Annotated in this window: 102 protein-coding genes and 1 tRNA gene (2 of these 103 only partly in view); 55 read left to right on the top strand and 48 right to left on the bottom strand. The window is 59.0% G+C overall.

Annotated features, from left to right (window positions below):
• The 4 genes from LAQ73_RS12460 to LAQ73_RS12445 all read left to right on the top strand — a co-directional run.
• Positions 1-667 carry the 3' portion of an HD domain-containing protein gene (locus tag LAQ73_RS12460; RefSeq protein WP_224268605.1) on the top strand. The gene continues 491 nt to the left of window position 1, outside the view, so 667 of the gene's 1158 nt are visible here — the last part of the coding sequence; its start codon lies beyond the left edge, outside the window; the stop codon is at positions 665-667.
• Positions 668-888: 221 nt separating this feature from the next.
• Positions 889-2112, top strand: a complete 1224-nt coding sequence (locus LAQ73_RS12455; RefSeq protein WP_224268604.1) for an HD domain-containing protein — start codon at positions 889-891, stop codon at positions 2110-2112.
• A gap of 80 nt (positions 2113-2192) precedes the next feature.
• Positions 2193-3206 (top strand): amidohydrolase family protein, encoded by a 1014-nt coding sequence (locus LAQ73_RS12450; RefSeq protein WP_224268603.1) that lies wholly within the window; start codon positions 2193-2195, stop codon positions 3204-3206.
• A gap of 63 nt (positions 3207-3269) precedes the next feature.
• Positions 3270-3731: a universal stress protein gene (locus tag LAQ73_RS12445; protein WP_224268602.1), complete on the top strand. Its 462-nt coding sequence runs from the start codon at positions 3270-3272 to the stop codon at positions 3729-3731.
• Positions 3732-3773: 42 nt separating this feature from the next.
• Here LAQ73_RS12445 and LAQ73_RS12440 read toward each other — a convergent pair whose 3' ends face one another.
• Complete coding sequence (locus tag LAQ73_RS12440) at positions 3774-4736, bottom strand: biotin--[acetyl-CoA-carboxylase] ligase (RefSeq protein WP_224268601.1); 963 nt, start codon at positions 4734-4736, stop codon at positions 3774-3776.
• A 229-nt stretch (positions 4737-4965) separates the two neighbouring features.
• Here LAQ73_RS12440 and LAQ73_RS12435 point away from each other — a divergent pair, with 229 nt between their 5' ends.
• Entirely contained in the window at positions 4966-6270 is a 1305-nt protein-coding gene (locus LAQ73_RS12435; RefSeq protein ID WP_224268600.1) for a carboxylate--amine ligase, read from the top strand.
• Positions 6271-6381: 111 nt separating this feature from the next.
• Here the strand turns inward: LAQ73_RS12435 and pccA are convergent, their stop codons facing one another.
• Positions 6382-8178, bottom strand: a complete 1797-nt coding sequence (pccA, locus tag LAQ73_RS12430; RefSeq protein WP_224270758.1) for a propionyl-CoA carboxylase biotin carboxylase/biotin-carboxyl carrier subunit — start codon at positions 8176-8178, stop codon at positions 6382-6384.
• A 131-nt stretch (positions 8179-8309) separates the two neighbouring features.
• On the opposite strand from pccA, the gene LAQ73_RS12425 reads away from it, so the two are divergent.
• Entirely contained in the window at positions 8310-9026 is a 717-nt protein-coding gene (locus tag LAQ73_RS12425; protein WP_224268599.1) for a glycerophosphodiester phosphodiesterase, read from the top strand.
• Positions 9027-9396: 370 nt separating this feature from the next.
• Here the strand turns inward: LAQ73_RS12425 and LAQ73_RS12420 are convergent, their stop codons facing one another.
• The 4 genes from LAQ73_RS12420 to LAQ73_RS12405 all read right to left on the bottom strand — a co-directional run bounded on the left by LAQ73_RS12420 (position 9397) and on the right by LAQ73_RS12405 (position 13474).
• A complete protein-coding gene (locus tag LAQ73_RS12420; RefSeq protein WP_224268598.1) occupies positions 9397-9756 on the bottom strand; it encodes a hypothetical protein in 360 nt (119 codons plus the stop codon).
• Positions 9757-9925: 169 nt separating this feature from the next.
• A complete protein-coding gene (locus LAQ73_RS12415) occupies positions 9926-10258 on the bottom strand; it encodes a DUF8022 family protein (protein WP_224268597.1) in 333 nt (110 codons plus the stop codon).
• Positions 10255-11799 (bottom strand): acyl-CoA carboxylase subunit beta, encoded by a 1545-nt coding sequence (locus LAQ73_RS12410; protein WP_224270757.1) that lies wholly within the window; start codon positions 11797-11799, stop codon positions 10255-10257. Before LAQ73_RS12410 ends, LAQ73_RS12415 begins: the two co-directional genes overlap by 4 nt.
• A gap of 247 nt (positions 11800-12046) precedes the next feature.
• Positions 12047-13474, bottom strand: coding sequence for a sodium-dependent transporter (locus LAQ73_RS12405; protein ID WP_224268596.1), 1428 nt, complete (start codon positions 13472-13474; stop codon positions 12047-12049).
• Positions 13475-13788: 314 nt separating this feature from the next.
• Here LAQ73_RS12405 and LAQ73_RS12400 point away from each other — a divergent pair, with 314 nt between their 5' ends.
• Positions 13789-15117 (top strand): sodium-dependent transporter, encoded by a 1329-nt coding sequence (locus tag LAQ73_RS12400; protein WP_224268595.1) that lies wholly within the window; start codon positions 13789-13791, stop codon positions 15115-15117.
• Positions 15118-15216: 99 nt separating this feature from the next.
• On the opposite strand, the gene LAQ73_RS12395 is transcribed toward LAQ73_RS12400, so the two are convergent.
• On the bottom strand, positions 15217-15927 hold the full coding sequence (locus LAQ73_RS12395; protein WP_224268594.1) for an SDR family oxidoreductase: 711 nt from the start codon (positions 15925-15927) through the stop codon (positions 15217-15219).
• A gap of 70 nt (positions 15928-15997) precedes the next feature.
• Positions 15998-16954, bottom strand: coding sequence for an NADPH:quinone reductase (locus LAQ73_RS12390; protein ID WP_224268593.1), 957 nt, complete (start codon positions 16952-16954; stop codon positions 15998-16000).
• A gap of 51 nt (positions 16955-17005) precedes the next feature.
• Here LAQ73_RS12390 and LAQ73_RS12385 point away from each other — a divergent pair, with 51 nt between their 5' ends.
• Both LAQ73_RS12385 and LAQ73_RS12380 read left to right on the top strand, forming a co-directional pair.
• Positions 17006-17194 carry a hypothetical protein gene (locus LAQ73_RS12385; protein WP_224268592.1) on the top strand — a complete coding sequence of 63 codons (189 nt, stop codon included), beginning with the start codon at positions 17006-17008 and terminating at the stop codon, positions 17192-17194.
• Between the two features lie 48 nt (positions 17195-17242).
• Positions 17243-17464: a hypothetical protein gene (locus tag LAQ73_RS12380; protein WP_224268591.1), complete on the top strand. Its 222-nt coding sequence runs from the start codon at positions 17243-17245 to the stop codon at positions 17462-17464.
• 15 nt (positions 17465-17479) lie between these two features.
• Here the strand turns inward: LAQ73_RS12380 and LAQ73_RS12375 are convergent, their stop codons facing one another.
• Positions 17480-18256 carry an SDR family NAD(P)-dependent oxidoreductase gene (locus LAQ73_RS12375; protein WP_224268590.1) on the bottom strand — a complete coding sequence of 259 codons (777 nt, stop codon included), beginning with the start codon at positions 18254-18256 and terminating at the stop codon, positions 17480-17482.
• Positions 18257-18548: 292 nt separating this feature from the next.
• On the opposite strand from LAQ73_RS12375, the gene sucC reads away from it, so the two are divergent.
• Both sucC and sucD read left to right on the top strand, forming a co-directional pair.
• Positions 18549-19694 carry an ADP-forming succinate--CoA ligase subunit beta gene (gene sucC, locus LAQ73_RS12370; protein WP_224268589.1) on the top strand — a complete coding sequence of 382 codons (1146 nt, stop codon included), beginning with the start codon at positions 18549-18551 and terminating at the stop codon, positions 19692-19694.
• Positions 19691-20560 (top strand): succinate--CoA ligase subunit alpha, encoded by an 870-nt coding sequence (gene sucD, locus LAQ73_RS12365; RefSeq protein WP_224268588.1) that lies wholly within the window; start codon positions 19691-19693, stop codon positions 20558-20560. The genes sucC and sucD overlap by 4 nt, the downstream gene beginning before the upstream one ends.
• A 45-nt stretch (positions 20561-20605) precedes the next feature.
• Here the strand turns inward: sucD and LAQ73_RS12360 are convergent, their stop codons facing one another.
• Entirely contained in the window at positions 20606-21256 is a 651-nt protein-coding gene (locus LAQ73_RS12360) for a helix-turn-helix domain-containing protein (protein ID WP_224268587.1), read from the bottom strand.
• Between the two features lie 513 nt (positions 21257-21769).
• Between LAQ73_RS12360 and LAQ73_RS12355 the strand changes: the two genes are divergently transcribed.
• A complete protein-coding gene (locus tag LAQ73_RS12355; protein ID WP_224268586.1) occupies positions 21770-22450 on the top strand; it encodes a DUF7282 domain-containing protein in 681 nt (226 codons plus the stop codon).
• Positions 22451-22483: 33 nt separating this feature from the next.
• Here the strand turns inward: LAQ73_RS12355 and LAQ73_RS12350 are convergent, their stop codons facing one another.
• From LAQ73_RS12350 to LAQ73_RS12335, 4 genes are all read right to left on the bottom strand, one after another.
• Positions 22484-22771 (bottom strand): DUF7577 domain-containing protein, encoded by a 288-nt coding sequence (locus tag LAQ73_RS12350; protein ID WP_224268585.1) that lies wholly within the window; start codon positions 22769-22771, stop codon positions 22484-22486.
• A gap of 119 nt (positions 22772-22890) precedes the next feature.
• Complete coding sequence (locus LAQ73_RS12345) at positions 22891-24393, bottom strand: MATE family efflux transporter (protein WP_224268584.1); 1503 nt, start codon at positions 24391-24393, stop codon at positions 22891-22893.
• A complete protein-coding gene (locus LAQ73_RS12340; protein ID WP_224268583.1) occupies positions 24390-24998 on the bottom strand; it encodes a TetR/AcrR family transcriptional regulator in 609 nt (202 codons plus the stop codon). Before LAQ73_RS12340 ends, LAQ73_RS12345 begins: the two co-directional genes overlap by 4 nt.
• Before the next feature lie 399 nt (positions 24999-25397).
• A complete protein-coding gene (locus tag LAQ73_RS12335; RefSeq protein ID WP_224268582.1) occupies positions 25398-26429 on the bottom strand; it encodes a tyrosine-type recombinase/integrase in 1032 nt (343 codons plus the stop codon).
• 51 nt (positions 26430-26480) lie between these two features.
• Between LAQ73_RS12335 and LAQ73_RS12330 the strand changes: the two genes are divergently transcribed.
• Entirely contained in the window at positions 26481-26684 is a 204-nt protein-coding gene (locus LAQ73_RS12330) for an AbrB/MazE/SpoVT family DNA-binding domain-containing protein (protein WP_224268581.1), read from the top strand.
• Positions 26685-27170: 486 nt separating this feature from the next.
• Positions 27171-27491, top strand: a complete 321-nt coding sequence (locus tag LAQ73_RS12325) for a helix-turn-helix domain-containing protein (protein ID WP_345778386.1) — start codon at positions 27171-27173, stop codon at positions 27489-27491.
• A gap of 355 nt (positions 27492-27846) precedes the next feature.
• On the opposite strand, the gene LAQ73_RS12320 is transcribed toward LAQ73_RS12325, so the two are convergent.
• From LAQ73_RS12320 to LAQ73_RS12310, 3 genes are read right to left on the bottom strand one after another with little or no spacing between them, the layout of a single operon-like run.
• Complete coding sequence (locus LAQ73_RS12320) at positions 27847-28659, bottom strand: hypothetical protein (protein ID WP_224268579.1); 813 nt, start codon at positions 28657-28659, stop codon at positions 27847-27849.
• Between the two features lie 6 nt (positions 28660-28665).
• Positions 28666-29676, bottom strand: a complete 1011-nt coding sequence (locus tag LAQ73_RS12315; protein ID WP_224268578.1) for a response regulator — start codon at positions 29674-29676, stop codon at positions 28666-28668.
• Positions 29669-32062 carry a sensor histidine kinase gene (locus LAQ73_RS12310; protein WP_224268577.1) on the bottom strand — a complete coding sequence of 798 codons (2394 nt, stop codon included), beginning with the start codon at positions 32060-32062 and terminating at the stop codon, positions 29669-29671. The genes LAQ73_RS12315 and LAQ73_RS12310 overlap by 8 nt, the downstream gene beginning before the upstream one ends.
• A gap of 56 nt (positions 32063-32118) precedes the next feature.
• Here LAQ73_RS12310 and LAQ73_RS12305 point away from each other — a divergent pair, with 56 nt between their 5' ends.
• On the top strand, positions 32119-32850 hold the full coding sequence (locus tag LAQ73_RS12305; RefSeq protein ID WP_224268576.1) for a M48 family metallopeptidase: 732 nt from the start codon (positions 32119-32121) through the stop codon (positions 32848-32850).
• A 60-nt stretch (positions 32851-32910) separates the two neighbouring features.
• On the top strand, positions 32911-35262 hold the full coding sequence (locus LAQ73_RS12300) for an Eco57I restriction-modification methylase domain-containing protein (RefSeq protein WP_224268575.1): 2352 nt from the start codon (positions 32911-32913) through the stop codon (positions 35260-35262).
• Here LAQ73_RS12300 and LAQ73_RS12295 read toward each other — a convergent pair.
• Positions 35237-35572 carry a hypothetical protein gene (locus LAQ73_RS12295; protein ID WP_224268574.1) on the bottom strand — a complete coding sequence of 112 codons (336 nt, stop codon included), beginning with the start codon at positions 35570-35572 and terminating at the stop codon, positions 35237-35239. The genes LAQ73_RS12300 and LAQ73_RS12295 overlap by 26 nt on opposite strands.
• A gap of 102 nt (positions 35573-35674) precedes the next feature.
• Between LAQ73_RS12295 and LAQ73_RS12290 the strand changes: the two genes are divergently transcribed.
• The gene (locus LAQ73_RS12290) at positions 35675-36517 is read left to right on the top strand and encodes an HNH endonuclease (protein WP_224268573.1); all 843 of its coding nucleotides are present in this window, start codon (positions 35675-35677) and stop codon (positions 36515-36517) included.
• Positions 36518-36805: 288 nt separating this feature from the next.
• Here LAQ73_RS12290 and LAQ73_RS12285 read toward each other — a convergent pair whose 3' ends face one another.
• Together LAQ73_RS12285 and LAQ73_RS17870 are read right to left on the bottom strand one after the other, a co-directional pair.
• Positions 36806-37969, bottom strand: coding sequence for a restriction endonuclease (locus LAQ73_RS12285; protein ID WP_224268572.1), 1164 nt, complete (start codon positions 37967-37969; stop codon positions 36806-36808).
• A 77-nt stretch (positions 37970-38046) separates the two neighbouring features.
• On the bottom strand, positions 38047-38250 hold the full coding sequence (locus LAQ73_RS17870) for a DUF8053 family protein (protein WP_486606350.1): 204 nt from the start codon (positions 38248-38250) through the stop codon (positions 38047-38049).
• Positions 38251-38369: 119 nt separating this feature from the next.
• Here LAQ73_RS17870 and LAQ73_RS12280 point away from each other — a divergent pair, with 119 nt between their 5' ends.
• The 8 genes from LAQ73_RS12280 (at position 38370) to LAQ73_RS12250 (ending at position 44323) form a co-directional block, all read left to right on the top strand.
• Entirely contained in the window at positions 38370-38768 is a 399-nt protein-coding gene (locus LAQ73_RS12280) for a DUF8023 family protein (RefSeq protein ID WP_224268571.1), read from the top strand.
• Between the two features lie 4 nt (positions 38769-38772).
• Positions 38773-39021 (top strand): hypothetical protein, encoded by a 249-nt coding sequence (locus LAQ73_RS12275; RefSeq protein ID WP_224268570.1) that lies wholly within the window; start codon positions 38773-38775, stop codon positions 39019-39021.
• A 191-nt stretch (positions 39022-39212) separates the two neighbouring features.
• Positions 39213-40775 (top strand): Env/VP5 family phage fusion protein, encoded by a 1563-nt coding sequence (locus LAQ73_RS12270; protein ID WP_224268569.1) that lies wholly within the window; start codon positions 39213-39215, stop codon positions 40773-40775.
• Between the two features lie 56 nt (positions 40776-40831).
• Positions 40832-41509 carry a DUF8063 family protein gene (locus LAQ73_RS12265; RefSeq protein ID WP_224268568.1) on the top strand — a complete coding sequence of 226 codons (678 nt, stop codon included), beginning with the start codon at positions 40832-40834 and terminating at the stop codon, positions 41507-41509.
• Positions 41506-42282, top strand: coding sequence for a hypothetical protein (locus LAQ73_RS12260; RefSeq protein ID WP_224268567.1), 777 nt, complete (start codon positions 41506-41508; stop codon positions 42280-42282). The genes LAQ73_RS12265 and LAQ73_RS12260 overlap by 4 nt, the downstream gene beginning before the upstream one ends.
• A complete protein-coding gene (locus LAQ73_RS12255; RefSeq protein WP_224268566.1) occupies positions 42275-43435 on the top strand; it encodes a hypothetical protein in 1161 nt (386 codons plus the stop codon). The genes LAQ73_RS12260 and LAQ73_RS12255 overlap by 8 nt, the downstream gene beginning before the upstream one ends.
• 151 nt (positions 43436-43586) lie before the next feature.
• Complete coding sequence (locus LAQ73_RS17865) at positions 43587-43970, top strand: PD-(D/E)XK family putative nuclease (RefSeq protein ID WP_486606349.1); 384 nt, start codon at positions 43587-43589, stop codon at positions 43968-43970.
• Positions 43971-44005: 35 nt separating this feature from the next.
• On the top strand, positions 44006-44323 hold the full coding sequence (locus tag LAQ73_RS12250) for a hypothetical protein (RefSeq protein ID WP_224268565.1): 318 nt from the start codon (positions 44006-44008) through the stop codon (positions 44321-44323).
• 1026 nt (positions 44324-45349) lie between these two features.
• Here LAQ73_RS12250 and LAQ73_RS12245 read toward each other — a convergent pair.
• The 5 genes from LAQ73_RS12245 to LAQ73_RS12225 form a co-directional block, all read right to left on the bottom strand.
• Complete coding sequence (locus LAQ73_RS12245; protein WP_224268564.1) at positions 45350-46960, bottom strand: DUF7845 domain-containing protein; 1611 nt, start codon at positions 46958-46960, stop codon at positions 45350-45352.
• Between the two features lie 396 nt (positions 46961-47356).
• Positions 47357-47584, bottom strand: coding sequence for a DUF7563 family protein (locus LAQ73_RS17760; protein WP_224268563.1), 228 nt, complete (start codon positions 47582-47584; stop codon positions 47357-47359).
• Positions 47585-47671: 87 nt separating this feature from the next.
• Positions 47672-47746, bottom strand: a tRNA-Val gene (locus LAQ73_RS12235).
• 286 nt (positions 47747-48032) lie between these two features.
• Complete coding sequence (locus LAQ73_RS12230) at positions 48033-48566, bottom strand: cob(I)yrinic acid a,c-diamide adenosyltransferase (protein WP_224268562.1); 534 nt, start codon at positions 48564-48566, stop codon at positions 48033-48035.
• Positions 48566-48805 (bottom strand): glutathione S-transferase N-terminal domain-containing protein, encoded by a 240-nt coding sequence (locus LAQ73_RS12225; RefSeq protein ID WP_224268561.1) that lies wholly within the window; start codon positions 48803-48805, stop codon positions 48566-48568. Before LAQ73_RS12225 ends, LAQ73_RS12230 begins: the two co-directional genes overlap by 1 nt.
• A 457-nt stretch (positions 48806-49262) precedes the next feature.
• Here LAQ73_RS12225 and LAQ73_RS12220 point away from each other — a divergent pair, with 457 nt between their 5' ends.
• Both LAQ73_RS12220 and LAQ73_RS12215 read left to right on the top strand, forming a co-directional pair.
• The gene (locus tag LAQ73_RS12220) at positions 49263-49424 is read left to right on the top strand and encodes a DUF7838 family putative zinc beta-ribbon protein (protein ID WP_224268560.1); all 162 of its coding nucleotides are present in this window, start codon (positions 49263-49265) and stop codon (positions 49422-49424) included.
• A 266-nt stretch (positions 49425-49690) separates the two neighbouring features.
• On the top strand, positions 49691-50053 hold the full coding sequence (locus tag LAQ73_RS12215) for a cupin domain-containing protein (RefSeq protein ID WP_224268559.1): 363 nt from the start codon (positions 49691-49693) through the stop codon (positions 50051-50053).
• An 18-nt stretch (positions 50054-50071) separates the two neighbouring features.
• Here LAQ73_RS12215 and gcvPB read toward each other — a convergent pair whose 3' ends face one another.
• From gcvPB to ilvA, 5 genes are all read right to left on the bottom strand, one after another.
• Positions 50072-51505: an aminomethyl-transferring glycine dehydrogenase subunit GcvPB gene (gene gcvPB / locus LAQ73_RS12210; protein ID WP_224268558.1), complete on the bottom strand. Its 1434-nt coding sequence runs from the start codon at positions 51503-51505 to the stop codon at positions 50072-50074.
• Entirely contained in the window at positions 51505-52833 is a 1329-nt protein-coding gene (gene gcvPA / locus LAQ73_RS12205) for an aminomethyl-transferring glycine dehydrogenase subunit GcvPA (protein ID WP_224268557.1), read from the bottom strand. Before gcvPA ends, gcvPB begins: the two co-directional genes overlap by 1 nt.
• A complete protein-coding gene (gene gcvH / locus LAQ73_RS12200) occupies positions 52830-53207 on the bottom strand; it encodes a glycine cleavage system protein GcvH (protein WP_224268556.1) in 378 nt (125 codons plus the stop codon). The genes gcvPA and gcvH overlap by 4 nt, the downstream gene beginning before the upstream one ends.
• Positions 53208-54320: a glycine cleavage system aminomethyltransferase GcvT gene (gcvT, locus tag LAQ73_RS12195; protein WP_224268555.1), complete on the bottom strand. Its 1113-nt coding sequence runs from the start codon at positions 54318-54320 to the stop codon at positions 53208-53210.
• 497 nt (positions 54321-54817) lie between these two features.
• On the bottom strand, positions 54818-56038 hold the full coding sequence (gene ilvA / locus LAQ73_RS12190; RefSeq protein ID WP_224268554.1) for a threonine ammonia-lyase: 1221 nt from the start codon (positions 56036-56038) through the stop codon (positions 54818-54820).
• 124 nt (positions 56039-56162) lie between these two features.
• Between ilvA and LAQ73_RS12185 the strand changes: the two genes are divergently transcribed.
• The 3 genes from LAQ73_RS12185 (at position 56163) to tuf (ending at position 59454) form a co-directional block, all read left to right on the top strand.
• The gene (locus LAQ73_RS12185) at positions 56163-57341 is read left to right on the top strand and encodes a M20 family metallopeptidase (protein WP_224268553.1); all 1179 of its coding nucleotides are present in this window, start codon (positions 56163-56165) and stop codon (positions 57339-57341) included.
• 236 nt (positions 57342-57577) lie between these two features.
• Positions 57578-58003 (top strand): CBS domain-containing protein, encoded by a 426-nt coding sequence (locus LAQ73_RS12180; protein ID WP_224268552.1) that lies wholly within the window; start codon positions 57578-57580, stop codon positions 58001-58003.
• Positions 58004-58185: 182 nt separating this feature from the next.
• Positions 58186-59454 (top strand): translation elongation factor EF-1 subunit alpha, encoded by a 1269-nt coding sequence (gene tuf, locus LAQ73_RS12175; protein WP_224268551.1) that lies wholly within the window; start codon positions 58186-58188, stop codon positions 59452-59454.
• Positions 59455-59550: 96 nt separating this feature from the next.
• On the opposite strand, the gene LAQ73_RS12170 is transcribed toward tuf, so the two are convergent.
• From LAQ73_RS12170 to LAQ73_RS12160, 3 genes are all read right to left on the bottom strand, one after another.
• Positions 59551-61131: a DUF790 family protein gene (locus tag LAQ73_RS12170; protein WP_224268550.1), complete on the bottom strand. Its 1581-nt coding sequence runs from the start codon at positions 61129-61131 to the stop codon at positions 59551-59553.
• Between the two features lie 18 nt (positions 61132-61149).
• Positions 61150-62499 (bottom strand): DEAD/DEAH box helicase family protein, encoded by a 1350-nt coding sequence (locus LAQ73_RS12165; protein ID WP_224268549.1) that lies wholly within the window; start codon positions 62497-62499, stop codon positions 61150-61152.
• A 216-nt stretch (positions 62500-62715) separates the two neighbouring features.
• Complete coding sequence (locus LAQ73_RS12160; protein WP_224268548.1) at positions 62716-64308, bottom strand: S8 family serine peptidase; 1593 nt, start codon at positions 64306-64308, stop codon at positions 62716-62718.
• A 158-nt stretch (positions 64309-64466) separates the two neighbouring features.
• Here LAQ73_RS12160 and LAQ73_RS12155 point away from each other — a divergent pair, with 158 nt between their 5' ends.
• The 8 genes from LAQ73_RS12155 (at position 64467) to LAQ73_RS12120 (ending at position 71060) form a co-directional block, all read left to right on the top strand.
• Entirely contained in the window at positions 64467-64919 is a 453-nt protein-coding gene (locus tag LAQ73_RS12155) for an NYN domain-containing protein (protein WP_224268547.1), read from the top strand.
• An 81-nt stretch (positions 64920-65000) separates the two neighbouring features.
• Positions 65001-65846, top strand: a complete 846-nt coding sequence (locus LAQ73_RS12150) for a TatD family hydrolase (protein ID WP_224268546.1) — start codon at positions 65001-65003, stop codon at positions 65844-65846.
• Positions 65847-66081: 235 nt separating this feature from the next.
• Positions 66082-66660 carry a DUF2150 family protein gene (locus LAQ73_RS12145; RefSeq protein ID WP_224268545.1) on the top strand — a complete coding sequence of 193 codons (579 nt, stop codon included), beginning with the start codon at positions 66082-66084 and terminating at the stop codon, positions 66658-66660.
• Positions 66661-66725: 65 nt separating this feature from the next.
• A complete protein-coding gene (locus LAQ73_RS12140; protein WP_224268544.1) occupies positions 66726-68462 on the top strand; it encodes an Ig-like domain-containing protein in 1737 nt (578 codons plus the stop codon).
• A 93-nt stretch (positions 68463-68555) separates the two neighbouring features.
• Positions 68556-69893: a hydroxymethylglutaryl-CoA synthase gene (gene hmgB, locus LAQ73_RS12135; RefSeq protein WP_224268543.1), complete on the top strand. Its 1338-nt coding sequence runs from the start codon at positions 68556-68558 to the stop codon at positions 69891-69893.
• 83 nt (positions 69894-69976) lie between these two features.
• Positions 69977-70279, top strand: a complete 303-nt coding sequence (locus LAQ73_RS12130; RefSeq protein WP_224268542.1) for a hypothetical protein — start codon at positions 69977-69979, stop codon at positions 70277-70279.
• Positions 70280-70387: 108 nt separating this feature from the next.
• Positions 70388-70762: a thioredoxin family protein gene (locus LAQ73_RS12125; RefSeq protein WP_224268541.1), complete on the top strand. Its 375-nt coding sequence runs from the start codon at positions 70388-70390 to the stop codon at positions 70760-70762.
• Between the two features lie 67 nt (positions 70763-70829).
• Positions 70830-71060 carry a hypothetical protein gene (locus tag LAQ73_RS12120; RefSeq protein ID WP_224268540.1) on the top strand — a complete coding sequence of 77 codons (231 nt, stop codon included), beginning with the start codon at positions 70830-70832 and terminating at the stop codon, positions 71058-71060.
• 18 nt (positions 71061-71078) lie between these two features.
• Here LAQ73_RS12120 and LAQ73_RS12115 read toward each other — a convergent pair whose 3' ends face one another.
• Positions 71079-71786 carry a helix-turn-helix domain-containing protein gene (locus tag LAQ73_RS12115; RefSeq protein WP_224268539.1) on the bottom strand — a complete coding sequence of 236 codons (708 nt, stop codon included), beginning with the start codon at positions 71784-71786 and terminating at the stop codon, positions 71079-71081.
• 201 nt (positions 71787-71987) lie between these two features.
• On the opposite strand from LAQ73_RS12115, the gene LAQ73_RS12110 reads away from it, so the two are divergent.
• Complete coding sequence (locus tag LAQ73_RS12110; RefSeq protein ID WP_224268538.1) at positions 71988-72626, top strand: metal-dependent hydrolase; 639 nt, start codon at positions 71988-71990, stop codon at positions 72624-72626.
• Between the two features lie 38 nt (positions 72627-72664).
• Positions 72665-73153, top strand: a complete 489-nt coding sequence (locus tag LAQ73_RS12105; RefSeq protein WP_224268537.1) for a GNAT family N-acetyltransferase — start codon at positions 72665-72667, stop codon at positions 73151-73153.
• Here LAQ73_RS12105 and LAQ73_RS12100 read toward each other — a convergent pair.
• Positions 73120-73716, bottom strand: coding sequence for a DUF7978 family protein (locus LAQ73_RS12100; protein WP_224268536.1), 597 nt, complete (start codon positions 73714-73716; stop codon positions 73120-73122). The genes LAQ73_RS12105 and LAQ73_RS12100 overlap by 34 nt on opposite strands.
• A 126-nt stretch (positions 73717-73842) precedes the next feature.
• Between LAQ73_RS12100 and LAQ73_RS12095 the strand changes: the two genes are divergently transcribed.
• On the top strand, positions 73843-75021 hold the full coding sequence (locus tag LAQ73_RS12095) for a metal-dependent hydrolase family protein (RefSeq protein WP_224268535.1): 1179 nt from the start codon (positions 73843-73845) through the stop codon (positions 75019-75021).
• Between the two features lie 27 nt (positions 75022-75048).
• Here the strand turns inward: LAQ73_RS12095 and LAQ73_RS12090 are convergent, their stop codons facing one another.
• A complete protein-coding gene (locus LAQ73_RS12090) occupies positions 75049-75690 on the bottom strand; it encodes a GNAT family N-acetyltransferase (RefSeq protein WP_224268534.1) in 642 nt (213 codons plus the stop codon).
• 252 nt (positions 75691-75942) lie between these two features.
• Positions 75943-76764 carry a FixH family protein gene (locus LAQ73_RS12085; RefSeq protein ID WP_224268533.1) on the bottom strand — a complete coding sequence of 274 codons (822 nt, stop codon included), beginning with the start codon at positions 76762-76764 and terminating at the stop codon, positions 75943-75945.
• Positions 76765-77197: 433 nt separating this feature from the next.
• On the opposite strand from LAQ73_RS12085, the gene LAQ73_RS12080 reads away from it, so the two are divergent.
• Positions 77198-77965 carry a uracil-DNA glycosylase family protein gene (locus LAQ73_RS12080; RefSeq protein ID WP_224268532.1) on the top strand — a complete coding sequence of 256 codons (768 nt, stop codon included), beginning with the start codon at positions 77198-77200 and terminating at the stop codon, positions 77963-77965.
• A 309-nt stretch (positions 77966-78274) separates the two neighbouring features.
• Here the strand turns inward: LAQ73_RS12080 and LAQ73_RS12075 are convergent, their stop codons facing one another.
• A complete protein-coding gene (locus LAQ73_RS12075; RefSeq protein WP_224268531.1) occupies positions 78275-78802 on the bottom strand; it encodes a type II toxin-antitoxin system MqsA family antitoxin in 528 nt (175 codons plus the stop codon).
• Positions 78803-79206: 404 nt separating this feature from the next.
• Between LAQ73_RS12075 and LAQ73_RS12070 the strand changes: the two genes are divergently transcribed.
• Positions 79207-81843, top strand: a complete 2637-nt coding sequence (locus LAQ73_RS12070; RefSeq protein ID WP_224268530.1) for a hypothetical protein — start codon at positions 79207-79209, stop codon at positions 81841-81843.
• On the opposite strand, the gene LAQ73_RS12065 is transcribed toward LAQ73_RS12070, so the two are convergent.
• Positions 81833-82786, bottom strand: a complete 954-nt coding sequence (locus LAQ73_RS12065) for a hypothetical protein (RefSeq protein WP_224268529.1) — start codon at positions 82784-82786, stop codon at positions 81833-81835. The genes LAQ73_RS12070 and LAQ73_RS12065 overlap by 11 nt on opposite strands.
• Before the next feature lie 1212 nt (positions 82787-83998).
• Between LAQ73_RS12065 and LAQ73_RS12060 the strand changes: the two genes are divergently transcribed.
• The 8 genes from LAQ73_RS12060 (at position 83999) to LAQ73_RS12025 (ending at position 96204) form a co-directional block, all read left to right on the top strand.
• A complete protein-coding gene (locus LAQ73_RS12060) occupies positions 83999-84364 on the top strand; it encodes a DUF7344 domain-containing protein (RefSeq protein WP_224268528.1) in 366 nt (121 codons plus the stop codon).
• Positions 84365-86554: 2190 nt separating this feature from the next.
• A complete protein-coding gene (locus LAQ73_RS12055) occupies positions 86555-87835 on the top strand; it encodes a hypothetical protein (RefSeq protein WP_224268527.1) in 1281 nt (426 codons plus the stop codon).
• Complete coding sequence (locus tag LAQ73_RS12050) at positions 87828-89303, top strand: UvrD-helicase domain-containing protein (protein ID WP_224268526.1); 1476 nt, start codon at positions 87828-87830, stop codon at positions 89301-89303. Before LAQ73_RS12055 ends, LAQ73_RS12050 begins: the two co-directional genes overlap by 8 nt.
• Entirely contained in the window at positions 89300-91465 is a 2166-nt protein-coding gene (locus tag LAQ73_RS12045) for a PD-(D/E)XK nuclease family protein (RefSeq protein WP_224268525.1), read from the top strand. The genes LAQ73_RS12050 and LAQ73_RS12045 overlap by 4 nt, the downstream gene beginning before the upstream one ends.
• A gap of 185 nt (positions 91466-91650) precedes the next feature.
• The gene (locus LAQ73_RS12040) at positions 91651-93507 is read left to right on the top strand and encodes a DEAD/DEAH box helicase family protein (RefSeq protein ID WP_224268524.1); all 1857 of its coding nucleotides are present in this window, start codon (positions 91651-91653) and stop codon (positions 93505-93507) included.
• Between the two features lie 81 nt (positions 93508-93588).
• Positions 93589-93786: a hypothetical protein gene (locus tag LAQ73_RS12035; RefSeq protein WP_224268523.1), complete on the top strand. Its 198-nt coding sequence runs from the start codon at positions 93589-93591 to the stop codon at positions 93784-93786.
• A complete protein-coding gene (locus tag LAQ73_RS12030) occupies positions 93783-95783 on the top strand; it encodes an AAA family ATPase (RefSeq protein WP_224268522.1) in 2001 nt (666 codons plus the stop codon). The genes LAQ73_RS12035 and LAQ73_RS12030 overlap by 4 nt, the downstream gene beginning before the upstream one ends.
• Complete coding sequence (locus LAQ73_RS12025; RefSeq protein WP_224268521.1) at positions 95776-96204, top strand: hypothetical protein; 429 nt, start codon at positions 95776-95778, stop codon at positions 96202-96204. The genes LAQ73_RS12030 and LAQ73_RS12025 overlap by 8 nt, the downstream gene beginning before the upstream one ends.
• 56 nt (positions 96205-96260) lie before the next feature.
• On the opposite strand, the gene LAQ73_RS12020 is transcribed toward LAQ73_RS12025, so the two are convergent.
• Positions 96261-96812, bottom strand: coding sequence for a hypothetical protein (locus tag LAQ73_RS12020; RefSeq protein ID WP_224268520.1), 552 nt, complete (start codon positions 96810-96812; stop codon positions 96261-96263).
• Positions 96813-96916: 104 nt separating this feature from the next.
• Here LAQ73_RS12020 and LAQ73_RS12015 point away from each other — a divergent pair, with 104 nt between their 5' ends.
• Positions 96917-98569, top strand: a complete 1653-nt coding sequence (locus LAQ73_RS12015; protein ID WP_224268519.1) for a DNA-methyltransferase — start codon at positions 96917-96919, stop codon at positions 98567-98569.
• A 53-nt stretch (positions 98570-98622) separates the two neighbouring features.
• On the opposite strand, the gene LAQ73_RS12010 is transcribed toward LAQ73_RS12015, so the two are convergent.
• Positions 98623-100245 carry a DNA-methyltransferase gene (locus tag LAQ73_RS12010; protein ID WP_224268518.1) on the bottom strand — a complete coding sequence of 541 codons (1623 nt, stop codon included), beginning with the start codon at positions 100243-100245 and terminating at the stop codon, positions 98623-98625.
• A gap of 289 nt (positions 100246-100534) precedes the next feature.
• Between LAQ73_RS12010 and LAQ73_RS12005 the strand changes: the two genes are divergently transcribed.
• Positions 100535-100978 carry a hypothetical protein gene (locus LAQ73_RS12005; RefSeq protein ID WP_224268517.1) on the top strand — a complete coding sequence of 148 codons (444 nt, stop codon included), beginning with the start codon at positions 100535-100537 and terminating at the stop codon, positions 100976-100978.
• A gap of 1072 nt (positions 100979-102050) precedes the next feature.
• Here the strand turns inward: LAQ73_RS12005 and LAQ73_RS12000 are convergent.
• On the bottom strand, positions 102051-102815 hold the full coding sequence (locus tag LAQ73_RS12000) for a hypothetical protein (protein ID WP_224268516.1): 765 nt from the start codon (positions 102813-102815) through the stop codon (positions 102051-102053).
• Positions 102816-103250: 435 nt separating this feature from the next.
• On the opposite strand from LAQ73_RS12000, the gene LAQ73_RS11995 reads away from it, so the two are divergent.
• Positions 103251-103430 (top strand): hypothetical protein, encoded by a 180-nt coding sequence (locus LAQ73_RS11995; protein ID WP_224268515.1) that lies wholly within the window; start codon positions 103251-103253, stop codon positions 103428-103430.
• Between the two features lie 111 nt (positions 103431-103541).
• Positions 103542-104744, top strand: a complete 1203-nt coding sequence (locus LAQ73_RS11990; RefSeq protein ID WP_224268514.1) for a hypothetical protein — start codon at positions 103542-103544, stop codon at positions 104742-104744.
• Between the two features lie 452 nt (positions 104745-105196).
• Here the strand turns inward: LAQ73_RS11990 and LAQ73_RS11985 are convergent, their stop codons facing one another.
• From LAQ73_RS11985 to LAQ73_RS11960, 6 genes are all read right to left on the bottom strand, one after another.
• Positions 105197-107083 (bottom strand): ATP-binding protein, encoded by a 1887-nt coding sequence (locus LAQ73_RS11985; RefSeq protein ID WP_224268513.1) that lies wholly within the window; start codon positions 107081-107083, stop codon positions 105197-105199.
• Positions 107080-108357 (bottom strand): DNA double-strand break repair nuclease NurA, encoded by a 1278-nt coding sequence (locus tag LAQ73_RS11980; RefSeq protein ID WP_224268512.1) that lies wholly within the window; start codon positions 108355-108357, stop codon positions 107080-107082. The genes LAQ73_RS11985 and LAQ73_RS11980 overlap by 4 nt, the downstream gene beginning before the upstream one ends.
• A 2-nt stretch (positions 108358-108359) precedes the next feature.
• The gene (locus LAQ73_RS11975; RefSeq protein ID WP_224268511.1) at positions 108360-111632 is read right to left on the bottom strand and encodes an AAA family ATPase; all 3273 of its coding nucleotides are present in this window, start codon (positions 111630-111632) and stop codon (positions 108360-108362) included.
• Positions 111629-112789: a metallophosphoesterase family protein gene (locus LAQ73_RS11970; protein ID WP_224268510.1), complete on the bottom strand. Its 1161-nt coding sequence runs from the start codon at positions 112787-112789 to the stop codon at positions 111629-111631. Before LAQ73_RS11970 ends, LAQ73_RS11975 begins: the two co-directional genes overlap by 4 nt.
• A 435-nt stretch (positions 112790-113224) precedes the next feature.
• Positions 113225-114040 (bottom strand): hypothetical protein, encoded by an 816-nt coding sequence (locus tag LAQ73_RS11965; RefSeq protein ID WP_224268509.1) that lies wholly within the window; start codon positions 114038-114040, stop codon positions 113225-113227.
• Between the two features lie 165 nt (positions 114041-114205).
• Positions 114206-115343, bottom strand: partial view of a hypothetical protein gene (locus LAQ73_RS11960; RefSeq protein ID WP_224268508.1) — the 3' portion only. 251 nt of this gene lie beyond the right edge of the window; 1138 of the gene's 1389 nt are visible here — the last part of the coding sequence; the start codon falls outside the window, past its right edge; its stop codon occupies positions 114206-114208.

Genomic DNA, 115343 nt, shown 5'->3' with positions numbered 1-115343 from the left:
CCACCACTCGGGCGTCCCCTACGGCACCATCGACCACGGCCGCCTCGTCCGCGCGCTTCGACTGCGCGACGGTCGCCTCGTTCTCGCGTCCGGAAACGTCCAGACCGCCGAGAGCATGCTTCTCGCGCGCAGTCTGATGAACGGCGTCGTCTACCGCCACCACGTCTCGCGCATCGCCGGCGCAATGTTGGACCGTGCGTCCGAGCGCCTGCTCGACGAAACGGAACTCGGCGTCCAGACGTTCCGCCGGATGGCCGACCACGACCTGCTCGTCGAACTCGGCGAATCGGTGCCGGAACTCGGGCGGCGAATCGAGCGCCGCGACCTGTACAAACGCGGCGTCTGGGCCGGACTCTGGGAGGTTCCCGCCTGGGTGTCGGAACTCGACCACGACGACGTTCGCGCCGCCGAGCGCGACATCGCCGACGTCGCGGGCGTCGATTCGGCGGCGGTCATCGTCGACGTACCGCGCCGACCGACGCTCAAGGAGTCGGCGTCGCGCGTCGTCGTCGACGACACCGTCCGACGACTGGAGGAGGCGTCCGAACTCGTCGGCGCGCTGAGAAACACCGAGAGGGCGCAGTGGCGACTCGGCGTCTACGCGCCGGACGAGTGCGTAGACGCCGTCGGCGACGCGGCGACGAAGATACTCGGCGTCGACGACTGAGCGGCGAAGAGCGAGCAGGCGAAAAGTGAGTGAGCGAAGAGCGAGCAGGCGAAAAGTGAGCGAGCGAAGAGCGAGCGTCCGACCACCTCAGTCCCCGGTCGGTGTCCCCGTGTGAGATGGGCCCGGACAGAGGTGAGACGGGCTCAGACGGACGGAGAGACGAGAACGGGAAGACGCGACCCTCCGACGGTTTTTATCCGGTGACGCCGAATCGCCCACCAATGATCACCATCAAAGACAGCGTCCACGACCACATCGAGGTCGACGGCGTCGCCGCGGCGCTGTTGGATACGCCGGAGGTCCAGCGACTCCGGCACATCAAGCAACTCGGCACGGTCCAGTTCGTCTACCCGTCGGCGAACCACACGCGCTTCGAACACAGCCTCGGCGTCTACCACCTCGCCTCCCGCGCGCTCGACCACCTCGGCGTCGAGGGCGTCAACGCCGAACGCGTCCGCGCCGCCGCACTCCTCCACGACGTGGGCCACGGTCCGTTCAGCCACAACGTCGAGGCGCTGACGCACCGCCACACCGGCAAGTACCACGACGACGTCGACGAACTGCTCGCCGAGGGCACCGTCGGCGAGGTGCTCCGGGACCACGACCTCGATCCCGCGCGCGTCGCCGGACTCGTCCGCGGCGAGGGGAAGTACGGGCAGGTCGTCTCCGGGGAGTTAGACGTCGACCGGATGGACTACCTCGTGCGCGACGCCCATCACACCGGCGTCCCCTACGGCACCATCGACCACGAGCGCCTCGTGCGCGAACTCACGTTCGTCGACGGCGAGCTGGTGCTCGCGGAGGGGAACGTCCAGACCGCCGAGAGCCTGCTGGTCGCCCGCGCGCTGATGAACCCGACCGTCTACCAGCATCCGGTCGCGCGAATCTCGAAGGCGATGCTGCGCCGCGCCGCCGAACACCTCCTCGCCGACACGGACTGCACCGCCGACAGACTGCGGCGGATGGACGATCACGACTTGCTCGTCGCGCTTCGGAACATCGACGGAACCGCCGGCTTCGCCCGCCGCCTCGACGCGCGCGACCTGTACAAACGCGGCGTCTGGGCCGAGATCTCCGACGTTCCGGAGTCCGTTCTGGAAGCGCCCCACGAGGAGATCCGCGAGGTCGAGGCGAGCGTCGCCGACACCGCCGGCGTCGAGCCCGAACACGTCGTCGTCGACGTGCCAGCGAAGCCGTCGATGAGAGAGTCGACGAGTCGGGTCGTCGTCAACGGCGACATCCGACAGTTGGGTCGGCAGTCGCCGCTGGTCAACGCGCTGCGAACCGCCCAGAAGAATCAGTGGCGGCTCGGCGTCTACGCGCCGGCCGACGTCGCGGAGACGGTCGGCCGCGCCGCCGCCGACGAACTCGGCCTCGACATCGACGGTGCGCTCGTCAACGACGTGCGCGCCGGCGAGGCGACGACGCTCGACCAGTTCGACTGACGCCCGACGCCACCGACCGGTCGCGCGGACCGCACACCGGAACGAGGGTTTCAAGCCGCGGCACCGTCTCGAGTCAGACGATGGAACTGGAGGGTACCGTCCTCGTCGGCCGGGAGTTCGAACCGGTCGAGGGACGGGTCGTCGTCGAGGACGGCATGATACGGGCGATAGAAGAGACATCGACGGACTCCACGTCGATAATCCTCCCCGCGTTCGTCAACGCGCACACGCACATCGGCGACTCGATAGCGAAGGAGGCCGGCGGCGGGCTGAGCCTCGACGAACTCGTCGCCCCGCCGGACGGCCTCAAACACCGCCTGCTCCGGGCGGCGAGTCAGTCCGAGAAGATCACCGCGATGCGGCGGTCGCTTCGGTACATGCAGTCGGGCGGCACCGCCGCCTGCATCGAGTTCCGCGAGGGCGGCCGCGAGGGCGTCGACGCGATTCGCGCCGCCGCGGCGGACGTCGACCTCCGGCCGGTCATCCTCGGCCGCGAGACGGCCGACGCGATGGAGATCGCGGACGGGTTCGGCGCCAGCGGTGCGCGCGACGGCGAGTTCGGGAGCGTCCGCAACGCGACCCACGAAGCCGGGAAGCTGTTCGGCATCCACGCGGGCGAGCGCGACCCCGACGACATCAACCCGGCGCTCGACCTCGACCCGGATTTCCTCGTCCACATGGTCCACCCCGAATCGCTGCACCTCGAACGCGTGGCCGACCGGGAAGTGCCTATCGTGGTCTGTCCGCGCTCGAACCTCGTCACGAACGTCGGCGTGCCGCCCATCCGGGAACTCGCCGACCGGACGACGGTGGCGCTCGGCACCGACAACGTGATGCTCAACAGCCCGTCGATGTTCCGCGAGATGGAGTTCGCCGCCAAACTCGCCGACGTCTCCGCCGTCGAAGTGCTGCGGATGGCGACGGTCAACGGCGCGGAGATCGCCGGTCTGAACTGCGGACTCGTCGAAGAGGGCCGCGACGCGAAACTGCTCGTCCTCGACGGCGACTCCGACAACCTCTCGGGCGTCCGCGACCCCGTCCGCGCCGCCGCCCGTCGCGCGGGCGTCTCGGACGTCGAACGCGTTGTTCTGTGAGGTGGCGACTCTCGTCGCGCGAACAGTTATTAACCCTCCGACAGTAGCTTGGTACGATATCGCATGGGTATGTACGACCGGATTCTCGTTCCGACCGACGGCTCCGACGGCGTCGAGCGGGCGGTCGGCCACGCCGTCGAGCTCGCCGAGGCGCACGGCGCGACGATACACGCCATCTACGTGGTCAATACCGCGAGCTACGCGGGCCTGCCCATGGAGTCGTCGTGGGACGGCATCGACGAGATGCTCCGCGCCGACGCCGAAGTCGCCGTCGAGGAGGTCCGCCGAATCGCCGCCGAGCGCGGCGTCCCGGTCGAAGCCGCCGTCGTCGACGGCTCGCCGAGCCGCGAGATCGTCAGCTACGCCGAGCGCGAGGGCTGCGACCTCATCGTGATGGGGACGCACGGCCGCGGCGGTATCGACCGCCTCCTTCTCGGAAGTGTCGCCGAGAAGGTCGTCCGCGGGTCGAACGTGCCTGTGCTGACCGTCCACGTCGCCGACGAACCGCCGGGGCAACCCGCCTGAGCGGCAGTATCGACCGAGTCGAAGACGCCCGGTCGTGCCGGTCTACGCCGAGCGGAGGTGCTCGCAGTCGCCGGCGTGGACCGTCACCTCGCCCTCGTCGGTGTCGACGACGAGCGCGCCCGGATGAACCACGTCGACGGCCTCTCCCTCGACGACGCCCTCCGGCGTCTCGATGCGAACGCGCCGGCCCAGCGTCGCGCTGTACTCGCGCCACGCCGGAAGTACCGACTCGGGGTCGTCGCGGAGCGCGTAGAACTCTTCGAGGAGTCGCTGGACGAACAGCCGTCGGTTCACGTCGCCAGCCTCCTCACGGATGCTCGTCGCACCCGCCGGCAGCGTCTCTATGTCGATGTTGGCGTTGACGCCGATGCCGACCACTATCCACGAGACGCGGTCGGCTTCGCCCTCCATCTCGGTGAGGATGCCGACGAGTTTTCGACCGCCGCGACCCAGCGTGTCACCTTCGACAGCGTCGTCGGCCACGGGGACGAGCACGTCGTTCGGCCACTTTATCTCGGCGGGTACGCCCGCCTCTCGCGCCGCCCTGGTCGTCGCAACGGCGGCGGCGAGCGTGAACAGCGGGACGTGTGCGGGGGGGCGCGACGGCCGGAACACCAGAGAGAGCCAGACACCGCCGCTCGGCGCGGTCCACTCGCGGTCGAGTCGCCCGCGACTGCCGACCTGTTCGTCGGCCAGCACGGCGACGTCCGCCGCGCCCTCGGCGGCGAGTTCGCGGCCGCGGTCGTTCGTGCTTCCAATCCGGCCGTGGTACTCGACGGTTACCGGCGCGTCGAGGCCGAGTTCGACCGCCAACGCGCCGTACTCTGGTACGTCCGCCAGTTCGTATCCGGCGTCCGTGCTCTCGACGGCGAACCCGTCGGCCCGCAGCGCCTCTATCTGCTTCCACACCGCCGCCCGCGAGATACCGAGCGCTTCGGCGAGTGCCGGACCGGAGACGACGTCGTCGGCCAGCGCGTCCAGAACCGCCCGCCGCGTGTCACTCATGCCGGCGACTCCGCGGGCAGTCGCAATGAACGCGGCGGTCGTGCGTCGTCGACTGTCGTCTCGGCGTCGACGCCCGTATCGAGCGTGTTCGAGAAGGAAATAATATATAAATTCTATGTTCAAATACAAATACAGTCATCTTTAATGTAAAAATCCAACCAGAAGACTTATATCTATGTCAAGATGCACTCATACTGGCTTTTTCACCCTGGACGACGTTCCATCCCACATGCCAGACCGGCATCACCCTGAGTCGCAACCGACCGCCCCAGAGACAGATGCCGACCCCCCGAAGGTTCTGGTGTTGGACGGTGGCGGCCCGGCGGCGTTGCGCGTCGTGCGCTCTCTCGGTCGCCGGGGCGTCGACGTGACCGTCGGCGGAACGAGTCGGGTGGGCCTCGGCATGGTCTCGCGGTACGCCGACAGCAGGTACGTCTATCCGAACCCGGCGTCGGACTACCGACGGTTCGTCGACGATCTCCGGGCGTATCTGGCGGCCAACGACGTCTTCGCCGTCATCCCGGTGTCGGATATGAGTTCGCTCGTCTGTTCGCACCACAAAGCCGAACTGGAGGAGACGGGCGCGAAAGTCGCCGTCGAGGACCCCGAGACGTTCGACAAAGCGTACGACAAAGGAGCGCTCTTCGATATCGCCGCCGACCTCGACGTGCCGACGCCGGAAACCCGACAGCGCGAAGAGTACACCGACGTGGTCGACCTCGCCGACGGCATGTCGCTTCCGGCGGTCGTCAAGTACCGCAGCAAGACGGTGCTCGACGGCAGGCAGGCGCACACCGATCTGATCGACGACGTGAACTACGTCGAGACGGAGGCGGCGCTCATCTCGACGTATCAGGTACTCGTCGGGCGTAACAGCCACCTGAAGGGCCACGAACCCATCGTTCAGGAGTACGTCCCCGGCGAGACGACGGCGACGGTCGTTCTCGCCGACGAAGGAGAGGTGCTCGCACAGTTCCAGGAGCGGCGCGTCCGAACGTACCCCTCTTCGGGCGGCAACTCCGCGGTGCTGGAGTCGATGCACGACGAGAAGATGCAGCGCTACGCCGAGGAGGTCATCGGCGCGCTGGAGTGGACGGGACCGGCGATGGTCGAGTTCATGCGGACCGACGACGGCGAGTACTACCTCATCGAGGTCAACGGCCGGTACTGGGGATCGGTACCGTTCGCCGTCGCCTGCGGCGTCGACTTCCCGTGGCTCCACTTCCAACAACTGCTCGGCGAGACCCCCCGCCACGACGGCGAATACCCCACCGGCGAGCGGATGCAGCGGCTGTTCTACGAGGACCTCAAGTGGCTCGGCGAGAACGTCTCGGACCGCCCCGTCAGCTCGCTCGGCGCGTTCGGACGCGCCCTCGGGAGCTATCGGCACAGCATCCCGGCGTGGGACGACCCCGTCCCCGCCGCCGGCGCGCTGCTACAGTCGGCGGTGCTGACCTCGCGGCGACTCGCCGACGACCGAAAGCAGCGCTCCGTCGATGCCGAAGACCCCGCGTCGACGCCGAACACGACCTGAGAAGCGACTCGATTTTCCGATTGCAGTCACTCGACGGGAGATAAAAGAGAGAAGCGATCGAGAGCGTACGGTGAACGAACGCGGCGCTGTTCGAAAACGACGGGCGCGTCGCTATTCGAGGACGATGAGCACGTCGCCCATGTCGACGCTCTCGCCCTCGGAGACGAGCACCTGCGTGACCGTCCCGCCGCGCTGGGTGGTCACGTCGTTCTCCATCTTCATCGCTTCGAGCACGCAGACCACGTCGCCGGAGACGACTTCGTCGCCTTCCTCGACCTCGACGGAGAGAATCGTCCCCTGCATCTCGGCGGTGACCGTCTCGCCGTCTCCCTCGATGACGACTTCGTCGTCGCCGCCGCCGTCGTCTTTCGCCTCCAGCGGCCGGCGGGCGCTGTTGCCGCTGGAGTTCCCCGAGACGGGGATGGCGGGCGCGCCGCGCTCTTCGAGGTTCACCTGGAAGCGCTTGCCGTTGACCTCGACGGTGAACTCGCGTTCGGTGACTTCCTCGTCCTCGTCGTCGCTGCCGGCGTCGGCGGGGCCCCACTTCTCGACGGCCTGCTCGATGCGCTCGCGGTCGAGTTCCTCGTCGAGATACTTCGTCGTGTGCTCGCCCGCGATGAACGCCTCGTCGGTGACCATCAGGCGGTGGAACGGGATGATGGTCTCGATACCCTCGATGTCGTACTCCGCGAGCGCGCGCTCGGAGCGGACGAGACACTCCTCGCGGTCCGACGCGGCGACGATGAGTTTCGCTATCATCGAGTCGTAGTCGCCGCCGATCTCGTCGCCCTGGCGCACGGCGTCGTCGATGCGGACGCCGATGCCGCCGGCGGGGTCGTACGTCTTCAGTTTCCCCGTCGCGGGCGCGAACTGCTGGGCGGCCTTCTCTGCGTTGATGCGGAACTCGATGGCGTGACCCTCGATTTCGACGTCCTCCTGCTCGAAGTCGAGTTCCTCGCCGGCGGCGACGCGCAGTTGCCACTTGACGATGTCGAGGCCCGTTATCTCCTCGCTGACGGTGTGTTCGACCTGAATCCGGGTGTTGACTTCCATGAAGAAGAACTCCCCGTCCTCGACGAGGAACTCCACCGTCCCGGCGTTCGTGTAGTCGGCCTCGGCGACGCCGCGGCGAGCCGCCTCGCCGATGCGCTCGCGCAGGTCGTCGGTCAGCGCGGGCGAGGGGGCCTCCTCGATTACCTTCTGGTGGCGGCGCTGCAGCGAGCAGTCGCGCTCGCCGAGGTGGCGGACGTTACCGTGGTGGTCGGCGAGAATCTGGACCTCGATGTGACGCGGCGCTTCGAGGTACTTCTCGACGTAAACGGAGGCGTTGTCGAAGTACGCCTCGCCCTCGCGCTGGGCGGTCTCCAGTTGTTCTTCGACCTCGTCCTCGCTTCTGACGACTTTCAGGCCGCGGCCGCCGCCGCCGCCCTCGGCCTTGATGGCCACCGGGTAGCCGTACTCGTCGGCGATCTCTTTCACTTGCTCGGGCGAGTCGACGGGCTCGGTCGTCCCGGGGACGACGGGCACGTCGGCCTCCTGCATCAGTGCGCGCGCCTTCGTCTTCTCACCGAGGCGCTCCATCGCGTCGGCGGAGGGGCCGACCCATGTGAACTCGCTCTCCTCGACGTTGCGAGCGAACTCCGCGTTCTCGGCGAGGAAGCCGTAGCCGGGGTGGATTGCGTCGGCGTCGGCCTTCCGGGCGGCGTCGAGGATGGCCTCCTGGTCGAGATAGGAGTCGGCCGCCCGGGCGGGCCCGACGTTGTACGCTTCGTCGGCGTAGCGGACGTGTCCGCCGTGTTTGTCCGCGTCGCTGTAGATGGCGACGGTTCGGACGCCGAGTTCCTTGCAGGCGCGCATCACGCGCACCGCGATCTCTCCACGGTTTGCGACGAGAACTTTACTGAACATTTCTTGCCTTTCCATATTCGCAAGCGGAACCTCATTCTATCGGTCCGAGTTCGATATCGTCAACGTCCGCACAGATCCACGTTGACGACTTCACCCAGTAGGTTGAGATTCCTCCGGCCGAACGGGGAGGTATGCGACTCATCGGTCACCGCGGCTGTCCCGTCTACGCGCCGGAGAACACCGTCGCCGCGGTTCGACGCGCCGTACCTCACGTCGATGCTGTCGAAATCGACGTACAGCAGTGTTCGACGGGTGAACTCGTCGTCTTCCACGACAAGACGCTCGACCGCCTCACCGAGGGGTCGGGTCGCGTCCGCGAGACGCCGTGGCGCGACCTCCGCGAGCTCGTCGTGTGCGAGACCGACACTGTGAGCGAACGGCGTGAGCGCGACGAGCGCAACGAATCCGCCGTCTGCGACGATACGACGATTCCCCTGCTCTCCGAGCTTTTGGCCGCGGTTCCGACCGACGTGGCCGTAAACGTCGAACTCAAACACGGGGGAGCGGCCGCGGAGGTCGCCGATTCCTGCGAGCACGTCCCGAACGACGTGTTCGTCTCCTCGTTTCTCCCGGAGGCGCTCTCCGAACTCGGGGAGGTGAGCGACCTCTATACGGCGCTGTTGTTCGCGGGGTCGTGGAAGCGGAACCTCGACACGGCGACCGAACTCGGCTGTCGCTATCTTCACCCGGAGTACCGACTCTGCCTCGACGACCCGGGTCGTATACAGACGGCGCACGATGCCGGATTCGAGGTGAACGGATGGACCGTCCCGACCGCGTCCGACGCCGAGCAGTTGGTTCTCGACGGCGTCGACGGCCTCATCGTCGACGACTGGGCCATCGTCTGAGTGGGCGTTCGCCGGTCGATTCGCCGGTCGAACGACTGCCACTTTCGCCCGTCTCGCGACCTCGGCCTCTGGTCTTGCGCGAGAGTTCGGCCTCCCGCGAGAACGCGGCTGTTCTCGCTCGCGTCGTTCCGATGTCGTCCTTCCGGAGTCCGCTCGTTAGGTCCGACTCCGTCAGGAATCCGAACACTCGGTAGTCGACGAGGCGGCGCATCATCGTCGCCTCCGCCTTTCGAAGATGTGACGACGCCGTCGACGACGTCGCCGCGGAACTCGGCTACTCGTCGTCGACGATGCGTCGTTGGCGTTTCGACACGGGGCGACACCCCAACCGACGGAACCGATTCGAATGCGCGTTCGACGGCGGCGACGCCTACCGGTCGAGCGCGTCCGAGACGGCAACGTTCACCGCGTACATGCCGGCGAGGATAGCCGAGCCGTAGCGAAGCGACTCGGCGAACGCCCACGCGAGGCCGACGGGCCATCCCGCGCCGACCGAAAGCAGCAGTTCGGGGAGGACGACGAAACCGACGAGCAGAATCCCGCCGACGTACAGCGCGTGACGGAACAGCCACCCCGTGGAGGGTTCGGTTCGGTTCCGTTCTGTCGTTCCGACCAGATCACCGACGGTCAGCGCAGTCGGCTCCGAAGACTCCGAGGTGGTCGACGTCGCCGGCTGACCGCCGTCGCTCCGAGAGGGCTGCTTTTCGGTCGGAGCGTCTGTGTCTGCCATACTGTGTGAAACTCGGAGGCGACGACCAAAAGCGCTCGGTGAACTGTCGCGAAGAGTGGTCAACGACCCTTCACGATTGGTCGGCGACACCGATTCGGACGTTCGAGAGATCCGCTGTCGGAAATCAGTCACGAACTGCGGCCGACGAACGCGTGACGACTGTCGACGGTCAGAGCCGGTCGGTCCGACCCGCGGCGGTCCACGCGTCCGTCGGTGCGCCCTCGGGGACGCGGACGGCGCGGCCCTGCAACGCGTCGACGCGCCCGGAGAACCGCCAGCGCTCGCCGTCCCACGTCTCGGCGGACTCGGACTCGGCGGCGGCCGCCGCGGCCGCCTGTTGGTCCCGGAGGTGCGCGCCGACGGCGGCGGCGATGGCGGCTGCCTCGGCGTCGTCCGCGTCGGCGGGAATCACGAGGTCCGCCGATCCGTCGAGGCGCTGGCGGGTCGTCTCGCCCTCGGCGTCTCCGGCTTGCTCGCCTTTCGCGTCGGCGTCGAGGCTCATATCGGGAGGTTCCCGTGCTTCTTATCGGGCGTCTGTTCGCGCTTCGACTTCAGCATGTGCAGGTCGTCGACGAGTCGTGCCCGCGTCTCCGTCGGTTCGATGACGTCGTCGAGGAAGCCGCGGTCCGCCGCCGTGTAGGGGTTGGCGAACTCCTCGCGGTACTCCTCGATGAGTTCGTCGCGGCGGGTGTCGGGGTCGTCGGCCTCGGCGAGTTCCTCGCGGTAGAGGATGTTGACCGCGCCCTGCGGCCCCATGACGGCGATTTCGGCCGTCGGCCACGCGTAGTTGACGTCCGCGCCCAGATGCTTCGAGGCCATCACGTCGTACGCACCGCCGTAGGCCTTGCGCGTGATGACCGTCAGCAGCGGGACGGTCGCCTCGGAGTACGCGTACAGCAGTTTCGCGCCGTGGCGGATGATGCCGTTGTGCTCCTGATCGGTGCCGGGGAGGAACCCGGGGACGTCGACGAACGTCAGGATGGGGATGTTGAACGCGTCGCAGAAGCGGACGAAGCGCGCGCCCTTCTCGGAGGCCTGGATGTCGAGCGTCCCCGCGTTGACGCGCGGTTGGTTGGCGACGATGCCGACGGCGTGGCCGTCGAGGCGGGCGAAGCCGACGAGGATGTTCTTCGCGAAGCCCTCGTGGACCTCGAAGAACGAGTGTTCGTCGCAGACGCGGTCGACGACGTCGTGCATGTCGTACGGCTTCCGGGGTTGGTCGGGGACGATGTTCGTCAGTTCCTCGTCGGCGCGTTCGGGGTCGTCCCACGGGTCGACGCGCGGCGGGTCCTCGACGTTGTTCTGCGGGAGGTACGAGAGCAGGCGCGCTATCTCGTCGAGCGCCTCCTCCTCGGAGTTGACGGCGAAGTGCGAGACGCCGGAGGTCGACGCGTGCGTGACCGCGCCGCCGAGTTCCTCGAACGTCACCTCCTCGCCGGTGACCGTCTTGATGACGTCTGGGCCGGTGATGAACATGTGGCTCGTGTCCTTCACCATGAAGATGAAGTCGGTGATGGCCGGTGAGTACACCGCGCCGCCGGCGCACGGGCCCATGATGGCCGAAATCTGCGGGACGACGCCGCTGGCCTTCTGGTTGCGCGTGAAGATGTCGGCGAAGCCGCCGAGGGAGGTGACGCCCTCCTGAATCCGCGCACCCGCGGAGTCGTTGAGGCCGACGATGGGCGCGCCCACTTCCATCGCCTGGTCCATCAGCTTGCAGACCTTCTCGGCGAACACCTCACCGAGAGAGCCGCCGAAGACGGTGAAGTCGTGTGCGAAGACGAAGACGGTGCGCCCGTCGACCTCGCCGTAGCCCGTGACGACGCCGTCGCCGTACAGTTGCTTCTCCTCCATGCCGAACTTGTGGGTTCGGTGGGTACGGAACTGGTCGAACTCGTGGAACGTCCCGTCGTCGAGGAAGTAGTCGATGCGCTCGCGCGCCGTCATCTTCCCTTTCTCGTGTTGAGACTCGATTCGGTCCTCACCGCCGCCTTTGAGCGCTTCTTCGCGTTTCTGGCGGAGTTCTTCGATACGGTCGTCCATCGTCATACCGGACCACCAACGTGCATTGTCACGAACGTTCGTTCGATGTGCAAAAGGGTTTCCGCAATACGGCAAAACACGGTTCGACATCTGTCGATGTTCTTCGCCTCGTCCCGACTGGACGGTCGGTGGCTCCCGCGACCCCGTTTCCGGCGAGCGATCTCGCGCCGTACGTCACCGCGAAGTCGATACTCGTCGACGGCCGGATCGTCAACAGCGAGATCGTCAACAGCGGCTCAGGAGAGCGTCAGTTCGCTCTCGGGAGTCGCCGCGAGGCGCGCGCACCGAGAATCGTCACGGCCGCGACGCCGGCGGCGATGGCGACAGTCGGCCAGAAGCCGAACTCCGCGTCGACGCCGAACGTCGTCAACAGGGTGAACACCAAGAACAGGGGAATGACGACGCCGACGGCGAAGCGCCACGAGTCCGCGAGCGCGCGGGCGAGCATTCCGCTTCCGGCGCGGAACTCGTCGAGGGCGTCCCGGCCCATCACCCAGCCGACGAAGACGAGGAACACCGCGAGTCCGGCGGTCAGGAGGACGTCGACGAGCGTCCCGGCGACGAAGCCGAAGACGCTCGGCCGAAGCGCACAGACGCTGCCGGTCACCGCGACGAGCACCAACAGGAGACCGACCGCGTTGCGGCGCTGCATCCCGTGTTCGTCGACGAGATACGAGACGGGGATTTCGAGCATGCTGATGGAACTCGACAGTGCCGCCAGCGTGACGACGGCGAAGAACGCCGTCGCGATGGCGATGCCGCCGGGCAGTTGCGAGAACGCGCCCGCGAGGCCGACGAACAGCGCACCCTCACCCGTCCCCGTCGACGCGGGGTCGATACCGAGCGAGAACAGAAGCGGGAAGACGACCAGACCCGCGAGAACGCCGACAGCCGTGTTGAGCACGGCGATAGTCGTCGCGTCCGCGGGTAGCGAGCGGTCTTCGTCGAGGTAGGACGCGTACGTGACCATCGTCCCCGCGCCGAGCGAGAGAGTGAAAAGCGCCTGTCCGGCCGCCGGACCGAGCACCTGGAAGAAGTTCTCTCGGACCGTCGCCACGTCGAAGCGCAGGAAGAACTCGTAGCCGGCGGCGGCACCGGTGCGCGTCGACGCCCACACCGCGAGCGCGACGAGGAGCACGAAGACGGCGGGCATCATCACCGTCGTCCCAATCTCGATACCGCGGCGGACGCCCGCGAGGACGATGCCGGCGGTGAGCACGAGAAACAGCACGTGGAAGACGACGGCGTCGAGGCCGAACGCGGCCGCGCCGAAGTACTCACCCGGATTCGAGAAGTACGGTGCGCCGCCGCCGAGGAGTGCGGCCCCGCTCTCGACGAAGTAGCGAAGAATCCATCCACCGACGACGCTGTAAAACGAGAGCAGCGCGACGGAGGCGACGACGCTGAAGAAACCGATTCGACCCCAGTTTTTCGACCCCGACAGCGTGCGGAGCGCGCCGACGGGGTTGCGTTTCGACCGCCGCCCGATGACGAACTCGCCGAGCAGGCCGGGGACGCCGATGGCGAGCACGATGAGGAGATAGACGACCAGGAAGGCGCTGCCGCCCTGCTCGGCGGCTACCCAGGGGAACCGCCAGATGTTGCCTAACCCGACTGCACTTCCCACCGCCGCGAGGATGAAGCCGATCCGTGTCCCCCACGTCTCTCGTGTCATGGGTACATCGACCGCCCGTCTCGTGTCATTGCTTGGCATTGGCCCGACACCGCTAAAGTGCGTTTCGAGTCTAGAAACCCTCAAATAGCAAAAATAACGAATTATAGGCGCTCTGAGGCCCATTTCGGAATCAGACTCTCGGTCGAAAGCTGAAAGCGACGAGAGATCCTCACCTGTAATCGAGCCAACTCGTCCGCGCCGAGCCGGTGTCGAACGCCCTTTCCATCCTCCGTCGAACCACACACCTGTTACCAGATGACACTATGAGAGAAGATGTCGCGGGTTTATACGATACCTCTTAGATAGGGCGTAACATGCCTGCACGAGAAACCTGGGCCACACGGCTCGGCTTCATCCTAGCGGCAGTCGGTAGCGCAGTCGGATTAGGAAACATCTGGCGATTCCCCTTCCTGACGGGGCAAGCGGGTGGGTCGGCGTTTCTCGTCGTCTACCTGCTGTTCATCGCCGTCGTCGGACTGCCGGTCCTTCTCGTGGAGTTCGTCATCGGTCGGCGCTCCGAACGCAATCCGGTCAACGCCTTCGAGCGCCTCGGGAAACCGGCGTGGACGTTCATCGGCGCAATCGGCGCGTTAGCCGGATTCATCATCCTCTCGTACTACAGCGTCGTCGGCGGGTGGGTGCTGCAGTATATCATCGGGAGCGCCTCCGGCGCGTACTTCGCCGCGCCCGAGGAGTACTTCCTCTCGACGGCGTCCGGAACGAACGCCGTCATCTTCCACGGCGTCTTCATGGGCCTCGTCGCCAGCGTCGTCGCACTCGGCATCCGCGACGGCCTCGAACGCGCGGCCAAGTTGATGGTGCCGAGCGTCATCGTGCTGCTCGCTATCCTCGCCGCCTACGGCTCGACGCTCGACTCGGCGGGCGAAGCGTACTCGTACTACCTCTCGCCGGACTTCGCCGAGATCTCCGCGAACATCTTCTCTATCGTCCCCGACGCCGCCGGACAGGCGTTCTTCACCCTCTCGCTCGGGATGGGCGTGATGATCACCTACGCGTCTTACCTCGGCGAGGACCGCAACCTGCTCGGCGACGGACTGACCGTCGTCGCCATCGACACGTTCATCGCGTTCCTCTCGGGTCTCGTCGTCTTCCCGTTCCTGTTCGCGCAGGGGACCGAACCCGGCTCCGGCGGTGCCGGCGCGGTGTTCATCAGCCTCGCCGCGGCGTTCGGCGAGCTGCCGGCCGGGAACGTCATCGGCTTCGTGTTCTTCTTCATGCTGGGCATCGCAGCGCTCACGAGCGCGTTCAGCATCCTGGAAGTCGTCGTCTCCTACGCCATCGACAACTTCGGCGTCGACCGGAAGGTGGCGACGGTGATTGTGGCGGGCATCCTGTTCGTCGTCGGCATCCCGACGGCGCTAGACCTGACGTACCTCGACACGTACGACCTGTTCGCCAACAACATCCTGCTCGTCCTCGGCGGCACGCTGATGGCCATCTTCGTCGGCTGGGCGTACGCAGAGGACGCGCTGGCGGAGCTCGCGCAGGGTCGCAACGGCGACGGCGCGTTCGAGACGTACTGGATCTGGATGCTCCGCATCCCGGTCATCCTCATCCTGCTCGTCACGCTGGCGCTGGGTACGATGGACTACATCGGCTTCCTGCAGGAAACGTACTTCTGAACGCGCCCTGACGGGCGTTTCGCGGCGATTTTTCGACGACGCTATCGAGAACGTGACGACACCCGATAGCGAGGCCGAGACGACGGCCTGGCCGCGGGTCTACGCCTCTCCATAGACGGGCACCGCCGCGCCGCTGGTCGGGGCCGCGCCCTCGGAGCAGAGAAACATGACGACCCGCGCGATCTCCCCGGGTTTGACCCACTTGTCGAAGTCGGCATCCTCCATCATCTTCCGATTTTGGGGTGTGTCGATGACGCTCGGCATGACGGCGTTCGCCCGCACCGTCCCTTTGTTCTCCTCGGCGATGGTCTCGGTGAGCAGCCGCACGCCCGCCTTCGACGCCCGGTAGATACCGTCGCCCTCGCCGCCTTCGAGCGACGACCGCGCGGAGACTGAGACGATGGCTCCCTCCTCGTCTTTGAGGTGCGGAATCGCGTGCTTGGAGGCGAGAAACATCGTCTTCAGGTTCACGCCGAAGAGGAAGTCGAACGTGTCGACGTCGGTCTCCTCGACGGGCGACCCGCCGCGCCACGTCCCGGCGATGTTGGCGAGGTAGTCGATTCGCCCGTGGTCGTCGGCGATTCGGTTCATCGCCTCCGAGACGGCGTCCTCGTCGGTGAAGTCGGCCTCGTAGAACCGGATTCCGTCGTCGGCGTCCAACAGAGAATCCTCGTCGCTCGGTTCCACCACGTCGCAGGCGGCGACCGTCGCGCCCGCCTCGTGGAACGCCTCGGCGACGGCGCTGCCGAGCGCGCCCGACGCGCCGGTGACGACGGCGACTCTGTCGCTGAAGTCGAAGCTCACTGTCATACGGGGGAGAAGTCGGCGGCGAGCGGCATAAAATCGCGGCGGCGGGGCGGCTGTTTCGGTCGCGCGCCGCTCAGGTCGTGATGACCAACTTCCCGAGGAAACTATCCTCCAACACCGCGCGCTGCGCCTCGTCCGCTTCGTCCAAACTGTACGTCCCCGCAATCGCCGGAACGACCTCACCGCGCGCGAGCAGGTCGCCGAGCCGCGCCAGTACCGCCGCCTTGTCCGGCGTGTTGTACATCGTCATGAACTGGAAGCGAACGTCTTTGCTCTTGGCCGCGCCGACGGCCGACAGTCCCGCCCGCTCCGTCGAGTTGCCGACGCAGATGACCCGCGCGCCCTGCGCGGCCACGTCGGCGTCGAACTGGAGGTACTCGTCCATCCGCGTGTCGACGATGACCTCGGGCGCGCCGACACGCTGAACGGACTCGGTCAGGTCGCTTCGGCCGTAGTCGAACACCGACTCCGCGCCGAGTTCCTGTAGTCTGTCGCGGTAGTCGGGGTTCGCCGTCGTGAGGACGCGCGCGCCCATCGTCTCGGCGAGTTGGATGGCGACGTGGCCGACACCGCCGTTGCCGCCGTGGACGAGCGCGAGTTCGGCGGGTCCGAGGTCCGCGTGCGCGACGAGCGCCTGCCACGCGGTCATCCCGACGAGTGCGAGCGCCGCGCCGTCCTCGAAGGAGGCTCCCTCGGGGAGGGTTGCGAGAAACTCCGCGGGCGCGGCGACTTCCTCGGCGTAGGTGCCGTGCATCCCGTTGCCGAGGCCGGTGCCGAACACCCGGTCGCCGGGCGCGAAACGCTCGACGCCCTCGCCGACGCTCGACACGACGCCCGCGAGGTCCGACCCGGGCGTGAACGGAAGCGAGGGGACGGGGTACGCGCCCTCGCGGAAGTACGTGTCTACGGGGTTGACGCCGATAGCGCGAACGTCGACGACGACCTCTCCGTAGCCGGGGTCGGGCGAGTCGACGTCGTCGACGGTCAGTACGTCCGGGCCACCGTGCTCGTGGAATCTAGCTGCGCGCATACGAGCACCGATGACCGCAGGAGCGATAAAAGGAGGCGACGTGCGTCGACCATGGCTCCCCGCTGTCCCGACTGTGACGTATCGATGGAGGAAATCGACCACAAGACGACGTACAACGGCGACGGTATCCGCGTCGGGTCCGGCGGTGGCATCCTCGGTGCGCTCGATTTGAAAGGCGGGTACGTCGACGCGTATCTCTGTCGGGAGTGCGGGTTGGTTCGGTTCTACGCCGACGTGTAACGGCCCGAAGCGGCCAACGATTTTCGCCCGGCGGCGCGTATCTCTCCTATGCCCGAAGCGAGTCACCGCTGTCCCGACTGCGACGTCACGATGGAGCGCGCGGATCCGGTGACGGCGATGCAGCAGGAACGGTTGAAATTGCGGACCGACCACGCACGCGAGGGACTGCTCGGGTCGCTCGGGTTCAAGCGGACGCCCACAGCCCGTGGCTACGTCTGTCCCGAGTGCGGACTCGTGCGCCTCTACGCCGACGAGGACGAGCGGACGTAGCGCCGACTCCCGTCCTCACCGTACGGTGTAGCCGCCGTCGACGACGAGAGACGCGCCGGTGACGTACGAGGAGGCGTCGCTGGCGAGGTACAGCGCCGCGGGAGCGACGGCTTCGGGGCCGGGAATCGTGTCCATCAGCATCTCCGAGCGCCACACCTCGTCGATGTTCGGGTCCACGTCGTCGGCCTGGTCGGTGTTGTCGGTGCGGATGTAGCCCGGCGCGAGGCAGTTGACTCGGATGTCGTGTTCGGCCCACTCGGAGGCCAGCTGTCGCGTGAAGGATTCGACCGCGCCCTTCGAGGCGTTGTAGGCGACCTGTCGCTGCGGGTAGTTTGCGATTCGGGCGGACATCGAGGAGACGTTGAGGATGGTGCCGCCCGAGTCCATCATCTCGATGCCGGCGTACTTCGAGCAGAGAAAGACGCCCCGGACGTTGACCTGCATCACCGTATCCCACTCGTCGACGGTCATCTCCTCGGCGGCCTCGTGGACGACGATACCCGCGTTGTTGACGAGCACGTCGACGCCGCCGAAACGGTCGACGGTCGCCTCGACCATCGCTCGGACCTCGGCTTCGTCGGCGACGTCGACGGGGACGGCGAGCGTCTCGACGCCCCACTCGTCGGCGAGTTCCTCGGCGGCCGTTTCGCCCGACGCCTCGTCGCGGTTGGCGACGACGACGTTCGCGCCCGCCTCCGCGAGCGCGTCGGCGATTTCCCGGCCGATACCGCGGTTCCCGCCGGTGACGATGGCCGTGCGTCCGTCGAGTCCGAAACTGTCGAGTACTGTCATAGTTCGGCATCACGGCGGGAACGAATAAAGTCTCAGTCCGGCGCGACGGTCCTCCCGATACGACGACACGTCTCTCGCCGGGCTGAGTCGCCCCGCAGTGTGGATGTGTCGTGGGCGCGAGAGACCGGGCACTGCGAGGCAGCTTAACGGAGGCCTTCTACGGTATTGAGCCTTCTTTCAGGTTCAGCGTAGAAATTTTCGGCTTCCGTCCCGTGATATCTGTTCGCAATCGCGCGCCGCTGTGTCACGAATGAACGGGATTTAAGCGCCAGTCGCACCGTCAAACGAGTGCATGAAGCTCCACGAGTATCAGGCGAAGGATATCTTCGCCGACGCCGGGATTCCGATCCCGGAGTCCCAGCTCGCGACGAGCGTCGACGACGCCGTGTCGGCGGCCGAATCAATCGGCTACCCCGTCGCTATCAAAGCGCAGGTTCACGTCGGCGGCCGCGGGAAGGCCGGCGGCATCAAACTCGCCTCCGACGCGGACGAGGCCCGGGAGTACGCCGACGACATCCTCGGGATGGACCTGAAAGGCTACACCGTCGAGCAGGTGCTCGTCGAGGCCGGCGTCGACTTCACGAACGAACTGTACGTCGGCGTGACGATGGACCGCGGCGAGGGCAAGCCCGTCGCCATGGTCTCCACGCAGGGCGGCGTCAACATCGAGGAAGTCGCCGAGGAGAACCCCGACGCCATCGCCCGTGAACACATCGACCCGGCGTTCGGCCTGCACCCGTACCAGGCGCGGAGGGCCGTCTACGACGCGGGCGTCGACCAGTCGGTCGCCCGCGGCGTCTCCTCGATTCTCACGACGCTGTACGACCTCTACGAGGAGCGCGACGCCTCCGACATCGAGATCAACCCGGTGATGATCACGAGTGACGGCGACGTCGTCGCCGCCGACGCCGTGATGAACATCGACGACGACGCGCTGTTCCGCCAACCGGACCTCGCGGAGATGGAAGAGGAGACCTACGAGGACGACCTCGAGAAGAAGGCCGGCGAGTACGGCTTCGACTACGTCCGCCTCGACGGCAACGTCGGCATCATCGGCAACGGCGCGGGGCTCGTCATGACGACGCTGGACCTCGTCGATTACTACGGCGGCAAGCCCGCGAACTTCCTCGACATCGGCGGCGGCGCGAAAGCCGAACGCGTGACGAACGCGCTCGACATGGTGTTCTCCGACGAGAACGTCGACGCGGTCGTCTTCAACATCTTCGGCGGCATCACCCGCGGCGACGAGGTCGCCAAAGGGATCAACGAGGCGCTCGAATCCTTCGACGAGATTCCGAAGAAGGTCGTCGTCCGCCTCGCGGGCACGAACGCCGAGGAGGGGATGGAGATTCTGAACACCGACCTCGTGGAGGTCGAAGAGACGCTGGAGGACGCGGTTCAGCGTGCGGTCGAAAACGCCCAGGAGGCGAGCCAATGAGCATTCTCGTAGACGACGACACGCGCGTAGTGGTACAGGGTATCACCGGCGGGGAAGGGAAGTTCCACACCGGCCAGATGGAGGAGTACGGGACGAACGTCGTCGCGGGCGCGGTCCCCGGCAAGGGCGGCCAGGAAGTCGACGGCATCCCGGTGTACGACACCGTCGACGAGGCCGTCCGCGAGGAGGACGCCGACGCCTCGGTCATCTTCGTCCCGCCGGCGTTCGCCGCCGACGCCGTCTTCGAGGCGCTCGACACCGACCTCGACCTCGCCGTCGCCATCACCGAGGGCATCCCGACCCAGGATATGGCGAAGGTGAACAAGCGCCTCTCGGAGGTCGACACCCGCCTCATCGGCCCGAACTGCCCCGGCATCATCACGCCCGGCGAGGCGAAACTCGGCATCCTCCCGGGGAACATCTTCACCGACGGTAACGTCGGTCTCGTTTCCCGCTCGGGGACGCTGACGTACCAGGTCGTCGACAACCTCACCGCCCGCGGCATCGGCCAGACCACCGCCATCGGTATCGGCGGCGACCCCATCATTGGCACGGACTTCGTCGACGCCCTCGCGCTGTTCGAGGAGGACGACGAGACCGAGGCCGTCGTCATGTGCGGCGAGATCGGCGGCGAGGACGAGGAGGAGGCCGCCGCGTTCATCGACGAGCAGATGGACACGCCGGTCGCCGGCTTCATCGCCGGTCGGACCGCGCCCCCGGGCAAGCGCATGGGTCACGCCGGCGCTATCGTCTCCGGCAGCGGCACCGGCACCGCCGAGAGCAAGATCAGCGCCCTCAACGACGCGGGCGTCCCCGTCGGCGACACCCCCGAGGAAGTCGCCGACAACATCGAGTCGTTCCTCTGATCGGGGTCGACTCGTCGCCGGACCGCTCGCACACTCTTTTCTCGCCTACGACTCGACGCCGATAGTGTTGCGGACGAGCGCGACCGTCCCACGACGGAGACGCTCGGACGTCGCCTGTCCGGAGATCCCGAGTTCGTCGGCGAGCTCGTCGAGACTCCCGCGGCGCGGGACGTCGAAGTAGCCGATTCGTACCGCCGACCGAAGCGCCGTTCGCTGTTTCTCGGAGAGGCCGTACTGTTCGGTCGTTTCCGGACTGTCGGGCGTGTAGAGCCGTTTGAGCGTGAACGACACCCCCTGTTCGCGGACGCGGCGGCGGAACTCGGCGAGCGCCTCCCGGTCGGGAAAGCGCATCCGCATCTCGAAACTGTCGTGCGTGGCGGTCATCTCCAGTCGGGAAGCACCGACGACCGCCGCGATGGGGTAGAGCAACACGTCGGGGTCGACACGTGTTCGATACAGTTTCTGGGTCTCGAACGTGTCGAGAACCTCGACCGAGAGGACGGTGTCGTCGTCTTCGAGCGCGGCTTCGAACGCCTCGAAGTCGTCGCCGGTCGCCCAGAACAGGAAATACAACGGTGCCGAGTCGTCCGCCGAGAGCACTTCCTCGACGCGGATACGCATCGACGGCACCGCGGCCAGGACGGACATTAACGCGAGGTTCGGGCTCGAAAGGTCGAACTCGGCGATGTGACTCATACACTGTCTACGTGAGTGTCGGATAAATGTCAATCGGCGAAGAATCGAGGCGGTCGGACAGGTTCGTCCGAGATGTCGTCGACGACGCCGGAGAGCGCGCCGTCGACACGAAGGAGAGTCATCTGCTGAACGTCAGCGAGTGCAGTCGAGAGACGGTTCTTACGCGGCAATCGTCGCGGCCGCGATGAACGACCAGCGGGTGCCGGCGTCGGTTTCTTTCTTCTTTCGTTCTGCGGTCGGAGCGTTTCGGCGGTGTTTCCAGTGCATACTTGCTATGAGTATTTACTCGCTTATGAGTTTTTCGAATATCTGATATGTACGTCACTAACAACCACGACAGATAGACGGCGTGTTTCCGCACACCATGGATGGGTGTATCGTGGAGCGTGCCAGTACGGGACGTTCGGTTTCCCAAAACAATTTACCACGGGTTGTGAACGTGTAGGTCGAGTTCCACGAGTGCCGGCACCACCAACCCGTGACAACCGGACGGCACCGGAACCAGAGACAACGATGAAGCAATCTACAATCCGACGCACCGCGTTGACCGCCGTCGTGGTGTTCACCGTGCTCGCCGCGACGATGGCTCTCCTCGCACCCGCGACGACGGGGACGGTCGCTGCACAGACCGACGGAACCGCCAACGACTCCGCGAACGGAACCGCGACGCTCGAATACAACGACCAGACCATCGAGAACCAGAGCGTCGTCGTCGAGGAGGCGACCATCTCGAACGGCGGCTACGTCGCCATCTTCGACGAGGGCGGCACCCTCGTCGGTCACTCCGACTACCTCGAATCAGGCGAGCAGACGAACGTCACGGTGGCGCTCAACGACTCGTTCACCGGCGACCAGGTGACCATCGCTACCGCGTACACCGACGACGGTGACGAGACGTTCAACGAGTCCGCAGACGCCCCGTACCAGGAGAACGGCGCGCCCATCAGCAGCACGGCGTACGTGACCGGCGACGGTGCGAGCGAGCAGACCACCACCTCGACGGCCGAAGAGACGACCGAAGACGGTGACACCTCCGCGGAGACGACCACCGAAGCCGCCGAAACCACCGAAGACGCTGGAGCCGCCGAGACGACCGGAGACGGTGAGACCGGCACCGACGGACCCGGCTTCGGCGTCGTCGCGGCGCTCGTCGGCCTCTTGGGCGCAGTTGCGGTCGCGCTCCGCCGCGCCTGAAGCCGTCTGACGACGAACTCTCTTTCTCTCTTTCTAGGCGCTGTCGAGCTTCGACAGACAGTCGTGACAGAAGCGGACGCCGCGCGGATTCGGCGTCCCGCACGCTCTACACGCGACCGCTCCGGAGCGTCGACTCCGCCGCGCGGTCGGCGTCAGGACGAACTGGCCGCTGCGCCCGAACTCCTCGTCGGTCTCGTCGAGCAGTCGCTCGACGAGGCGGTCGTCTCGGAGTTTGTGGAGGCCGTGCCAGAGACCGAGAAACAGCGCCGAGGGTGCGACGATGACGAACCCGGCGACGAGCATTCGAAACAGCAGTTCCATCCGCACCGACGATAGCGAACGCCGGATATTCATCGTTTCGCAGGCTGAGATGACCGTCTCGGTGGTGTGACGGTCCGACGACCGAGAACTGGAGTCGTGGACGACTCAGTAGCGAGTTCTCAGTCGTCGGTCGGTTCGGCTTCGACGGTCGGGGCACCTCGGGCCGACGAGAGGTCGACGTTGCGCCACGTCCCCCGGCGGTACCAGAGGATGGCGATGACGCCACCGACGACGTTCGAGACGGCGAAGCCGAGCCAGATACCCGACGACCCGAGACCGAATCCGAAGTCGGTCGCTCCGAAGAAGGCCACCGGGAGGCGGACGAGGCCGAGCATCGACACCGAGATGATGGCGGCGACGACGGTCTTGCCCGCGCCGCGGAAGCTCCCGACGAACGACTGGACGATGCCGATGAAACCGAACGTCGGCGCGACGTAGCGGAGGAACTCCGCGCCGATGGTGATGACCTCCTGGTTGTCGGTGAACACCCCGACGATGGGCCGGGCGGCGAACCAGGTGACGACCCCCAACGCCGAGAGAACGACGAACATCGTCAACGCGGCGCTGGTTGCGGCCTTCTCGGCGCGGTCGGGTTTGTTCGCACCGATGTTCTGGCCGGTCATCGTCTCGACGCCGCGGGCGACGGCGAGCGCGGGGAGGAAGATGACCGACAGCACCCGCGTCCCGACGCCGTAGGCGGCGACGACGTTCGTCGAGAACAGCCCGACGACGATGAGCAGCAGGTTGATGGAGATGGCGCGACCGGAGCCCTCGACGGACGCGGGGAGGCCGATGGCGAGCAGCTTCCGCGCGTAGCCGAAGTCAGGAACCATCTCGCTGAGGTGGATCTCCACGCCGCGGGTGCCGTTGAACATGATCGCCAGTCCCACGGCCAGCGCCAGCGCCCGCGAGAAGATGGTGGCGACGGCCGCCCCGGTGATGCCCGAGCCGGTGTAGCCCGTCGCGGCGAACAGCGTCGTCTGAAGGCTCTCCATCCCGAGCATCGCAAAGAGGGGGTTGTCGTCGAAGCCGAAGATGAGGAACGGGTCGAGGAAGATGTTGAGGACGACGGAGCCGAACATGACGAGCATCGGCGTGACGGTGTCGCCGTAGCCGCGCATCAGCGCGACGAAGACGAAGAAGCCGAACATGAACATGAGACCGAGCGAGATGACCTGCATGTAACTCGTCGCCATCGGGAGCACCTCGGGGGAGGCCCCGAAGATGCCCAGCAGTTGTTCGACGAAGACGAAGCCGAACAGTCCGAGGACGAGCGCGGCCAGAAGCGAAAACGTCACCGTCTGCGACGCCGCGTACTCGGCCTTCTTCGCGTCGTTCGCGCCCGTGTGCTGGGCGACGAGGACGCTCCCGGCGACGGAGAAGCCCATCCCGATGGCGATGAGCAGAAACACCATCGGGAACGCGAAGCTGATGGCCGCGAGCGCGGCGGTGTCGTACTGCCCCAGCCAGAACGTGTCGGCGAGGTTGTACGCCGTCTGCAGCAGGTTCGTGAGAACGATGGGCAAAGAGAGGTAGAACAGCGGTTTCACGATGCCGCCCGACGTGAGGTCGACGTCCTCGGGGCCTTTGAACACGCTGTCGATGCGGTCGAGCAGACTCACTCGGCGCGCACCTCGGTTCGCCTCGGCGATTCGTCCGATACCACTGCCGTCTCTACGTAGTTGCGTATCATCTCTCTCATCTTGTCTGCGTCGTGACCGACCGCGACCCGTCGCGTCTGCGCGCCGTCGATGGCGGTGAGGAGGAACTCGGCCGTCCGTTCGGGCTCGACGTCGTCGTCGAACGCGCCCGACTCGACGCCGGAGTCGAGGACTCGCTCGAACTCCGCGCGGAGACGGGTCTCGAAGCCGAGCAGTCGCTCCCGGTACGCCTTCTCGTACGGGGCCTGCGCCGTCAGTTCGAGCATCGCCGTCTGGAATTCGCCGGAGTCGCCCTCGGCGGACGGACAGGCGACGTCCAAGAGCGCGAACAGTCTCGCCGTCGGGTCGTCCGCGTCGATGGCTGCGATCTTCCGGGCGAACCGCTCGTCGAGGAACTCCAGAAACGAGACCAACAGGTCGTGCTTGCCGTCGAAGTGGTAATGGAGGGTCGCTTTGCTCTTCGAGGACTCGTCGGCGATGTCACGCATCGTCAACGCGGCGTACCCCCGCTTGCAGAGCGCGCGGTACGTCGCGCGCATCAGTTCGTCTGTGGTTTCCTCGGCCATAGATAGATGTCGACTGACTGGTCGGTCAGGTTCTTGGTGGTACTAACCGTCCGGTCAGTTAAACTGTTTCGCAACAGGTCGGTGGTGCTGGTATGGTATCTGGAGTCGTGATTGCAGCGGTGAAATTGGGTTTAGAGACATGTCTACGACTGTTTCATCGAAAGGTTGGAACAGATTTGAACTTCGGTCGTTCCGCTCACTCCGTTCGCTTCGCTTCCGAGTTCAAACTGCCGTCACCATTTTCGATCCCACGGACTCCTCGCTTTGCTCACGACTGCGCCGTTCGCATCGCTCGTCGTTGCGAGGAATCAGAAAATGGGTTGGGGCAGAATTTCTTGACCATTGATAGACACTCGGCTACGCTAACGAACTGCTCGGACACGAATTGACATGTCTGACTCATGATTCTAACTCCAAACGATCGAGGTGCGGTCGACGACGATTCTCCATCTCCTCCAGCGCAGTCGCCTTGTCGTAATGCCGTTTGATGACGCGCTGAGACGCGTTCACCCGCTTCGAGACGACCTCTGGCGGCAGGCCACAATCGAGTTGCCACGTAATCGAACCCGTCCGAATCTGGTGCGGCGACCTCGACGACGGGCACTTGCTCGCCTCGTACGGCTCTAAGAAACCGCACGCCGCGCGTTCGCTCCCGTGCGGACACGGACCGAACAGGCACGGAAGCGTCGCCGTGTACGTGTAGCACCGAAGAGCGCTGAGAGACCCACGTCCCTCCCTGGTAGTGAACAGCGGCTGTCGAGCGTAGTCGTCGCGTTTCCGCCAGCGGTCGCCTTCGATGTACGCCTGAATCGCCTCGCATACCTCACGAGGAACGCCAACCGGGCGTTCACCCTTACTCTTGTTCTTCAGCGGCGTTCCCGTCTTCGGACGGTGCTTGAAGTCGATGTACTGCTCATCGAGGTACACATCCCGAAGGTCGAGCGCACGGATAGAGCCGATACGCGCGGCCGTGAACCACAATACCTCGAAGAGTGCGTGCCGTCGAGAACCGAAGTCTTCGTCGCTATTTCGGTAGTAGTTCAGTAACTTCTGTGCCTGATCCGTGTCGAGTTTCTTGTCGCTACTCTGCTCCGCCGCGTCGACGTTCGGGATGTGGACCCGTTCGGCCAGTCCGTCCTCGACTAGTTCGATGCGTTCCAGGTACTCGATGAAGTTCTTGAGCGTCTGCATCTCACCGGCGAGCGTCGTCGCCGCGAGACCATCACCGCGACGGGCCGTCTGGTACGTCTCGAAATCCCAGCCGTTCAGTTCGCTCACCGATTCGATGGGCTGATCCTCGCACCACTCGACGAACTGCTTCAGTCGGTAGTGGTAGGTCTTCACCGTTCCAGTCGTCGCCTCCGTCCGTCGGTGGTCGACATAGCGCCGCCACGCCACTCGCGGCTTCATATCGTCCGGGCCGCGACTCATCGAGTGCTCACCACCGGAAGAGTTGACATAGTTCGCATTGAAGCCCGGCCTATGTCCGAAGAAGGCACCGAGATGCATGGAAAGGCCACAATCCAAGAAGACGGCAGTTCCGTTGTCGTCACCCTGCCGAAGGAAGCGGTCGAACACTCCGGCGTCGAGATCGGCGAGCAGGTCAACATCGGCAGTACCGAAGATGGACCGGTCGTGCTACTTCCGTGGAGTGAGGACGACATCCGCGAGATAATGGACGAGTAGACCGTCATTGTCCTGCCTCCTGACGAGCCTCTTCTCTGGCTACGCTTTGGGCTGTCTGAGCTGTTTCTGCGACTTGCTTCAGTAGGGTCGCTCTCAGTTGCTCAACGCGTACGCGATTCGCGCAGGGTCTACAAACGCTTCTGTGAATCTGCGCGTCGAAGCCTTCGGCCGGACGACAACCACAGACCTCACAGTCAGTGTCGTCGCTCTTATCAAAGGGCAATGCCTCCGTCTGTTTGCGGGGTCTTAGCCCCGTATTCCTAGTTTCCGTCATGGGTTTTGACGGAGCATTCCGGCGGGCAGTGATTCCAGCACTGCCCGCAGGACCTACAAAATCATCACCAGCCGACAGCCTGTCTCACAACTCCGCGTTTAGCACAAAATTGCTATCATCACATATAAGTTACGCAGTCACTATTTCAGTATCTTAGAACATGAAACGCATATGCGCTGTGAATAGGTAACCACAGCCTGTATCCGTGACTAATGAGACAGTCCGGGACGTGGATGACTATCTGGGATGATAGAATCCTAGAATACATTCGCGAAGAGGGGTCTGGTTCCCCGAAACAACTCGTAGATAGCGGTTACATCAAGGTCTCTCGCCAACATATCTCTCGACGACTCCAGAAACTCGCTGAACATGGGATGCTCACAGCTCTGGGGAATGGTGTATACATCATCACCGACAAAGGAGAAGAGTATCTAGACGGAGAATGGGATGCTGAGGAAGATCGCCCTGTCGAGGCGGTCGACAACGAAAGCGAGAACGGAAACGGAGACGGATTCGCAGAGTCGGAATCGTAGAGAAATTACTCAATGTCGCCTGTGAGGAAGACTGGTCGCTGGCAGTGTGGACTCGACGATAGAATCTTGGAGTTTCTCCAAATCGAAGGATGGTGTTCTCCCGAGTTGATTTCTTGTGAGGTGAGTGCCGACGCTTCGGAGCGTCGAGTACGAGAGCGCTGTTATGTGCTCGCTCACGCTGGGTTAGTGTCGCCGATTACGGACGATGCTGGAGCCGAGGTGTTCGAGATCACGGGTTGGGGTGAGTTGTATCTGCGAGGAGAGGTCGATGCCGAGTTGATGCGTCCAATTCCAAAACCAAGGCCACCGGATAAGGTGAGACCGGGGGATTGGGCGGGTTTCGTTTGACTTACTGTTAAGTTCCGTTCTCAATATAGGAATCAAGGGTTTCGCTTCTCTTCTGCATGCCCATTATGTCACTCAGGTGTAAATAATACTTAGTCCAAAGTGTACTCTCTGCTTTCTGAACTTGTGCATTCCAAGTGTTTACCATAATTCGGTTGAGACTATCGTATTGTGTTACCAATATTTGGAGAATGAGGATAGGATCCATGGGTGGATATGTGAGACGTGGTTTGTCAAGAGGTGTTGAACAGTAATGTGGTTCGTGATGTTTTATGCCAGTTGGAAGGTGTTTCTTTTTGAAAGCCCCACCACTTTGTAGATGTGTAATTGGCTTCGACTCGTCGTCGCCACCGAGATCTATATCGAAGTGATATCGTTTTGCAACTCGCCAACTGCTTTGCATACTTTCAGCGCCCCAACAGCAGGGCGCATCAATGTGCTTGTTTTCGTCACTACCGCGCAATTCCGTATCTCCCTGGGCAAGCAACGTGAGATTGAGAGAATAGTCATCATACGTCCCATCTTCTACATGAATTAATCCACCGATGAGAGCGAAACCCTCTGCTTTGGAGAAATCACGTGCGTTTTGTCTCTGAGCTTGCTCTTCTGGCCCAGTTATCGGAAGTACCCAGTTGGGAGTAATGTCTAACTTCCAGTTCTCGGAATCCATTTTCTGCAACTCGGCGCGTTTAGTTCTAAATGAATCTTTATTACGTGCTAACACACCGCCGAGATTGTAGAGATATTCCAGCTCAGAAATCAATAACTCATACAATTTGTCAGGTTCCGGAAGCAAATCTTCCGATGAGGTTTTTGTCGACATTTGTACTTAGATATCTTCAGCAGTTCGGTAATCCTCGAATCCTCCTTCACGCGAGTGATGAAGATTGCTACAGTGGAAATGGACCGGATAAGTTGCGTCTTTACCTTCGATACTCGCCGCTACAGTGTCAGGGTGTGGATCACCACATGCTGTACAGATGGAATGATGGTCATCATCCACTCCAAGTAAATTAGGAGCTGCAGCATGGATTTCACCGATAGTTTGGTCGCGCGATTGAGCTAAGTCGACGACAGCCTCGATGAGTTCAGATGTCCACCAGAGCGGGTTGATTCTATGGTGAAAAATGCCGTCGTAAGTGAACTCCCCATATTCTGTCTCGTACAACTCTGTTATGTATTGGTCTAAGTAATCTGGCTTCACTCCAAGTTTTGTCGCTGTCCAGTTGCAGTCTAAGAGTGGCCCTGGTGTCTTGAGAAACCGGTGCCGTACCCAGTCCGCAAATTCGAGGCTGCTACCTCCCTCTTCTGTTGGGTCAGTTTTCAGACCGTTTGAGAATGTACGCGGAATAAGGCTTTTCAGTTCCTCATCAAGACCCTCTGGTGGGTTAAGCGTTGCAAGCAACGCTTTGAGTCCGTCACCACGCGCTGCCTCAACGCGTTGGTAATCGTTGATATCCCCTTCAAGATTCTTAGCTCCCGCACGTGATGAAATATCCTTTAATGGCAATGTTGACTGAAATTGATGTTCACTAGCTGGTGTCCGTAGTTCATTAAGCGACCCTCCCGTGAACCCGTATATTGGTGTATTCTGCAGATGTTCCCGAACGGAACCAGCCATAGTCAACCCCTTGCCAAGGAACTCCCCCTGCTCATTCAGCATCCAGTCGATTAGAACGAGATCTGCATCGGGGTGGTCGTTTTGATTGAGCTTTTCTGCCGCTTTTTGAGGATGAGTGAAAATGACTGACAAATTGGACATTTGCTCCTCAAGGACTTCTGCATGTTTTTCTTTCCGACTTTCTGTGTCATCTATCCACCAGATAACATAATCACTCATTGATAGTCACCTCCATACACGTAGTCCATTCATCGACCTCAACAAATTTCGCATGCCCACCATGCTTTTCGGCGATATTGCGAACGATACTGAGGCCAAGTCCAGTCCCTTTGCCAAGTTGCTCACTGAGTTCTTCGGGCATTTGTTGCGATAAGTCATCATAAATATTATCCGCAGGATCGGAGATGAGTGGTTCAAACGCCTCCTCTCGTGCTTCTTTTGGAATTCCGACACCGTTGTCGTACACTCGGAGACTGATTCCCTCATCAGTCGAGGTACCTTCCACGAGAATTTCCCCCCCATCCTCGGCGGTTGTTCCTATTGCTTTGATACTATTTGTGACCAAATTGACCACTATAGAATAAAGCTCTGATTTGTACATTGGTGGCGTCTTCAGTAGAGTTGGAATCTCAGTCGAAGTGTCTACCCCATAGTAATTTGCGATATATTCTGTGGCATCAACAACGTCGTCCACGACCTCGCTTATTGAAACAGGTTCTGCCTGTTTTCGATTGCCGGTTTCCATGAAGATGCCAAATAGCTCCATCTGACTCTCGAACCGGTCTTGCATTGCTCGAAGATCGGTTATCACATCAAGGAATTTCGACCTCTGATTTTCTGGGAGGTCGTCTAAAGTAGTCTCAATTTTTGAAGCGTTGCTGGCAAGGTCGTTAACCATTGAGCGAAGCTCATGAGAAAACGAAAATACGACTTGATTAACAGAAAATGCTGAGCGGAAGAAATCAATCTCTTGCTCCTTCTGGTCTAGTGAACCACGGATGACCTTGGTAGCGGTCTCAACCGCTTCATCAGAGACTTGTCGGTCTTGCTCAGGGACCGTTTCTGTTGCTGTGCTTGCTACACCCTCTAGAAGGTTTAGAGCGCTGTCAACAGGCTCCTTTGATTTTTCTGATTCTGTAGATTTCCCACTGGGTCCAGATGTCGTAGATTCTTCATCCGACTTGTTTGTTGACCATTGGTCAAGTGTTTTTTTGGAATCTTCATCGGTTGAATCTCTAGTCTCACTATCTTTAATCTCCTGGTTGAATTTTTCTGTTTCTTCTTTGAGGCGCTCTTTTTTCTGCAGTGCTTTATAATTACTCCACTGCAGGGTCAACCATTGCAAACTGAGACGGACAATTTTCCTGAGATCGTCGAATAGATCATCATCGATGAAATCTTCTCGATTTGATGCCATGGTCAAATCGGCATCGGAATCAATCATCACTCGGCCAATCAAATTTCGATTATTCGGACCAGAAAGAAGTACTCTGTTGAAATCGATATGCAGTTCTAAAGAATCAGAGATACCTTTGAACGTTTCATCGGGACTTCTTCCTTTATGTGTTCCTCTATCTTGGTCGATACCTAACCAGTCATCGTCTGGGCCTCCGTATGAGAAAACTCGAAAGCCCCCTTTGTAGACGCGGACTCCACCCTGTTCCTGTGTGATTTCGCGAGCCCGTGTGATGCTAAGTGTTTGGGGGTCCCGGTAATGTGCTTTGGTGTCAAGTGGGACATATGAAATTTTGAAGCTAGTCCCTCCTAATCCAGATGCGTCGGTAGTAAATGAGTATGACCGCTCGCCGATAAGCTTAGCATCAAGGTTTAGGGAAATTTCCCCCGTCTCACTAATCTGGCCTTCAAGACATCCCCAACTTGCTTCGTGAATCTGTTCTGAGAGTGTCCCTTCTCCTTTTTCGAATTCAGGGACATCAAACTCTATGTCAAAGCCTGGGTCGTATTCATATTGTGGACCTCGGTCCCGGGGTTGGACAACAGCTAGAGAAACTACATTGCGGCGGAGTGTGTCGAAGTCGCGCTGAGTCCATGAGTCCTGAAGATCTCGGAGACAAATGGTAGTTCCAGTACTGAGGTCCTCATCACCAGGGTACCTCTCGATATCTGGTTTAAACGTGACTTCTTCGATCTCCTGATCAGCTTCATACCGCCGCCAGTCAATCTCCAGGGACGTGCGCTCATAGACCTCATCATCCTCAAGATACGAGGTGGTGGTTAAGTCCAGTACGTGTGCCAAACGTCTGCACGCGAACCGGCCAATACCTTTATTACCGGATTTTTCACGTCCATACTTCTCCGATTTTGGATTCCTGAGCTTGTCTGTTGTGGCGATGCGCATGAAGTCATCTCTGACTTCTACTAAGCTCATACCACTGCCGTCATCCCTTACACGGATTTCGCTTCCTGTGGGATTATCAGCGGAAGCGTCCTCGAATTCGAGTATGACCTCAGTCGCATCAGCATCGTATGAATTCTTTATTAGTTCACTGACTGCAACGTGATTCCGTGTGACTAGATTCTCACCCAGCTCTTCGAGCAGCCGACTGTCAATAGTGAACATTACTTCATCGGGTGAGTCGACCATTAACTACCGAAAGTGGTGGCAAGTTTATAACTGCATGGGAGAATGTTTTTCCTATAATGAGTGCCGCGCAGGGTGCTGTGAAACTTCAAACAGGTGAACAAGTTTCGTATACAGTTCACCGACGAGATATCCAGAATCCCCGACTCACACTGAATCCAGATGGTACATTAGCGGTAATTCTACCAGATGGCACACCGAGTCAGTCACTCCTTGCTCAAAATACAGGCTGGATTGAGTCGCAATACGAGGAACAGCTCAAACACATAACTGAAATCAAAAACCAGTACGGTAACCTCATGGAGGGAATCACCCTCTGGGGGAACACTTACAATCTAATTGAGACCGATGGCGAGTACAAAATCCAAATTGACGGTGAAGCACTTATTCTACAGTCTCCCTCAGGAAGAGCACCGAAGCCGTACCTTTACAATCAAACTCGGAAGGCACTAAGACACGCTCTCCGACCCTTGGCTCAGCACTTCTGTGAAATGTACGAAACAAAATTCAGCACCCTTAGTATCCGAAATCAGCAGACAAAGTGGGCAAGTTGTTCCGGTGGTCGGAATCTCAATTTCAACGTTCGTTGTGCTTTTCTCCCGGTGCCACATATTCGTTATCTCGTCGTACACGAGGTGGCGCATCTCCTCCATCCGAAGCATACAGATTCATTCTGGGAGCTAGTTGCATCAACTGTGCCGAAGTATAGGAAACTACGCTCTGAGTTGCAAGGATTCTGGTATACCGTTCATCGAAACAATGTCTGGAAGACGCTCTTGGGCCAATCGTAAAAATTGGTGTTCTGTATCAAAATCACAACCTCCAAGAAGAGTGCTCTAGTTGAGTAGTGTATGCCGAATTTCCAGAGCACAGTAACAGGACCTAGTACGGAAGGTTCCGACAAAACACGTGTTCTGGTTCATCTCTCGTTCACCCAAACATCGCCTACAAAGGAAATTCAAGAGATTCTCGATTGTAGTAATCCAACTGCACTCAAGAGATTAAAGGAACTCCAAGATGGGGGATTTGTCACGTCGACGAAGCCGGGTCGAGGCTATCGCTGGGCACTAAATACATCTCCGCTGAATCCGTCATCAATCGTCGACGAGAGTTCAAACCGGAATTATATCCCGCTACTCAGAGAGACAATTAGTCAGGCTGCAGATTGGCTTGTCACTTCCGACGAGAGAATCGAAGATTATCCCAAAATTCAGTCTTGGCTTGCCAAGCGCGGTGTAGACACCGAGTATTCGCAGTTAATCTACGCATATCGAGTTGCAGTTTATCGCCGATTCTTGCAGGCGACGCTCTACGGACTACATCAACCTGAGTATTCCAGTCTAGATCACCTAACCGAGAACAGTCAGTGGTTGTCTCTGTTCAAGGAAGCCTACAGAATAATTGAGGATACTGGCTTCCAGCAGTCGCCTGTCGACTCACTCGTAGAAGCAGACGAGAGCATCAACCGGTTACTCTTGAGTCTACGTCACGCGCTACTCAATGACCCCCAACCAGCGAACACTCTTGCAACAGTCTACGAAGGGCTGATTTCTCAGGATGCTAGACGAGATCTCGGCCAGTTTGCAACACCAGTCCATATTGGACGATTCATGGCATCGTGGGCAGTTCAAAATCCCGACGATAGAGTACTTGATCCAGGAATCGGTGCTGGGCAGCTATCGCTACAAGTTCTCTACGAAAAGCTGAATCTCGGTTCTAATAGCCCACTCGGAGACATCACTGGAATCGATATCGACGAAGTTTCAATCACTATGGCGTCGACGGCGTTGAAACTCGTCGACGGTCCAGGCTCACCGAATCTCGAACTCGACAACTTCATCGACAAGAAGTCAGTGGAGTATACGAGTTCTGGTAAGATTGAGAGCAGATATGATGCAGTCATCGCGAATCCTCCTTATTCACGCCACCAATCGATGAGTTCGGCGGTAAAGGAAAGCCTGAATGAGACTGTTATAGAGAGAACCGGCTACGAATTTTCTGGACGAACGCCCCTCTATGCATATTTCATTGCGCACGCAGCTCAGTTTGTTGAAGATGGCGGTCGTTTGGCTTTCATTATCCCATCCAAATTTATGGATACCCAGTTTGGTCGGGACCTGAAGAGGTTCCTACTAAACGAATTCAAAATACATTCAGTCATCCAATTTGGAGACAGTATTCCAGTGTTTGAGGGCGTTAAAACCAGACCAAGTATCCTACTCTTGGAATCTAGGCATCCTCCGTTGTCACACAAAACGCAGTTTGTTAAACTTAGCGCATGGCCAGGTGTTGACTCTGCATCAGAGTTGGTAAACTCAGATGAACCACTCACAGAACACAGTGAGGTAGAGTTCGAGACGGTAATTGCACAAGACATGATCACTCCGTCAGAGCGTTGGACCCGCTTCTTCGACTCGACAGAGGTTGAGGAAATTCCTCAGCTAACTCAATTCAAAGACATTGCAACGATTAAGCGTGGAATTGCAACTGGTAAAAACGACTACTTCTGCCTATCAACAGAAGACTTGGAGGAGTATCCGATTCCAGAAAGTTTCCGTCGACGAATAATTCGGACAGCAAACGGAATGGAGAACCTCAATCTTAATCTTGACGACTGGTGTTCCTGGGAACGAGATGGTGATGAGGTGTGGCTACTCTACTGCTACGACGAGAATGGAGTTATTAGAAGAGAAAATCTCGAAGATGACTCACTCATTAAATATCTCCGAAAGGGCACTGAGCAAGGAGTTACCGACGGATATCTTGTAAGCAACCGTAACCCGTGGTATAGAGTTGAAAAGCAAGATGCTGCGCCAATTTTGGCTAAGTACATGAACAGGCATGGATTCCAGTTCATACGGAATGATGCAAATCTCCTGACGCTCAATAACATCCACACTGTTGATTTGGACTTCAAATACAATGAAGAGCAACTGAATGCTCTCCTAGCCTATCTGAACAGCCGCCTCTTTGAGCGTTTTCTCATGCAACTCAGTCGTGACTACAACGGACTCCAAAAAATCGAGATTGGTCCGTTAGAATCTGCACCTGTACTTGATCCGCGTGAGCTACCAGATTCTCTTTGCTCTCGATTGAGTTCTCTCTTCAAGGAACTCTGTAAGCAGCGCCGCAAAGGAGATGATGGCGACGATGTCCTCTCCGACATTGAAACGGAGCTCAGAGGTTTCCTTGGCATTCACTGAGAAGGCGAGGAGATAACTCACCCACAGTCCAGCGTGACTTGTATTCCACAGTTACTTCCGGAGTATCGAGAACATCAGCAATTTCAGCAACAGTGACGCTACCCTGTTCTTCGGCGAGCTGCATCAGTTCCGCAATCGCCCCTTTCGGGACGGCCGTGGTTCCGCCGCGCATGCGTACGGTGTACTTGGCGGCTTTGTCGAGTGCTTTCGACTTCGTCTTCTCGTCGAGGGCTTCTTGGAGATCCTGGAACCGCTGCTTCCGACTATCGGTCATTCTGAGCCGCATGGAATTGTTCTCAATCTCCGCCACCCTAGCTTTAGCGGCTCATTCGATACAGATGCTTTGAGGACGCTGATGGTTCTTCTCGGGCAACCAGAGGGTTCAAGTCATTCTTCTTGATTGAACAAACCGATGAAAACAGACCCAATTTCTGGCTCGGATATTCCCGATACACCCGAATTCGATGTTGGTCAACGGTACAATCGCTGGGATCTCCATGACACCTACGGTGGACAGCGCTATCGAGGGATTGCAACACCTGCCGACTCTGATGCGGTTTTCCTCTTCACTGGTGACTCTGGGAAGGACTACGGTTACGAGGACCAGTTCCTCGAAGACGGGAGGTTCATCTACACAGGAGAGGGACAGGTGGGCGACATGGAGTTCGTAGCCGGGAACAAGGCAATACGAGACCACAAGGAGAACGCTGAGCGTTTGTTCGTATTCGAGGATGTCGATAAAGCCTGGATCGTCTCCTACGTCGGTGAGTACGAGTACTCTGACCATCGGGTCGATACACTCCCCGACGAGAATGGAGACTATCGGGACGCCATCCGCTTCGAGTTGGTTCCCGTGGGCGGTACTGAAGTCGCGATCGAAGAGACCGGCGGCGGTTCTTCAGTAGACGAACTTTACAAACGCGCAAAGGCGAGTTCACCAAAGAGTGTGACGTCGAGCGAGGACACGACTTCTGGATCACGAAAGCAATACCCCAGATCTCAAGCAGTCAAAGACTACGCTCTCGCAGCAGCAGATGGAGTGTGTCAGGGCTGTGGTGAGGATGCACCGTTTGTAGACTCGAAGGGAAAACCGTTCCTCGAAGTCCATCACCTGTACCGACGAAGCGACGGCGGCGCTGACGATCCAGATAATGTTCTTGCCCTCTGTCCGAACTGCCACCGTCGAGTGCATCACGGGAAGGACGGGGATGAGTTCAATCAGACACTCATCGAGCAAACAGAGGCGACGAGATAGCGAACTTCGGAATGTTGCGGAGGACAAGCCTGAAGGCACAGAGAAATTGCACACGCTCCGTGAAACGCCGGTTCCAGCGACTAACTCAACCCAGGTTCATTTATAAATGGAGTGGAAATTTGGGGAGAACAGATTTGATCGGCGGGCGTGGGCCGTCGAGCACGACTCGTATTGCACACACGATGTGCTCTTTACATGTGCAATATTGCGGAGCGGCTTTTGTCGACGTGTGACTGCCGGGGGGTGTCCGGCGAGGGAGTGTACAGCCACCGGAAGAATAGGGTACGTTCACTCAGTTTGGATGTCCATCTGCAATTTGTACAGCTTTTCGTCAATTAGGTCGTACAAGGACTTTCCATCCAGTATTCTGTAAAGGTCATCTGATTCAAGAATCACAATATAAGTCCCCGACGAAGAAGCATTGTCGACGTACCTCTGAGCATTGTCACCAGAATCCGCCCCAGAAATACCATTCCAAGCGACTAATATTCCAAGATCGGTATTTGTTTCGCCCAGTTTCTTATCAAAGTGACCGACTTCCTTCGAAGATACGCTCGTTTCAGTGTTCTTGCACTCAACTAATGCAAATCGTGAGTGATAATCAAACAGGTTGACCTCATCACTTCCGTCATATTCCAGTACCAAGTCAATCTCACCACTCCTCGTTCTGAGATTCCTATCTCGAACTGATAGCATCGTTAGACCCTCAAACAAGTATGCTACCACTTCTTCTAGTGAATCCCCTTTTTCAGTAGAGGAATCCGCAGAATACGCCCGATATAACATCTCGCTGTATTCATCGATATCGAGACGGAAGCGCTCTGTCTTGATCTCTTGTTGATATTCAGGTACTGCTTCGGAATCTGTGAATAGCCAACGGGTGAGTTTTGTTTGATTGGGATGATATCCCGGAGGGAATTTGCCACTTCTACCCTCTGGATACTCGTCTGGGGGACTCAGGTGATCAAGTACAATTTTTGCTTTGTCTTCTCTGATATTGTGTATCTGGTACGCTTTTGGAGGATAATCTTCACCAAGGATTGCGAGATATTCACCAGTGAGTAATACAGTATACTTTGCTCTCGATGTTACATCACAAGCCAATACATACTTCGAGGTTCGCTTATCTAAGTCCTCTACTGGCCTTTTCAAAGTAGACGTCTTTTGGTTTGCACTCGCTTTGATAGCAACATATGGTGGAGAAGCTGCATCCTTTGCTGCAATTGCGGTGAAATTTATGATCTTCTCTGGGAATTCCTTTCTTATTCTGGAGGGCGTTTGATAGTCAACGTCAATAAATATATTATCTCTACTATGGCCAGCTATGTTGAGCAACTCAATAGCTGCCTGATTAAGCCGCCTCAGAAGTGATAGCTCACTCTTTCCGGGGGAGTCGTTGAACTCAGATAACTCGGAAAGTTGCTTTGCCAGCGTTACTTCGGACTGTGGCATACTTATTAGAAATAAAGATTGTAGGAAGGGATGCTAAAACTATGGGTTTCTCTGAATATCCTGTCCAGGACCGGCCATCATGGCAATATGCATTCTAACTCCGGTACAGTCCCATCCTGAACGGCCCGCACTAAATACGCCCCCTGACCAAGCCGCTGAACGTGCATCTCCTGACAATCTGGAATCGTCCCATCTTCCTCGACGATCCCATCTAATCGCAGATCCCCTTTATCCAGCGAAATAGTCGGCGTACCGCTTCGATTCGAGAGTTTTCTGAACATGGTTCACCCGACCGGCCACCCTATCGTACTTAACTTTTACCAAATTTTGACTGTCTTGTATCCACGAAATTCAAGAAATCTGAGGTTCTTGGGAGATGGGGTTTCGGTCGGGGTGTAGTATGGCAGAAAGCACAATCGACATCGAAGACTTGCTCGCGCTCGTTCTCGTCCCGTTCATCGGAGGCGTCGCGCTCGGGCTGTTCACACTCGGAATTACCATCGGCGACGGCTACGAGCTGGCGATGGTTCTCTGGTCGGGCTCTGGCGTCGAGGTCACACTCGCAGCCGTCCTGACCGTCGCCGGATTCGGCTGGGTACTGATCACGAACGAGGTTCTCGACGGTCGCGCTCAGTACGAGACGTGGGAATGGGGTATCATCGCAGTCGGCGCACTCGCAGTTCCGGCCTACGTTCTCGTCCCACCGTTTAGCGATCTCGTGAACGACTACGACGTGATTCGGCTCGTCCTGGCACTCGTCCAGTCGGGGTCGCTCGTCTACACGGGATGGACTCAGTAAGCCCATGCCCATGGAAAAATCGGACGTGTACGAGGTAGCCAATCGGGTTTCGCTGACAGTCGGTGCGTCGGCTGCGTCAATGATCGGCGTGGTCTCGACCTCGACGGACCCCGTCTGGTTCGTACTCACACCTATCGCAGTCCCGGCGGCGTTCCTGTTCGGGGACTTCCGGGCACGGAAGAAGCGACAAAAGACAGAACAGGAAGATGACTCGGAGGCAGCAAAGCTGGGCACGGAGGTAGCGAATGCCTGAGGTTCGTCACACCTGTCCAACGTGTGGGAGAGACTTCGACTCGGCGAGTAAGGCGCTCGTCTGCATGATGAACCACTCGGAGGGTGGGCGATGAGCGTCGATAGCGTGGCCGAACTCGACGGACGGGCTATGTTCGCTCTCGGAGCGATTTCGACACTCATCGGCGTGTTCGTCTCGACTGGAGTTCCGTTATGAGTCGTAGATTCGTTCGCGTCGCCCTCGCGCTCGTCGTGCTGCTGTCGGCTATCGCCGGCCCCGGCGCGGGGACGGCGGTGGCGGCAGAGGCGGGCGACTGCTCGAATCTGGACACATTCATCATGTTCCTATCGCTCGGAGCAGTGAACGGCGATTCATGTTCTCGGACGGCCTACGTTGACGCTGCTGTAGACGAGATGCAGCAGGTAGACGCAGACCAGACCGAGGTAGACATCTACAACTATGCCGAGATTCAGAAAGCGCACTCAGAGACGTACCTCGCGCAGGAAATGAACTACATCCAGGATTCCGAATCGGTCGCATGGATGAAGGTTCAGACGGCTGTTGCGAACGCCTACGAAAACGGTTCATCTCAAGCGGGCGCGAAAGCTGCTGCACGTGATGCGATTGATGACTATTACTCGGTGAAGCAGATGCAACTCCTCGACTCGTGGAACGCCTCTGCAACCGCGACCCATGCCTTCGTCGCGCAGGCGTCGCAGGAGACCGGTATCACGCAGTCGCCTATCGGCTCACAGGACGGTAGTACGGGCTACGATAACACCGATTACTGGGTTGACGAGAACGACTACGTTCACTTCAACTACGTGGCCGGCTCGTCTGAGTATTCGGACCCGTACACCTACCACGGTGCTCACGCCCGGAACATCACACTCCTCAACGGTACCCAAACACAGACTACCTCGCTGTTGCTGCGATGTGGCCCGTGTGCGAGTGGTGGACCCAACTACATTAACCCGAAAAACGGCATAGCACAGACCTCGTACGGGACTGCTGACAAAACCATCATCTCGACGCCATCGACGCACGACTATCCGCCTATTGAACTCGTGGACTGGAATGTCTACGATGAGAAGTGGAGCAAGATTCAGACCGTTCGAGACGGCCTCGTGGCTGAGTCTGACCAATTCGTGGAGGCGACGTACGGAGACTTCGAATCTGGCAAAATCAACGCCTCTGACGTTATCTCGGCGAACACGGCGATGTTCGAATTCGGGGTTCGTTCGGGCAACGAGAGTGAAGGTCTCTGGCGCTCTGCGGCGTGGCTGTCTGCGATGGGGTACGACACGCCGAATCTGAACAACTCCGGTACGATGAACGTCACCTACGGAGGCGAGACGTTCAACGGGTTGGTCATGGCTGAGAGCGCTCCTAACGGCTCTTGGCAGGCAGGAATGACCTACAACACGTCGAACATTGACGGAACGGTGTTCTTCCTGACGACAGACGGTAGGAAGGTAGACACCGACGAAGGCGACATGTTCACCCTCAACGAGATGCGGGCGAAAGACGGCAGCGAGGTTCAGACTGTCGAGACGACAAAGTACGTCTACAAGACAGCGAACACCTCTGAACTGCTGCAAATGCAGATGGAGTTAACCGAACTTCGGCAGGAAATCGAAGACAGAGAGTCGCAAGTCGGCGGCGGCGGAGGGTCCGGCGACGGCGACAGTACTGGCGGATTCGGAGATACCGAGATAGTCGGGATAGCCGTCATAGGGACGCTATTCGCCGTAATCGTCCTCACGAGAAGCTAACGACCATGAAACACATTTTTGTGCTAATCACACTGCTGACAGCGATGGGCATGGGCATGGGCGTGGTCGCCGCTGACGAGACCGCGACGACGCCGACAAACGAGACCGCGACGAACACGACGGCGAACAACTCGGTGAGTCAGGCAGTCGACCAGATACTTGCCGAGCTGGGGAACCGTTCGAACACGACCGCGACTGAAAACGAATCCTCGTTGAGTGCGAACGCTTCGAAGATCGACGCGAACGGGCCGGCGAATAGTACGACGTCCAACCCCGGATACTTGGACCGCATCGACAGTAACACCGTCCTCGTTTCGATGGAATACAACGAGTTTGACGGCGAAGACGGAGGAGAGGCGGTTATCACCATCAAGTCTGAGAAGTACCAGCAGATTCGAGTAACGGACTCTCAGGGGGCAATGCGAGCGAACGGGACGACCGGCGCGGACATTCCGACCGAAGCGAAGTGGGTGGACCGAGGCGACATGGTGACGTTCAGGCTTGAAGTCACCAAACACCGTGGTTTCGCCGGTTTCACCGTCGGCACGTCAGAGAATCTTCGAGGGTACGAACTCGTGGATAACGGGATACCAGAGAAGGAGAGCGAGACGCTGGCGAACACGTCCGGTATTGCGGGCTACGTCGGCGGTATCGTGCTGGCGGTCTCAATGTTCGTCGTCGGCGCGTTTCTGGTGCTGAGGAAAGAGGGCGGCGAACCGAGGGTGGCGCGATGAGCGAACCGATACCGACGTTCGCCGACTGGCGCGACAGGCTGACGTATCTGGTTGCGGAGGCGCAACTACTCGTCGTCGCTGTTCTCGTGGGCATGGGCTTCGTGCTGGCGCTCTGGCGGCCGTCTGTCCCGGCGGTCCCGGCGTGGTTCGTGGACTTTCTCGCAGCTGCGCTTATCTTCTGCCCGCCGCTGTTGCTAGGCGGCTACATCTTCGCCAACTGGCTTCGACGCCGCGATTGGATTACCGTTCACCATGTGAACGCGGTTGAGGACATCAACGAGAAGTACACCGTTCCGCCGAAGCTATGGCGAGAAAAGGAGGTAGAGGGTCCGAGTCCCCGGCCAATCAACGGCAATACCGCGTGGGAAGTGCGCGAATACGAGTACCTGCCGGACGTAGGTGAGGACGGAAAACTCATCGTGCGCGGTACGTGGCTGGCTGGATGCCGAGATACACAGCTACTCACGTCGAAATCCCACATGGAGGACATCCACGGCAAGCTAATAGAGGCGTATCTGGACTACGGACGGGTGCGAGCGCGCGTCTCTCGGATGGCTGGTGACATTCAGTCCAGCATAATCAACGAGGGTTCAGAGGCACGCGAGCGCGGCTTGATGATGGACCAGACGGCCGTGAAACGTGCCTACGAAGACGCAAAGGGAGATACCGACGGGTTCAGCGAGGAAGACCTGCCGACCGTCGGCGAAGACGACATTTTAAACGACGATTTCGGTCCGGAACTCGGACCGAAGGAGGTTCCTGCAGATGACTGACGACAACGACGTATACACTCCAGCACAGTACCGCGAGCATCAGGACGGCTACGGTGTTCGAGACCCGGACTCCTATCCGTTCGCGGGTATCGTCCGAGATGAGCGAGTGAGTCGTTATATGGCGGTCACAGCGTCTCACTACGACCCTGAGGCGATGAACAGACCGGGGAAGATGCCCGCGGAAGCGAAAGACCTCCGAGAGATGCAGCAGTTGCAGCGTATCGCAGCGACTGAAACCGCACGAACTGCGCTCGACGCTGGTGACATGCCGACCCTCAAGCATCTCACCGGAGATCAGCAGCAACGAGCAGACGTTTCCGGACTGAAGGCTATCGGGAAAGTCGACGATCTCATCACCGGACCAGCTCCGGTCATCGTCGTACTCGGCGAGATGGGGAAAGGGAAGACCGATTTCGCGTGTCTCCTCGGTCAGCGTTGGTTAGAACACCAATCGCAGGACGCACTCATTGGAACGAATATCCAGAGCCTCCAGGAGAAGAAGCGATGGGTCGACGACGAAGGCGATGTCCAGGACGGCTGGATACCCAACTACGGGACGTTGATGGAGTGGGTGAAACAGGACGGAGACCCGCTGTGTCACTCACAGAGGCCGAAACTGTTCTTCGGAGACGAGTTTAGCAGTGCGGCGAGCGGCGTCGGTGCCCAAGGCTACGAGACTCGGATGAAAATGGCTCCGTTGGTTTACAAGATCCGCAAGTACGGCGGCTGTCTCATCTACATCGCACACGGAGAGCGTTCGATACACCCGCTGCTCTGGCGAGTCGGAACCATCGTCAAGAAGGTCTCGAAGAAAAAGGCAATCGTCGCAGACAGCATCAAAGGCGGCCAAATCGCAGATATCCAGTTCGAGATCGAGGGAATTCCACCAACAGACTGGCGGTTCAACACGAAGGAAGCGTCCTCGTGGTCGTGGTCTGAATTCGAGGACTCGGATACTATGGGAGCCAATGACGCTATTCGGAACACAGCGATTTGGACGGTCATCCGGTGCAAAGAGGAAGGACTGACGAACCGTGAAACCGCCAAATACGTGCCGTACAGTCACGGATGGGTCGGTTCTCGATGGCGAGAGTTCCGCGAGGATGGATTGCACCGAGAAACACTTTCCAAAGTCGAGGAGGTAATCGCATGACTGCGTTGAGGTGGATAGGTGGATACGGATACAATCCCCTTGTTAGCCCATGCAGTCATTCCCTCCCTTCGGTCGGGACGGCCATGATGGGCCGGACCGTTCCCGACGAGAGTGGCGAGGAGTGTATATATAAGACGCACGCGGGGCGCGTATGAGTCGATCGCATCGGGCGAACCACTACGGGACGCTCTTCGAACGGAAAGCCTTCGAGAAGTATCGTCTCGAACCGGCGCGAGCATCGTGGCGTGATGCGGTAGATCGGGACGGAACATCGGTCGAGGTGAAGGCGACGATGCATCGCCATGCCGATGGGCAGCCAGGGACGTTCAAACTCTACCGTAAGTACCACGAGAAGCTTCGGCGACAGAATGGTGTGTATGTGTTCGGAGTCTACAAACCACGAGGCCAAGGAATCTCTGTACTGAGAACACAGATGATTCATTCGTCGAAGTTGCCACTGTTGACGTGGCATGGTGGAGGTGCTCACCGTGAGACCCAACAGGCGAAAATAGGTATTTCGGAGATATTCGGTTAGAATAGAATTATATCGGCAGTAAATCTCGTCTCAGTATGGAGCTCTCACAACGGGTGCTTTCTAGCATTTTGGCTGGAGCGGTCTGGAGCCTCATCGGAGTCGGGCTAGTCAACGAATTCACCTACTGGATTGGGTTCTGGGGCTACGGAATGACTGTCCCAGCAATAGCACTCGTTTCTCTTGTGATTGCAGTCTGTGGATATGGGTTTTCGAGAGACTGGACTCTCAGAGAAACGACTACTGCATGTGCGATCTCAGCTCTCTCGTTCGTGAGTGTCGCTATGCTCTACTTCGCTTGGTATTTCTCTACGTCGAACGGATTCGCTGCTGTGATCTCTTGGAGACCTGCATGAGGTCGAGAGCGAATAGTAAGCTAACTCCTGTCGGTGTCTCCGTACCTAAGAGTAGTCTCGGTCTTGAGTACGTCATTGCCACCGAACCAGCCCTTCCGAACCTTTGACTCTGCACGAGCCTTTGCTAAGACATCACCCTCACTCAGTGTATCCGTGTTAGTGAACACCGAGACAAAATAGAAAGTACCCGAACTCTTCCAAGGTGGTGTCAAGTGAACCTGCCAATATCCATTCTTTCCTCCATCTTGTTTCTCCAATGTTGCCGTCTTTTTATCGGAATCATCAGTGTAGACAACATTTGAGCCCATGTCTGTGATATTCGCAGCAAAAGGGAAGCTATCTTTCTGCCAGTCGTGATGGATTGTAATTCCTGTTTGCCCCCACCCAGAACCACATCCACTATTCCCCGTGATGACGTTGTGCTTCGTCACTAAGAGCATCTGATTAGGCCCATCTTCATCTGGACGGCGTACCTCGTGAATGCGGGCGCTAGTCTGGAGAAGACCCTCTGGACAGCTATCCTCACCAGAATCTGTCTCGGCCCGTACAACAACAGGGTCGGATTCTGGATCCGGTAAATCAAACCCATCGCTCCGAATCACTGCATCACTGCCTGGTGGAGAGGATATTGTAGAACAGCCAGCAAGCGATGCGCTAGCTGCGAGACTACAGGTAGTGAGAATGGAGCGTCGAGAGGGCATAGTTGATTGTTCAATGTGTTGAGCAGTGTGTTAATAAATATGGTTCAAGAAACTCCGCGACACAGCAACCCCCGGTTCGCTTGCAATGTCTCGACAACCGCCGCGGGGTGGGGTAATTTTTTCAGCAGTGCCCTTAGGCACACTCCCTAAGGGGATGTTCCTGCTTGGCAGGAACGACCCGACCGGCTTCAAGGTGATTACGCGCGATCTCCGGTGAACACCGTTCTACTCGAAACTGTGGTTCGGCCATTGTGACGGGAAAATCAGGAAGGAGTTGCCGCGTCTTCGACGATTCGAGAGTGTTGCCACTCACGGTGACGGCCGGTCAGCCGATCCAGTCCCCGGCCCGTCGAGTAAACCAATCTTCGTCGTCCGCTGACGACTCGAACATCATCTTCTCGAAGACCAGTCGGTCGCGGCCTACATTTGTCCACGCTTCGAGACCCTCGCGTAACGCTTCACCGAGATACGGCAGTACCGGGTCCGATTTCATCTCCGAAACCAGCGTTCCGATTCTGAAGCCGTTGAGAGCGTCGTCATCGCTCTGAGCGAGTTCCACACCCCACTTGTTCATCCACTTCTGCAACGCACCGTCTCGCTCCTCTCGGGCCTGCTGGTTGGCGAGACGTGCAACGCTGTCCGCACCCTTCCGAACCGCGCGTTCAGTTCGTTCCGCAATCGCGGCAATCTCTTGCTTGAACTTCATCGAGCGAAGTTCGAACTTCCCGTTCTCGTTGCGGATCACGTCTCCTAGTTCCGACAGCCAGCGGTAGATGCTCGACGTGCTGACGCCCATCTCGTCAGCGAGATCATCGTAGTGACGGCCACCGTCGGTAGCCAGCTCGAACACCATCGACTCTGCACCATCGGAGATATCACGCATCGTTTTCAGAATGAGCGCTTCTTGGGTGGCTTCGATTTCCGGCGCTGGGTTATCGTAGCGTGAGATTCGGACGTCCGACTCTTCCGGGACGAAGTGATCGTCTTCAATGAACGTTCCAGGTGCACCAGGCTGAACAGGAATCCCAGCCCAAGAGAGCACGTTGACGAGAGTCTCCTCTATCTCGTGTCGGAGGTCTCGGTGCTCGTCCCACGAGAATGCCTTGCCGTCGTTGAACGCCTTCTTCAGCAAGACACCGAACTTCGGCGAACTAAGAGCGTCTTTGTCGGTCTCCTCGTTTCGGACATACTTCGGATGGTAGCACTTCAGCTGCTTTCCGCGAGAGTGCGTCGGAATCACCATCGAGGCAGCCTCGGGCCAGAGCTTCAGCCGGTGGTTCTTCCCGATGATCTCCTCGTTGTCTCCGGCAAACACCCACTTCGTCCCTTCCTCGGACGAGAGTAGGAAGAACAGACGATAAAACGTCCCTCCAGAACGAACCAACTTCATCGACATGTCGCGCGAGATGCGGACGTACCGCTCGTACGTGTAGATGTTCGACGAGTCGTGAAGCTCGGTGAAGTAGTCGCGACGGACCATCATCGCGGCCTCGTCAGCGAGCGCACGAAATGCAGCACGGAGATGCGGCGGGTACTTCTCGGGCTCGACGTTTGATCCTTTGAAGTCTACGTCAACGCCCTCTCCGCCCGGCTCCCACGGAATCGAGAGACGGTCATCATCGGGACTTCGCATATCCTCGAACCGGGGAGAGACGTTGTAGTGGGCCTTCTTCTCACCGAGTCCCTCACAGTGAATGTCGTATTCGCGGAGTACGTCGCGGTTGACGTGATCAGTCGGCCGCGGTGCGATACCAGAATCCGAGTAGGTGAGTTTGACGTTCCACGGTTCATCCTCGAACTCGAAGTGTACCTCTCCAGAGTAGCCGTCAAAGCCCTGGTGAAGCAACTTCGCGACAGCCCAGTATGGAGAGAGACCGTTCTCGTGGAACTTCATGTGTCCCTCGACCTCGTGCGGGGCCGTGGCGACGTGTGCCATCACTCTCCCTCCTGTCGAATGAGTCCGTGGAGAACAGCGAGTACATTCCACCAGGTGACCCTCCGACAGCTACGGCAGACGTGCTGGAACGACCCAGAGAGATCGTCGGGACTCTCGACACTGACGCGCTTTACCACGACACGCTTGCAACCCGTGCATACTGCATCAGTCGGGATTCCAGATTCACCTGCCTCCGGAATACTGAGTTCGCCTTCGAAGTCGCGGCCGTTCTCGGTTCTCACTGTTCGGCACCACCTTGGGCGCGCTCAACGCGCTCGATAGCACGTCGAACATCAGCATCAGTTGCTTCTCGCGAGGAGAATGCGGTAGGTAGGTCAGTGTCGAGCGTGCGACTTCGAGTTCTGGCGTCGTAGAGACGACTCGCGCGAACGAACGTCACGCGACTTCACCTCCGTGGCGACCAGGGGATGTCTCTGGGTCAGGAATCGAGACGGAGTGTCCCGCAGCGCTCCCGCGCGAGAGACGAGCGTAGGTGTCGCACTCTCCGCAGCGATGGGCGCGACACTCCTCGTCTCCGAAAACGCGACGGAACCCGTCTGTGACGTGCGATCCGCAGTGGAGACAACTGCAGTTGTCTCTCGGCAGTCCGAGCCGAACTGCCATCTACAGAGCACCTCCGAACCCAGAAGTCTCTCGGTGGAAGAGAAGGTGGAAGAGCGGTGAAAATCGCCGCTCTGCGTTTAAATCAAATGGGTTGGGGCAGATTTGAACTGCCGACTTCCTCCGTGTGAAGGAGGTATCATAACCAGACTAGATCACCAACCCGGCACTCAGTCGTACCCGCGGGTATGACTTAAGGATTTTCTTGTCCGACCGCGGCGTCCCCTGCTCGAAATCGCCCGCCGAAGCGTCGTCGTGGGGTATTCACGTCTCTCGGAATATTTTAGGTCAGCCTAAATCGTAACGCTTTTTGCCGTTCTTAGGCAAACCTAAAATACGGTGTTGTGACGTTCCTGTCCGGTCTCGTCAGACACCGCATCTGTCCCAACCCGGCGTCCGTGGGCATCATCTCGGACACACCGGGCTCTCTCAGTCCTGTTCCGGCGAGCGGTCAGTACGTCGGCGACTCCTCTCTCTCGCCGTCGCGGGCGTTGACCGCCCGGCCGAAGACGAACAGCGCGTCCGACAGTCGGTTGAGATACGTCACCGCGTGTTCGTTCACTGGCTCGTCGGTGGCGAGCGCGACGGCGCGGCGTTCGGCTCGGCGGACGACCGCTCGGGCGTGGTGCAGCGCCGCACCCGATTCGCTCCCGCCCGGCAGGATGAACGACTGCAGCGGTTCGAGTTCGTCGTTTATCTCGTCTATCCACTGTTCTAGCCGGTCGACGTGTTCCTCGCGTACCTGCGGGTCGTCCTCGTCGGGTTCGGGATTCGCGAAGTCCGCCTGAATGATGTGCAGATGGTTCTGGACGCGTTCGAGTATCTCGTCGACGTCGTCGTAACCGGTCGGCCGGAGCGTCCCGATGAGCGCGTTGGCCTCGTCGACGGTGCCGTAGGCCTCGATGCGCCGACTGGTCTTCGAGACGCGCGACATGTTCTGGAGGTCGGTCATTCCCTCGTCGCCGCGGCCGGTGTAGATCTTCATTACGCCAGGGTCTTCTCGATGTACCGGAGGATGTTCTCGCTCTCGCTCATCGTCACGCCGTGGTCGGTGTCGACGAGCACGGGAACGCCGCGCTGACCGCTCACGCGCTTGACTTCGTCGCGCTCGGAGTGCATCGCCTCGGTCCAGTGGGTCTCGTAGTCGATGTCGTTCTCCTGCAGCGCGTCGTGTACTTTCTCGCAGTACGGACAGCCGTCCAGCGCGTAGAGTTCGATGGACATGTCCAGTCGTAGGCGCGCGCCCGTCAAAGAGGTTCGCCCGCGAGAGGCGGCGGACGGCATCGGTTCGCTGAGCTCGCTCAGTCGAGTGCGTCGGCGAACGACCCGACCGAAGTCGCGTCTTCGTTCTCTGCGACCCACCCTGTAGTTTCTCGGGACTCCGCGTCCCGAGCCCTCCGTCCCACCCGTGACAGGCGAAGCCGCGAGCGAGCGCCTTTCCCACGTCGCCACTGCCGAGGATTCCGATTCGTCTCTCAGTCACGGAAGCGTTGGGCGACCAGAGAGAATAAACCATGACTCGGTATCGTCGCATTTAGTGTATAGGTTGTCGGAGGACTCGGCTTGGGGGCACTTCGAGGCGACCGTGACACCGTCAGTACCGACGTTTCCTGTTCTTGGAGCCGACGACGGCCGCCGCCGAACCAACATCTTCAACATACCACACGCGCGAGATACTACCATGAGCCTCGAAATGGAACACGACTGCCCGAGTTGCGGCGGGAGCCAGGAGTTTTACCGCTCGGCGAGTACAAGCCTCCACCTCGGCGAGAAGACGAAGTGGCGCTGCACCGAGTGCGACTACGGATTCGTCCTCATCGACGGCATCGACAGCTCGCAGTAACGACCGTCGAGGCTTTCTCTCGCTCGCTCAGTCGGCCAGCCGACGGTCTCTGGAACTCTCCAGTGGTTCCTCTCGAATTCCGCGGTCCGTTTCCTCCCCACAGCGGCGCTCTCGGAGACCGATCTGCGTCGTGTACACCGTCTATTGCGATACCAAAACGGTATCCAGATCAGAATGTCTACTTCGTCTGAGTCCCTATCGGTATGGGTCACCGGAGACGCGTCGACCGACGAATCGATTTCGTACTCCGTGACGTACCGTTCGTCGTGTACTCACGAGTCAATCTCGCGGATGTCGACGCCTACGACGCGGATGCGGCCGACGCTCGCGTGAAACCGGTCGGCTACCACCTCCGACCCGCCCAGATGCGACCGAACGTCTGGACGTTCGAGCGAGGTGAGTCGACGCCGTATCACTACCAGGAGGAACAAGAGGAGCTGTACGTGGTTCTCGAGGGTCGATTCGAACTCCGAATCGAAGACGAGACGTTGGAGCTCGACCCCGACGACTACGTCGTCGTCGAACCGGAGGCCAAGCGGCGGTTGACCGCCGTCGAGGGCGGAACCGTGCTCGTCGTCGGCGCGCCGAACGTGAAGGACGACGGCGTGATCATCGACGAAGGGCAGTAGCCACTTCGTCGCGGGTGCTTACTTCTCGTCGCTGTCGAGCGCTCGCCACGACAGCCGCGGATTGCGCGCGGCACTTACCTGGTCGATGCGCCGGGCGGTCGTCCGCGACGGTGCGTCCGCCAGCGTCTCCTCGTCGTCGCCGGCGGCGGCGTTGAACGCCGCGGCGAGGTCGTCGAGCGACTTCTTGGTCTCTATCTCGGTCGGCTCCGTCAGCATCGCCTCCGGAACCATCTCGGGCCACTTCGTCGTCGGCGGGTGGACGCCGTAGTCGAGCATCCGCTTTGCGACGTCGGCGGCGTCTTTGTCGCCGGAGGTGGCCGCGAACTCGTGGTGGAACGGACCGTACGGGATGTCGAACTCCACCTGCGAACCGAGGTAGTTCGCGTTCAGCACGGCCTTGGCGCTCGCGTCGAGCAGTCCCTCGTCGCCGAGACGCGCGATGTAGGCGTACGCCTTGACGAGGACGAGCCAGTTGCCCTGGAAGCCGTGGACCTTCCCGACCGACTGTTCGGGGTCGAACAGTTCGTAGCCGGATCCGGACGACCGTTCGCGCACGCGCGGCGACGGCAGGTACTCGGCGAGTTCGTCGACGACGCCGACCGGACCCGCACCCGGACCGCCGCCGCCGTGCGGCGTGGCGAACGTCTTGTGGACGTTATAGTGCATGATGTCGAAGCCCATGTCGCCGGGACGGGCGCGGCCGAGCAGCGCGTTGAGGTTCGCACCGTCGTAGTACAGCAGCCCGCCCGCGTCGTGGACCGTCTCGGCGATGTGTTCGATGTCGCGCTCGAACTGGCCGACCGTGTTGGGGTTCGTCAGCATCAGCGCCGCGGTATCGTCGCCGACGGCGGCTTCCAGCGCCTCGACGTCGACGCGGCCGTCCTCGGCGGAGGAGAGTTCGACCACGTCGTAGCCGGCCATCGCCGCGCTGGCGAAGTTCGTACCGTGGGCGCTGGCGGGGATGATGACCTCGTTTCTGTCCTCGCCGTTGGCCTCGTGGTACGCCTTCGCCACGAGGATGCCCGCGAACTCGCCGGCCGCTCCGGCGGGCGGTTGCAGCGTGACGGCGTCCATCCCGCCGATTCTGGCGAGGTACTCCTGCAGACCGCAGAGGAGTTCGAGGGTCCCCTGTACGCTCCTCGCGGAGCGGTCGGGGTGGACCGCGCCCTTGGGGTCGGCGGCGACGTCCTCGGTGAACTTGGGGTTGTACTTCATCGTACAGGAGCCGAGCGGGTACGGCCCGCTGTCGATGCTCCAGTTCATCTGCGAGAGCCGCGTGTAGTGCCGGGCCAGTTCGGGTTCCGAGAGGTCCGGAAGCTCGACAGAGTCGCGCGTCAGGTCGTCGGGAAGCGGCGACGACTCGCCGCCGACTTCGACCTCCGACGTGCCTTTCTCCGACAGTAGCGGTTCGTACTGGCCGTTCTCGACGTATCTGGCTTGGTCGTATATCATCAGAGCACCTCCTCGAAGGCCGCGACGAGACCGTCGGCGTCGTGGGCGTTCGCGTCGGTGATACACACCTGCAGCAGGTGCTCGCCGACGACGTGGACCGCGTACCCCTCGGTTTCGAGCTCCTCGGCGATGGCCGCCGCCGGTTGGTCGCAGCGGACGACGAACTCGCGGAAGTGGTGGCGATCGTGAATCGGCGCTTGCAGGCCGACGAGCGCGTCGAGACGCTCCGCGAGGTCGTTCGCGTCACGGACGCAGTCCTCCGCGAGGTCGACGAGCCTCGAGGGGCCGAGCCACGCGAGGTGGATGGCCGCCCGAAGCGCTACCCACGCCTGGTTCGTGCAGATGTTACTCGTGGCGCGCTCGCGGCGGATGTGCTGCTCGCGCGTCTGCAGCGTCAACGTGTAAGCGCGCTTGTCGGCTGCGTCTTCGCTCACGCCGACGAGTCGTCCGGGGACCTGTCGGAGATACTCCTCGCGCGTCGCAAAGAGCCCGAGTCCCATGCCGTACGCCGTCGGGAGGCCGAGCACGCCGGCCTCGCCGACGACGACGTCCGCGCCGACGCTCGCCGGCTCTTCGAGGAGCGCGAGCGCGACGAGGTCCGTGCCGAGACAGAACAGCGCGTCGTTCTCGGAGGCGAGACCGCCGATATCGGCGAGTCGCTCCTCGATAGTTCCTCTCACGGTCGGGTTCTCCGCGTAGACCATCGCCGTCTCGTCGTCGACGAGTTCGGCGAGCGCCTCGTAGTCGACGTTGCCGTCGTCCATCGGGTACGTCTCGACGGTCATCTCGGTTCCGGCGAGATAGTTGTCGAGGACGCCGCGCTTGCCCGAACGCAGGAACTCGGGGACGAGCACTCGCGTGCCGCTGGCCTGTCGAACCCGGTCTGCGAGGCGCGCCGCCTCGGCCAGCGCCGTCGCCGAATCGTACATCGAGCAGTTCGCCACCGGAAGCCCGGTGAGTTCGACTAGCATCGACTGGTACTCGAACAGCGCCTGCAGGAACCCCTGCGTGATCTCTGGTTGGTACTGGGTGTAGCTCGTCAGGAACTCCGCGCGTTGCGAGAGGTTGTCGACGAGAGAGGGGACGTAGTGGTCGTAGTGACCGCGCCCCATGAACTCGGTGAGGTCGTCGTTCCTAGCGAGCAGCGCCGTCAGTTCGCGCCGGAGCGCCTGTTCGGTCCGCGGCTCGATGCCGAACTCACCGTCGAAGCGGACGTCCTCGGGGATGTCGAACAGCGCCTCCTCGTCGTCGACGCCGACTGCGTCGAGCATCGCGGCGGCCTCCGCCTCGGCGTGCGGTGCGTACGGACTGCCTCGTTTGCTCGTCATTCGGTCTGCTCTCGGTACTCCTCTGCCGTCAGCAGTTCGTCGAACTCTCCTTCGTCCGCCGGTTCGACTTCGAGCATCCAGCCCTCGGCGTACGGGTCGTCGTTGACGAGTTCGGGCCGGTCGAACAGCGCCTCGTTGACGCCGACGACGGTGCCCGAGATCGGCGCGTAGAGGTCCGATACCGCCTTGATGCTCTCGACGACGCCGAACTCATCGCCCTTGGTGAGGTCGTCGCCCTCGTCGGGTAGTTCGACGAACACCACGTCGCCGAGTTCGTCCTGGGCGAAGTCGGTGATCCCGATCCGCGCCACGTCGTCGGTCGTCGTCCACTCGTGCGATTCCATGTACCGCAGGTCGTCAGGTACTTCGAACATCTATTTATCCTCCAGAAACGGTGTGCTTGCGATCTGTGCGCGCTTTTCGTCGCCGCGAACGACGACCCGGACGCGCGTGCCCGGTTCCGCGTAGTCGGTTCGAACGTAGCCCAGTGCGATAGCTTCTCCGAGCGTCGGACTCATCGTCCCGCTCGTCACGTGACCGATTTTCTCTCCGCTCTCGTCGCGGAGTTCGTAGCCGTGGCGGGCGATGCCGCGTTCGGCGAGCTTCAGGCCGACGAACCGCTCGTCGACGCCCTCCTCCTTCGCCCGTTCGAGCGCGTCGCGGCCGACGAACTCGGTGTCGAGTTTGACGGTGAACGCGATGCCCGCCTCGTAGGGGTTCCGCGGCTCGTTCTCGGGGTCGAAATCCTCTCCCGAGAGTAGGAAGCCCATCTCGATGCGGAGCGTGTCGCGCGCGCCGAGCCCGCAGGGCTGGCAGTCGAACTCATGCCACACTGATTCGGCGGCGTCCCACGGACAGAGCACCTCGAAGCCGTCTTCACCGGTGTAGCCCGTCCGCGCGACGAGACACTCGGCGTCCGCGATCTCGGCAGAGGCGGCCTCGAACCGCGAGAGGTCGAGCACGTCCGACCCCGCCGCGTCGGCGACGAGGCCGGGCGCGTCCGGTCCCTGGACCGCGAACATCGCCCACTCCTCGGTCCGGTCGTCGACGGTGGCGTCGAGACCCCACTCGTCGCGGTGGGTCGTCCACCGCTCGTACATCTGCTCGTCGTGGCCCGCGTTCGGGATGAACAGGTACGCCGGGTCCGGCGAGTCGGAGTCGTCCAACTCGTCGGGCAGTGCGTAGACGACGGTGTCGTCGAGGATGACGCCCGACTCGTCGGTGATACAGGAGTACTGCGAGCCGCCCGGGTCGAGCGCCGCCACGTCGTTGGTCGTCAGTCGCTGCATCAGTTCGGTCGCGTCCGGCCCGGACACCTCGATCTCGCTCATGTGCGAGACGTCGAAGATGCCCGCCGAATCGCGGACCGCGGCGTGTTCGGTGCGGATGGAGTCGAACTCCACCGGCATCTCCCACCCGCCGAACCCGGTGAACTTCGCCCCGCGGTCGGCGTGGACCTCCCGCAGTGGCGGCTTCCGATGGGCCATATGAGTGGCTTGGTTCGGGGTAAGTAATGCTTTGGTATCTCGTCTCGGGGATGTGCCGGCAATGTGCGCATCCGTGTATCGTCCCCGAAGGATTACGTCGAATTTTCGGGAGAACCAGGAGAATACACGTGGCTGATATACACGAACGTGCTATTCAAGCTGTTTCCGGTCGCCCACCGGTCGGAGTTCCTGAAAGAAGAATTATGTAATCGTTCGTATATTATCTCGATATGATCAGAGCAACGGTTTCTGAACGGACTCAGACCGACCTCGCCACCGCCGAGCGCCGCACCGCAACTTTCGCCGACATGACTCGCGCGATGCGGAAGTTATAACGCGGCGTCTGCTCGTCTCTCTCGCTCTTTCGCTCTCTTTTGTATCCACATCCCTCGGAGTCGGTCGCTTTGCACCGTCGCGATCGCCTTCTCTCGGACGGCACTCGCCGGACCGTACGCCCCCCATACACAGAATACCGAGATACGAAATGTCGCAAGTGGTTATTCGACGAGCGTGACGCCGGGTTGTCCGTCCAGTGCGGCGGCTACGCGTTCGAGGTGCTCGGGACCGCTCCCTTCGACTGCGACGGCGAGTTCGGTCCGCGCCGGCTCGACGCCCGACCGCTGCGGCATCCGCGACAGCTCGTCGACGGTCGCCCCGGTTTCTTCGACGGCCGCGGCGACGGACGCCAGCGACCCCGGCCAGTCGTCGACGGTGATCCGAATCGTCCGGTAGCGGCCCAACGCTGCGAGCCCGGCTTTCGCGTAGTCGGCGAACTGCGTGAGGTCGATGTTCGCCCCGCAGACCGGCACCGCCACCGTCTCGCCGGTCACGTCGAGGTAGTCGCCGACCAGCGCCGCGAGCGCGACGGCCCCGGCGGACTCGGTGACGAGTTTCGACCGCTCGGCGAGAAGCGCCATCGCCGCGGTCACGTCGGCGTCGGTGACGTTCACCACTTCGTCGACGCGCTCGTGGACGTGTCGGAAGGTGTACTCCTCGGTTCGACTGGCCGCGATTCCCTCGGTGATGGTGTCGATGGAGTCGCGTTCGTACACTTCGCCTCGTTCGAGGGACTCGCTCATGTGCGCACAGCCCTCGGTCTGGACGCCGACGACGCGCACCTCGGGTCGCTTCGCTTTCACCGCCGTTGCGATGCCGGAGACGAGGCCGCCGCCGCCGATGGCGACGACGACGGTGTCGACGTCGGGTACGTCCTCGACCATCTCCAGACCCACGGTTCCCTGTCCGGCGATGACCGCGCGGTCGTTGAACGGGTGGACGAACGTCGCGCCTCGCTGCTCGGCGATGTCCATGGCTCGCTCGTACGATTCTTGGTACACTTCACCGTGGACGACGACCTCCGCGCCGTAGCCCCGCGTCGCCTCTCTCTTCGCCATCGGCGTCACCTCGGGCATTACGATGGTCGCGTCCGCGTCGTGGGCGGCGGCCGCCGACGCGACGCCCTGCGCGTGGTTGCCGCCGCTGGCCGCGACGATGCCGCCTTCGAGTTCCGAGTCGCCCAACTGCGCGATGCGGTTCGACGCACCGCGAATCTTGAACGAGCCGGTTCGCTGGAGCGATTCGAGCTTCAGGTGGACGCTGTCGGCCTCACAGCGTTCGGCGAACGTCCGCGAGGTGTCGACGGGCGTTCGCTTGACGACGCCGTCGAGGCGCTCGGCGGCCGCTTCGACGTCGGCCAGCGTCACGAGATCTTCGGTCATACGGGTGCGTCGCGGTCGGGTCGCTTAACGCCGTCGTCGGCGGAAACCGACGCCGACAGCGCCTCCGGCAGTGAGGTTTTCCGGCGTCGACGGGGCTATACGCGCTGCGGGAGAGCGAGAGACGATGAACGTCACCGAATCGGCAGTCGTCGAGTTGACCCGGACGCTCGTCGAGTGTCCGAGTCCGAACCCGCCCGGATCGGAGGCGGCGGTCGTGGACGCACTCGTCGAGCGACTCCGCGAGAGCCCCGTCGACTGGGTGCTCGAACGCGAGGAACTCGAACCGGGTCGGCCCAACCTCGTCGCGCGGGCCGGCGACCCCGAACGCGGCCGACTCCTCCTGACCGGTCACACCGACGTCGTTCCCGCGAACGCCGGCGACTGGACCGGCCACCCCTACGAACTCCGGCGCGACGGCGACCGCCTCGTCGGCCGCGGCGTCGCGGACATGAAGGGCGCGCTCGCCGCCAAGGTCGTCGCCGCCGAGGCGTTTCTGACGACCCGCGGCGAATCGGACGAACCCGGCGAGGTCGTCTTGGGCTTCGCCGTCGACGAGGAGCGCGGCGGTCCGGGTACGGAACGCATCGCGGAGGCGGTCGGCGACGTCGACGCCGCGATAATCGGCGAACCGACGGACCTCCACGTCGCCATCGCGCAGTACGGCGCGCTCGACTGGGAACTGGTCGTAAACGGCCGCGAGAGCCACTCAGGGCGACCGGACCGGGGTATCAACGCCATCGACGGCCTTCGGTGCGCGCTCGACGGCGTCGCCGACCTCGCGGGCGAAGTCGCCGCCGAAAATCACCCGATTCTCGAACCCGGCCCGACCATCACCGTCACCCAGATCGAAGGCGGCTCCGCCCCCCACGTCGTCCCCGGCGAGGCCCGGGCGACTCTCTCGTGGCGGACGCTCCCCGAGGGCCCCGAACCCGCGGCGTACGACGAGCGGGTACGGGAGGCCGTCGAGTCCGGTCTCGCCGACGCCCCGCCCGTCGAATTCGAACTCCGGCGGACGATGACCGTCGACGCCGCGGCCGTAGACGCCGACCACCCGCTCGTCAGACGCACTGTCGACGCCGCGCGCGACGTCGGCATCGAGAGCGACATCGTCGGGTTCAACGCCGGCAGCGACACCCGGTACCTCATTCCCCGCGGCATCCCGGCGGTGCTGTTCGGTCCGGGAACTATCGAGGACGACGCCCACACCGTCGACGAGTCCGTCGCCGTCGGCGACCTGCTTGCGACCGCCCGCGTCTACGAGCGTCTGCTGGAGCGGTATCTGTCGCCGGAGAGCAGCGAATAGTCACGAGAGGTGACCGTCGAAACATCGTAGTGGTGCAACGGGTGCTCGGTGAGAAGACGTGTCGACCGCGACACACCGCACCTGCCAAACCGTCCCAAACAGTATACAATTTGTAAAATTTTCAAACATTTGAGACCGCAATCCCGCTCGAAACCCTAGACAGACGACAGTTGTCGGTCACCCCGGAAAATACAGGCCCTACGATTACGGCGTTCACCGTGGGGCTAACAGTTGCTATGCCAGTTGGTGACCTCGCAACCGAGGACGTCGTCAAAGCCGAACCGAGCACGAGTATCAAAGAGATCGCGCAGATGTTCTCATCGGAGGGAACCGGGTCCGTCGTCATCGTCGAAGACGACGAACCACGCGGCATCGTTACGGACCGAGAAATCGCGCTGGCAGTCGCCGAACACGACGATATCTCGGAGATCACCGCCGAAGATATCATGACCGAGAACCCGGAGACCATCAACCAGAACGAGGAAGGGTTCGCCGTCGCGAAGAAGTTTGGCGAGGTCAAGGTACGCCGACTCCCCGTCGTCGACGACGACGGCAAACTCGTCGGCATCGTCACGCTCGACGACCTGGTCGCCACCGTCGGCGAGGAGATGACGAACATCGCCGACGTCATCGAGGCGCAGTCGCCGGGTTACTCGGCGTAAGCTCTCCGCGCGCGACAGTTCCACCGTATTCTTTTCAGCCGGAGACAGCGTCGTCGATTCGCGGGTATCAGTCGGTTGTGATACTGTCAAAGGGATGTATATTCAACCAACGTACCGGAGACAATCGTTTTGCTCTCGTACGACATAAATAACCTGACAGGCGCACAGCGCCTGCTGTTACCATGTCTCAAGACAAACCACACCAGAACTTAGCCATCATCGGTCACGTCGACCACGGCAAGAGCACGCTCGTCGGGCGTCTCCTGTTCGAGACGGGGTCGGTACCCGAGCACGTCATCGAACAGCACCGCGAGGAAGCCGCCGAGAAAGGCAAAGGCGGCTTCGAGTTCGCCTACGTGATGGACAACCTCGCCGAGGAGCGAGAGCGCGGCGTCACCATCGACATCGCCCACCAGCGCTTCGACACGGACAAGTACTACTTCACCATCGTCGACACGCCCGGTCACCGCGACTTCGTCAAGAACATGATCACCGGCGCGTCGCAGGCCGACCACGCCGTGTTGGTCGTCGCCGCCGACGACGGCGTCGCGCCACAGACCCGCGAGCACGTGTTCCTCTCGCGGACGCTCGGCATCGAGACGCTCATCGTCGCCGTCAACAAGATGGACACCGTCGACTACGAGGAAGACCGCTACCGCGAAGTCGTCGACGACGTGAAGCAACTGCTCACGCAGGTCCGCTTCGACACCGACGACGCGCGGTTTATCCCTATCTCGGCGTTCGAGGGCGACAACATCGCCGAGCACTCCGAGAACATGCCGTGGTTCGACGGACCCACGGTGCTGGAGTCGCTGAACAACTTGCCCGAGATGTCGCCGCCGACGGACGCGCCGCTGCGACTCCCGATTCAGGATGTCTACACGATTTCGGGTATCGGGACGGTTCCGGTCGGCCGCATCGAGACCGGTATCCTCGAGACGGGTGCGAACGTCTCGTTCCAGCCCTCGGACGTCTCGGGTGAAGTGAAGACCATCGAGATGCACCACGAGGAGGTCGACCGCGCGGAACCCGGCGACAACGTCGGCTTCAACGTCCGCGGCATCGGGAAGAACGACATCCGACGTGGCGACGTCTGCGGTCCCGCCGACGACCCGCCGAAAGTCGCCGAGACGTTCCAGGCGCAGATCGTCGTGATGCAACACCCGTCGGTCGTCACCGCGGGTTACACGCCGGTCATTCACGCCCACACGGCGCAGGTCGCCTGCACGTTCGAGTCGCTCGACCAGAAGCTCGACCCCGCCTCGGGCGAGGTCGCGGAGGAGAACCCCGACTTCATCAAGGCCGGCGACGCCGCCATCGTCACGCTGCGCCCGCAGAAGCCGCTCAGCATCGAACCGTCGAGCGAGATTCCGGAACTCGGGAGCTTCGCCATCCGCGACATGGGTCAGACCATCGCCGCGGGCAAGGTGCTGAAGGTGAACGAGCGGTAAGCCGTCCTCTCTTTTACGCCGAATCTGACCGGCGCCGTCGGGGTCGAGTTGGAGCCGGAGCCGCTGTAAGTCGAGGCGGTTCCGACCGAGGGCGTATCAGTCCGCTCCGTGTCGTCGAACCCGGAGGGCCGCGCGATTCGCGTCGTCGACGACGTAGCCGAGCGCGGTGAGCGCATCGGGCCCGAGGTCGTAGCTCCCGAGGAGCGGCCGCACCGCGTCGAGCGTCCGCCGGTCGAGTGATTCGATTTCGGCTCGGAGGTCCGAAACGAGGTGTTCGGGCAGGTACGACCCGTTCGAGAGCGCGCCGTGGCCGGTGTCGAGCGCGTGGTGGCGGACCGCCTCCGGTTCGACCTGCCGGTCGTACGCGAACGCGTCGACCTCCAGCACGTCGGGTTCCGCGTCGAGGTCGACGGGCAGCAGGTAGTCGCGGTCGGTCTCGACCCACTTCCGTTCGAGTGCGTCGAGTTCGGCGGCGACGTCCTTAACCGGAAACGCGTTCGCGTACCAGAGGACGGCGTCTGCGCCTGCCGCGCGCTCTGCGACGAGCCGCGAGGCGAGGCCGTCTCTCAACGCCTCCCTGTCGACACCGGAGGTGCAGCACTGGCGCTCGTTGACGGCGGCGAGAATCGGTCTATCGCCCGCTGCCGCCCGAAGCGCGGCGAGACGAGTTTCGAGGTGGTCGGGCGTCCAGCCGTCGAAAGTCGCCAAGTAGCACTCGCGACCGCTGTGCGGGCGCTCGAACGCGAAGTCGGCGACGGCCCGCACACCGTTGCCGTCGGTGTCCTCGCCGACGCCGCGGAGCACCGTCGGTCTCGCCCGAACTCGCCACCGCGGGAGGCGCGATTCGATTCGGTCGGCGAACCGCGCCCGCCGGTCGTCGTCGGGCGTGCAGGACCACGGCGAGAGCGGGAACAGGCCGCTCTTCGCCGAATCGGCGGCGAACTCGTACAGGCGCGTCTCGCCGCGGACCTCGACTTCGAGGCGGGCGGCGAGCGACCACTCGGCGGCGGCGACGACGCGGCCGACCCACTCGGCGACCCGCTTGCGGTACGTCCGGTACTTGCGGTCCGCCGCCGCCGGGCCGACGACGCGGAGCGCGTTTGCACCCTCGGCGTACTCGGCCATCGCGCCGAGTTCGGTCGCCGCGACGGCGAGACGGTCGAGGTCGGTCCGACTCTCGACGGTGAGCGAAACGGCGTCGCAGAGAAACGTCTGCGTGAGCGCGAGGTTGTACTGCCGGAGGAGGTCCGCGGGGCCAACGTCGGGCGCGTCGCGGAGGCGCTGTTCGCGCTCTCTGTCGGCCCACAGCGAGTCGGAGACCTCGTCGCCGGAGAGGCCGAACGCCTCGCCGACGGCGTCCATCGCCGACCGTCGCTCGCGGGCGTCGGTGACGAATCCCCGCTCGAACGCCGCCTCCCGGAGTTCGACCGGGGCGACAGGCGGGTCACGCTCGAACGCGAGTCTCTGTTCGAGTAGCTTTCTGAGGCCGCGGACCAGCGTGTACGTCTCGTGCGTCTCGACGTCGCGGAGCGTCTCGTCGAGTTCGCCCTTCGTCACGCCGGGGCGATAGGCGTCTAGAACGGACGCTGCGACGCCGCGGTACTCCTCGGGCGGTCGGTAGACGGGCCAGATCTCGGGGTTTCGCTGTCGGGTTTCGAGCAGTTTCTTCGTGAGCATCGGAAGTCGAAGGGTGAGTCAAGCGCGGCGGCGGTCGGCAGTGCGAACCTCGCCGGTGTCGGCGGAGACGAGTTCGTAGAGGCGGGCGGACTTCTCGGAGGGGCGGAGGATGCGGCCGAGTCGCTGGCGGTACTCGCGTTCGCTCCCCGTGCCGCTGAGGATGATGCCGACGTTCGCGTCGGGCACGTCGACGCCCTCGTCGAGCACCTGCGAACTGACGACGGCGTCGTAACGGCCGGATTTGAAACCCGAGAGAATCGCGCGACGTTCGTCGGTCGGCGTCTTGTAGGTGATAGACGGAATCAGAAACCGGTCGGCGACGACGTGGACGAGGTCGTTGTAGCGGGTGAAGACGACGACTCGGTCGCCGTTCTCGCGGCACTCACGGAGGAGTGAAGCGAGTTCATCCAGTTTCGACTCGGCGTTGAACGCGATTTTCCGCGACGTCTCCTTGGCGCGAATCGCTCGCCACGCCCGCGGGTCGTTGCCGCTTCTGATGACCAGCTTTCGGTAGCCGTCCGGCCCGTCGAGCGAGACGCTGCTGAAGGCGACGTAGTTGCGAAACACCGCGGCGTGTTCGTCGTACGTCTCGCGCTCGTCGGGCGACAGTTCGACCGTGATCCGCTCGACGGTGTACGTCGAGAGGTACTCGCCGGTGAGGTCGTCGGTCTGTATCTCGTACACTTTCCCGCCCAGTAGTCGAGTGAGTCGGGTGTGTCTCTCGTCGTCGCGCTCGTACGTCGCGGTCAACCCCATCCGGGCGGGTGCGGCCATCCGCTCGGCGATCTCCTGGTATTTCTCGGCGGCGAGGTGGTGGACCTCGTCGAACAGCACGAACTCGAAACGGTTGCCGAGGCGGCCGGCGTGGGTGTGCGCCGAGTCGTACGTCGTCACCGTAATCGGTTCGAGCGCCTTCGCGCGGCCGGTGAACTCGCCGACCGGAACACCGAAGCGCGCGAGTTCGTCGCGCCACTGGTCGACGAGTTCGAGCGTCGGGACGACGACGAGCGTCGGCCCGCCGACGGCGTCGACGGCCGCCATGCCGACGTAGGTCTTGCCGGCACCGGTCGGGAGGACGACCACCCCGCGTTCGTCGCTCCGCCAGCGACGCAGCGCCGCACTCTGGTAGGGGCGAAGCGAGAGCGAACAGGAGAGCTCCGGACCCGCAACCGGGTCGAGTACGTCGTCGTCGAACTCGACGTTCGCCGCTCGAAGCGAGTCCCGGAACGTCCGGTAGTGCAGCGCGTCGAAACGTCCTCCGTCGACGTCGAACGAGACACCCACATCCGCGACCGTCTCCGTCGACCCCTCGACCGTCTCCATCGGCCCCTCGACTCGGACGGTTCCGTCGGCATATCGAAGGCGCATAACACCTACACGGGAGCGAGGCGTATGAACTCACGCGTTCTACAAATTGTAGAAATTTCACACGGTGCGGAGAATCTCGGCGCCGCCGTTCGAGGGAGTCGACGAAGCGAAGCAGATGGCCTCAGACGCGCCAGGTGAGAGAAGACAACCGGGACGGCGAGAGCAGGGACCGAAGGTGAGTGATGACTGACGGCTCGGAGGCGACCGCGTAGCGAGTTACTGGTACTCGGTGATGGTGAGCGTGTAGTCGCCGCTGCCGCTGTAGGAGTCGACGAGTACCATCAGGTCCGCGGAGTCGTCGGGGTTGTCGATGGTGATTGTCTCCTGGCTGTCGGTCGTCCACGAGCGGTAGTCGTAGCTGCTCGTCGACGGGCACGACCCGGAGCCCTCGTTGACGTAGAGGTCGAAGTCCGCGTCCGACGGACCGGAGAGTTCGACGACGACTTTCGACGGGTTGCTGTAGGAGAAGCCGTAGCTCCAGCACTTCGAGTCCCAGTATCCGCTGAGCGAGTCGGTGACCGACGCCGAGGTGGAGTCGCCGCTGCCACCGTCGTCGCCGCCATCGCCGCCGTCGCCGCCGTCGCCGCTGCCGGGTTCGGTCGTGACGGCGTTGCCGGCGTCGACGCGGCCGCTGCCCTGTTCGTCGCTGGAGAGGCCGACGTCGACGGCCGTGTTCTTGAGGTGCGTGCGGAGTTCCTCGTTCGTGAGGCTGTAGGCGGCGAGCGTCAGCCCGGCGACGCCGGAGACGACGGGCGTCGCCATCGACGTACCGGAGATACGGTCGTACTCGGTGCTCGTCGTCCACGTCGAGAGGACGTTCGTACCGGGAGCGGCGAGCTCGATCTCGGGACCGACGTTCGAATACGACGCCAGCGATTCGTCCTCGTCGAGCGCCGAAACCGCGAGACACTCGCTGTACGCCGCCGGGTACGAGACGGACGACCCGTAGTCGTTACCCGCGGCCGCGACGATGAGCGACCCGGCGTTGTGGGCGTACGAGACGGCGTTTTTCATCGTGTTCGTGTAGCCGCCACCGCCGAGCGAGAGGTTGATGACGTCCGCACCCTGGTCTGCGGCCCACTGGACGGCGTCGGCGATGTCGGCGGTCGACCCGCTGCCCTCCTCGGAGAGCGCGCGCCCCGACAGCAGCGTGGAGTTGCTGATGCCCGCCATGCCCTCGCCGTTGTCCGTCGTCGCCGCCGCGATACCGGCGACGTGGGTGCCGTGGTACTCGTCGGCGAGGACGTCCGGGTACGGATCCGAGTCGTCGTCGACGAAGTCGTAGCCTTTGTTCGAGCCGAACTGGCCGGCGAGGTCCGGGTGGTCGTACTTGACGCCCTGGTCGATGACGGCGATAGTGACGTCGGAGCTCCCGAGCGTCGTGTCCCACGCCACGTCGGCGTTGACCTGCTGGGGCGCGTACTGGTCGGAGTACCGCTCGTCCGACGGCGTATACAGCGCTTCGAGCGTCTCGTTGTTCTCGGCGTACTTGACGTTCTCGCGCTTGGTGACCGCCTCGATGAAGTTCTCGCGGGCGACGTCGGACGCGTCCGACGGGAACTTGACGGCGACGTAGCTCAGTGCCTTGTTCTCGTGAACGACGCGGGCGTTGCCCGGCACGGCCTTCTCGACTTCCGCTCGCGGACTGTCTGCGGTCTTCGAGACGCCGACGAGGATCTCGTCCTCCTTCGGGCCCGGAGAGCGACCCGGCGTCGCTGCACTCACACCGCTCAGGCCGATGAGGCCGAGCGCACCGGTCGTCTTCAGGAATCCACGACGCTTCCACGACAGAGTGTCTTCTTCTGACATAGCTGCGACTGAATGTATTGTCCGAATTACTTAATTATTTTCCCTACTATCAAATCTAGATAAATCCGATTTTCGGGAAACATTCTCGACGAGGATAGCCGTACAAACGGGGCTACGAGAATCAGCACGCATATATTTTCTCGATAAAATTCGACCACATGGAGTTGCTCGGTCGGCTCACGGACGAGTCGGGGTGCGACAGAGGCGTCGCGCTGTTCGTCGACGGGCCGAACATCCTGCGCGAGGAGTTCGATGTCGATTTGGACGACGTGCGGGAGGCGGCGGAGGGCGCGGGGCGTCTCGTCACGACACGCTTGTATCTCGACGAGCACGCGACGCCGGGACTGATTCAGGCAGCGGAGGCCCGCGGGTACGAGGTGATCGTCACGAGCGGCGACGTAGACGTGAAACTCGCCGTCGACGCGACGCGCTTCGCCGTCGAAGAGAGCATGGGTACGTTGGCTATCGCCTCGCGTGACACGGATTTCAAACCCGTCTTGGAGATGGCGAACTCGCAGGGTATTCGGACGCTCGCCATCGCGCCGGGCACGCACGGACGTTCGGACGCGCTCCGAAATTCGGCGACCGAAAGCATTACCCTCGGCGAGTAAGTCCGCGCCGACCGTCGAATACGGCCGAATACGGCCGGACGAGTCGGCCAGATTTTTCCCGCTCTCGCTCCGACGACGACCATGGACGAACTCGATACGCCAGTTTTGGACAACCACCTTCACCTCGACCCCCGGCGCGGTCGCGGTATCGAGGCCGTCGAGGAGTTCGCGCGCCTCGGCGGCACCCATCTGCTCGTCGTCAACAAACCGTCGTGGCATCTCGGCGTCGAATCCGAGACGGGCGAGGACTTTCGCGCCGTCTTCGAGGAGACGCTCGGCGCAGTCGCCGAAGCGAACGAGGCGCTCGACGGACGCGCGTGGCCGGTGCTCGGCGTTCACCCAGGTCTCGTTACCCGTCTCACCGACGAGCGTGGCTTCGCGCCCGAGGACGCACGAGACCTGATGTGCGCCGGCCTCGACGTCGCCGCCGAGTTCGTCGCCGAGGGGCGTGCGCTGGCGCTGAAGTCGGGTCGCCCCCACTACGAGGTGTCCGACGCGGTCTGGAACGCCTCCAACGACGTGCTGAAGCACGCGCTCTCGCTCGGCGCGGAACACGACTGCGCGGTCCAACTACACACCGAGGCCAGCGAGGACCTCTCCGAGATAGCGGAGTGGGCCGAAGCGCGTGGCCTCCCGGCCGAGATGGTTGTCAAACACTACGCCGGCGGGACGCTCCGCGGCCCGACCCCGAGCGTGATGAGCGAGAAGGACCGACTGCGCGTCGCCGTCGAGGCCGGCGACCCGTTCCTGATGGAGACGGACTTCGTCGACGATCCGGACCGGCCGGGCGCTGTGTTGGGACCGAAGACGGTTCCGCGTCGCGTCCGCTGGCTGCTGGAGGAGGGATACGAGGACGCGATGCGGAACGCGCACGTCGAGACGCCGAGGCGCGTCTACGGTATCGACACTGAGGCGACGCTCGACTGATTACCGAGGCGACGCTCGACCGGTTATCGAGGCGACGCTCGACGACCGGCAGTAGTCGAACGGGAACTGTGTTCGCTCGTAACTATCGATATATTTAATCTTCCGCGTCGGAAGCGGTACGTCAGACGCCGTTCGGTCGGCGGAATTCGGCCTCGCGTCACCACCGAGTGAGGCGTTCACACGTTGTGTCCGGTGAGAAGAAAGGCATTTGAGTACTGCAGCGTTCGGGTGAAATATGGTTGACCCCGAGGAAACGTTCTACACGGAGGAACGGTGGCAAAACTGGCTGACCCGCGTCGAAGAGGAGGAGTTGGACCCCGAGAACGAAGACTCCGCACGTCTGCTGTTGAACCTGCAGGACGACGCGGCTATCGCCGTCGCCAAAATCGTCTCCGCGTACGAGGACAACGCGCTCGACGAGCAACGAGCGCTCGACGAACTCGCGAAGATTCGTGATATCGTCCTCTCGGAACCGTCGCTCGAAGACGAGGAGAAGTTGATGCTCATCGACGGCGTCCAGACGAGCCTCGTCTGCGTCTTCTACGCCGCCGAGGAGTACGTCAACAGCGGCACCGTCGGCGACGCACCCGTCGACGAGTACGTCCTCGCCGCCGCCGACGCCGAGGCCGAAGACGATCTCGACGCCGCCCTCGGGTATCTCGTCCAGGCGGGCACGCACGTCATCGACGGCGAAGAACTCGACATGTCGGTCGCCGAGGAGCTGGAGTACGGTCTCGTTTCCGAGTGGGTCAACGGTCTCGACAGCCTCCAAAGCGCGATGAGCGACCCCGAAGTCGTCGAAGACGACGAGTGACGTTTTCGACGAACGGACAGTCGCCGTAGCAGTAACTTTTACTGCCTCGACGACTTGTCCCGTCCATGAACTTCCGGGACGACCAACGTGCGGTCACCGTCCAGGTGGGTTTCATCCTCCTGTTCGGTGTGCTGATACTCTCGCTGTCGATGTATCAGGCCCAGGTCGTCCCGGCGGACAACGAGCAGGTCGAGTTCGACCACAACCAGCGCGTCCAGGCGGATCTGCTGGACGCCAGAAACGCGATTCTGCAGAGCGCGGGCACCGGGACGACGCAGCCGGTTTCGGTCTCTCTCGGGGCACGGTATCCGAACCGGGTGTTGTTCGTCAACCCGCCGCCGGCGAGCGGACGTCTCTCGACCACAGAGAGCGTCGCCGACGGTATCGTGATCAGAAACGCGCGAGCCATCGATACCGAGACGGCAGACTACTGGACGGGCGAGGACCCCCGAGCGTTCGAGACGCGGTCGCTGGAGTACACGCCCGACTACACCCGGTACCAGAACCCGCCGACGACGGTGTACGAGAACTCGGTGCTGTACAACCGCTTCGACAATGGAGCGACGCTTCCGCGGAGCGAGCAGACGCTTATCGACGGACGACGAATTTCGTTGGTGTCGCTCGACGGAGAGTTGTCGACGGAACGAACCGGGACGGAACCGCTCGACGTGCGGCCGGTGAGCGCTTCGACGCGGACGACGACGGTGACGAGCGACGGGGAGCCGATTCGAATCTCGTTGGCGACGAGACTCTCCCAGGAACAGTGGGAGGCGCTCCTCGAAGACGAGGGGTACGTCGCGGACGTCAGTGTCACTGAGGGCGTCCTGACGATTACGCTCGAAGGCGACGAAACGTACTCGCTTCGGATGGCGAGGGTCGGCGTGGGGTCGGGCGTGGCTGAGGAGACGAGAGCCTACGTAATCGACATCGAGGGCGATGGAGCGACCGTGCAGAGCGGAGCGACGCAGCGGCTCACCGTCGAGGTACGCGACCGATTCGGGAATCCGGTGAGCGGCGTCGACGTCGACCCCGAGGTAACGTCCGGCGGTGGGAGCGTCAGTACGCCGGAGGGGACGACGACGGGCTCGGAGGGACGCGTCACCGTCGTCTACGAGGCTCCGGAGAACAACGACGATGTCGAAGTCACCGTGGGATACGGTGATAGCGACCAGGAGCGAGTGAGATTCGACTTGAGCGTGGTCGACGGTAGCAGCAGCGGGGACGACGGCAGCGGGTCGGCGTGGCAGGACGCCAACGAGAATGGGCAGAAGGACCCGGACGAGTCCGTCGACGTGAGCGACGGACAGTTCGACGACGAGACGGTGGACCTGTACATCGAAGACGGAAGCGACCTTCGGACCGACACTATCGACTTCAACGCGAAGAACGTCTACGTCGAACCCGACCTCACGGCGACCGCCAGCGGGAACGGGGAGACAATCAGCATCACCGCCGTCGAGGACGTCGTCGTCTTCGGTGCCTCGCTCGAAACGACGGGCTCCAACGCCGACGTCCGTATCGAAGCGGGCGAAGATATCGACGCTCGTGAGGCGACGATCTCCACGCAGAACCAGGGAGACATATCGATGACAGCCGGTGGGAGCATCAGCGCGAGCGACGCCGAGCTTTGGGCGAGCAACAAAGGCGAAGTCACGCTCGATGCGGGCGGTAGTATCACGATACAGTCGGCTATCGTCGACGGCGACAGCGGTGTGACTTACACCGCCGGTGGAGCCATCGACGACGCTGACACCCAGTATCCGGGTCAGAGCCCGACCAAATCACCGAACCAAAGCGGCTAATCGCGTTCGGAGCCGAAGCATCCGTCCCCGTTTCGACACACGACGAACCACCCATCGACAAGCCCATATACCAACGTTCATTATCCCTCATCCATGACCGCAGTCGGTATCGACGCCGTCGAAATCTGGACGGGAAAGCTCGTCCTCGACCTTCCCGGAACGTTCGCCCCGGTGAAGGGCGAAGACCCCGAGAAGTACACGAAGGGTATCGGCCTCGCGGCCTCCTCGTTCCCCGACGTGTACGAGGACATCGTCACAATGGGCGCGAACGCGGCCAAGCGCCTGATGGAGCGCCGCGGCCTCACCCCCGACGATATCGGTCGCATCGACGTGGCCACCGAGAGCGCCTTCGACAACTCCAAGCCCGTCTCGACGTACATCGCCGGCTGCCTCGAACAACTGTACGACGAGGACTTCCACCACGCGAACAAGGGTGAACGGAAGTTCGCCTGCATCGCCGGAACGCAGAGTCTCGACGACGCGTACAACTGGATTAAGGCGGGTCGCAACCGCGGGCGCTCGGCGCTCGTCATCGCCACGGACACCGCGCTGTACGAGCGCGGCGACCCCGGCGAGGCGACGCAGGGTGCGGGCGCGGTGGCGATGCTCATCTCCGAGGACCCCGACCTCGTCGAACTCTCGACCGAGCAGGGCTACGGCAGCGCCGACGAGACTGACTTCCTGAAGCCGAACCAGCAGTTCCCGAGCGTCGACGGCAAGCGCTCGGTGCAGGTGTACCTCGCCCGGATGCGCGAGGCGCTCGAAGATTACGAGAGCGTCGCGGGCGACACCCACCCCGACGATTTCGAGTACATTCCGTTCCACACGCCGTTCCCCGGGATGGTCCGGAAGGCGGCGCTGCTCGGCTACCGCCACATGACCCGCGGCACCGACGTCGAGGACGCGATGACAGACGAGATCGGCCGCCAGCCCCGCGAGGCCGACTTCGAGTCGTGGGAGGAGTACGAGTCGGCCATCCGCGACTACATGGGCACGCTGAAGGAGACCGAAGAGTACCGCGAGTGGTACGCCCGCGCCATCGAACCGACGCTCGCTATCTCTGAGCAGGTCGGAAACTGGTACACCGGGTCGGTACATATCGCTCGCATCAGTGCCCTGAAAAACGCCGCCGAGGCGGGGCGGACGCTCGAAGGCGACCGGCTGCTCGTCGGGTCGTACGGCTCCGGCGCGCAGGCCGAGATTCACGCCGAGACCGTCTGCGAGGGCTGGTTGGACGAGATACGTGCGCTCAACGTCAACGACCAACTCGAACGCCGCTACGAACTCAGCTACAGCGAGTACGAGCAGGTCCACGACGTTCACAACCAGATGAAAGAGATCGAAGTCGAGGAGTTCACCGCGCCGTCCGACGAGTTCGTCTTCACCGGGTGGGGACGGATGAACGAGCGGAAGTACGACTACATCGAGTAACTTCCCGACCCGATTCAAACGCTTTCGTATTCCTGCCCCGAGCCTATGCCATTCGATAGCATAGATTCGGTCGGTGGGAACAGATGTCCCTTCACACCGACACCGAAACCGACGCGGACGCGGGGACTGGGGAGACGGACACCGGCGCTGACGCCGACGCTGGTACCGGGAGGGTGAAAGAGGAGTCGAACGACGCCGGGTTCGGAAGGCGACTTCTCGGCCAGTGGCGCGTCTGGCTCGTCGTCCTGTTCAGTCTCGGCATCTTCGCGTGGTCGTTGCTACCGAACCCGACGCCATCGGGGTACACCGAGGTGTTCTTCGGGGTGGCGGCTCTGGGAACCGCATACGCCATCCAGGCCGCTCGGAACAAGTCGCTGTTCGGGTGAGAGCGGCGACCGGCCGACGAATCGGGAGTCGGTCAGGTTCCCGGCAGCCGTGCGACCCGCCGACCGAACCGCGCAACCGCTTTTACCGCACGACAAGTATCGAAAGGCGTGACCGCAGACTCCGTTGACGCCGACGCGCAGCGACGCAGACCGATTCGGCTCTCCTCCGGCGAGGAACTCGACCGCCTCGTCGCCGCGGAGGACCTCGCGCTCGTCGACTTCTACACGAAGGGCTGTACGCTCTGTCAGTCCATCGAACCCGTCGTCGGCAACGTCGCCCGCGCCACCGACGTCACGGTGGCGATGCTGAACCCCCGCGACGACCTCGACCTCGTCGCGCGATTCGACATCCGAAGCGTCCCGACGCTGCTGCTGTTCGAGGACGGCGAGCTCGTCGGGCGACTCGCGGAGGGCTTTCAGGGGACCGACGCGATAGTCGGGTTCGTCGAAGAACACAGCAGTCGGGCGATTACGGTCGAGTGAACGACAGTCGGCCCGACGAAAACGGTGGGGACGCTACGCTTTTTGTCAGTCGACGTGACCTCGCTGCATGATTCCGACCGCTTCGCTCTGGGAGCTGTTCACCGACCTGTTCGAACGCGAGTACCGAGACGCCGTCGTCTACGCCGATTTCGAGCAGGAGACGGTGCTACACGAGGGTCGGCTTCGTCTGCTGGCGACCGGGTGGGTCGAACTCCCGAGCGGCCGATTGCTCTCGCCGGAGGCGATACACCACATCGACACCGACCCGGCGGAGACCGAGCGACGGCGTCGGTACTGAAGCCGAGAGCAGCGCGGGCTACGGCAGCTCGCGCAGGTCGTCGAGCATCTCGTCGAGGTCGCGGTTCGAGACGGCGAGCGAGAAGCCGTCGATGCGCGCCAGCGCCGGGGCGTGCTCCCAGAGGTCGGCCTCCTCGACGCCGTGGAGGACGACGGCGTTCGGCGTCGGGTTGACGACGCGCATCGCCACCAGCGGTGATTCCCCGCGAGTGACGCCGGTGAAGACGAGCGCTCGGTTCGTGCTCTGCCCGTAGAGGCGATAGAACTCGTCGGAGGAGAGACGCGTAATCGCTTGGATGCTGTCGATGACGGTGTGTCCGCTGACCGTGTCGTCGTCGCCGCGGACGAGTTCGGTCGCGTCCATCGCTCCGTAGAGGCGGTCCAGCGGAATCGTCGTGGAGTACTCCCGGAGGTCGTGGACGATGTCGCTCTCGAACCCCGCCGAGAGAACGCGAGCGTACTGACGTATCCGCCCGCCGCCGCGCTGTTCGTCGATGTCGAGCAGCGAGTTGACCATCCGCCGGATGACGCCGATGCCCGGACTCTCGCGGCGGCCGCTCTCGTAGTCGGAGATGACCGACGAGGAGACGTCCAACTGCGCCGCGAGTTCGGTCTGCGAGACGTCGAAGTCTGTTCGCCACTTGCGGAGCGTCGCTCCGGGCTCGCCGCTGAGCGTCACTTCGCCGGCGATTCGGCGCGCGAGGTCCTCTCTCGGCGTTTCGGTCATCGGCGAAGCCCTCCGCGGACGGACTGCCACATAGGCGGTGTGGGTCGGCGACCGGACAAAAGGGTATCGAAAGGGGGGTTCGACGAATGACGAGTCCGACCGCGGCCTCGACGTGCCGACCACCGCACCGATGCGCTGATCACTGCACCGACGCGCCGACGGCGGCGCAACGTACATACGCTCGCTCTGCCACCTCCGGACGTGCCATCGACCGTCGTCCACCTCGCTCTCGGCGCGCTCGTCGGGGTTGCGCTCCTCGGCGACGAGCTCGACCGCCGCGCGCTCGCCGTCGTCCTCGTCGCCGCCGCGATTCCCGACCTCGACACGTTCTTCGGGTTCGTCCTGGCGGGTGCGCATCGCTCGCTGCTCCACACGCTGTTGCTGCCGGCGCTTCTGGGCGGTGTGCTCGTCTACGATACGCGCCTCCGTGGACGCTCTCGGCTCCGCGACTGGTTCGGCGGCCGCGGCGTTCGCCTCGGGTGGGCCGCGCTCGGGTCGCTCACGCTCGGCGGCATCTGTCCCGACCTGTTCACGAACGGTATCAACGCGTTCTATCCGCTGTACGACGGCTTCTACTCGATAAACGGCCACCTGTACCTCTCGAATCAGCGGGGCGTCGTGCAGACGTTCGCCGAGTTCGCGCCCGAGGAACCGAGGGCGACGACGGAGACGCGTCACTACCGGACGGGCGTCGACCCCTCCCCCGGCGCGGAACCCGAGAACGTCGAGCGCGTCTTCCCGGTCGTCTCCTCGGGCACGCAGTTGATGCTCGTGCTCGTGAGCGCCGTCGTCGTCGGAACGCGCTTGCGAGAGAACGGACGAAGCCGCCGAAACCACTGACTCGAACCACTGATACCGTCGCTGGTCGACTCCTCGGCATGGAGATTCGACCGTACGCGACCGAGGAGTACAGTGCACTGTGGCGACTGAAACGCGGTTTCGAACTCGGACTCGGCGACGGCACCGGCGGCGACGACAAGCGCGAGAGGTACGAGGCGAAGCTCACCGACGACTACCGCGAGAACTACCGCGAGTGGGTCGGGCGTTGCGTCGAAGAGGACGAACGCGCGATTCACGTCGCCGAGAGCGACGAGGGTGAACTGGTCGGTTACGCGTTCGTCCTCCCGGCGTCGCTGTCGATGATCTGGGACGCCGCCGTGCTCAACGAGATTTACGTCGCCCCCGATCACCGCGGGACGGGCGTCGCCGACGAGTTACTGGAAGCAGCGCTCGACGCGGCGCGGGCGCAGGACCTGCCGCTCGACCGGATGGTGCTCGACGTCGACGGCGAGAACGGGCGGGCGCAGGCGTTCTACGAGCGATTCGGTTTCACTCACTGGGGCGAGATGGTCGCCCGAGAGCTCTGAACCGTTCCGGCGACGACCCCGCCGAGCGTACCGAAGACGGCGGGGTAGACGACGCCGGCGACGAGTACGGCGGCGACGAAGTCCGGTTCGGCTGTCGCCGTCTGACCGACCGGGACGGCGAAGACGAACGCACCGGCGACCGAGAGCGCGAAGTAGCCGAGAAGCACCGCCGCGCCCGCTTTCGCTCCGTCCGCCGCGTCCGTGACGCCGGCCGACCGCGCGACGCCGACGCCCGCGAGCAGGAGCAACACCGGCGGCAGGACGTACAGCACGGACGGGAACGCTTCGACTTCCGCCACGAAGTTGATCGCGCGCGACACGCCGAACAGTCCGGGTATCTGCGTGTCGACGAAGTGGGCGTTGTAGAACACCCAGCCGACGGCTTTCCAGGTGGCCGATTCGCCGGTGAACAGCTCCAGAAGCTGCTGTGCGCCGGAGTCTCGAATCTCCGAACTCGTGAGCGCGTACGTCACCGCGTAGCCGAACGCGTACGCGGCGGCCCCGGCGAGGGCACCCCCCGCAACGGCGAGAGCACCGAACCGGCCGCTGTCCGCCTCTGTCATATCCACTCGGAACTGGCGGGGTCAAAAGTGCTTTCTGGCCACCTGATACGTCGTCAATATGTGTCGTGCGGGAACACATACCGTAGAAAGACACGTTCAAACCTACGCCGCCGTTAAGGGGTGACGATGATTCTTCGAGACGTGCTGTTGTTCGACCGAGGAGAGTCCCGTGAAGGGTCGATCCGCGTCGACGTCGACGCGGGAGAGATACGTGCCGTCGGCGACGCGGAGGCCGACGCCGACGCGGACGAACCGGTCATCTCGCTGCCGGGTCGTACGGTGCTGCCGGGGCTGGTCGACGCGCACGTTCACTTCTCGCTCTCGGGGGAGGTGAGCGTCGAGGAGGTCGTCGGCATGAGCGACGCGGAACTCGCGCTGGTCGAGGCCCGAAACGCCCGAAAGACGCTCGAATCCGGCGTGACGGGCGTCCGCGCGATGGGCGCACGCGACGTCGACACCGTGGTGAAACGCGCCGTCGAAAACGGCGACGTGTCCGGCCCGCGGATGGTCGCAAACTGCCGCTCCATCACCATCACCGGCGGCCACGGCCACCATCTCGGCCGGGAGATAGACGGCCCCGACGACGCCCGGCAGGCGGTCCGCGAGCAGGTCAAACGAGGGGCCGAGTTCATCAAGTTCATGACCACCGGCGGGGTGACGACCCCCGGCAGCGACCCCGACGCGGTGGCGATGACCGACGAGGAACTGCACGCGCTCGTCGACGAGGCGCACCGCCGCGGCGTCCACGCGGCGACGCACGCCCACGGCGGTGAGGGCGTCAAAGCCGCCGTCGAAGCGGGGGTCGACACGGTCGAACACGGCACGTTCCTGGACGACGAGGCCATCGAGATGCTCGTCGCCGAGGACGTGACGCTCGTGCCGACGCTCTCCGCGCCGTACCACATCATCCGCAACACGGAGATGGCGACCGAGGAGAGCGCCAGAAAGACGCGCGACGTGTACGAGCGTCACATCGACTCGTACCGCCGGGCCGTCGAAGCGGGTGTGAAAATCGCCGGCGGCACCGACGCCGGGACGCCGTTCAACGCCCACGGGTCGAACGCGACCGAAATCTCGTTCATGGCCGAGTACGGCATGACCGAGACGGAGGCCATTCGGGCGATGACCGAGACGGCCGCCGACGTAGTCGGGCTGGAGGGGTCGGGGACGCTCGAACCCGGCACCGACGCGGACCTGCTCGTCGTCGACGGCGACCCCACCGACGACGTGACGCGCCTCAACAACCCGGAGGCGGTGCTGAAAGGCGGCGGGGTCGTCGCCGGGTCGCTGCCGCCGGCGGAGTAAGTCGGCAGTCGCGCCGACCGAGCAGATTCAGCCGTCGCCCCATCGCATCGTCGCCGTCCGTTCGCCGGTCGTCGCCTCCCGCCACTGTGTCTGCGTCACTGTGTAGTGCGTCTGGTCGACGACGCTGCCGTCCATCCCGACCGCCGCGTTGCGGAACGTGCCGTCGCGCTGGCCGCCGAATCTGCCGATGTACTTCTCGATGGCGAGCCGTGACTTTTCGTTCTCTGGGTCGTGAGCGACGCGGACGAGTTCGAGGTCCAGACGCTCGAACGCGAGTTCGAGCAGCGCCGCCGCGCGCTCGCCGGAGTAGCCGCGACCCCAGAAGCGCCTGCGGAGCCAGAGACCGAGTTCGGCGCTGCGGCGGTCCCACTGGAGGGTCAAGCCACCGAACCCGGCGAGTTCGCCCGCCCCGTCTTCGCCCTCGCGGAGGCGGACGACGTAGTCGGCCATCTCGTGGTTCTCGCGCTGCTGCCGCCCCCGGCGCAGGAAGTCGAACGTCTCCTTCGGCGTTTCGTGCGGCGACCACGGCAGATACCGAGTGACTTCGCCCATCTCCGGCGACGACGAGCAGATGCGGTACAGTTCGTGTACGTCGACGTAGTCGGGCGTTCTGGGTTCGAGTCGGAGGCGTTCCGTCTCGATGACCGTCGGAAAGAGGTCGCTACTCATCGCTGACGCGTACCTCCGGCGTGTCGACCGTGTCGGGACCGAGGCGCTCCAGACGGAGCCGTTCGGTCTCGACCGTCTCGGGGAACATACTCCGGAGTCACGTCAGAGGACAAAAAGGTTTGCTCGGGTGTGTCAGTCGGTCCCGACGACGCCGGCGAACAGAACGAAACGTAGAACGTCCGCATCGCCCGTCGTTCAACGCTCCGTCTGCGCGCCTCCTTCCGGGCGGGAAACGGGCCGTCGGTTCGACGATTACCGACGGATACGAACGTCGAACGCCGTCGTCACCAACTCTCCTTCCGGCCTCGTCTGGAGGAACAATCGGTACCGCCCGGGCGTCGGAAACCGTGCGTGGAACGCGACGCGGCCGCCCCCAGGCTCCGTCTCCTCCGGGTGAACGTGCAGGTACGCGAGGTCGCCTTCGCGGAGCGCGACGAGGTGACCGAGCGCGCCGAGGTACTCCTCCAGTTTCGAGACGGGGTCGCCGTCACGCCGAACCTCGAACGTCAGCCGACTCGATTCTCGGGCCGCAACCTCGTCGGTGAGCAGTTCGACGTCGTACCCGTCTGCGGTCGCCCGGCGCGAGGAGTCGGGCCGTTCGGCGACCGTTTCGGTTCCTGGTCCCGACGCGAAGAGGTCGAACCCGAGCGTCGTCGGCTGCCCGCCCACAACGATGTCGACGAACGCCCGGTACACTCCCGGGTCGGGAAGTGCAAAGTCGTCGACGCGCCACGTGCCGTCCGACTTCAGTTCCGGGTGGAGATGCTGGAACCGAGTCAGATCCCGCCCGACGACGACGAGGTGGCTCCGCTCGCCGTGCGCCTCCTCGAAGTCGGTGACGACCGCCCCGTCGTCGTCGACGATGCGGAACGTCCACCCGGCGCTCGTTCCCGGGGTGAAGCGGGTCTCTGCGGGGTCGAGTCGAACTCCGTTCGCCGCGACGGCCAACCCGCCCGGCGCGGCGTGTCCGTTCGGTGCGTATCCTCGGACGGGTTCGGTCGTCTCCGGCGACGATTCGCCGTGGTCGTGTGTCGAGTGGTCCTCCATGTGGGGGTAGTCCAGAGAGGATGCCATACCGCTTCGTACTCCCGCACGACACAGTCGGGCCGTCGAACCGTTCGAGGCCGAAACGCCGTCGCCGGGGGAAAGTGAGACGCGCTGGCCGACGCTCCGGAACCACTAAACGCGGCACTCGCCTCTGTCCGAGTAATGGATTGGACGGAGCATGATGTTGAAATACCCGGGTAGTATCCCGATGTACGGGTGTAAAAGTCGTCTCTCCTAGCACCAAATCTGGGGCGCTCGGCTCGCGCGCGCCGTTCCCGCAGAGATTCACGGCTAGTGTTGCCGTTACTTCTTCGAAAGTCGGTCGACGGCAATGCACTCGCTGCGAAGAGGATTTCTGGTTGGTCACCTAGTTGATGCTCGTGTAATCAAGTTGGTGTTCCATTCAGTCTCAGGCTAACATACCAGAATAGATATGTGAAAGAATCTTCTCGTGGAGACTATGCAAGACGTTGTAGAACACATCTGGTCAAACTACCTAGAGGGTACTGGACCGTGTGAGGAATGCCCCAATCGCGACCAAAACCACCGGTGGCGACCATTCTATGGTGGCGGATCGAAAGATGCTGACTTGGCTTTTATCGCAATCACTCCTGGAGGAAATCGAAAGGTTCAGTCAGTTGAGCCAGACGCCGCCAAGAACCGACCAGAACGCCACATAGACCTAGACAATTGGAATGTGGATCGCAGTCGGAAGATGTTTTCTCGATTCCTCATTCCTGTGCTTGAATCGGTCCCTCAGTACAATTCAAACGTTAAACAGGCCCTCAACGAAGAGATATACTATACGAACGGGAAGAAATGCGCTGACATCAAAGCACCTGCTGATGATGACACATTTGGTTCTAAGGGGAAGTTGGCCGCTTACAATAACGCACAAGCGTACAACACGTGTCATCAGTACCTCAAGCCCGAACTTGAATTCGTCAATCCCAAAGTGATTGTTACTGCCGGAAAACGACCTTGGAAAGCACTTTGCAACGTGTTCTCAGAAAGCTCATCAGGCAATTTCGGGAAAGAATTTGCACTAAAACCACGCAAGATTGGCGAATACACTGTTATCCCATCGTATCACTGGAACCGATTGGGTTCCAACTACAAACACGTCGACATGGAGTTGCAAGGAGAGAACCACTATATAGAGGAGCTAGGGCGGATAATCAGCGAGCAACTCGACCAGCATGGCATCGTCGGCCCTACCCCGGAATAGGTGTGTCGTGAGCTATTCATCGATGGTCGCATCAAGCTCTGCTTCGAGGTGTCGTGGTCTGGGTCGAATTCGTTGGCGAGTCCGTGAACCAGTTCGTGCTGGTCTTCGAGGCCGATGTCGTCATCGGACCCTTTTGACATGCGCATCCACGCGAGCGCCTTACTCATTGTTTTCCCGTTCGTGGAACTCAACTTCCCATTGAGAAAAACCGTGAATCCGCGATAGCTCTCCGGGAAGTAGTTTTAGTGAACACGCACCGCACATCAAGGTCTACATCTCTGCTCCACGTGCGCGGCAATCAGCTACGAATTAAGATGTAGGACACAACTCAGTCAGTGTGGCGTCTGTCTCGTACTTTTCCAAGAATTTCCCGTTTCCGTCGTGCACCGTCACTTCGATTGTGATTTCGGCTTGCCACCCGTCTTCTGTCTCTGAGACTAATACGTTGACCCAGTCAGGAGGGCTTGGGTGCTCCTTCTGGACGATATCGCCAACAACCAGTACGTAGTATCCGTCGTCGAACTGTTCCTTCTCGGCAACATCTCCATGGTGGGTTCCGTATTCATCAACGCCGATTGTAACGTTTTGATCCAGGTTGAGCTCCGGTATGATTTGAGCGACGAACTCCGGGTGGATACTCTTGGCGTCCTTGGTAAGTATGAGGCTTTCCTCACAACGAGCACAGAAACGGACACCCTGGCGAGTCTGTTCTACGAATTTGCAGTCACGTGATCTCTCCCAGGTTGAACCACATTCTGGACACTGCATACGATACCGCACCGGTTCAGGTTCCTTTTCTGAACTCGTAGCAATCAGGTTCTTTAAATCCGATGTCATCTGACTCTATAGCGGCATTAGTCTCTTAAAACGATTTGGGGAATAACGAAGTCAGGATATAACCTTCGATACAGTCCACGTCATGGGCCTTAGCGAAAGACGCTGCTACCAAGAGAGCATTCTAGTACGCCAGCCACGGCGCGCGGTCAGTATCAATGTCAAAAAACTTGCTGAGTTGGAGTTACCCGTCCGTCAGTGGAGCGGTTTTATCCAGCTATCGTCCTCATAGTAGGCCGCCCCCGAACTGTTTTCGTGCGTTCGGGTAGGTCCGGATTGATTTGTCGGGGTCACCATTCCAGTCGAAGGGCACGTCGTGGATGTCAAGCAAGGTGGACAACCGTTCTTTTTCTGAGTATTGTCTGACAAGCCGTTAAATACGGAGGTAGGCTTCTGTAAACCACATTATGCCCTCCCCGAGCGCCAAATCATCAGCATCTGCTGATTCAGGGTCGATACAGTTTGCCTCTGCATTCAGTTCAACAGAACAATACAATGTTATTTCTCCCGCAGTGTCCACATCTCGTCGTGAGTTCCTCCCACCACTACTCAAGGACCTGCTTCCATGGATGACAAAAGCCGTGAAAGAAGTCTCATTTCGCCATGATTCTAGACTTTTGAGAGTACAAAGACCAGGTATGGTTGATGTTATTCTCAACGAGGAGTACGATGTTACTGCCCTCGGAGGGTGGTATGCTTTTGCAGTGACCTCGTTCACTCTGAAATTCGGCGATCTTTGTCCTGAGGAGTGGCCAGCGCCAGAGAAGAATGACACACTTGCGAATCTAATACGAATCGGTACTGGGACTGATGAATCCAGTAGCAGCTTTGATGAACTCGCACCGGGGCCCATTCGATTGTTGCAGATCTGCTCAGAGACGCCCTCAATAGCACTCTCTCTCGACGAGTCTCGATGGCGGGGCGAACGCCGGTCCCAACGCAAAGAGGCTCTCCGAACGTTCTCCCTCCTCGCAACAGTATGTGATATTGATCTCGTTGTCGCACCAACGCTGGAGCAATTCATTCGAGATCGGCATCCGACCTGGTGTGAGGAGCACCTTACTCAGAACAACAATACAGTCGAGCATAGTAACACCGCCCCTTTGTCGGATCCAGAGGAGGTAGATCCCCAGAAGGTCTATGACCGTCTTCGAGAATTCGCTCCTGGCGACGGCAAACTCCAGTTACTCGGTGCGATACCCTCCGAAGAGGGGGAGTATATCGAACTCCGTGATTTGAAGAATGATAGTAGAGTCGAATTGAGCGATGGTACGATTGACCGCTACTACCGCGAGCTTGAACGTGATCACGGTTTCATCGCAGTTGAATCGCTCGATGGCCTCCGTAACTCCGTTACACTAACTCCAGAAGGACGCTATGCACAAAGCTTCCTGACCACCGACTTGCGGGTCCGTCACCCCCAGCAAGCACGGTTGGACCACCACCTTACCAGACCCCCTCAATCGAATACAGGTATAGTGTGTGGGACCGGTCGACCGCATCCTACTATGGAGGGTCGACCCTACGAGGATAGTCTCGATGGCAAACGCACTATTTCTCAGGGTCCCCAACCGAGCGAGCTATCGCCAGATGAGTGTTGGCTTAGTGAGCAAGACCTCGTGAATCGACTCGCTGTTGGCACCCACGCGCGTGGTGTGACCCTCGTGAATGATCGCATTACGGAGTTTGACGATGGACGCGAAACTCACCTTGGGTTCTCTGGCGGGGAGGTTCACGTGGTCGTCCAATGGGGAGGCCCCATACCCACCCTTGTGCGTATTGCAACTACCTTACTAAGCACTCGGGCATTCGATGAGATTATAACTCCCTCTCGTGTCGACCCACTCCTCACAAGTTCCACCGCCGTCGACACCTTACGACTTGAACGTCAGATGGGTTGGATCTCTGACGCCGACTACGACCATATCCAGGCCCGGTACGGACGTGTTGGTGATGCCTTACTTCAACGTCTATGGTACCGCGATAGAGACCCTGATACCTGGGCGTGGATTTGTTCAGAAGCACACGGACTATTAGCCTCGGCAACGAGCCTCTATGATGCCGCTAACCTTGACGTTACTATTCACATCCGTGTCCCCGACACTGACCAACTCACACGTGACGACCGACGGTACCAGCGCTTCATCGATTTCGTGAAAACGACGGTGCCGAAGAACGCTGTGTACCGAGGGAACTCAGCCCATAGGATGTTACTTGAGAGAGATGGTGACAAACTTAGTTTCCGATTTCCTGTCGACATTGATGCAAACGACCAGGATGCAGAACTCACAACCAATTGGGTTATTATTGGTCCCGGAGCCACCGGCTTTGAGGACGATCTCGCAGATGCACTCCAATCGGTCCCAATTCGAGAACAAATTGCTACTGGTGTCGAGAGGGGTATTCGAATCCCCATCGAGATTTGCCGCGCGAATACAATCAGTGGCTTGCGGAGAACTGTAGAGTCGACGCTTCGTCGAACCAACCGGTGCCTATCTGATGAACTCACACTTGAGTCCGTGATTCGACTCTATCTGCATGCTTTTGCCGACGTTTTACACTCCACACTCACGTGTTCTCCCTTTGATATTGCTGAAGCGTTACTCGCCGCTGACCGTCTTGCACCGTCACGTAAGCCACTTACAACGGAATACTTGATTCAGGGAATTGGAGCTACTTCACCGAAGAAAATCTATCCGTGGCTATCGCCAGCAGCTCGGAAGATGATGAAGACCCTCTTTGAGGCTGATGAACCCATAAAACGGTCCGAAATCCTTGCTGCATCTGGTATCTCTGACTCATCGTACGACCGCCACCGAGGACAGCTCGCGAATGCAGGTCTGCTGGTAGAGCCGAAGACCCATTACTACGAGGCATGTGTCCCTGGTCAGTGGCCTAGGAGGTATGTCCAATCGCTCACTCAAACACCGAGCAAGGGGCAGACTCTGATTATGTATCAGCACCTTCTCTCAGCCCAAATACAGGCGCACCAGATGAGCCAATACATACGGTCCACACCAACGAGAACTGTGGTTATTGGGTGAAAGATGCTGACTGAGTATTAGTGTAGAAGAACTCTGGACGAACCTTCTTCAATTCGTTAGCTAGAAATTCGTATGTTGCAACATCAGAGACGAAGTCAAGTTCAGCGTCACTTTCGCTCACCGCCATATGAATCCGTTCGCGTATACCACGAACAGAGTCGGATGATGTTAAGGCTAAAGTCCGTGGTAGAGGACGGGGAAGGGTGAGAAGGCCTAATTCACGAAGTGTATTCATGATTCGGACGAGCACATCACGGTTCGGAGCAACCCAAATAGTTGGCCCAGGCTGATATGCGAGTTTAGTTGCTTCGTCGCGTAGTCGGGAGTATGCAGGTACTGTTGTTTCAACTTCGGCACTTGCCAAAATATCGCCACTATCAGCGTCCCGTGTCAGCAAATCATAGACCACACCCATCTCTGGGGCATATGTATCAAGTGTGTAGGTAACATCGACCTCTGGTTCTATCACATGCTTTGCGTAAAGGCATGTTAGAGCAACACCAATACTATGAACTACCGACTCATTGAGGTCACCAATTCCTTCCCCGACCTTTGCAGTATCTAGTAAGTCTCGGGCTTCGCTCGTCAAATTCCAGAATTCTCGATGATAGATCCTCTGCCGTGGTTTGCCGTCAACTCGAGGCCGTTCTAAGAGCCCTCGATCTTGGAGAGATTCAAAGTCGACACCACTCTTCTTTCGCAACCATGTGTGTCCCTCAAGCAAGTGATGCACTTGACCATGGTAGGTAGTTGTCCAGTCGGGTGTCTCTAGTGTCGCCATTCTCTCTAACACGTCATGTTCCGCCTTACTGAGCCTGTAGAGTTCGCGGAGATGCTTTTTTCGGACGTTCCACAGCCCTACTTGGGCGTCTTGCTCAATTTTCCGTAGGAGGGTTAGTTCGTGTTGATTGGGCTTATCGAAGTTGTTTCTGTGATTAGCCATGCTGTAAATTGCGTGCTAGAAATGTATAAATTCATTGTAGAATAGTTGGTTTTAGACCATACAGCAGGGGCGAAGCTTACGAGATAATTCAGCGAGATACAGCACCAGCTACCCAAGCTGTAAGTGCCAAACTCTAATCATACAGCTTGTCAAGTAACGGGTGTTTGTGCTGGAAGTACCTCTCAAAGAGGTTTTGTCACGTTGTGTCGGCAATTGTTGTAGACATATATACTCGGACGACGAGAACGTTTTCGGTTTGACAGATTTCCTCTCAGGGTGGGCCTCGCACTGGTGATTCTCGTTCGATGGTGCCATCGTCGATACGTTGCAGTAGCTCTTCCATCGACAGAGCGGAAGGTTGGGGTAGCGTCTGCTGACCACCCTTAGTGTATCGGCTGATGTAAAGCTCCTTGCGTCGCGGTTTGCGGATTATCGAAACTCGCTCGTCATCGAATCTAAAGTCACCGTGACAGTACCAATCCTTGTATCGATCATACGTTGGGATGTAAATCTCAGATCGCGCCAACCACGGCGGTTCATACGCAAAATCGTCCCACGTAATCGGGGATCCAAGTGAAAGCTCACCGTCAGAGAGTGCTGCAACACCTAGTGATGGTGGAGACGATAGATACTCACTCAGTAGATTCTCGGTAGTTCGTCGATTCTCTATTGCATCAACCGTGAATACCCAATAGACAGAGTGTCCATAGACGAGATGGTCTCTGGTCGCTTGGAATCGGTCCTTGTTCGATGCCGGCGTTTCAATTTCGATTGCAAAGCGTCGAGGAAAGTCCGGTGGCGAATCCGAAAGGCAACACCGGATGTCAGCGATTCGTTCTCCCGTTTTTCGCTCCGTCTCAATCTCGCCAACAAGCTCTGGATTGGACCGTAGAATGCTGACAATTGCTGCTTTGATAGCCCAGTGATGGTGTGACTCGTTCTTTCGTTCTACTAGCGGGTCTAGGTTAACCGTCGGGTGGATATCGACCCATTCAGTCATTTCAAGTCTATAATCAGCCACAGGATATAGCTAGACTCACACAAAACAGTACTCTATCACGTTTTGGGGAAGCCTAGCCGTACTTAGCACAAACACAAACTAGTAGGTATATCTGCTACTGATGAGTCTGTTAAGGCGAGGAGGGGGTAATGACTGGTGCTGGTCCTTGGCTTTATTCTAGTCCCTTGAGCAGATGCAGATAGAGATTCACGATGCATCTGCTCAAGCACCTCATAAGTGTACTCAGACCCTCGAACCACACTTCTTCGGCTACTACTCCATCAGTATCCCCGTCCGAAGCCTACGCACTTCTGGCGAACGAACGTCGTCGGGTCATTATCGCCTATCTGGCGGACATGGACATGTCGACCACAGATGCTGGAGAAATTGCGGACTATCTTTCGTCGATCGGTGATGATCGTACACCGGCCTACATATCGTGCATACAAGTGCAACTCCCTCGGATGGCTAAAGCTGGCCTCATCGATTACGACGAACGTCAGAAGACAGTACGTCCACTTGCCCCGCTTGATACTGTCTACGAAGTCGATAATTTCGTCGAACACATCCTTCGTTAGTTCCTGCTGACTTTACGTCGATTCGTCGAACCTGTAGAGCACGTTATCGATGATTGTAGAGTTATCGAGGGTGCGCCGGTCCAATCCCGTTTCGTTTACGACTCGATGTTTTGATTGGCCATCATCGATACGCTGGAGTGCTGCTCGGTAAGCAAGGAGATTCTCGAGATTAACGTGGGGCACCGTCACCCCTTCTGTTTTCTTGTCGAGAGAGAATCCGCTGGGAGACGCAATATGCGGACGCCATTCACGGAAATGCATAGCCCAACCGTGAATGTCGATACACTCATCGATTACTTGGTCCAAGAATTGGATGTCGTGCGTTGGCTACTTTGTCTGATGTTTATCAATAAAAACCGCACTACCAACTACTGATAAGTAGACGCGTGCATGTAGCTACTATATGCGCGAAATCGGCCCTCGACAACTCTCGACAATCCTTCTCGCTGCCGCAATGAGTACTGTCGGTGTCGCCGGGATCTCTGGGCACCTTGACCCCACACCGCAGTTTGGGGTGGTGTTGTTCGTCGTCGCGATATCACTCGCATTCAGCGCAGGTCGGACGTCGACCGAACTCTGGCGATGAGTTACAGCGGCGATGGGAGTTCTCCCCATCGTCTTCAACGGTTATTGTCAGGCTAGTAATCGCGTATTCCGTTGGATTCGCTACTTGGGAGAGATTCAGGCGGCGGGTCACGGTGCTTTATGTTTGGAGCGTAATTCCCGGTGCGAACGCAGTGAAGTTGATGCCGGATTATTTCTTCGAATATCCTCCAATAAAATCGCCTATAAACTCGTTTAAATTACTTGCCATCTCGCACCCCCTTCATCAACAAAATGGACCCGTAATCGCGATCTACGTTCGCACCATAGAAATGTATGTATGGGGAATTTTATACTCTATTTTAGCGCTACTAGTGATTTTTCTACAGGATCGCCACGTATACTTGAATAGTATCGGGCCTCTAGACTGGATTTATAAAATTCGCTGATTTGTGTCGTTACATTGTCTGATGGTATCAAAGAGCCAAAATGGTGAAATCGTCTTTGAATGTTATTAACTCCGGTTAGCGGTTCTTTATCCTCTCTGAAAGGCGAACAGGCGTATATATTATAAGCTAATAGAGTAATACTAAATTGTGGTTAATAAGAAATCCAAAATTCAGGCCAAAATTTTCTCGTGAGCTTTCTCACGGTCGGGCAAAACTATGAGTAAGAAATATCTCCTGTAAAGGAATAGTTCCCATGGGTCTGATTACCAAATAGCAAAGCGCCCAAAATTCTCGCAAAAATTTTCAGTGGAGTTCGTGCGGCCCCAGTTACTAAGAAGACTGTAAAAGGTTAGTTGATAGATAACTCATAGCAGGCTATACGGACACGAATTACATCAGCCAACATCCGGCAAAATATTCTGTTAGGTGAAGAACTATTGCAGAGCCACCGACATCTAATACCCGTGTATCCACCACCAGCAACTCGGAATAAGGAGTCTACGCTCACCGTCGTCCGATGCGCACCGGACGAGGTCGAGAAGACGGTCCGCGAAGCCCATGAGAGCATCAATGGCTTACCAATTGGTGTCAGTCGATACCCCAGTGGGGTTGAGACTCTCACACAAGCAGTCCAGGGCTCGGCGATGTCACTCCCTGCCTGGTGTCGAAACCTTCTGGCGTCCCAACGGAGCGAACTCCAAGTGTTAGGTCAGGAAGAAGCAAACGCTCTGCGGTGCAAGCTAATCGAGTCTCACGCGCAGGATAGCTGGCACTCAGGTGTACTCGCCAATGCCTACCGGAAAGACCCGAACGGAGTAATCAAGGAGGTCAACAAGGTTCTCCAACAAGCACTTTGGCGAGACCTTGACTTGATAGCCAAACCGTCACCTCTAAACCAAATCGGAAGAGTCGCTCAGGACTATATCCAGCGTTGCCAGACGCACGGGTATATGCCGCCTGACCGGGTTATTCCTTGGACAATAGATTTGCTCCGTGACGCAGAGTCATTAGCCCTGCGCCCACTCGTTATGACCCAAGGTGAGGAGTTCGTGCCGATGGACGAACGCTTGGTGAGGGCTTTGGCCGAACACACGTCTGTAACTGTCATACTCACCTCAAACGTGGCCATCCGCCGACCTTACACCGAACCTGGAGGCGCCAGTGCTATCGCGGCATCCTTGACGGAGTGTGGTGTTAAGTGAGTAAAACTTACGAGGTAGGCGCATGGCTCCGCCGTGGTCTCCCTAAAGCCGACTCGGTGGTGAGCGAATGTGACGTTATACTCCATCGCGTTGGCAATTTAAAGGCCCAAGCAACAGCTGTCGGGTCGGTCATCAGACAGGCATCTTCTGACAAGTCGATTGCCATCGTACTGAAAGACGAATCAGGTGATTTCGGTACTCTTATCGATGCTTTGAGAGCGGTGGGTATCAATGTGGCCGTAGAGGTGCCGACAGCATCACGCACGAACCCGGTTCGTTTAGAGCTCCAGCTTCTAGTAGGAGCCGCAGTAGGCGACACCGAAAGGACCATCCGAGTCTTCGAGCGATTCCGGCAGACGGTGGTTGATACTCAGCAATTGATTCAGGATGTTCGTCAGGCCGACTCTCTCGTAACGGGGCTAGAAACCTACTGGACGACAGCGAATGTTCTGGAGCGTCTTCTGGGTGAAGCCGACTCCTCCGTCTTTGTGGAATCGACGGGGACCCCAGAGCAACAAGCGGCTATCGAACACTATGCGCGTGCATTGTCGGTCGCCTCCTTCATGGATAACGACGACCTCTTCGAGGGGGCCTGGGAAGAATTTGACAATCAGTTAGACGCCCTCGGCGACGATGACTGGGGTCAACGTTATCAACTCGACGGAGTTCAGAACGACGGAGTGACACTGACCTCCATCATGCAACTGGACCGGGACTACGACGTTATCTGCGTCATGGACGTCTCCATGGACTCCTTCGACGACTCTCCCGAGCCCACGAAGCTCTTCCCACCGGGGTCGCCGGGCTGGCAAGCTCACCCGACAATGACCGCTCCGACCAAAGCGGCCATCAGGGAGACATTCGGCCACGCCCCTCAACGGAGCAACCTCCGCAGCCAGTATTGGTTAGCGCTGCATGCCAGACAGCTGGGAACGGCCATTGACAGAGCCACCGCCGAAGTCCATCTCTTCGCGCCCGACGACGAGAGCGACGCCATGCCCTCAACGCTGGTAAGTGCCATCGAAGACGCCCTGCCTGTGACGACTGCCGTTCACAATGATATCGCCACAGCTAGAGAAATTCGAGAGACTATCGAAGAGGGAGATTACGACGTTTCGGAGTTGCGAGCACTCTGTATAGAGCTCCGTAACAGCGTCGAAACGGCGCCCTCAGAGATAAAAGACAACGTACGCCAAGAACTCACTGAGGCACTGGCAACACTATCGAGGGAGTCGGTGATAGAACAGCAGCCAAGCGAGGACAATAGTCATGAGTGAATCACCCTCAACGGACGACGCGGAGTACAGTCGAAGGGTCTACGAGTATGAGATCTCGCATATCCCCATACCTCAGCGGGCTCCCCGTAAGGTAGACAACAAAACCATCAAGATAGAGAGCCCGGCAGGCGCTGGAAAATCGACGTCCATCGTGCTTGCAGTAGACTACCACGTGCAGCAGGGAATCTCCCCAGACTCGATGCTCGTAGTGGCGTTCAACGTCTCAGTTCCGGCAGACCTACGTGCCGAATTCGCCACACAGCTACCCGAGGTAGTTCCGGATTTAACTATCCAAACACTGCACAAGCAGGCCCGCGAGAAACTAGATATTGGCGGGGCAGCAGCCTCGACGGTCGATCTACCGATAGACTTCGACATTGCGGACGAAGCCAAGCAAGCTGCCATCGCGGTCCAAGCGTGTGAGGAGATCGACGTCGACATCGGCTCCCAGCGGTTATTGAGCGTTGTAAACGCATTAAAGTCAGCCGGTATCAGGGTAGACCCCGTCTCGCTCAACGAGCTGGATACTAGCCGCCTGCCTGTCGACGACCCCGTAATCGATGCGGCGGAGTTAGAACTCTCAGAGTCGCTGGCCGACCGCCTTGACGGGTTCCTCGAACAGATGTCAGACATCGTCGAGACGGAAATCGTGCCTGGTGGCACGAGCCGGGAAGACAAAATGGCGGTCCTGAATGGACTCGAAAAGCTGCGGACTCATACCAACGCGCTCGCCGAGTCGTTTCGACCCAGTAGTCGGACTGAGGCCCTCGTGACACGGAACTTGATAACCTTGCGAGCGACCTGCGAAGCCATGGTGTCATACACCTACGACAACTGGCCTGAGCAGCCGACCGATCCTGTGGCAACTGCTGCTGTCCCAGCAGCGATGCTTGACGCCGACAGTCCGACAGAGTATCTGAACACCGACCTAGAATCGGCGCCTACCTCATTCCCTGTTGGTGAAGAGTTTAGAAACTTCGCCTCAGAGGCCTTGGAGCTAACGAATTGGGTAGCCGCATATCAAGCCTACGAGTCAGTACGTGCCGAGGCAGGCTTGGCTGATTTCCAGGACTTGACCTATTACGCAGCGGTGGCAGTCGCACAGAATCCAGAGTCGTTTCAGGGGAGCTACGACATCGTGTTCGTGGACGAGGCCCAAGATATCAATCTTCTAGAGTTTTGGTTGGTGTCGCTATTGGGCGAGGACAGGGTCGTCTTTATCGGTGATTCCGCCCAGACGGTTAACGAATTCCGCGGCGGCGACCGGGACCTCTTCGAACGCGGTATCGAACAGGGTTTCCAGAAGATCCATACGGACTGTCTAGATACGAATTACCGTTCTCGCGCCAAAATCGTCGAGTTCAGCGACCGATTTCGCGGTCTCATCGACGGTGAGGACTCCCGCGATACGTTGGCCTACCGTACAGAGAATAGCCAGACAAACAATGAGGCGGAGACTGATAAATGACTGAATTCGACATGACAGACGCTCAGATTGCAGTTATCGACAGCAGTAATTACAGGTCTTTCGAGACCCCCTTCCAACATGCAGTATGTGATCTCCTGACAGGAGAGGCCGCTGGGGTGTCGACGCCCGTCTCTCCGGAGGACATACTAGTGGTTGTCCGAACGAACGACCGTGCTAAGGATTGCCTAGAGGCGCTCCTCAGTCTCGGTATTCCCGCCTATCGAGTAGGCGATAGGGGTCTCAAAGGTACCGTCGGCGGCGCTGTGCTGGACCTTCTGGAACTGGCGACGGCCCTCCGCAGACACGATGAGCCAGTCGGGTGCTTAGAGGAGGACTCGGCCATCCGTATCAAGGACTGCAACGCCTCGCACATCACGAACAGCAACAGTATCGACGACCAAGCAGCTGGCATCGCTAATATCTTGACCGTACTATACGGTATCCCCAAAGATCCTACGAATGCTATTCGGGATGGGACACTGGACAGCATGAAACGACCCTATGAGTATATCAAAGAGGACATCGCGACGGGTCAAGCGATACTGCCGGATTCGGCCATTGACATGGATCCGATGGATGTCCGCAAACGCGTGACCGCGTTTCTCGCCGACGTGGAAACGATTGCCTCCGAGGCAGCCCACCAATCACTGGTAGGGGCATCGGGTCGAACGGTAGAGTACCTGGGACTAGATAGCATCTCAACCGAGATACCGAGTCTAAATGCACTTCAGCAAGCGACCGAGTTGACTGGGGTCGACGATAATGCTGCACAGTGTTCGGTGACAGCCATCAGAAATGTCCGAACCTTTGCGACTGTGCCGGCGTCGCAGGTCGGTGTCCGCATCTCCACGATACACAAGGCCAAGGGTAGTGAGGCACCGGTAGTCGTCATGCCAGATCTGACTTCGGCTGATTGGCCAGTATGGCATTCCAAGGAACAACTTGAACACGTCGCTCGGGGACTCCGGCGTTTCACTGACACTGCTGAGCAGAGCGTGGCCGCTCGCCGAATCAATAACCAGCGCCGCTTGGCTTATGTAGGCATCACCCGCCCCCGTGATCTGCTGGTTATGATTGGACACTCGACAGGTTCGACAGCCCCATCCCAGTTGCTCCCAGACGTGGACCCGTATCTGAACGACGCTTTGGAGACGTCCACAGCCTCCGCCGATTTCGATATTTGGACTGAACTTCAGTCGGTGTTGCCCTCCGGGACAAAGACCTGGCAGCCGCCGGACAGTGAACCATCGGACCTAAGCGTCCGTGGAGAGGGAGTCTCGACCGAGACGGAAGCGCTTATTGCCACCATTCAGGAGACACGGACTGCCGCCGAGACTACCGATCCAGAGGTTGACGTGACCGCGCTGGATCGTACGCGGAGTAAGCCGCGGAGTCTAGACCGTAGCTACTCGTTCACGGCTGTCAGCGCCGGTGCAAACTGCGAACGTCGGGCTTTGTTAGAGGGTGTACTTGAGGCACCGGGCATCGACGATTCGTCGTCGAGCTCAACAGCTACTGACGGGCCCTCGCCCCGGACTGTCGGAATCCTGACTCACGCAGTCGCAGAACATGAGTGGCCTCAAAGTCAGGACTTGGCTGATTGGTTGGATCGCCTCGATGCAGTGGCAACCAGTCACAAGCACCAAGATACAGAGACTATTGAGGCGGTCGAGCAGCGGATTCGGATATTGTTCGACATGGACGGGAACGAATGGCCCGTTGTCGCAACAGAAGTCCCCTTCAAGGTAGTTCTCGGTGGCCGAGAAATCGTCGGTTCCATCGATGCCGTGGAAAGGACGTCAGAGGGCATACGCCCTATTGACCTAAAGACCGGAGCAAAGGAGCCAGATCACCTGCAATTGGCCATCTACCAACTGGCCCTTTGCAAGGACGAAACACTCCAACAACGCTGGCCTGATGCGACGGTGTTACCAGGTGAGTTCCTACAAGTTCATCCCGACAACGTAGGTGTCAGCACCTACGAGCGTGCCAGTAGGGGCGAGTCCTTGGCCAAGACGTCGGCTACCCACGCACGCCCGTACGTCGAGACTCTTGCAACCGTCTCTTTCGACAATTACACGCCGGGCGATCACTGTGCGGGCTGCCCGTACAGCTACCTCGGCTGTGGGCCTGTGACGGACGAGGGCGGTGATCAGCTATGACTGGGACCCACCCTAACCGACGGGAGCAAACATCCTTTCGAGACTTGGACCTTCCTGCCGTCATCGACACTAGTCGGACGGATTTCGTCTCAGAACTGTATGTCCCCCTGTTAGAACGGACGGCAGAGTATAAACGGGGGGTAGGCTACTTCACCAGTGGGTGGTTGCGAGAAAACGCAGCCGGTATGACAACACTCGCCAAGCATGGCGGTAAGGCTAAGATCATCACTAGCCCGCAACTCAGCGAGTCCGATTGGCAGGCCATCAAAACCGGCTCACAGGCTCAGCAGGACCAAATACTCCGAAACAGACTAAAGGACCAGGTTACAGATCTACACCAATGCCTCTCCGAGGACACTAAGAACGCGCTCGGCTGGCTCATTGCTGACGGGATCATTAAGATCCGCTTTGCGGTCCCAACTAATCGCCTCGACGGTGAGTTCCATGACAAATGGGCAATATTCGAGTCGGCGACAGGCGATAGGGTCGCTGTCCACGGCTCACAGAACGATTCCGAACGTGGATTCCGCAACTACGAATCATATGATGTGTTCGCAGACTGGATTGACGATCGCGAGACCCAACGAGTTATGCAACACGACCGGCGGTTCGAGCGACTTTGGAATGATGAGGACGACAACGTCAGCATCTACTCCATACCAGACGCTGTCTACGAGGAGATTATCTCGCTACGAACCACCACTCAGCGACCATACACACTTCCAGATATGAACACACCGGATATCGAACTTAGAGACTACCAGCAAGAGGCGGTCGATGCTTGGAAGACTAACGGCTACCACGGGCTCTTTCGAATGGCCACTGGGACTGGCAAAACATACACTGCTCTAGGCGCAATGCATGAGTTCATTGAGGATCGGACCGACCCGTTGCTCATCGTGGTGAGCGTTCCCTACACGCATCTCGCGACACAATGGGAAGAGTCACTTGAGGAGTGGGGCTATTCGCGCAGCAAGCATGTCTACGGGAGCGCCAACCGCAACTGGAAGCAGGACCTTTCGAAGGCCATTGATGACCTCACAATCGGGATTAGAGATTGCGAAATCGTCCTGACGACCCATACCTCGATGAGTCACGACTACTTCATCGAACAGACCAAGCAGGCACCCTGCGAGGCGTTACTCATCGCCGATGAAGTCCATGGTCTAGGTTCTGAAAATCGACGAAAGGGGCTCCACCGAGGGTACAACTTCCGACTGGGCCTCTCGGCGACGCCTGAACGCCAGTACGACGAGACCGGCACAGAGTACCTCTTAGAGTACTTCGGCGATATTATCTATGAATTTCCGCTGAAAGACGCCATTCCGGAGTACCTAGTGCCTTACAACTACTACCCGGTCATCGTCGAACTAACCGAGGAAGAGCTGGCGATATATCGAAACATCTCTCGGAAGATTGCCACAGAATTCTCCAAAGAAGATCCAGACCAAGAGCTACTGGAACGACTGATGCTCAAGCGAGCACGTATGGTCAAGGCTGCCAATAACAAGATTCCGCAACTCCGGCGCATCATTCGCGATATAGCTGAGCATGAACGAGACCACCTGTTAGTCTACACGAACCCCCAGCAGTTCGATTACGTCCAGGACGTGCTCAACGAGGAAGGCATTATACAACATCGGTTCACTGCTGAAGAGGAGACCGAGGAACGAGCCGAGTTGTTGAAGAGCTTTGCCGATGGCCGATACGACGCTCTGGTAGCGATGAAATGCCTAGACGAAGGAGTCAACGTTCCCTCTACTCAGCGGGCGATTCTGATGTCCAACAGTAACAATCCCATGCAGTTCGTCCAGCGCCGCGGGCGAGTCCTCCGTCGGGCCGATGAATTCGGAAAGGACTACGCAGACATCTATGACATCATTGTTGTGCCAAGTCTGAAACCTGATCGGACGCTCATCAAATCTGAAAAAGGACTACTCCGTAAGGAACTCAGACGCTTTGAGGAGTTTGCAGGACTCGCCAAAAACGCAGTCCAAGCACGTAACCGTATTGAACCACTTCGAACTCAGTATGAATTATAAAATTACGGGACAGAGCATCACGCGAACGAGAACTCTGTCCGTTCCGTCTACGAACAAAAGATACCACATCACCTTATGACAATGGAAAAAGAAGACGTCAATCGACGAATTACCGCCGAAGTCGACAAGATAGGCGACGGTGACCTTCGTGAGTTCATCCAGGAAGCCCTGGCGTTCGAACGCTCGAAGATGGACCGCGACCAGCCACACTTCAAAAGCACTTACCGCAAACTGCTGAAGCAGTACGCTCCCAACCCCGAAGAGGGGGATTCCAAATGAGCTTGGAAATCCACGAAATTCGAATCAAGAACTACCGCCAGTACGCTGGCGAACAGGCTATCGATCTATCCTGTCCCGAACACAGCCGTATCAACATCCTCGAAGGACAAAACGGGGCGGGCAAATCCAATCTACTCAATGCGGTGACACTGTGCTTCTACGGTAAAGAAGAGCACAACGGAGATTCCGAAGAGGAGCAGCTTCCCTACGTCTCCCAGCCAAAGCTGAGTGAATTAGAGCCAGGCGAATCCGCTTCGGGCTTCGTCGAGATTACATTAGGATACGATAACCCAAAGTACCGGTTCCGCCGCGACTTCGAGACATACAAACGGGACGATGGCGGGTTTGAGGACGTTAGAGACGACCTCACACTCCAGCGTTACGACAACCGAAACTGGGTCACCGAGAATAACCCCAACACGTACCTCACCCAGATCCTGCCCGGAAACGTCTCTGACTATTTCCTCTTTGATGGTGAGGACCTCGAGGGATTCTTCTCGGAGGGTTACCCGACAGATGTCAAGGACGCAATCTTAGATGTCTCACACACCCAGCTCCTGAACCGATCGGTCGACCATCTGAAGAAAACCAAAAGTGATCTTCAGAACGACGCCGAAGATGCCGAGGGTGAGGTCGGTGAGCTACAGGACGAAATCGAGGCACTAGAAGCCGAGATTGAGGAGACCAAAGAGGAAAAAAGCCTGAAGGAGCGTGACCTTGAGGAAACAGAGCAGAACATCCGAAACGTCCGTAACAAGATGGCGGATATCAGCAACGAAGAGGTCCGTCGCCGCTACAAGGAGCGTGATGACCTCCGTGAGGATATCGAAGCCAAAGAAAAGCGAGTCCTACGCCTTCAAAAGGAGGTTACCGAGCTCATGTTGGAGGCCGGGCCAACCGTGTACGCCCACAGAGCGCTGCACTATGCCAAGGAAGAATTCTCCGAGAAAGAGAGCAAAGGAGAACTTCCTCCCAAAATACGGCGATGGTTTATCGACGAACTTATCGAGGAAGGTGAATGCATGTGTGGGCAGCCCCTAGACCCTGAGTGGGCAGAGTCCGAGGAAGAACGCAACGAGATCGAGGCCCACAGGCAACGCCTACAGAACCTCCGAGATGAAATTCCAGAGGCTACTGAGGAAGGGATGGAGGGCAAGACGCGTATCCCTTCAATCATCGACGCCGCCAAGGATAAGGTCAAGCAAATTCGTTCGAGGCGCCAGCTCATCGCCGAGTTGGAAGACGAAATCGACAGTGACCAGCAGCGGGTCAAGGACATTTCCTCAGAACTTCAGGCGTACGAGCTACCTGACGATGACGTTGATGTCGGCTCCTTGGAAGACCAACTCGAGCGCTTAGAGGATACGCGCGACAACCTGAATGGTGAAATTGCGATTCTAGAAAACGAAATTGCAGAAATTGAAAGCGAACTTGAGCAGAAAGATAAGGGGCTCAAGCGCGAACTCGACAAACACGATCGCTACCGCGGATTAGTTGCCCAAATAGAGTTCACTGAAGAGGCCGTCGACGAACTCGAACATATCAAAGCCGACATCCTGGCCGAGATCCGCCAGGAGACTGAGGAGAATCTCGAGGATTACTTCAATACTCTGATTTGGAAGAATGAGGAATACGACCTTGTATTGAACGACGACTATTCCATCGAAGTCTTGGACCCTCACGGCGACAACAAGATCGGGTCGCTATCCGCAGGGGAGACTCAGGTCCTGGCGCTGTCATTCATGGCGGCTCTCTCGCAAATCTCCGGGTTCGATGCTCCAGTCATCATCGACACGCCATTGGGACGTATTTCTAGTGAGCCCCGCAAGCGCATTGCTGAGAATCTCCCACAGTACCTAGATAACACACAGATTACATTCCTCATGACCGATGAAGAGTACACCGACAGCGTCAGATCACTTTTGATTAGTAGCGTTGCAAATGAATACCTGCTTAATTACAAGAACCAGACAACCGAGGTGATTCCCCGTGAATGACCAAACCAGTGCACCCCGAGACATCATCATCGACAACTCTGTTGCAGACACCTTTGAGGCATTGACGACCGAGTCTGATTCGGCCTTCAAGGGTATGACCCGCAAAGATCTTTTTGTGCTGGCAGCGGCCATCGGCTTCGACCAAGGCCTCCAGCAGAAGATTGAATCACGTCACGCCTTAGCGAATTTATCGTCGCTGTCGGATGACCAACGCTGGGTCCTCAAGGCTATTGCTATCAAGAAATCCAACCACATCGACATCCTTGACAATAAACGCGAAATCTACAAAATCGCTGGCGAATTCGCTACAGGTGGAGTCGCGTATCTAGACGACCTTCGCACGAGCCCCGAGAACATGTGGAGTCACCTCTCGACAGATATTATACGACTCTCACAAGACATCTTCGACGATGACCTGTAAGCTACGGACGTAGTGCCTAGCGAGGACTATAGAACCCTGATGACGGGTCTGAAGGATTAATGGCTAAAATCGGGCTCAGAATATACTCGAAAAGCGTCTTGACCTTCCGCGGTTGCGATGTAAATCTCGCCATTAACCTGATTTACGAAACCCAGGCTTCGAAGCCAGTTCAGCTTCCATTTCACACGGTCATAATCGTGGTCCAAGGCATTTTCGAGCGTCTCAATTTCAACCTGGCCGCGACAGAGGTATCCCAATATCTCCTCAACGGCAGTGACTTTCGATTTCAGTATATTGTACACCACGTCCGCTGACTCGGTGGCTCGCAATCGCCGACCAGCTGCGCCAAGCGTGAACACACCGTCTTCTTCAGCTATAAACCGCAACGACTGGAGGAACTGCAACCGGCGATGAATTGAATAATCGCTGGAAACGTTGGAGAAGGAAGTCTTGAACCATTGAATCAACTTCTGCTCTTCAGGCGACGCCATCTCAACGAATTCCAAGACACGTTTTAGCGTCTCTAGGTAGGCATCTCCACCCCCGAAGAGCGGCATCGCGACTTCAATCTTCTCGCCCGTTTCTTTAGGCTTGGAAGCGTTTGACATGACCTGAGAGTCACGATACTGACATCATAAACATGTTGATTAACATATTCCTGTCTTGCAAATCTACAGACTCATGTACGCAGAACCTATAGGGTGAAGTCAACATGGGCGATAATGAGCGTTCTCTCCCTTCCTTATCTAACGACATCGATGGGCTCCAGCAGGGAGACAGCCGCCAGCTCCGGTCGAACATCCGTGAACTCTTCGGTGATGCAGTCGCCGATTCCAAGTTTATCGATGTGACAATCACTTCCCCACCATATTCGGATTTGATAGAGTATGATACAGACCGAGATACTCAAGTTGGGTTCGGTGATGCCTACGAGGACTATATTGAAGACCTCCGTACCATATTCCGGCAAACCTACGAGCTGACCAAACTGGACGGGTCACTCTGGGTCATAGTCAACTCCTTCCGTGAGCGCGGTCGATTCGTTGACCTCCCAGGTGACATCGTCCAAATTTGTGAGAATATTCAAGGTATGGAATTGTGTCCTGATTGTGGCACAAAACTCGCTGCTAACCTACACTCCATGAGTCCAACCTGTCATGCCTGTGGCTATGCCACAATTGAAGATTCCTGGAGTCATCACGACACGATCATATGGGACAAGGTGCGAGCGCGCCCCTACGCGAACAAGACGTTCCGCAATGTCTTTGAGTACATCCTCTGTTTCACTAAATCGGACGGCCCAGCATTTGACTTCGACAGCGTTCGTATTGCCGACGAGAGCGAACTAGAACAGTGGTGGGTTGATTGGCCCGAGCGATACAACCCGCGGGGCAAAATCCCCGATAACGTCTGGGAGATGGTTACTCCGACCCAAGGGGGCTGGAATCAAAACTGGCCAGGTCATCCCGCACCATTTCCACCACAATTGGTCGAACGAATTGTACAACTGACAACTGAAGAAGGGGGAATGGTGTTTGACCCTTTCGGCGGTTCCGGCACGACAGTTGCTCAAGCGATGCTCATGGGCCGTCGGGGTCTGGGTTTTGAGATCAGCGATACATATCTCGCGAACTATGGAGACGTTCTGGAGTACCTGCGTAAGCGTTGGCAAGAGCGCCAAGCCAGCAATGAGACACTGGAACTTCAACAGGATCGTCTGGCGCGAACGATATGGGGTCTTCGCCAGCTAGTCTACGCGAAGAAAGCCTCTACACAGCTCCGTACCGAAATACGAGACCGCGATTCATCCATCGATACGATTGCTGACCTCGGGTTGCATTCCATCATCGTAGATTCAGAGATACCTGATCCATCGATGGTCGAGGGCGTCGTCAAGACTATGGAAACTGCCTACACCTATGTCTTCGATCCTGATGTCGATGGCAGTCAGTATCTCGACCGGCTGGAAGCCATGGCCGCCGAAGAGCCTTGGAACGGCTTCAAGATCAATCCGACTATTCGGACTAAATCGCTGTTAAATATCGATTACGGGTCACTCCCAACTTACAATGGAGGGCCCTATATTTACACCAATGGCCAGCACGAACAAGTGGCTAGAGCCCTCTCGGAACAAGCTTGGGGTGATGCCAGGAATGACCCTGAACGGTGGCGCAGCCACACAGCAAGCAACTACTGCCCGGCGCTTGTGAGCAATGTTCTCGTCTACGTTGAGCGAAGCGATTCCGGACCGAAGTTCTCCGAGCAACTCCTTGACAATCCTCCTGCGTCGGACACTGAGTTCGGAACTACTCAGATTCAATCCACAGAGGACCACATCAATACGTCCTTGTCGAATTTTTTCTGAACAGTGATTGCAAACACCTAATGACGGTATTTATGTCATCTATGGTCTGTGTCCTACTGTGACAGGGGAACTTTCATCTCGGGGATGTCTTCGGAACTGTACTCAACGCTGTAGGTGTACTCACCACACTCCAGACACACATTCCCTGGCTGGGGGATATCTACCCCGACAGTGCTGATGATTGGCGGAAAGACATTCCTGCTATCTCTGTGCTCCTCAATAGTCGCCACGAGTTCTATCAGTGGAGCTTGGTCTTTGTACTGGTTATGAGCACCACCGGTGTACAAGTAGCCACGTTGCTTCTCCTTTCGGTCGTTGAACAGCTGGCTGGCCTTAAGAGTCACCCTATCCCCTTCTACGGGCGTCAAATTCACGTTCGAATCGATGCCAAAGGAATTGCATGGTTTTTCATTCATGACCGTATGGACAGTCTCGCTAAATGCAGCCAAGGGTTCGGGGAGATTATGTTCGTCACACAACAGTTCGACCTCCATTTCGATGAACGCCTGCGGATTCGCTGTTGGATCACCAATCGCCGTTGAGTCGTGGAGGATACCTTCGACCCCCAGCTTCCCCACCGGTAGGTCATAGTTTTTACCAAGTGACCGAATGAGTTCCCGACAGAACCGAATTTGACGCAGACCACTGATGGCTCGGGTAAACTCCTTTTGCTTTTTTTGGAGAACCTTATTATTCTCCAATCGTGTAGCCCACTTTTCGGCAATTTCGGTCTCCAACTTGCTGTAGCGCTCTAGGTACGCTTCACTCAGCTCCACACCGATAGCATGCCGGCCCATCGCTTTGGCCTGTGCACAGACCATCCCCGAACCTGCGAATGGATCCAACACAACATCATCAGTTTTCGTCGTCAGATCAAGGATGCGCTCAACGAGTCGCGGTGGGAACGGCGCAGGATGGTCGACCGACGTATCCGCAAACGCTCCCTGTGAGGGTGTCACCATAGACCAGATATTGTCCGGTAGTTTACCTCGGGGATGATACCGCTCCGGGTAGTTCACCCACCACTCTTTGAGGTCTTCCAGGTTCGGATTTCGAATCTTATCTAAGTTGAACTCGAAGGTCTTGGTCTTGCTGAAACACAGAACATATTCGAAGACGTTCCTGAAGCTCCCTTTCGAGCTGTATGGTAGGGCTCGCTTCTTGTCCCAAACTACGATGTCCTGCAATAGCCACCCATCCCCTCCGAGAGGAGCATTACAGTTCGGACAGTATTTTCGTGACCCGTCGGCACTAGACTCAACTGGCACTGTCAGACCCTGGGTTTCACACTTCGGACAGTACGAAGGCGTATTTGCCCCATTGCAGATGTCTATGATGTCGCCAGGTAGGTCGACCATGCGATGGTCCTCTTTGAACGTGTTGACGACAACCCACAGTGTCCCTGTATCATTAGTGACTTGATAGACATCCTCGAAGACGCGTTTAAGATTGGATAGGTATTCATTATATGGCTCATCAATGCCAATCTGGTCCTCCCGAGCTGCCTCGTAGATTTTCCGGTCTGCATACGGTGGTGAGGTAATGGTCACATCGACCGCTCCCTCTACTTCTTCAGCATCGTACTCTGACTCAAGGAGTTGACGAAGGTTAGTAGAGTCACCCAATATCATCGTACTTCCCTGCTCCTGAATCCGCTCTCTGAGCGACTGACTCATGAATATAGTTCTCCTGGATGTTGGGCATCACTCACTCGGTTTCTAATCGTATGCATACACAATCCCTCCCATGCCTTGATCAAAAGCGTTGTGATCAGAACTATCTCCTTCCTAATTGACTATTTTCTATTTTCATTGAGAGTGTATGGCTCGCACCCATTGCTTCACTCTAGTCTCTATTAGCCCAGTAGGTGTTCCAATACCTTCAAATTAGTATGTGCTGTCAGACAATCACGTACATGGATAAGTACGCGAAATGAAATCGAATTCAATAGCATAGTATAGTAAGATGACAGATGAAACGGTTTGGGATTTCACAGAGGGAATGGAGTACCCTTCGACAGAGGTTGAGATTAGATCTGTGGAGGAGACGATTCCTGCCTCTATCGTTGAAGCGGAACAGGACATGTTCCGTGACACCGTCAAGGATCGTGGGATGATGAACATCGGGCCGCGTGTCAAAATGGGATCGCTACGATTCCACCGTATTGGCGGGACAGTCACCACGGTGGAGGACATTGACGCGGATGCGGAGGAGGCCGAGGGGACGCCGTTACAGCCTGCTGACTCTCAATCGACAGAGGATGGTACCCATGTGCTCACAAATAGAGATGTGGCCGGGAGCATTACAGAGTCGGAGGTTGCGTGGAAGTCAGGTACGTCGACGGGAAGTGGGCTCGAACTGGGTATCGGAGTCGGTTTGTTGAGACAAACGACGGATACGAGTATATGAGTTCCCCATCCGGAGTGGAAGTGAAAGCGCAGCATTACTGGGCGTTTCTAGTGGGTATTTTCTGATAAGTTCACTTGCAATACTGGAAATTTCTGAATTTCCCCTGTAGGATAGTGGGCTCGACTCAACAGGGAAGCTTTCACACTGTAGGTTAGTCACGAGCTTTATATCTAGTAGATCTGTAGCTTCCATTACGACGATATGCCCTCCAAAGCAGCATATTACGCCCAAACAAGAATCTGGAAGCCAATCCCAGAAGGGAGCATCGAAGACTGGCTCAAGGAACAGGACTTCGACATCACCCAAGCTGACGTCTACGTTGACCTTGAGCAAAGTGGGGCCGACTCAACCCGAGAATAATTCCTCCACCTCGTCGATTCAGTTGAACGCGGCAAGTACACCGACGTGGTCATGGTAGAAATCAGTTGGATCTCTCGCATCCTCGCAACTAGTGCTGATTTCATTGACTCCGCAGTCGAGACAGGCACTACCATATATCTTCTTGGTGACATGAGCGATGCTATCGATCCAGACAATCCAATGAGCGCGTTCTTCGCTAAGCAGTTCTCTCTGGTACGAGGAAGAGGCAAAGCAGGCACACCGCCGTGCTCTTCGGGGCCGGCGTGAAGCTACACGCCAAGGCAAGTGGACCACTAAACCACCGCTCGGCTTCCGCGTTACTGATGGATACCTTGAACCCGTCATTGAACCACGTGAGAAAGAAGACGGGACGGTGGAAACAAGCTACCTCACGGTTGTCGCCGCCCTCGAACGTATCGACACTGGAGATTCCTAGCGGAGCGTGGCATTGGACTCGGGTCTCAATCGTGTGAGTTTAATGGACATCGACAAGAACGAGGACCAGCGGCGCAGGTACCTTGATGCTAGGGCGAACCACGATCGCGTACAGGAGGCGTGGGACGAAACTGCGCTCTGACTGTCCGGTCGACGCCGTCGTCCCTTCAGCGAACAGCGGTGAATATAGTGTCAGAGCCGTTTCTTCGACTCTCAACAACAAACACCCCCTTTCGCACCGATAAACCGGGTTCTGTGATGGAGACACGTAGCGCCGCTAGGACTGACTATCCGGGACGCGCCATCGTTTCTGGAATTCCCTGAACTCCCACCCGTGGTCGTCCTCAATAACTCCGAGATACGCCTCGTCGGGGTCGAGCCCTTCGATGAAGTTCTCAAGCTCCACCTCCTCAATCGCGTTGAACCGCGCTTGCACATGGGCATCCAGCAGATAGATGATGACCCGACCCGACAGCACCAGGATATCAAAATCGTCGCCACGATCCAACCAAGTGTGGTGAGCGAACCGGTTCCGAACGGTTCGCACGAAATGATGGAGTTTCAAATCTTGATACGTCATCACGCCGTCCTCAAACGCCCAGTCGATGAGCTTCACGAATCGGGTGTAATCTTCGTCTGGGTCATAGTCTGGCCAATGTGCAGTGATGTCGACTTCCTCCTCTAAGGTATGTTCTAGTGCTGACGTTCCTCGGATGAGTGAGGCCTCCACTTCCTGTTCTCCGAACAGTCGTTGTACTTCGAACAGCTCAGCAGTATGCAGAAAGTGCCATCGGTCAAGCTTGCCGCCGGCTTGGCAATATTGGGAGAACATGTTATACAGATTTGAAAGCGCAAGTCGTCGGCCATCTCGTGCCCGAACCAGCCGTATCATCGCCTCCAATTCGGGGCCATCCCCTAGCAGAACCGACTGTCTGTCGAGTGTCTCGAGTTGCTCATCGGCATTTTCCGGAAGATCATCGTCCTCATACAGCACTTGGATTGATTTGACCGTCGCCAACTGCCACTTCGTCAGCTGATCCATTCGAGTATCATGTTTCACCGACGGACAAAAAACCGCTGTTAAGATGGCCCCACGGTGCCGTCGGCACCATTAGGACCGAACGTGATCCCATGACCACTTCTGATACTGCATTATCTTTCTGCCGAGCGTGAGGGCTCGCGGACGCGGCGGGTCCTGCTGGCGCAATAGCCACACGTACGCGAGTGCAATTCCGCTCCATACGACGCCGAACAGCGGTCGCCCTATTGCGAACTCCCTGAGCGCGAGGCAAGCACTGAACCCCGCTCACAACCGCCACGCACCGCCGCATCAACGAAGAACCAACATCGAACACCGCCGCGAACTCTACGAGTCCTCGATTCCTCAATGGTACTAATCCTGATTGCGGTGGGGATTGTCTGGGCGGCTCTCAGTGGTGACGGGTTCTAAGGCGGTTCTGCGTCAATTAGTGGTATTATGTCCGCAATCGGTCCCCGTCCACTCTCGCTATTCGCACTCGCCGTCGGGATGGTGGCTGTCGGCGCGCTCGGACTGGCGGAAATCCTGACTCCCAGACCGGCACTCGCCGTGACCCTCCTCATCGTAGCACTCATTCTGGCGTTCGACCTCGGTCGGACGTCGACCGACATCTGGTAGAGCCGATTCAGGTGGTAACGGTCGATGGACCCTATACAGCCCATTACGGGCTGTCGAGTCCACAAAGTGTTTGACCGCTAACTACTTAACTGATACTGTTCCACTTTAGTCATGGAGATTTCGGAAGGAACAGTAGTAATTGGAAACAATATGTTTTTTCCAGAAATAATTCTTGAACAAATATCGGTTGACGATTGGTTCACCAAACTGAACAAAGCTGTTCTTGATGGTAGTCGGTATGATCCTTATGATGAACTCCCTGAGGAGATTAATCGCACAAATATACTTGGCATTGGAGATATTGATGGCTACTGGCAGTTCTGGGATAATTGTAAACCAAATGAAGTAGAATTCTCGTCAAAAAACCTTCGCCCACTGTATATAAATCCAGAATTCAAAGTAGAGATCAGTAATTCACTCATAGATAAGTATGGTATAGAAGATTACAAGTCCGAATGTGAGATAGTATACTATGCATTTGGCCTATTTTCTATTCGATTGAAGCTTTATTACCGAGTTTCTGAAACCCTTTCCACGACCGAATATATCAAGTTTATAAATGATATTCCATATGAAGTCTCTGTCACAGGGAATTCAATTGAATCCTCAGTGGACCCTTTCTCATATATTCGTGGTACACTAATCGACGAGCTAATAATTGGCGGAAAAAATCATCATGATGATACCCCCTCTTACAGTGATTTATTCTTCATATCTTACGTGTATTCGGGGGAAAACGTCGATGACCCCGCTGTGTCAAAAGTCGTTTCTGGCCAACCAAAAGACCTTGCAGAACATATCCAAGATGAAATAACAAATAGTAATTTTGGCCTTCTTGCAGACGATAAATTGGTTATAACGGACAGAGGTGCATTCATTTATACTCCAGAGTTCTCAGACAATCATATTCAGCAACGACGAAGAAAACGACTACAGATTCTGAATAATATATTGGTCGCTTTAGATGTTTCAAAATATGAACAAAACAGTATGTTCTCCATTCAACGGAAGTTCAGAGAAATACAAGCGTCACTAACGAACCGTCCCAATCGCAAAACATTGATCGGCCATCCAATTGAACACTGGCAACTTGCTGTACTAGACGACTCACTACTTCTCGCCGATAATTTAGAGGAACTCCGCGGAAAGGCTTGTAGGACGCTAGTTCCCGAGAATAGAGATCACATCAAGGAACGGATTGCAGAGATGGCTAATTGGATGATTGAACATGATTCTGAGCTCAAGAAAGCAATTTCGAAAATTGGTGGTTCAATGTTCAGTAAGTTTCTCATGAGTCTCATTTACCATAAATGAGCTAAACGTTACTTGGCGCATCTTCGGCTTGATCACGCTCTAATCATCTTTCACACAATCACGCGTTTGAGAAATCTGCTTATGGTCAGCTATAGCCTGTACTTCATGAAAATCAATCAAATCAATATGGTTAGCATATTGTGTAATTATCGCTCGGCGTAATTCGTGTCCTGAAATTTCGATGAGCGCTTGCGGAATGCACTATCTCATGGCAATCTCTTGAATGACATTTAGTTGTGTCTCCCACAAATCACAGTCTCGACTCGCATCCACACCCCACACCTCCAGATCACGGTCGCACGTGATTGGCCAACAGCGCGCGCGACATCACCCGCGACCGCCGCCACTGCTCGGCTAGAATTACCGGTAAATAATACCTCAAAATGAGGATTCGCACCTTTTTGGGTATAGTCCCGGGCGGATTCCTGGGCCGGCTGTTCAGGTGAAGTGGGTCAGTTGTCGTGACGCGTAAGGCAGTATGGGAGTCCGACTACTTCCACAACCTCCACGTCAGGAGCCTTGACGACGGCCTGTCCCTTTGCAAACTTCGGGATGTCCTTCCGGAAACCGCGCGGGACTGACGGCACATCCTCAACAACTTCGCTGCGGAGCTGGAGGAAGACGTTGGTGTTGACCTGCTTGAGGATGTCTCCGTCGATGTCGCCGGGATTCTGCGTAATCATCAGCAGGCCAAGCTTGTCCTTCCGACCCTGTTTGACGGCCTCGCGGGCCTTCCCTACGATGTAGGCCTCGCGGACGTTCGATGGGTTCGAGAAGTAGTTGTGGGCCTCGTCGACCGCCACGAGCATCGGTGTACGCTTGACTGCGGGGTCGACACCGAAGTCGTCGATCTTGTTCTCGATTATGTACGAGAGGATGGACAACACGACGAGGTACTCCTTCTCCCCCCGAAGGTGGCTCGTAGGGATGATTGTGACTTGTCCCTCGCGGAAGATTTGGTCGGAGATGTTGGGGAACGGGTTCGTGCCTGTGTCGAAGACATCGAAATAATCGCGTTGTTTCGTGCGCCGGCACATCGCGTCCCACGTTCCATCGCCGATACTGTTCCACTGGCGGAGCTGACTGTCCTCGTGTTCATGCTCGTTGAGGAACTGGACGAAGTCCTCGTACGTCGGCTCGGGAATGGGGCGCGTAGTCCAGTCGTTGTTGTCCTTTTCGAAGCAGCTGAAATAGGCGTCGAGACAGCTGGTGATGGCCCCGCGAGTGACGTCCGACATCTGGTTGAATGGCATCAGGAGTTGTGGTTCGTGCTTCGCAACGGAGAACGGGATGGTGAGCTGCTGACTCTCCTCAGTCGAGGGGCTCCGTGTGTGGTCAACATCCGGAACGAACACCTCCAAGTCGTCGACGCCGTCGAACTTGATGTCTTGGTTGCGCAGCCGTTGACGCAGCTCGTCAGTCAGCGTCGGGTTGTCGTCGCGCATTTCCCAGTACTCGTTCTCCGGATCGAAGATGACGACATTGAGCCTGCTACGCTCCACTTCGCCGTCCGAACCTACATCCACGGGATACCGCTTGCCACTGACGAACTGCCTCAGGAGGTTCTTCGTGAAATGGGTCTTGCCGGTGCCAGTCGATCCAGCGACGAGTGCATGCCGGAACACCGCCGGTTCGCCGTCCTCAACCTCGCCGGTGTCGGGATCAATACCGGGGTTTTGGATATAGTATGGGAACGGGTCGCCGTCGATTTCCATCCTGTCACCACCGACCGAGAGGTAACCAGCGAAGATGCCCTCCTGTGGGATGTTGAGCCCGGTACGGAGGTGCTCGTCGTCGCGAGAGAGGCTGACCGGGGTGTTCGGTTTGGGGATACGGTTCACAATGCCCCGCTCCAGTTCCTCACCTCGATCGCGGAGGATCGCTATCGGGTCGAGTTCTGCCACGAGGACGTACTCGGACTCGTCGAGGGTGCGGGCCTTGCTGATGATGTTGTGCGTGTCCGACTTGTCGTCCAGTTCCGTGTACGGCTCATATCGTAGGCCGTCGATGACCGAGAACAGTTCATCGTCGCCGCCGGGGTACGGAATTTCCACGTAGTCGCCTACCCGCACGTCATCGCGCCGACTCGTCGTCACGAAGGTGTTGACGTTGTATTCGTCGCGAGCCACGCGAATCTCCTCGCTCGCGAGTACGTGCCCAACTTCTCCATCTACGGGTGCTGATCCGTTGTTAGGCACGGGAGATTCGGGGATAGAGGTCTCTTCCCGCGACAAGGAGTCATCTTGTCCGTCGGTGTCGTCCGCGTTAATCGACTGGTCGGTTTGTTGTTCGTTGGCGATGGGGTCGTTATTGAGGAGTTCGTCTACGTCGTCTGTCATAGGTCTATATCGTCGGTGAGGTCGCGCCAGCGACCATCCCAGTTATGGTCGTATGCGGCCTCAGTACGCTTGATCATGCCGCGTATTTTCTCTCGATTCTCCTGGCTGATACGGGCGAGTCTGTCGGCTCGGTGGATAGCACGCGGAATGCCACGCCGCTGCGCGATGGCCTTTAGTGCCTTAAGCTGAATCTTCCGGCGCATCTCCTCCTCCCGCACCATCAGGTAAGGCGTCTCGATTCGGAGCAAATCGCCGGTCTTTGGGAGGCGGACAAAGCAGAACGCCCGCCGGTAGTCGTCCGGGCCACCGTGCTGCAAGTCGCCCGACAACGGTTCCAGAAGTTGATAGACATTGTCGGAGATTTTCTGCCCGTCACTGACGAACCACGACGTGTAGGTAAGATAGTCTAAATCCTCGAATCGAAGCACCTCGGAAAGGAACTGGTGGTCTCGAATCCACGGCACCTCCGGCTTCCGCCCATCCTCAACGATGTCGTGTTGATCAAGCTTCTCGTTGAGCGAGGAGACCACCTGCGACATCGTCGATGTCTTGACAATTCCGATTACGGGTTGATTGCGCTCGTACTGTCGGTCGATAACCTCAACGTAGTTGCGGACAATGTCAGCTGGGAGTCCCCACGATCCGGCTGGCGACCTTCCGCCTGCGTAGTCGAGTAGCACCCAGTAGATGATTCCCAACGGCAGGACAGACCCGTCAAGGAACATCGCCCCGTTGACGCTGTTAAGCGAATTGACCGCTTGCTGCCCCTCGCTTAGGCGCTGGGCGACTGCCCCCACCGACTTCGAGATGTTGCGTGGCTCTTCGGTTGACTCGGGGAACCGTACCAACTCGCCCACAACGTACTCCCCCTCGATGGTCTTCCGGTGGAGAGTGGTTTCGGCGTCGTTGAGGTATGTCACGCCAACAATCCGTCCTGACTGTTCGACCGTGCGATTAGCCGAGTCGCCAACGGCGGCAGTCTTTGCGTAGGCGGCGTCGATGACCATCCCGTTGTTGTACTCCATCGGACGGGTCGTGCTAGCGTCGACTCCGTAGTTCCTGCTGCTCCACGGGTCTTCGGCCCACGTTCCTAGCTCATCGATTCGCGTCCGCTGGTAGGTCGGATCGCCTATCGGCTTCACTAAGCCTCCGTCGAGCCCCAGCAACTCGAACAGCCGACGCGCGTGTTCGGACTGTGACTCAAGTTCGCGGGGAACTGCTGCGTCGATCTCGGCGAACAGCTCCCGAACGGTGCCGACAGCTTCGGAGTCCATCTTCAGTCGGCCCCCGCGGAACGCATCGTGACACGGCTGGTGTTCGTCACCTCGTCGATTTCGACGTGGCAAGCGTGGTCGGCGCCATCAATCAGCGTCTCGTCATGGGAGACGACAATAACCTGCGGGACATCCCACTCCCGAATTCGGTCGAGCATCTCCTCAAGTTGGCCGACGTGTCCCTCATCGAGGAAGGTGGTCGGTTCGTCGAGGATGAACGGGGGAAGTCGGCCACGGTCGCCGCCCTCCAGTTCGGCGATGAGTTTGTAGATGCCCGCCCGGAGCGCGAGGTTGACGATCGCCCGCTCCCCGCCACTGGCGTTGCTCGGGTCTTCGGTGGTGCCGTCGTCGCACAGAAGTTGGATTTCATAGTCGTAGCTGTCGCTGCGCTCATCGTAGGTTTCAGAGACAACTACCCGCTGGTAGCTACTGTTCAGGTAGATGTTCTGGAAGATATCGTTCGTGTACTCGTTGATGTACGCGAGGTACTTCTCACGGAGTTCCGACTTGACGTTTTCGTAGACACTGAGGGTGGTGTCGAGTTCGCCGTGAACGGCGTCGGCCCACTCCGCCCGCTGCTCGAACTCCTCGATGCGTTCCTTCAGGTCACGCAAGTTCGACAACTCGTTCTGGAGCGTGTTCCGCTCCTCTCGAAGCTTGAGGGCCTCGGCCTGTAGCTTGTCTCGCGTCTCCTTTCGCTCCTCAATCTTGTCTTCCACCTGTTCAAGCTTGGCCTTCAGTTCCTCGAGATTGGTATCGCCCAGTTGCTCCTTGAGGCCTTCACGCTCCTCTCGAAGGTCTGTGAGCTGTTCGTTGAGCGTCTGGATCATCTCGCGGTGGGCCTCGATGCTCTGCTGCTCGTCAGAAATTTCAGACTGTTTCTCGTCAATCTCGTCGTAGAGGTCGACGATTTCCTCCAGCGTCTCTCTTCGATCTTCGAGGGTGTCGACCTCTGCTTTAGCCTCGCGGAGCGCTGCCTCGCAGTCTTCGACGGTACCCTCTTGCTCGTTGATCTCTGACTGGAGCGATTCAATCCGGTCGCGTGTCTCGGTGATGTCGTCCTCTTTCTCTTCCACTACCGTGCGTAACTGGTCGACTTCCTCCGCTATGTCTTCTACGCGCTCGTGGTGTTCTGCGACCGTCTCGAACTGGTCAACGACAACCTCACCGCGTTCAATCGCTTCTGCCAGCTCGTCACGGTCGGTTTCGAGCTGCTCAATCTCATCCTCGAGGTCAACGATGTCGTCTTCGAGCGTATCAATCTCGTCCTCGTGTGACTCAACCTCCATCTCGAGGTCATCGATGTTCGCTTGGAGATCGTCTCTTTCGTCGCCGAGGCCTTCGAGTTCGTCCTCGGCAGTCTTGACCTCCTCACGGCGGAACTCCACGACGTCGAGGACACCGTCGCGGAGGTCGCCGAGCGCGGCCTTCTCCTGCTGGAGCGTCTCTCGTTCGTCAAGCAGTTCGTCCAACTCCTCGCGGGTTTCTTCGAGAGTGGTCTCTATCTCATCGACCTCAGCCTCGATGTGGTTCTCATCCACAGGCTGCCTGCACCGTGGACACTTGCCCTCCTGGTCGAGTTCGCGTAGCTCTTCGCGCTCGTCGACCAAACTGCTCTCGCGCTCCTCGAGCGCCGAGATGCTGTTGCCGACCTTGTCGAGGCCGTCGTTCAGCGCCTCGATTCGGTCGGGTAGTCGGGTGTCGGCAGCGGCCTGTAGTTCCTCGGCGGACAGCTCGATGTCGTACTCGCCAGCGCATTCGTCCAGTGACGAGAGCCGGTTCTCGAACTCGTCAGTGGCCTCGTCGAGTCGTTGCTCGGCTGCGTCGATGTCGTCCCCAAGCGAGTCGAGTTCTTGTCGCTTCTCCTCGAGGGCGTCCCGAGCATCGTCCACTGCCTCCCGTTCGTCTTCAAGATCACTCTCGCGTTCGGAGAGCGTAGTCTCGCGCTGGGCCAGTTCGGTCTCGATCTCTCCGTGTCGGTCGTCGAGTGTGTCAATCCGCTCCTCCACATGGTCGATTGTCTCGGCGTCGATCTCGTCGCCGAAGTCAACATCAGGTAGGAATTCCACCGCCATCTTGTTTCGCTCGTCGACGGCGTCTTCGAGACCGTCCCCCGCCGCATCGAGGTTGTCCTCGCAGGTGTCGAGTTCCCTCTCGAAGGTATCGCGCTCGTCCTGGAGTTCCTCTAGTTCTTTCTGTGCCTCGTCCAACTCCGCTTCGAGGTCGTCGAGTGCCTCCTTCGCCTGCTCGAGGTCGTTTTTGCGATTTGCCTCCTCGACCGACGTCGCTTGGAGTGCGTCTTGCGTATCATCGAGTGAGGTCTTGGCCGTGTCCACGGTGTCGACATCCATGTCGACCGTAGCGGCGAGTTCGTCAATATCGTCTTCGAGGTCATCAATGACTACACCGAGGTCATCGATGGTGGCCTCGCACTCCTCAATTTGCTGCTGCCTCTCCGTTCGCTTCTCCTTTGTTTCCTTGATCTGGTGCTCCTTCTCGCGCTTCTGCTCGACGGCATCCTCATAGTCGTCTATGTCACCTGCGAGGTTAGCACGTGTGTCTCGCAGGTCATCCAAGTAGTCTTCCACCTTGTTGACCTGCGAGTCGAATCGGTCGATGTCTTTAGTGAGTTCGGTGATTTCATCTTCGAAGTCATCCTCGTCGCGTTTGAAATTCTCACGGAGTTCCTTGCGGCGGCTCTCGGCGTTGTCGCGCTTACGATCCCGCACGCGTCCCGCCCCCCGACGGGCTATCTTCATCGTCTCGATGTAGTCGTCGATCTCGTCGAGTCCAAGAAGACCGTCAATCATTCCCGCCCGGTTGCTTGCGTCGATCAAGCGGTCGATCTCACCCTGCTTGACATAGACTGAGTTGGCGAAGTCATCCTCGTCCATTCCGATGATGCGCCTCACTTCGTCGTGAACGTCTGTGATTCCTGTCACAGGCTCGGACAGCGCCGGTGAAGTGAGCGTCGCGCTGTTCGGTGTACCGGTCGTATAAATTTTCCACTCGACGGTGTACTCCACGTCGCCGACTCCGAAGACGAGCCCGACGGTTCCCTTGGTCTCTCCACGCCGGACAATCTCCTCGAGGTTGAACGAGTTGTTGCCGACGTTCCGAATCTCCGAGAGGAAGAGACCCCCGAACAGGCCCATCAATAGCGATGTCTTTCCCGCTCCGTTGTCGCCGTGGATGAGGATCGTCCCCTCGGGGAACTCGACCGTCTGGTCGGCGTAGCTTCGGATGTTCTGGAGGCGGAGGTGCTGCATCCTCATTCTTGGCCCTCCACTTCTGTCACAGCTTGTCCGTCGAACGCCTCGTCTTGCGCCTCCATGAGGAGTTCCTCCACCTCATTGTCGAACCCAGACCGAGCGACGGAATCGGTACGGATGCGTTCCTCGATCTCCAGCGAAATTTCGCTGAGGTTCTGTTCGCTCAGTTTCTCTTCGATCAAGCGGTCGACGCTCTCTATTTCGCCGCGCGGCCCTTCAGAGAGATCGATGTCGGGCCCTCCACGCTCGTCATCGACGCGACACACAGCGGCGCCGCGGTTGATGACGGCCTTGCGCACGTCGCGGGAGGTGACTGACGTCGATTCCCCGTTGAGTACCACCGAGACGACCTTATCCTCCACGTGGTGGCGGTCAATCACATTTTCGGCGTACGAGTGGTCGTCATCCTCGGCGAACGTGATTCCGATGGTGATGAAGTCCCGAGTGTCCAATTCTCGCTCTCGACGGGTCAACTCACCACCATCGATCTCTAGGAGACTCACCGTCCTGGGCTCTATCTCATCCTTCGCGCATCGCTCCGTCGACCCGGCGTACCAGACCTTCGTCCCGGCTTCGACTGTACCGACGGTCTCGTGGTAGTCTCCGAGTGCAACGGCGTCAAGATCGACGTTGACCCGTTCGAGAACGTCGTCAAGAGGGTGCTCAGCAAATAGTTCCGGCACCGGCGGATCGAGGAGTTGGTGCATACAGAGGATCGTGAACGTGCCTTCTGGTGGTGCTTTGAGTTGGAAGTCCTCGGCGTGCCACGCCGGCTTGGTTACGGCGTCAATGCCATAAAGGACAACCTCATCTGTTGCCTGTGTGGGATGTTTCGTGAGGCGTTCGGCTGCTCCCGTCTTCTCGATTAGGTCGAGGTATTGATCGTCCATCTTCCGCTCGTGGTTTCCGACGATGCCGTAGAACGGAATTCCCGCAGTTTCGAGGCGCTGTAGGATGTCTATACAGCGGTTCAGGTCGGGAAGGCTCGGATCACGCGAGTCGAACAGGTCGCCCGTGTGTATGACCGCGTCGACATCTTGCTCAACGGCATACTCTATGGCTTTCTCGAATGCGTCAGCGAAGTCATCCCGGCGGATATCACTCCCATACTGCCGGTTTCCGAGATGAGTATCGCTGATATGAAGAAGACGGGTTGACATTTCGATTGAATGTACTAATTGCTGTACTGATAAGCTTGAGTATACCATCCTGAAAGTAAAACCGCGATTCCTCGGGCCACTGTTCGCCCAGCCTCTCCATAATCAATAGCCCACAGTTCACGATCTCAGCCCACGGGCACGGTCATTCATACGATGTCGTTGGTGAAGAGAACTCGACCAACTAGTTTTGTATCACCGATAATAGTCCTTCGTGGGTTACCAGCTCTTGATGACGCGTTTTAACGACCTCAGAGTGACCTTTACGCCTGCGAACTATCCGGTTCTCAAGTAGTCGAAAGCCCTCCCACCGGTAGCACCATCTCCTCTGTTAACAACGGCTGTCAGGGTCGGTGAAGACTGAGTGGATTACCGCCCGGGACTGGCTGATGGTTGAGCGGAGGAAGCGGGAGGATCGGCTGGTGTAACGATGGCCTATCAGTCCAGCACTTCTTCCAGAATGATGCAGTTCAATTCCACCGTCGGGTCACCAGCGTAGATACCGGCCAGCTGAGGGACGTGACTCATAGCCTCAAGTACCCGCCCGCGCTGCCGATCGATTCGGAGGCGGCGGTCGACATCCACGGGTACCTTCGTCATCGTTGCCAACCCCGGTGTGTCCGAGTTTTCATCTGCAACGTAGTACATCTGATGCGTGTAGATCTCGTCTCCGTCTTCGGGATGTTTGATGTCGACGTGGAAGGTCGTCGTGCCTTCAGGGCCGGGGATTTCGGGTGTGTGCCTGACGTCGATTTCCCAGTTGGGCGCGTCTTCGGTGCAAATTATTTCATCCAACTTGCTCTCGAAGATGCTCACGATTCCCTGCCCCTCGAACTTGGAAAGCTCCCAGATAGGAGTGAGGGAGTCGTCCTTGGGGTCGATGTCTAGAATTTCGGCAAGTTTCAGTATTTCCTCACGGTCGGAGTCCTCGCCAAGAACGAATTCTTCGAGTTGGGCGATCATCTCCTCGGTGATCTCCGCGTCCTCAGCATCGAGACCCCCGTCAATTCCGGTACCAGATGGTTCAGAATCACCAGTCTTGAGCAGCCCCACATCATACATCGCCCACTGTAGTTGCGATGGGATACGCGGGCCGCGCTCCCTATTGACGATTCCGGGGTCGTAGTCTAGACTGTCGAAGAGTCGCCTACCGAGGTCGGTTGCCCGCATAGTATAGTTGCCGTCACTGGAGCCACCGCGGAGGAAGTAGCCTGACTTGGTGTTTGAGGCGGCGTACTCGTAGAGACGTGCCATCTGTTGTCTGACACTTCACACAACCATACGTCACAGTGTCGATTCACACCTACGCATCACAGTCACGTGTAGTAGGCACACACCTAACTAACAGCTACAGCATGCATCGAAGTCTGTCTAGTGTGCGCTCAGAGGAAACTACCATACTGGCGGAACTTGGTGCAGTTATTCAGTTTTGGGATAGAAGATGTGATCGTAGTCGTGATACGTTAATTGGTGAATGTCGTTCAATGCGCCTGCGATCTCCTTCGTCACCTCTGCTGGCTCAAATAGTCCGTCTCCTTCATCTTTGGTCGGCAACTCATCAGTACTCCAGGTTCGGGTGAGTAGCAATCGCCGCCCCCACTCAGAATCATCATAGGAGGAATCTCCGAGCTCCTCAAGGAAGGGCTCAAGGTCGTCAGTGAGGCCTAATCTGTCTGTCAGACTGTAGCTGGTTGTGTATGGCTGAAGTTGGTTCTCTCGAATAATCTCGAGAACCAAGTCTCTCTGTTCATGCAGAATCTTCCGGAAGACATCGTCTTCGACCTTACCAGTGGCTGTAGTCATCATATAGCCAGCTCTGATGGTGCCAGTTCTCGAATTAAAATCCAAAATCAGATAGTTTTCGTGGGATTGTCTGGTGGCACGTTCCGGGGTGTTACCCTGAGGGACATAACTGAACCACAGGTTTCTCGGCATATTCTCCCAACTCTTCGTTGGGAATGTTTTCCGGCCCGATGAAATCCCTCCAGATACACCACGTCTAAAGAACCGCCAGAAGCGAACTTCATCAGTGAGATAGCTCTCAACGTCTTTTCTGAACAAATTGATTTCACTGTAGTACTGCTTTCGTACCTGATACGCCTGTTGCAACTGTCCTGACAATGATTGTAAATCCTTCATGAGAGTGAACCCTCCAAACGGAGCAAACCCGTTATCCTCGAATATCTGCTCCAACATCGCCATTACACTCCGGTCTGTACTGTTTACCACCCTCAAATCAACATTGAGTAACGCCGAAGCAAGGTCTCGCCAACTGCACCACAGAAAGTCGTCCCGTGGTATACCGGTTCGAGCCTTGATATTTCGAGGTCGCTGACTGTCATCTGTGATGTGCCATAGTCTAAGGGATTCTGAGTTCCAGCCCTCAATGAGATCTGCATACTCATCGGAGAGTTGGCTCGGCCTAGTATGATCACCGAGCTTGGCCTCAACCATGACGGTGAGATTCCGTCCGTCTTCGATGATAACGTCGGGCTCTCGCCTATCTACGGTCACGTGAAATGTGAATTCAGGCTCTGACTGTACATTGATACCCAAT

Origin of the sequence: Haloprofundus salinisoli (genome assembly GCF_020097815.1) — an archaeon.
Taxonomy (GTDB): domain Archaea; phylum Halobacteriota; class Halobacteria; order Halobacteriales; family Haloferacaceae; genus Haloprofundus; species Haloprofundus salinisoli.
The sequence above is the reverse complement of the archived record's forward strand: the minus strand, read 5'-3'. Positions and strand labels throughout refer to the sequence as shown.

What these genes read in the sequence shown, in the direction of transcription:
- LAQ73_RS12455 (WP_224268604.1), top strand. Translation starts at nt 889, where the DNA reads ATGATCACCATCAAAGACAGCGTCCACGACCACATCGAGGTCGACGGC.
- LAQ73_RS12450 (WP_224268603.1), top strand. Translation starts at nt 2,193, where the DNA reads ATGGAACTGGAGGGTACCGTCCTCGTCGGCCGGGAGTTCGAACCGGTC.
- LAQ73_RS12445 (WP_224268602.1), top strand. Translation starts at nt 3,270, where the DNA reads ATGGGTATGTACGACCGGATTCTCGTTCCGACCGACGGCTCCGACGGC.
- LAQ73_RS12440 (WP_224268601.1), bottom strand. Translation starts at nt 4,736, where the DNA reads ATGAGTGACACGCGGCGGGCGGTTCTGGACGCGCTGGCCGACGACGTC.
- LAQ73_RS12435 (WP_224268600.1), top strand. Translation starts at nt 4,966, where the DNA reads ATGCCAGACCGGCATCACCCTGAGTCGCAACCGACCGCCCCAGAGACA.
- pccA (WP_224270758.1), bottom strand. Translation starts at nt 8,178, where the DNA reads ATGTTCAGTAAAGTTCTCGTCGCAAACCGTGGAGAGATCGCGGTGCGC.
- LAQ73_RS12425 (WP_224268599.1), top strand. Translation starts at nt 8,310, where the DNA reads ATGCGACTCATCGGTCACCGCGGCTGTCCCGTCTACGCGCCGGAGAAC.
- LAQ73_RS12420 (WP_224268598.1), bottom strand. Translation starts at nt 9,756, where the DNA reads ATGGCAGACACAGACGCTCCGACCGAAAAGCAGCCCTCTCGGAGCGAC.
- LAQ73_RS12415 (WP_224268597.1), bottom strand. Translation starts at nt 10,258, where the DNA reads ATGAGCCTCGACGCCGACGCGAAAGGCGAGCAAGCCGGAGACGCCGAG.
- LAQ73_RS12410 (WP_224270757.1), bottom strand. Translation starts at nt 11,799, where the DNA reads ATGGACGACCGTATCGAAGAACTCCGCCAGAAACGCGAAGAAGCGCTC.
- LAQ73_RS12405 (WP_224268596.1), bottom strand. Translation starts at nt 13,474, where the DNA reads ATGACACGAGAGACGTGGGGGACACGGATCGGCTTCATCCTCGCGGCG.
- LAQ73_RS12400 (WP_224268595.1), top strand. Translation starts at nt 13,789, where the DNA reads ATGCCTGCACGAGAAACCTGGGCCACACGGCTCGGCTTCATCCTAGCG.
- LAQ73_RS12395 (WP_224268594.1), bottom strand. Translation starts at nt 15,927, where the DNA reads ATGACAGTGAGCTTCGACTTCAGCGACAGAGTCGCCGTCGTCACCGGC.
- LAQ73_RS12390 (WP_224268593.1), bottom strand. Translation starts at nt 16,954, where the DNA reads ATGCGCGCAGCTAGATTCCACGAGCACGGTGGCCCGGACGTACTGACC.
- LAQ73_RS12385 (WP_224268592.1), top strand. Translation starts at nt 17,006, where the DNA reads ATGGCTCCCCGCTGTCCCGACTGTGACGTATCGATGGAGGAAATCGAC.
- LAQ73_RS12380 (WP_224268591.1), top strand. Translation starts at nt 17,243, where the DNA reads ATGCCCGAAGCGAGTCACCGCTGTCCCGACTGCGACGTCACGATGGAG.
- LAQ73_RS12375 (WP_224268590.1), bottom strand. Translation starts at nt 18,256, where the DNA reads ATGACAGTACTCGACAGTTTCGGACTCGACGGACGCACGGCCATCGTC.
- sucC (WP_224268589.1), top strand. Translation starts at nt 18,549, where the DNA reads ATGAAGCTCCACGAGTATCAGGCGAAGGATATCTTCGCCGACGCCGGG.
- sucD (WP_224268588.1), top strand. Translation starts at nt 19,691, where the DNA reads ATGAGCATTCTCGTAGACGACGACACGCGCGTAGTGGTACAGGGTATC.
- LAQ73_RS12360 (WP_224268587.1), bottom strand. Translation starts at nt 21,256, where the DNA reads ATGAGTCACATCGCCGAGTTCGACCTTTCGAGCCCGAACCTCGCGTTA.
- LAQ73_RS12355 (WP_224268586.1), top strand. Translation starts at nt 21,770, where the DNA reads ATGAAGCAATCTACAATCCGACGCACCGCGTTGACCGCCGTCGTGGTG.
- LAQ73_RS12350 (WP_224268585.1), bottom strand. Translation starts at nt 22,771, where the DNA reads ATGGAACTGCTGTTTCGAATGCTCGTCGCCGGGTTCGTCATCGTCGCA.
- LAQ73_RS12340 (WP_224268583.1), bottom strand. Translation starts at nt 24,998, where the DNA reads ATGGCCGAGGAAACCACAGACGAACTGATGCGCGCGACGTACCGCGCG.
- LAQ73_RS12335 (WP_224268582.1), bottom strand. Translation starts at nt 26,429, where the DNA reads ATGAGTCGCGGCCCGGACGATATGAAGCCGCGAGTGGCGTGGCGGCGC.
- LAQ73_RS12330 (WP_224268581.1), top strand. Translation starts at nt 26,481, where the DNA reads ATGTCCGAAGAAGGCACCGAGATGCATGGAAAGGCCACAATCCAAGAA.
- LAQ73_RS12325 (WP_345778386.1), top strand. Translation starts at nt 27,171, where the DNA reads ATGAGACAGTCCGGGACGTGGATGACTATCTGGGATGATAGAATCCTA.
- LAQ73_RS12320 (WP_224268579.1), bottom strand. Translation starts at nt 28,659, where the DNA reads ATGTCGACAAAAACCTCATCGGAAGATTTGCTTCCGGAACCTGACAAA.
- LAQ73_RS12315 (WP_224268578.1), bottom strand. Translation starts at nt 29,676, where the DNA reads ATGAGTGATTATGTTATCTGGTGGATAGATGACACAGAAAGTCGGAAA.
- LAQ73_RS12310 (WP_224268577.1), bottom strand. Translation starts at nt 32,062, where the DNA reads ATGGTCGACTCACCCGATGAAGTAATGTTCACTATTGACAGTCGGCTG.
- LAQ73_RS12305 (WP_224268576.1), top strand. Translation starts at nt 32,119, where the DNA reads ATGAGTGCCGCGCAGGGTGCTGTGAAACTTCAAACAGGTGAACAAGTT.
- LAQ73_RS12300 (WP_224268575.1), top strand. Translation starts at nt 32,911, where the DNA reads ATGCCGAATTTCCAGAGCACAGTAACAGGACCTAGTACGGAAGGTTCC.
- LAQ73_RS12290 (WP_224268573.1), top strand. Translation starts at nt 35,675, where the DNA reads ATGAAAACAGACCCAATTTCTGGCTCGGATATTCCCGATACACCCGAA.
- LAQ73_RS12285 (WP_224268572.1), bottom strand. Translation starts at nt 37,969, where the DNA reads ATGCCACAGTCCGAAGTAACGCTGGCAAAGCAACTTTCCGAGTTATCT.
- LAQ73_RS17870 (WP_486606350.1), bottom strand. Translation starts at nt 38,250, where the DNA reads ATGTTCAGAAAACTCTCGAATCGAAGCGGTACGCCGACTATTTCGCTG.
- LAQ73_RS12280 (WP_224268571.1), top strand. Translation starts at nt 38,370, where the DNA reads ATGGCAGAAAGCACAATCGACATCGAAGACTTGCTCGCGCTCGTTCTC.
- LAQ73_RS12275 (WP_224268570.1), top strand. Translation starts at nt 38,773, where the DNA reads ATGCCCATGGAAAAATCGGACGTGTACGAGGTAGCCAATCGGGTTTCG.
- LAQ73_RS12270 (WP_224268569.1), top strand. Translation starts at nt 39,213, where the DNA reads ATGAGTCGTAGATTCGTTCGCGTCGCCCTCGCGCTCGTCGTGCTGCTG.
- LAQ73_RS12265 (WP_224268568.1), top strand. Translation starts at nt 40,832, where the DNA reads ATGGGCGTGGTCGCCGCTGACGAGACCGCGACGACGCCGACAAACGAG.
- LAQ73_RS12260 (WP_224268567.1), top strand. Translation starts at nt 41,506, where the DNA reads ATGAGCGAACCGATACCGACGTTCGCCGACTGGCGCGACAGGCTGACG.
- LAQ73_RS12255 (WP_224268566.1), top strand. Translation starts at nt 42,275, where the DNA reads ATGACTGACGACAACGACGTATACACTCCAGCACAGTACCGCGAGCAT.
- LAQ73_RS17865 (WP_486606349.1), top strand. Translation starts at nt 43,587, where the DNA reads ATGAGTCGATCGCATCGGGCGAACCACTACGGGACGCTCTTCGAACGG.
- LAQ73_RS12250 (WP_224268565.1), top strand. Translation starts at nt 44,006, where the DNA reads ATGGAGCTCTCACAACGGGTGCTTTCTAGCATTTTGGCTGGAGCGGTC.
- LAQ73_RS12245 (WP_224268564.1), bottom strand. Translation starts at nt 46,960, where the DNA reads ATGGCACACGTCGCCACGGCCCCGCACGAGGTCGAGGGACACATGAAG.
- LAQ73_RS17760 (WP_224268563.1), bottom strand. Translation starts at nt 47,584, where the DNA reads ATGGCAGTTCGGCTCGGACTGCCGAGAGACAACTGCAGTTGTCTCCAC.
- LAQ73_RS12230 (WP_224268562.1), bottom strand. Translation starts at nt 48,566, where the DNA reads ATGAAGATCTACACCGGCCGCGGCGACGAGGGAATGACCGACCTCCAG.
- LAQ73_RS12225 (WP_224268561.1), bottom strand. Translation starts at nt 48,805, where the DNA reads ATGTCCATCGAACTCTACGCGCTGGACGGCTGTCCGTACTGCGAGAAA.
- LAQ73_RS12220 (WP_224268560.1), top strand. Translation starts at nt 49,263, where the DNA reads ATGAGCCTCGAAATGGAACACGACTGCCCGAGTTGCGGCGGGAGCCAG.
- gcvPB (WP_224268558.1), bottom strand. Translation starts at nt 51,505, where the DNA reads ATGATATACGACCAAGCCAGATACGTCGAGAACGGCCAGTACGAACCG.
- gcvPA (WP_224268557.1), bottom strand. Translation starts at nt 52,833, where the DNA reads ATGACGAGCAAACGAGGCAGTCCGTACGCACCGCACGCCGAGGCGGAG.
- gcvH (WP_224268556.1), bottom strand. Translation starts at nt 53,207, where the DNA reads ATGTTCGAAGTACCTGACGACCTGCGGTACATGGAATCGCACGAGTGG.
- gcvT (WP_224268555.1), bottom strand. Translation starts at nt 54,320, where the DNA reads ATGGCCCATCGGAAGCCGCCACTGCGGGAGGTCCACGCCGACCGCGGG.
- ilvA (WP_224268554.1), bottom strand. Translation starts at nt 56,038, where the DNA reads ATGACCGAAGATCTCGTGACGCTGGCCGACGTCGAAGCGGCCGCCGAG.
- LAQ73_RS12185 (WP_224268553.1), top strand. Translation starts at nt 56,163, where the DNA reads ATGAACGTCACCGAATCGGCAGTCGTCGAGTTGACCCGGACGCTCGTC.
- LAQ73_RS12180 (WP_224268552.1), top strand. Translation starts at nt 57,578, where the DNA reads ATGCCAGTTGGTGACCTCGCAACCGAGGACGTCGTCAAAGCCGAACCG.
- tuf (WP_224268551.1), top strand. Translation starts at nt 58,186, where the DNA reads ATGTCTCAAGACAAACCACACCAGAACTTAGCCATCATCGGTCACGTC.
- LAQ73_RS12170 (WP_224268550.1), bottom strand. Translation starts at nt 61,131, where the DNA reads ATGCTCACGAAGAAACTGCTCGAAACCCGACAGCGAAACCCCGAGATC.
- LAQ73_RS12165 (WP_224268549.1), bottom strand. Translation starts at nt 62,499, where the DNA reads ATGCGCCTTCGATATGCCGACGGAACCGTCCGAGTCGAGGGGCCGATG.
- LAQ73_RS12160 (WP_224268548.1), bottom strand. Translation starts at nt 64,308, where the DNA reads ATGTCAGAAGAAGACACTCTGTCGTGGAAGCGTCGTGGATTCCTGAAG.
- LAQ73_RS12155 (WP_224268547.1), top strand. Translation starts at nt 64,467, where the DNA reads ATGGAGTTGCTCGGTCGGCTCACGGACGAGTCGGGGTGCGACAGAGGC.
- LAQ73_RS12150 (WP_224268546.1), top strand. Translation starts at nt 65,001, where the DNA reads ATGGACGAACTCGATACGCCAGTTTTGGACAACCACCTTCACCTCGAC.
- LAQ73_RS12145 (WP_224268545.1), top strand. Translation starts at nt 66,082, where the DNA reads ATGGTTGACCCCGAGGAAACGTTCTACACGGAGGAACGGTGGCAAAAC.
- LAQ73_RS12140 (WP_224268544.1), top strand. Translation starts at nt 66,726, where the DNA reads ATGAACTTCCGGGACGACCAACGTGCGGTCACCGTCCAGGTGGGTTTC.
- hmgB (WP_224268543.1), top strand. Translation starts at nt 68,556, where the DNA reads ATGACCGCAGTCGGTATCGACGCCGTCGAAATCTGGACGGGAAAGCTC.
- LAQ73_RS12130 (WP_224268542.1), top strand. Translation starts at nt 69,977, where the DNA reads ATGTCCCTTCACACCGACACCGAAACCGACGCGGACGCGGGGACTGGG.
- LAQ73_RS12120 (WP_224268540.1), top strand. Translation starts at nt 70,830, where the DNA reads ATGATTCCGACCGCTTCGCTCTGGGAGCTGTTCACCGACCTGTTCGAA.
- LAQ73_RS12115 (WP_224268539.1), bottom strand. Translation starts at nt 71,786, where the DNA reads ATGACCGAAACGCCGAGAGAGGACCTCGCGCGCCGAATCGCCGGCGAA.
- LAQ73_RS12105 (WP_224268537.1), top strand. Translation starts at nt 72,665, where the DNA reads ATGGAGATTCGACCGTACGCGACCGAGGAGTACAGTGCACTGTGGCGA.
- LAQ73_RS12100 (WP_224268536.1), bottom strand. Translation starts at nt 73,716, where the DNA reads ATGACAGAGGCGGACAGCGGCCGGTTCGGTGCTCTCGCCGTTGCGGGG.
- LAQ73_RS12095 (WP_224268535.1), top strand. Translation starts at nt 73,843, where the DNA reads ATGATTCTTCGAGACGTGCTGTTGTTCGACCGAGGAGAGTCCCGTGAA.
- LAQ73_RS12090 (WP_224268534.1), bottom strand. Translation starts at nt 75,690, where the DNA reads ATGAGTAGCGACCTCTTTCCGACGGTCATCGAGACGGAACGCCTCCGA.
- LAQ73_RS12085 (WP_224268533.1), bottom strand. Translation starts at nt 76,764, where the DNA reads ATGGCATCCTCTCTGGACTACCCCCACATGGAGGACCACTCGACACAC.
- LAQ73_RS12080 (WP_224268532.1), top strand. Translation starts at nt 77,198, where the DNA reads ATGCAAGACGTTGTAGAACACATCTGGTCAAACTACCTAGAGGGTACT.
- LAQ73_RS12075 (WP_224268531.1), bottom strand. Translation starts at nt 78,802, where the DNA reads ATGACATCGGATTTAAAGAACCTGATTGCTACGAGTTCAGAAAAGGAA.
- LAQ73_RS12070 (WP_224268530.1), top strand. Translation starts at nt 79,207, where the DNA reads ATGCCCTCCCCGAGCGCCAAATCATCAGCATCTGCTGATTCAGGGTCG.
- LAQ73_RS12065 (WP_224268529.1), bottom strand. Translation starts at nt 82,786, where the DNA reads ATGGCTAATCACAGAAACAACTTCGATAAGCCCAATCAACACGAACTA.
- LAQ73_RS12060 (WP_224268528.1), top strand. Translation starts at nt 83,999, where the DNA reads ATGCATCTGCTCAAGCACCTCATAAGTGTACTCAGACCCTCGAACCAC.
- LAQ73_RS12050 (WP_224268526.1), top strand. Translation starts at nt 87,828, where the DNA reads ATGAGTGAATCACCCTCAACGGACGACGCGGAGTACAGTCGAAGGGTC.
- LAQ73_RS12045 (WP_224268525.1), top strand. Translation starts at nt 89,300, where the DNA reads ATGACTGAATTCGACATGACAGACGCTCAGATTGCAGTTATCGACAGC.
- LAQ73_RS12040 (WP_224268524.1), top strand. Translation starts at nt 91,651, where the DNA reads ATGACAACACTCGCCAAGCATGGCGGTAAGGCTAAGATCATCACTAGC.
- LAQ73_RS12035 (WP_224268523.1), top strand. Translation starts at nt 93,589, where the DNA reads ATGGAAAAAGAAGACGTCAATCGACGAATTACCGCCGAAGTCGACAAG.
- LAQ73_RS12030 (WP_224268522.1), top strand. Translation starts at nt 93,783, where the DNA reads ATGAGCTTGGAAATCCACGAAATTCGAATCAAGAACTACCGCCAGTAC.
- LAQ73_RS12020 (WP_224268520.1), bottom strand. Translation starts at nt 96,812, where the DNA reads ATGTCAAACGCTTCCAAGCCTAAAGAAACGGGCGAGAAGATTGAAGTC.
- LAQ73_RS12015 (WP_224268519.1), top strand. Translation starts at nt 96,917, where the DNA reads ATGGGCGATAATGAGCGTTCTCTCCCTTCCTTATCTAACGACATCGAT.
- LAQ73_RS12010 (WP_224268518.1), bottom strand. Translation starts at nt 100,245, where the DNA reads ATGAGTCAGTCGCTCAGAGAGCGGATTCAGGAGCAGGGAAGTACGATG.
- LAQ73_RS12005 (WP_224268517.1), top strand. Translation starts at nt 100,535, where the DNA reads ATGACAGATGAAACGGTTTGGGATTTCACAGAGGGAATGGAGTACCCT.
- LAQ73_RS12000 (WP_224268516.1), bottom strand. Translation starts at nt 102,815, where the DNA reads ATGGATCAGCTGACGAAGTGGCAGTTGGCGACGGTCAAATCAATCCAA.
- LAQ73_RS11995 (WP_224268515.1), top strand. Translation starts at nt 103,251, where the DNA reads ATGTCCGCAATCGGTCCCCGTCCACTCTCGCTATTCGCACTCGCCGTC.
- LAQ73_RS11990 (WP_224268514.1), top strand. Translation starts at nt 103,542, where the DNA reads ATGGAGATTTCGGAAGGAACAGTAGTAATTGGAAACAATATGTTTTTT.
- LAQ73_RS11985 (WP_224268513.1), bottom strand. Translation starts at nt 107,083, where the DNA reads ATGACAGACGACGTAGACGAACTCCTCAATAACGACCCCATCGCCAAC.
- LAQ73_RS11980 (WP_224268512.1), bottom strand. Translation starts at nt 108,357, where the DNA reads ATGGACTCCGAAGCTGTCGGCACCGTTCGGGAGCTGTTCGCCGAGATC.
- LAQ73_RS11975 (WP_224268511.1), bottom strand. Translation starts at nt 111,632, where the DNA reads ATGAGGATGCAGCACCTCCGCCTCCAGAACATCCGAAGCTACGCCGAC.
- LAQ73_RS11970 (WP_224268510.1), bottom strand. Translation starts at nt 112,789, where the DNA reads ATGTCAACCCGTCTTCTTCATATCAGCGATACTCATCTCGGAAACCGG.
- LAQ73_RS11965 (WP_224268509.1), bottom strand. Translation starts at nt 114,040, where the DNA reads ATGGCACGTCTCTACGAGTACGCCGCCTCAAACACCAAGTCAGGCTAC.